The sequence below is a fragment of the Pseudomonas sp. NPDC089407 genome (assembly GCF_044900445.1).
GTDB lineage: Bacteria > Pseudomonadota > Gammaproteobacteria > Pseudomonadales > Pseudomonadaceae > Aquipseudomonas.
Genome location: NZ_JBJDNB010000009.1, coordinates 1 through 114215, shown reverse-complemented (window position 1 = coordinate 114215; position 114215 = coordinate 1). Strand labels below are relative to the sequence as shown.

General features: G+C 63.5%; 94 protein-coding genes, 1 other RNA gene and 1 pseudogene (1 of these 96 running past the window's edge). 40 read left to right on the top strand and 56 right to left on the bottom strand.

Annotation, left to right across the window (positions count from 1 at the left end; translation table 11 throughout):
* From ACI2KG_RS09525 to ACI2KG_RS09515, 3 genes are all read right to left on the bottom strand, one after another.
* Positions 1 to 2362, bottom strand: the 5' portion of a protein-coding gene (locus tag ACI2KG_RS09525; RefSeq protein WP_404661694.1) for a dermonecrotic toxin domain-containing protein. Its footprint begins 347 nt before the window's first position; 2362 of the gene's 2709 nt are visible here — the first part of the coding sequence; it begins with the start codon at positions 2360 to 2362; its stop codon lies beyond the left edge, outside the window.
* A gap of 69 nt (positions 2363 to 2431) precedes the next feature.
* Entirely contained in the window at positions 2432 to 2773 is a 342-nt protein-coding gene (locus tag ACI2KG_RS09520; RefSeq protein WP_404661693.1) for an EscU/YscU/HrcU family type III secretion system export apparatus switch protein, read from the bottom strand.
* Complete coding sequence (locus ACI2KG_RS09515; protein WP_404661692.1) at positions 2770 to 4326, bottom strand: flagellar hook-length control protein FliK; 1557 nt, start codon at positions 4324 to 4326, stop codon at positions 2770 to 2772. Before ACI2KG_RS09515 ends, ACI2KG_RS09520 begins: the two co-directional genes overlap by 4 nt.
* A 265-nt stretch (positions 4327 to 4591) precedes the next feature.
* Here ACI2KG_RS09515 and ccmA point away from each other — a divergent pair, with 265 nt between their 5' ends.
* The 17 genes from ccmA (at position 4592) to ACI2KG_RS09430 (ending at position 17683) form a co-directional block, all read left to right on the top strand.
* Positions 4592 to 5224 (top strand): cytochrome c biogenesis heme-transporting ATPase CcmA, encoded by a 633-nt coding sequence (gene ccmA / locus ACI2KG_RS09510; protein WP_404661691.1) that lies wholly within the window; start codon positions 4592 to 4594, stop codon positions 5222 to 5224.
* A complete protein-coding gene (ccmB, locus tag ACI2KG_RS09505; protein WP_012051653.1) occupies positions 5221 to 5889 on the top strand; it encodes a heme exporter protein CcmB in 669 nt (222 codons plus the stop codon). The genes ccmA and ccmB overlap by 4 nt, the downstream gene beginning before the upstream one ends.
* A gap of 46 nt (positions 5890 to 5935) precedes the next feature.
* Positions 5936 to 6703 (top strand): heme ABC transporter permease, encoded by a 768-nt coding sequence (locus ACI2KG_RS09500; RefSeq protein WP_404661690.1) that lies wholly within the window; start codon positions 5936 to 5938, stop codon positions 6701 to 6703.
* Positions 6700 to 6876, top strand: coding sequence for a heme exporter protein CcmD (gene ccmD / locus ACI2KG_RS09495; protein WP_174370622.1), 177 nt, complete (start codon positions 6700 to 6702; stop codon positions 6874 to 6876). The genes ACI2KG_RS09500 and ccmD overlap by 4 nt, the downstream gene beginning before the upstream one ends.
* A complete protein-coding gene (gene ccmE, locus ACI2KG_RS09490) occupies positions 6873 to 7328 on the top strand; it encodes a cytochrome c maturation protein CcmE (protein WP_400613869.1) in 456 nt (151 codons plus the stop codon). Before ccmD ends, ccmE begins: the two co-directional genes overlap by 4 nt.
* Positions 7325 to 9313 (top strand): heme lyase CcmF/NrfE family subunit, encoded by a 1989-nt coding sequence (locus ACI2KG_RS09485; protein ID WP_404661689.1) that lies wholly within the window; start codon positions 7325 to 7327, stop codon positions 9311 to 9313. Before ccmE ends, ACI2KG_RS09485 begins: the two co-directional genes overlap by 4 nt.
* Entirely contained in the window at positions 9310 to 9846 is a 537-nt protein-coding gene (locus ACI2KG_RS09480) for a DsbE family thiol:disulfide interchange protein (RefSeq protein WP_201206476.1), read from the top strand. Before ACI2KG_RS09485 ends, ACI2KG_RS09480 begins: the two co-directional genes overlap by 4 nt.
* Entirely contained in the window at positions 9843 to 10319 is a 477-nt protein-coding gene (locus ACI2KG_RS09475; protein ID WP_404661688.1) for a cytochrome c-type biogenesis protein, read from the top strand. The genes ACI2KG_RS09480 and ACI2KG_RS09475 overlap by 4 nt, the downstream gene beginning before the upstream one ends.
* Complete coding sequence (gene ccmI / locus ACI2KG_RS09470) at positions 10312 to 11508, top strand: c-type cytochrome biogenesis protein CcmI (protein ID WP_404661687.1); 1197 nt, start codon at positions 10312 to 10314, stop codon at positions 11506 to 11508. Before ACI2KG_RS09475 ends, ccmI begins: the two co-directional genes overlap by 8 nt.
* Positions 11509 to 11520: 12 nt before the next feature.
* Positions 11521 to 11937 (top strand): hypothetical protein, encoded by a 417-nt coding sequence (locus ACI2KG_RS09465; RefSeq protein ID WP_404661686.1) that lies wholly within the window; start codon positions 11521 to 11523, stop codon positions 11935 to 11937.
* Positions 11938 to 12163: 226 nt separating this feature from the next.
* Positions 12164 to 13102 (top strand): 2-hydroxyacid dehydrogenase, encoded by a 939-nt coding sequence (locus ACI2KG_RS09460; protein ID WP_404661685.1) that lies wholly within the window; start codon positions 12164 to 12166, stop codon positions 13100 to 13102.
* A 50-nt stretch (positions 13103 to 13152) separates the two neighbouring features.
* The gene (locus ACI2KG_RS09455; RefSeq protein WP_404661684.1) at positions 13153 to 13941 is read left to right on the top strand and encodes a PhzF family phenazine biosynthesis protein; all 789 of its coding nucleotides are present in this window, start codon (positions 13153 to 13155) and stop codon (positions 13939 to 13941) included.
* A gap of 184 nt (positions 13942 to 14125) precedes the next feature.
* Positions 14126 to 14539 carry a GFA family protein gene (locus ACI2KG_RS09450; RefSeq protein WP_400613884.1) on the top strand — a complete coding sequence of 138 codons (414 nt, stop codon included), beginning with the start codon at positions 14126 to 14128 and terminating at the stop codon, positions 14537 to 14539.
* Positions 14540 to 14642: 103 nt separating this feature from the next.
* A complete protein-coding gene (locus tag ACI2KG_RS09445; protein ID WP_404661683.1) occupies positions 14643 to 14981 on the top strand; it encodes an FKBP-type peptidyl-prolyl cis-trans isomerase in 339 nt (112 codons plus the stop codon).
* A gap of 100 nt (positions 14982 to 15081) precedes the next feature.
* Positions 15082 to 15264 (top strand): hypothetical protein, encoded by a 183-nt coding sequence (locus ACI2KG_RS09440; RefSeq protein WP_400613888.1) that lies wholly within the window; start codon positions 15082 to 15084, stop codon positions 15262 to 15264.
* A 518-nt stretch (positions 15265 to 15782) separates the two neighbouring features.
* Positions 15783 to 16445 (top strand): histidine phosphatase family protein, encoded by a 663-nt coding sequence (locus ACI2KG_RS09435; protein ID WP_400613892.1) that lies wholly within the window; start codon positions 15783 to 15785, stop codon positions 16443 to 16445.
* Between the two features lie 44 nt (positions 16446 to 16489).
* Entirely contained in the window at positions 16490 to 17683 is a 1194-nt protein-coding gene (locus ACI2KG_RS09430; protein WP_404661682.1) for a D-amino acid dehydrogenase, read from the top strand.
* Positions 17684 to 17965: 282 nt separating this feature from the next.
* Here ACI2KG_RS09430 and ACI2KG_RS09425 read toward each other — a convergent pair whose 3' ends face one another.
* From ACI2KG_RS09425 to ACI2KG_RS09415, 3 genes are all read right to left on the bottom strand, one after another.
* A complete protein-coding gene (locus ACI2KG_RS09425; RefSeq protein WP_404661681.1) occupies positions 17966 to 18694 on the bottom strand; it encodes an aspartate/glutamate racemase family protein in 729 nt (242 codons plus the stop codon).
* A gap of 16 nt (positions 18695 to 18710) precedes the next feature.
* The gene (locus ACI2KG_RS09420) at positions 18711 to 20243 is read right to left on the bottom strand and encodes an NCS1 family nucleobase:cation symporter-1 (protein ID WP_404661680.1); all 1533 of its coding nucleotides are present in this window, start codon (positions 20241 to 20243) and stop codon (positions 18711 to 18713) included.
* A gap of 559 nt (positions 20244 to 20802) precedes the next feature.
* The gene (locus ACI2KG_RS09415; protein WP_404661679.1) at positions 20803 to 21240 is read right to left on the bottom strand and encodes an Lrp/AsnC family transcriptional regulator; all 438 of its coding nucleotides are present in this window, start codon (positions 21238 to 21240) and stop codon (positions 20803 to 20805) included.
* Positions 21241 to 21373: 133 nt separating this feature from the next.
* On the opposite strand from ACI2KG_RS09415, the gene ACI2KG_RS09410 reads away from it, so the two are divergent.
* Complete coding sequence (locus tag ACI2KG_RS09410) at positions 21374 to 22273, top strand: DMT family transporter (RefSeq protein ID WP_404661678.1); 900 nt, start codon at positions 21374 to 21376, stop codon at positions 22271 to 22273.
* Between the two features lie 198 nt (positions 22274 to 22471).
* The gene (locus tag ACI2KG_RS09405) at positions 22472 to 23398 is read left to right on the top strand and encodes a class I SAM-dependent methyltransferase (protein WP_400613904.1); all 927 of its coding nucleotides are present in this window, start codon (positions 22472 to 22474) and stop codon (positions 23396 to 23398) included.
* 121 nt (positions 23399 to 23519) lie between these two features.
* Here ACI2KG_RS09405 and ACI2KG_RS09400 read toward each other — a convergent pair whose 3' ends face one another.
* Complete coding sequence (locus tag ACI2KG_RS09400) at positions 23520 to 25544, bottom strand: mechanosensitive ion channel family protein (protein ID WP_404661677.1); 2025 nt, start codon at positions 25542 to 25544, stop codon at positions 23520 to 23522.
* Positions 25545 to 25851: 307 nt separating this feature from the next.
* On the opposite strand from ACI2KG_RS09400, the gene ACI2KG_RS09395 reads away from it, so the two are divergent.
* The 3 genes and pseudogenes from ACI2KG_RS09395 to ACI2KG_RS09385 form a co-directional block, all read left to right on the top strand.
* A complete protein-coding gene (locus ACI2KG_RS09395; RefSeq protein ID WP_404661676.1) occupies positions 25852 to 27363 on the top strand; it encodes an MFS transporter in 1512 nt (503 codons plus the stop codon).
* 128 nt (positions 27364 to 27491) lie between these two features.
* A complete protein-coding gene (locus ACI2KG_RS09390; RefSeq protein ID WP_404661675.1) occupies positions 27492 to 28733 on the top strand; it encodes a condensation domain-containing protein in 1242 nt (413 codons plus the stop codon).
* Between the two features lie 58 nt (positions 28734 to 28791).
* Positions 28792 to 29136 (top strand): annotated as a pseudogene (locus tag ACI2KG_RS09385) (phosphopantetheine-binding protein); the annotation flags it as partial.
* On the opposite strand, the gene ACI2KG_RS09380 reads toward ACI2KG_RS09385, so the two are convergent.
* From ACI2KG_RS09380 to gcl, 10 genes are all read right to left on the bottom strand, one after another.
* Positions 29050 to 29226 carry a hypothetical protein gene (locus ACI2KG_RS09380; protein WP_404661739.1) on the bottom strand — a complete coding sequence of 59 codons (177 nt, stop codon included), beginning with the start codon at positions 29224 to 29226 and terminating at the stop codon, positions 29050 to 29052. The pseudogene ACI2KG_RS09385 and the gene ACI2KG_RS09380 sit on opposite strands and share 87 nt — an antisense overlap.
* Positions 29227 to 29259: 33 nt before the next feature.
* Positions 29260 to 29889 carry a DUF1062 domain-containing protein gene (locus ACI2KG_RS09375; RefSeq protein ID WP_404661674.1) on the bottom strand — a complete coding sequence of 210 codons (630 nt, stop codon included), beginning with the start codon at positions 29887 to 29889 and terminating at the stop codon, positions 29260 to 29262.
* A gap of 398 nt (positions 29890 to 30287) precedes the next feature.
* Positions 30288 to 31286 carry a sulfate ABC transporter substrate-binding protein gene (locus tag ACI2KG_RS09370; protein WP_404661673.1) on the bottom strand — a complete coding sequence of 333 codons (999 nt, stop codon included), beginning with the start codon at positions 31284 to 31286 and terminating at the stop codon, positions 30288 to 30290.
* 206 nt (positions 31287 to 31492) lie between these two features.
* Positions 31493 to 32314 carry an ion transporter gene (locus tag ACI2KG_RS09365; protein WP_400613939.1) on the bottom strand — a complete coding sequence of 274 codons (822 nt, stop codon included), beginning with the start codon at positions 32312 to 32314 and terminating at the stop codon, positions 31493 to 31495.
* 44 nt (positions 32315 to 32358) lie between these two features.
* Positions 32359 to 33231 (bottom strand): urea transporter, encoded by an 873-nt coding sequence (locus ACI2KG_RS09360; protein WP_404661672.1) that lies wholly within the window; start codon positions 33229 to 33231, stop codon positions 32359 to 32361.
* Positions 33232 to 33434: 203 nt separating this feature from the next.
* Positions 33435 to 34850, bottom strand: a complete 1416-nt coding sequence (gene pyk / locus ACI2KG_RS09355; RefSeq protein WP_201202117.1) for a pyruvate kinase — start codon at positions 34848 to 34850, stop codon at positions 33435 to 33437.
* Positions 34847 to 36121: a glycerate kinase gene (locus tag ACI2KG_RS09350; protein WP_404661671.1), complete on the bottom strand. Its 1275-nt coding sequence runs from the start codon at positions 36119 to 36121 to the stop codon at positions 34847 to 34849. Before ACI2KG_RS09350 ends, pyk begins: the two co-directional genes overlap by 4 nt.
* A 166-nt stretch (positions 36122 to 36287) precedes the next feature.
* Positions 36288 to 37181 carry a 2-hydroxy-3-oxopropionate reductase gene (locus ACI2KG_RS09345; RefSeq protein WP_404661670.1) on the bottom strand — a complete coding sequence of 298 codons (894 nt, stop codon included), beginning with the start codon at positions 37179 to 37181 and terminating at the stop codon, positions 36288 to 36290.
* A gap of 87 nt (positions 37182 to 37268) precedes the next feature.
* Entirely contained in the window at positions 37269 to 38093 is an 825-nt protein-coding gene (hyi, locus tag ACI2KG_RS09340; protein WP_404661669.1) for a hydroxypyruvate isomerase, read from the bottom strand.
* 54 nt (positions 38094 to 38147) lie between these two features.
* Positions 38148 to 39923, bottom strand: coding sequence for a glyoxylate carboligase (gcl, locus tag ACI2KG_RS09335; RefSeq protein WP_400613950.1), 1776 nt, complete (start codon positions 39921 to 39923; stop codon positions 38148 to 38150).
* 257 nt (positions 39924 to 40180) lie between these two features.
* Between gcl and ACI2KG_RS09330 the strand changes: the two genes are divergently transcribed.
* A complete protein-coding gene (locus ACI2KG_RS09330) occupies positions 40181 to 40621 on the top strand; it encodes a heme-binding protein (protein WP_003254344.1) in 441 nt (146 codons plus the stop codon).
* Positions 40622 to 40764: 143 nt separating this feature from the next.
* Here the strand turns inward: ACI2KG_RS09330 and ACI2KG_RS09325 are convergent, their stop codons facing one another.
* Positions 40765 to 41376, bottom strand: a complete 612-nt coding sequence (locus ACI2KG_RS09325; RefSeq protein WP_010955036.1) for a TetR/AcrR family transcriptional regulator — start codon at positions 41374 to 41376, stop codon at positions 40765 to 40767.
* A gap of 132 nt (positions 41377 to 41508) precedes the next feature.
* Between ACI2KG_RS09325 and ACI2KG_RS09320 the strand changes: the two genes are divergently transcribed.
* Positions 41509 to 42423, top strand: coding sequence for a DUF808 domain-containing protein (locus tag ACI2KG_RS09320; RefSeq protein ID WP_404661668.1), 915 nt, complete (start codon positions 41509 to 41511; stop codon positions 42421 to 42423).
* Between the two features lie 302 nt (positions 42424 to 42725).
* On the opposite strand, the gene ACI2KG_RS09315 is transcribed toward ACI2KG_RS09320, so the two are convergent.
* The 7 genes from ACI2KG_RS09315 to puuE all read right to left on the bottom strand — a co-directional run bounded on the left by ACI2KG_RS09315 (position 42726) and on the right by puuE (position 49671).
* Entirely contained in the window at positions 42726 to 43508 is a 783-nt protein-coding gene (locus ACI2KG_RS09315; RefSeq protein WP_400613957.1) for an outer membrane protein OmpK, read from the bottom strand.
* A 353-nt stretch (positions 43509 to 43861) separates the two neighbouring features.
* A complete protein-coding gene (locus tag ACI2KG_RS09310) occupies positions 43862 to 44647 on the bottom strand; it encodes an outer membrane protein OmpK (protein ID WP_404661667.1) in 786 nt (261 codons plus the stop codon).
* Positions 44648 to 44784: 137 nt separating this feature from the next.
* Positions 44785 to 46140: a nucleobase:cation symporter-2 family protein gene (locus ACI2KG_RS09305; protein WP_400613961.1), complete on the bottom strand. Its 1356-nt coding sequence runs from the start codon at positions 46138 to 46140 to the stop codon at positions 44785 to 44787.
* Positions 46141 to 46317: 177 nt separating this feature from the next.
* Positions 46318 to 47631 carry a urate hydroxylase PuuD gene (locus tag ACI2KG_RS09300; protein WP_400613964.1) on the bottom strand — a complete coding sequence of 438 codons (1314 nt, stop codon included), beginning with the start codon at positions 47629 to 47631 and terminating at the stop codon, positions 46318 to 46320.
* A 45-nt stretch (positions 47632 to 47676) separates the two neighbouring features.
* Complete coding sequence (locus ACI2KG_RS09295; RefSeq protein WP_400613966.1) at positions 47677 to 48180, bottom strand: ureidoglycolate lyase; 504 nt, start codon at positions 48178 to 48180, stop codon at positions 47677 to 47679.
* Between the two features lie 49 nt (positions 48181 to 48229).
* A complete protein-coding gene (gene uraD / locus ACI2KG_RS09290; RefSeq protein ID WP_404661666.1) occupies positions 48230 to 48745 on the bottom strand; it encodes a 2-oxo-4-hydroxy-4-carboxy-5-ureidoimidazoline decarboxylase in 516 nt (171 codons plus the stop codon).
* Entirely contained in the window at positions 48745 to 49671 is a 927-nt protein-coding gene (gene puuE, locus ACI2KG_RS09285) for an allantoinase PuuE (RefSeq protein WP_400613971.1), read from the bottom strand. Before puuE ends, uraD begins: the two co-directional genes overlap by 1 nt.
* Positions 49672 to 50070: 399 nt before the next feature.
* Between puuE and uraH the strand changes: the two genes are divergently transcribed.
* Positions 50071 to 50424 (top strand): hydroxyisourate hydrolase, encoded by a 354-nt coding sequence (gene uraH, locus ACI2KG_RS09280; RefSeq protein WP_008091641.1) that lies wholly within the window; start codon positions 50071 to 50073, stop codon positions 50422 to 50424.
* Positions 50425 to 50606: 182 nt separating this feature from the next.
* On the opposite strand, the gene ACI2KG_RS09275 is transcribed toward uraH, so the two are convergent.
* Positions 50607 to 51956, bottom strand: coding sequence for an NCS2 family permease (locus ACI2KG_RS09275; protein ID WP_404661665.1), 1350 nt, complete (start codon positions 51954 to 51956; stop codon positions 50607 to 50609).
* A gap of 282 nt (positions 51957 to 52238) precedes the next feature.
* Here ACI2KG_RS09275 and ACI2KG_RS09270 point away from each other — a divergent pair, with 282 nt between their 5' ends.
* Positions 52239 to 52994, top strand: a complete 756-nt coding sequence (locus ACI2KG_RS09270) for a GntR family transcriptional regulator (RefSeq protein ID WP_201199125.1) — start codon at positions 52239 to 52241, stop codon at positions 52992 to 52994.
* Between the two features lie 605 nt (positions 52995 to 53599).
* Here the strand turns inward: ACI2KG_RS09270 and guaD are convergent.
* The 4 genes from guaD to xdhA form a co-directional block, all read right to left on the bottom strand.
* A complete protein-coding gene (guaD, locus tag ACI2KG_RS09265) occupies positions 53600 to 54904 on the bottom strand; it encodes a guanine deaminase (RefSeq protein WP_404661664.1) in 1305 nt (434 codons plus the stop codon).
* A gap of 10 nt (positions 54905 to 54914) precedes the next feature.
* The gene (gene xdhC / locus ACI2KG_RS09260) at positions 54915 to 55760 is read right to left on the bottom strand and encodes a xanthine dehydrogenase accessory protein XdhC (protein WP_404661663.1); all 846 of its coding nucleotides are present in this window, start codon (positions 55758 to 55760) and stop codon (positions 54915 to 54917) included.
* 149 nt (positions 55761 to 55909) lie between these two features.
* Positions 55910 to 58309 (bottom strand): xanthine dehydrogenase molybdopterin binding subunit, encoded by a 2400-nt coding sequence (gene xdhB / locus ACI2KG_RS09255; protein ID WP_404661662.1) that lies wholly within the window; start codon positions 58307 to 58309, stop codon positions 55910 to 55912.
* Positions 58302 to 59756: a xanthine dehydrogenase small subunit gene (xdhA, locus tag ACI2KG_RS09250; protein ID WP_404661661.1), complete on the bottom strand. Its 1455-nt coding sequence runs from the start codon at positions 59754 to 59756 to the stop codon at positions 58302 to 58304. The genes xdhB and xdhA overlap by 8 nt, the downstream gene beginning before the upstream one ends.
* A 269-nt stretch (positions 59757 to 60025) precedes the next feature.
* Here xdhA and ACI2KG_RS09245 point away from each other — a divergent pair, with 269 nt between their 5' ends.
* The 5 genes from ACI2KG_RS09245 (at position 60026) to ffs (ending at position 68251) form a co-directional block, all read left to right on the top strand.
* Entirely contained in the window at positions 60026 to 60685 is a 660-nt protein-coding gene (locus tag ACI2KG_RS09245; protein ID WP_400613988.1) for a GntR family transcriptional regulator, read from the top strand.
* A gap of 3 nt (positions 60686 to 60688) precedes the next feature.
* The gene (smc, locus tag ACI2KG_RS09240; RefSeq protein ID WP_404661660.1) at positions 60689 to 64177 is read left to right on the top strand and encodes a chromosome segregation protein SMC; all 3489 of its coding nucleotides are present in this window, start codon (positions 60689 to 60691) and stop codon (positions 64175 to 64177) included.
* 204 nt (positions 64178 to 64381) lie between these two features.
* Positions 64382 to 65275: a cell division protein ZipA gene (gene zipA / locus ACI2KG_RS09235; RefSeq protein WP_404661659.1), complete on the top strand. Its 894-nt coding sequence runs from the start codon at positions 64382 to 64384 to the stop codon at positions 65273 to 65275.
* A gap of 238 nt (positions 65276 to 65513) precedes the next feature.
* Positions 65514 to 67844, top strand: coding sequence for an NAD-dependent DNA ligase LigA (gene ligA, locus ACI2KG_RS09230; RefSeq protein WP_404661658.1), 2331 nt, complete (start codon positions 65514 to 65516; stop codon positions 67842 to 67844).
* 310 nt (positions 67845 to 68154) lie between these two features.
* An RNA gene (ffs, locus tag ACI2KG_RS09225) (signal recognition particle sRNA small type) lies at positions 68155 to 68251 on the top strand.
* A 101-nt stretch (positions 68252 to 68352) separates the two neighbouring features.
* Here the strand turns inward: ffs and ACI2KG_RS09220 are convergent.
* The 3 genes from ACI2KG_RS09220 to ACI2KG_RS09210 form a co-directional block, all read right to left on the bottom strand.
* On the bottom strand, positions 68353 to 68637 hold the full coding sequence (locus ACI2KG_RS09220) for a type II toxin-antitoxin system RelE/ParE family toxin (protein WP_404661657.1): 285 nt from the start codon (positions 68635 to 68637) through the stop codon (positions 68353 to 68355).
* Between the two features lie 10 nt (positions 68638 to 68647).
* Positions 68648 to 68881 carry a type II toxin-antitoxin system Phd/YefM family antitoxin gene (locus tag ACI2KG_RS09215; protein ID WP_400741659.1) on the bottom strand — a complete coding sequence of 78 codons (234 nt, stop codon included), beginning with the start codon at positions 68879 to 68881 and terminating at the stop codon, positions 68648 to 68650.
* Between the two features lie 236 nt (positions 68882 to 69117).
* Positions 69118 to 69525, bottom strand: coding sequence for a helix-turn-helix domain-containing protein (locus ACI2KG_RS09210; protein ID WP_404661656.1), 408 nt, complete (start codon positions 69523 to 69525; stop codon positions 69118 to 69120).
* Between the two features lie 82 nt (positions 69526 to 69607).
* Here ACI2KG_RS09210 and ACI2KG_RS09205 point away from each other — a divergent pair, with 82 nt between their 5' ends.
* A complete protein-coding gene (locus ACI2KG_RS09205; RefSeq protein ID WP_404661655.1) occupies positions 69608 to 70096 on the top strand; it encodes a DUF2938 domain-containing protein in 489 nt (162 codons plus the stop codon).
* Between the two features lie 666 nt (positions 70097 to 70762).
* Positions 70763 to 71038 carry a hypothetical protein gene (locus ACI2KG_RS09200; protein ID WP_404661654.1) on the top strand — a complete coding sequence of 92 codons (276 nt, stop codon included), beginning with the start codon at positions 70763 to 70765 and terminating at the stop codon, positions 71036 to 71038.
* A gap of 455 nt (positions 71039 to 71493) precedes the next feature.
* Here ACI2KG_RS09200 and ACI2KG_RS09195 read toward each other — a convergent pair whose 3' ends face one another.
* Positions 71494 to 72261 carry a substrate-binding periplasmic protein gene (locus ACI2KG_RS09195; RefSeq protein ID WP_404661653.1) on the bottom strand — a complete coding sequence of 256 codons (768 nt, stop codon included), beginning with the start codon at positions 72259 to 72261 and terminating at the stop codon, positions 71494 to 71496.
* Between the two features lie 123 nt (positions 72262 to 72384).
* Here ACI2KG_RS09195 and dnaX point away from each other — a divergent pair, with 123 nt between their 5' ends.
* From dnaX to recR, 3 genes are all read left to right on the top strand, one after another.
* Positions 72385 to 74460 carry a DNA polymerase III subunit gamma/tau gene (gene dnaX / locus ACI2KG_RS09190; protein ID WP_404661652.1) on the top strand — a complete coding sequence of 692 codons (2076 nt, stop codon included), beginning with the start codon at positions 72385 to 72387 and terminating at the stop codon, positions 74458 to 74460.
* Between the two features lie 64 nt (positions 74461 to 74524).
* Complete coding sequence (locus tag ACI2KG_RS09185) at positions 74525 to 74860, top strand: YbaB/EbfC family nucleoid-associated protein (protein ID WP_012315418.1); 336 nt, start codon at positions 74525 to 74527, stop codon at positions 74858 to 74860.
* Positions 74861 to 75162: 302 nt separating this feature from the next.
* Positions 75163 to 75765, top strand: a complete 603-nt coding sequence (gene recR / locus ACI2KG_RS09180; RefSeq protein WP_400614015.1) for a recombination mediator RecR — start codon at positions 75163 to 75165, stop codon at positions 75763 to 75765.
* 139 nt (positions 75766 to 75904) lie between these two features.
* Here the strand turns inward: recR and ACI2KG_RS09175 are convergent, their stop codons facing one another.
* The 16 genes from ACI2KG_RS09175 to ccoN (ACI2KG_RS09100) form a co-directional block, all read right to left on the bottom strand.
* Positions 75905 to 76453, bottom strand: coding sequence for an adenine phosphoribosyltransferase (locus tag ACI2KG_RS09175; RefSeq protein WP_236237127.1), 549 nt, complete (start codon positions 76451 to 76453; stop codon positions 75905 to 75907).
* Positions 76454 to 76508: 55 nt separating this feature from the next.
* The gene (gene fnrA / locus ACI2KG_RS09170) at positions 76509 to 77243 is read right to left on the bottom strand and encodes a Crp/Fnr family transcriptional regulator FnrA (protein WP_400614019.1); all 735 of its coding nucleotides are present in this window, start codon (positions 77241 to 77243) and stop codon (positions 76509 to 76511) included.
* Positions 77244 to 77429: 186 nt separating this feature from the next.
* Entirely contained in the window at positions 77430 to 78812 is a 1383-nt protein-coding gene (hemN, locus tag ACI2KG_RS09165) for an oxygen-independent coproporphyrinogen III oxidase (protein WP_404661651.1), read from the bottom strand.
* Between the two features lie 316 nt (positions 78813 to 79128).
* Positions 79129 to 79812, bottom strand: a complete 684-nt coding sequence (locus tag ACI2KG_RS09160; protein ID WP_404661650.1) for a sulfite exporter TauE/SafE family protein — start codon at positions 79810 to 79812, stop codon at positions 79129 to 79131.
* Positions 79805 to 80020 carry a cbb3-type cytochrome oxidase assembly protein CcoS gene (gene ccoS, locus ACI2KG_RS09155; RefSeq protein WP_201199081.1) on the bottom strand — a complete coding sequence of 72 codons (216 nt, stop codon included), beginning with the start codon at positions 80018 to 80020 and terminating at the stop codon, positions 79805 to 79807. The genes ACI2KG_RS09160 and ccoS overlap by 8 nt, the downstream gene beginning before the upstream one ends.
* Positions 79999 to 82473, bottom strand: coding sequence for a heavy metal translocating P-type ATPase (locus tag ACI2KG_RS09150; RefSeq protein ID WP_404661649.1), 2475 nt, complete (start codon positions 82471 to 82473; stop codon positions 79999 to 80001). The genes ccoS and ACI2KG_RS09150 overlap by 22 nt, the downstream gene beginning before the upstream one ends.
* Positions 82474 to 82628: 155 nt before the next feature.
* Positions 82629 to 83153, bottom strand: a complete 525-nt coding sequence (locus tag ACI2KG_RS09145) for a FixH family protein (protein WP_404661648.1) — start codon at positions 83151 to 83153, stop codon at positions 82629 to 82631.
* 15 nt (positions 83154 to 83168) lie between these two features.
* Positions 83169 to 84584, bottom strand: coding sequence for a cytochrome c oxidase accessory protein CcoG (gene ccoG / locus ACI2KG_RS09140; RefSeq protein WP_400614031.1), 1416 nt, complete (start codon positions 84582 to 84584; stop codon positions 83169 to 83171).
* Positions 84585 to 84904: 320 nt separating this feature from the next.
* Complete coding sequence (gene ccoP / locus ACI2KG_RS09135) at positions 84905 to 85885, bottom strand: cytochrome-c oxidase, cbb3-type subunit III (protein ID WP_400614033.1); 981 nt, start codon at positions 85883 to 85885, stop codon at positions 84905 to 84907.
* Positions 85882 to 86085: a cbb3-type cytochrome oxidase subunit 3 gene (locus tag ACI2KG_RS09130; RefSeq protein WP_404661738.1), complete on the bottom strand. Its 204-nt coding sequence runs from the start codon at positions 86083 to 86085 to the stop codon at positions 85882 to 85884. Before ACI2KG_RS09130 ends, ccoP (ACI2KG_RS09135) begins: the two co-directional genes overlap by 4 nt.
* Positions 86086 to 86090: 5 nt before the next feature.
* A complete protein-coding gene (ccoO, locus tag ACI2KG_RS09125; protein WP_264312282.1) occupies positions 86091 to 86699 on the bottom strand; it encodes a cytochrome-c oxidase, cbb3-type subunit II in 609 nt (202 codons plus the stop codon).
* Positions 86699 to 88141 carry a cytochrome-c oxidase, cbb3-type subunit I gene (ccoN, locus tag ACI2KG_RS09120; protein ID WP_400614036.1) on the bottom strand — a complete coding sequence of 481 codons (1443 nt, stop codon included), beginning with the start codon at positions 88139 to 88141 and terminating at the stop codon, positions 86699 to 86701. Before ccoN (ACI2KG_RS09120) ends, ccoO (ACI2KG_RS09125) begins: the two co-directional genes overlap by 1 nt.
* A 620-nt stretch (positions 88142 to 88761) precedes the next feature.
* Positions 88762 to 89703 carry a cytochrome-c oxidase, cbb3-type subunit III gene (gene ccoP, locus ACI2KG_RS09115; protein ID WP_404661647.1) on the bottom strand — a complete coding sequence of 314 codons (942 nt, stop codon included), beginning with the start codon at positions 89701 to 89703 and terminating at the stop codon, positions 88762 to 88764.
* Positions 89700 to 89894, bottom strand: coding sequence for a cbb3-type cytochrome oxidase subunit 3 (locus ACI2KG_RS09110; RefSeq protein ID WP_404661646.1), 195 nt, complete (start codon positions 89892 to 89894; stop codon positions 89700 to 89702). Before ACI2KG_RS09110 ends, ccoP (ACI2KG_RS09115) begins: the two co-directional genes overlap by 4 nt.
* 5 nt (positions 89895 to 89899) lie before the next feature.
* A complete protein-coding gene (gene ccoO, locus ACI2KG_RS09105) occupies positions 89900 to 90508 on the bottom strand; it encodes a cytochrome-c oxidase, cbb3-type subunit II (RefSeq protein ID WP_400614042.1) in 609 nt (202 codons plus the stop codon).
* Positions 90509 to 90521: 13 nt separating this feature from the next.
* Positions 90522 to 91946, bottom strand: coding sequence for a cytochrome-c oxidase, cbb3-type subunit I (gene ccoN / locus ACI2KG_RS09100; protein ID WP_404661645.1), 1425 nt, complete (start codon positions 91944 to 91946; stop codon positions 90522 to 90524).
* Positions 91947 to 91996: 50 nt separating this feature from the next.
* Between ccoN (ACI2KG_RS09100) and ACI2KG_RS09095 the strand changes: the two genes are divergently transcribed.
* Positions 91997 to 92692: an alpha/beta family hydrolase gene (locus tag ACI2KG_RS09095; protein ID WP_404661644.1), complete on the top strand. Its 696-nt coding sequence runs from the start codon at positions 91997 to 91999 to the stop codon at positions 92690 to 92692.
* Between the two features lie 142 nt (positions 92693 to 92834).
* Here the strand turns inward: ACI2KG_RS09095 and ACI2KG_RS09090 are convergent, their stop codons facing one another.
* Complete coding sequence (locus ACI2KG_RS09090) at positions 92835 to 93119, bottom strand: pyrimidine/purine nucleoside phosphorylase (protein WP_054894773.1); 285 nt, start codon at positions 93117 to 93119, stop codon at positions 92835 to 92837.
* A gap of 74 nt (positions 93120 to 93193) precedes the next feature.
* The gene (locus ACI2KG_RS09085; protein ID WP_404661643.1) at positions 93194 to 93745 is read right to left on the bottom strand and encodes an exonuclease domain-containing protein; all 552 of its coding nucleotides are present in this window, start codon (positions 93743 to 93745) and stop codon (positions 93194 to 93196) included.
* Between the two features lie 171 nt (positions 93746 to 93916).
* On the opposite strand from ACI2KG_RS09085, the gene ACI2KG_RS09080 reads away from it, so the two are divergent.
* Positions 93917 to 94717, top strand: a complete 801-nt coding sequence (locus ACI2KG_RS09080; protein WP_404661737.1) for a substrate-binding periplasmic protein — start codon at positions 93917 to 93919, stop codon at positions 94715 to 94717.
* A gap of 63 nt (positions 94718 to 94780) precedes the next feature.
* Complete coding sequence (locus ACI2KG_RS09075) at positions 94781 to 95794, top strand: GNAT family N-acetyltransferase (RefSeq protein ID WP_404661642.1); 1014 nt, start codon at positions 94781 to 94783, stop codon at positions 95792 to 95794.
* A gap of 88 nt (positions 95795 to 95882) precedes the next feature.
* On the opposite strand, the gene ACI2KG_RS09070 is transcribed toward ACI2KG_RS09075, so the two are convergent.
* Entirely contained in the window at positions 95883 to 96413 is a 531-nt protein-coding gene (locus ACI2KG_RS09070) for an RNA polymerase factor sigma-70 (protein WP_400614056.1), read from the bottom strand.
* 984 nt (positions 96414 to 97397) lie between these two features.
* Here ACI2KG_RS09070 and ACI2KG_RS09065 point away from each other — a divergent pair.
* Positions 97398 to 110351: a non-ribosomal peptide synthetase gene (locus ACI2KG_RS09065; RefSeq protein ID WP_404661641.1), complete on the top strand. Its 12954-nt coding sequence runs from the start codon at positions 97398 to 97400 to the stop codon at positions 110349 to 110351.
* Positions 110352 to 110673: 322 nt separating this feature from the next.
* Here ACI2KG_RS09065 and dsbG read toward each other — a convergent pair whose 3' ends face one another.
* From dsbG to dsbD, 3 genes are read right to left on the bottom strand one after another with little or no spacing between them, the layout of a single operon-like run.
* On the bottom strand, positions 110674 to 111432 hold the full coding sequence (gene dsbG, locus ACI2KG_RS09060) for a thiol:disulfide interchange protein DsbG (RefSeq protein WP_404661640.1): 759 nt from the start codon (positions 111430 to 111432) through the stop codon (positions 110674 to 110676).
* Between the two features lies 1 nt (position 111433).
* Positions 111434 to 112270, bottom strand: a complete 837-nt coding sequence (locus ACI2KG_RS09055) for a prolipoprotein diacylglyceryl transferase family protein (protein WP_404661639.1) — start codon at positions 112268 to 112270, stop codon at positions 111434 to 111436.
* Complete coding sequence (gene dsbD / locus ACI2KG_RS09050) at positions 112270 to 113985, bottom strand: protein-disulfide reductase DsbD (RefSeq protein WP_404661638.1); 1716 nt, start codon at positions 113983 to 113985, stop codon at positions 112270 to 112272. The genes ACI2KG_RS09055 and dsbD overlap by 1 nt, the downstream gene beginning before the upstream one ends.
* Positions 113986 to 114215: the final 230 nt, after the last annotated feature.

The window sequence follows — 114215 nt, the reverse complement described above, 5'->3', positions numbered from 1 at the left end:
GGTGGCTGCCAATCAGGCTGGTGTTGTACAGGCAGTTCATGCCCAACTTTTCGTTGGACATGGGCGGTGCCAGCAGCAGGCCGTTGGGCGTGGTGCGTAATTCGACCTGGTCGATGGTTTCGCCAGTGGCCAGCAGGGTGTCGTCCACATCCATGTACAAGCCCCCTTCATGGTGCAGCATCGGGTAGCGCAGCACATCCGAGGCCGAGGCGTAGTTGCTGGCGATACCGCCATTGCCGTCCAGTGCGGCGTCGTACTGGGCGTAGTATTTGCTCTGGCGAAAAGCCCTGAAGAAAGCTTGCTCTTCCAATGGCAGCACCTGTAGCCCGGGCGCTTGTTCAGCCAGCAGGCGCAGGTTCTCGGCGTAGGCCTCGGGGGCGGCGCTGGACAGGTACAGGCGCAGGCTGTATTGGCTGTCGTTGAGGCGCTCGGCGTTGCTGCCCAGGTTGGCCAGCAGTTCAGGGCTGATGACTTTGTCACCCACCCAGAGGCATGCGACCTGCTTGGGGATCGGTTGGCTTTCTACGGCCAATGCCGGGATTTCCACGGGCAGCGCAAGGTCGACGCCCAGCGCGCGCAGGCTGCGGGTGCGCATGGCGTTGGTGACTGCGCGGGTGCTGCGAACAGGCTGCAGGTCCCTGGTTCCAGCCCTGGCGACGTAGCCGACCGGGTCGATTTCGTTGAGGTCCTGTTCACGAATGAAGACATCGCGTTCCAGGTCGTAGACCACGCGTTCGTTATAGGTGTCGATGCTTGCATCGAGGTTGTCGATATCGCTGCTGTAGAGCGGCATGCGGATAACCGAGTCGGCGATGGCCTGGTCGCCGTCCGGCAGTGGTGCAATGGCCTCAGGCATGTGGAAGTACTGCACACCTTCAGGCTCGGGGATGCGGGGTGGCGAGACTGGGCTCAATGGGTAGCCGATCTGCTCGTTCAGTCGTATTGGCGGGACGAAACCATCGGTTTTGAACTCGAACAGTGCCTTGGCCCTGGTAGCGCCAACGATTGCCAGAGGCGCGGCATTGAACAGGCCCCAAGTGATAGTGCCAACGCCGTCTTGCTTCTCTAGAAGCCTCTTGCCATTGATCGCCTGGTCCAGCCCCAGGCCCAGCTGCGCGATGCCGCCCACGGCCAATAGCGGGGCCAGGCCTGGTACCACCAGACACAGCGGGGCCAGCAGATTGAGCGTGGTAGTCAGGTAACCGAGCCAGCGCGCTTTGCTGACCTGGCTGTCGCGGGTAATGAGGAAATCGGCGTCATCGTAACTGCACTGGCGCTGGCGCTCGGCCAGGGCCTGGAACAGGTCGCCGTCAATCCTCGGGCTGTAGGTGTCGGGCCGGTAGTTCACGTAGGTGCGCGGTGGCCAAGTGCCGTCGTCGTTGAAATAGCCATGCTCAGGTGGCAGCTGATGGCGTCTGGGGTACTCGGCCAGCCCTTCGAGGGCGGTATCCAGGCCGCTGAAGTCGAGGCCCTGCGGGCGGTCGGCCAGCCGGAAATGCTGCTTCAGGGCCTGGCGCTTGAGCGGGTCTTTGCATTGCTGGCCAACCCAGTCCTGCAACTGCGTGTGGCTGCTGAACTCCAGCAACGGCGAGCTGTTGCCGGGTACGTACAGCACGCTCAGGTCACTGGCAGGGTCGTTCAGGTACAGCAGGTCGGTGGCGGCGTAGCCATAGATGTTCAGCATGCCCAAGCGCAGGGTGATGCCACGTGGCATCAGCCCGGCGGCTTGCCATATGAGCTTTCTGGCTGCTTCGCTGAGGCTGCCTTCAGCGACCTGCTGGTTACAGGCGGCGATGAAATTGAGTTTGCAGGCCAGGCGGTGGTTGTGCAAATGCTCGCCCCAGTAGCGGTCCAGCTGGGCCTTGAATGGCGTATGGAAGTCCAGGGCTTCGATAAAGTGTTGAAAGGCTTCGGCGGCTACCGGCAGGTGGGTAGAGGTGTCATAGCGTTGCGGCGTGGTGCGGCGGAACAAACCGTTGAACACCTCATGCGAGGCTCCGTAATGGTTGAAGCCAGGCGCCGGCAAGGTTTCTACAAGCCGCAGCGGGCCATTGGGCAAATGACCCGCCCATGGCGCGCGAAAGAGGGCACCGAACAGGTCATTGTTGGATTCTCCTTGCCAGTTGCTCAGCAGCGCCTGGGGCAAGCTCATGCATTGTGTAACAGCTGCGAGGTAGCCAGTGTGGCCATCTGGGCAGTAATGCAGCGTCACGACATCGATCTGCTCCGGGTCGAGGTCATGGCCTTGCTGCTTGAGCCACTGCCGGATTGCCCGGCTGGCTTCGCGGTCCGGCCGGGGCACATGGCTGAGATGATCGCGGACGTATTGCACGCCGGCAGCATTGATACGGCTTGTGGACATGGTATTCACCTTGCTCATTGACGGGAGTGGCAAGGCTGAACGGCGGGTGCCAACCGGGGTGGTAGATAGCTACCGCTGGCTCCCAGGTGGCAGCAGCGCGGTTGCTGGGGTGATGTCGCGCGGCGCCTCGGGCTCGTCGCTGAAACCGGCGGGCACCTTGCCCCGTAGTTGCCAGGCGAAGGCAATGATTTCGGCAATGGTCAGGTACAGCGCTTCGGGAATCTGCTCGCCCAGTTCCAGGCGCGCCAGCAGGCGCACCAACTCCGCGTTTTCGTAGATCGGCACCTCGTGCTCGCGTGCCAGGGCCAGGATGGCCTCGGCCAGCGCATCGTCACCCTTGGCGCTGAGGGTGGGGGCTTGCTGGCCGTCGTAGCTCAGGGCAATGGCCTGGCGGGCGTGCTGCTGTGTCATGCGTTTTCATCCACCCAGCGTTGTTCCACCCGCGTGCGCGGGCCTTGTGGCGGGGTGCCGGGGTGGCACGCCAGGTCGCCGACATCCAGGCCTCGGGCCAACAGGCGCTCGCGCAGGGCGCCGAGCTGGGTATCGATCAGCCGCGCGGTTGGCTCGCGCTCTGCCCACAGCTGCCCGTTGAGACGGCCTTGGCTCAGTTGCGCCTGCACCTGCATGGGGCCGAGTGGTGCCAGGTCGAAAGCCAGTTCGATGCGCCACAGGGCTTGCAGCGGGTCTTGTGCCTCATGCTGGCGGTCGGCCTGTTGTTGCGGGGTTTCTTCGCGTTGCAGTTTGACCTGTAGCGGGATGAACTCCTGGCCATGACGAATCGGCACTTCAGTCTGCCAGGTGGTCTGCAGGTTGCCGTTTTCCAGCGTGCCGGACTGTTGCAGGCTGCTCATGGCGTGGCTCTGCAGGCGCGAAACGGCCGCCGCAGCCAAGCGCAGCAGCTGTTGCAGATGCCCTTCGTCTTCCAGGGCCTTGAGCAGGCGGGAGGGCAGCGGGAACGCTCCGGGTTGAGGCTTGGGGCTGACCCGCTCGAGCATGCCCAGGGCGCTGCGTGCCAGTGCCGGCATGGTCACGGCCAAGCTGGCAGGTGCCAGGTTCGGGGTACCTGCCGGCAGGCTTTGAGCCTGGGCTACCAGCCGCAGCAGGTGCGCCTTGAGGTCGGTGGCGACACTGGCAGGGAAACCGCCCAGCAGTTTCGCTTCAAGGAAGGCGCCGCTGTTGTTCAGGGCCTGGGCCACACCCTTGGCGTCGCCCAGCTGGCGCGCGTCGGGCAGGCTGGCCAGCAGGCGTTCGGCGCTGGCGCGCAGGTCGCCCGCGGCGTCCGGGGCGCGGGCGAGCTGTTGCAGGGCATTGAGCAGGCCGGGCAGCGAGGCCTGGCGGTTTTGCTGGGTCAGCAACTGCTGGGCGATGTTCAACTGGTCCTGCCTGCCGCTGAGCGGCACAAAGCGCAGCGACTGGTCGCCCTGCACGAGTGCGCTGAGCAGGCTGCCTATAGCCAGCGGGCGAGGGCTGTCGATGTTCAGGGTGGCGCCGGCCTGGGCGCTGTTGAGCAGGCTGACCAGCGCCCGGTAGACCGGTGCTTGCCCGGGCCCCTGTGCCAAGGCCTGGTTGGTCACGACCTTGCCTTGCAGCAGGGTGCCGATAGGGACCTTGCTGATGTCCAGGCGGGTGAGGGTGGCGACCTGGCTGGCGTTGGCCTGCTGCAACATGATCGCCAGGTGATTGCTTTCGGTCTGGCTGACGGTGACCTGGCTGCCCGGGGGCAGTGGCTGGCTGGCGCTGGCCTGCAGTTGGGTCTGTACGCCGTTGGCCTGGATCAGCCGCAGCACCAGCTGAAAGTCCTGACCGGCCTGGCGCAACGACACGACTTCGGCTTGCGCGGTCTCGCCAGGCGCCAGCAAACCGGGCTGGGCCTGAATCAGGCGCAGCAGTTCGCCGGTCATGCCCGCCTTCATGGCTTGGCTGTTGGTCGCGGTTTGTGCGCCGAGACTATTGATTTCAGTCATGATTGTATACAACCTGTCGAACCCGGCCTCTTGGCAGCGCGGCGGCGCGTGTAATAATGCCGGGCGCCCGTGGTTGCCAGTATAACGGCAGCGTAGGGGGCGACTTGAGACACAAGGCATTAGAGCGGTGTCGTCTGCTTCGCGGGTGAACCCGCTCCCACAGGTACGGCGCAGGGCTTGAAAGCTGCGCAGAGCCCTGTGGGAGCGGGTTTACCCGCGAAGCGGACGACACCATTCTGGAGCCCTAAAAAGATAAGGCGAAACCGTGACCCTTCACCTCCAAGCCGCAGGCCTGGCCTGCGAGCGCGACTGGCGCCTGCTGTTCGAGCAGCTCGATTTCGAGCTGGGTGCCGGTGACATGCTGCAGATCAGCGGCCCCAACGGCAGTGGCAAGACCAGCCTGCTGCGCCTGCTGGCCGGCTTGATGCAGCCCACCGCCGGGCAGATTCTGCTGGGTGGCAAGCCGCTGGCCGAGCAGCGCCATGCCCTGGCCAGCATCCTGCTGTGGGTCGGCCATGCCGCCGGCATCAAGGACCTGCTCACTGCCGAGGAAAACCTCACCTGGCTGTGCGCCCTGCACCAGCCGGCCAGCCGCGAGGCAATCTGGTCGGCACTGGAGGCGGTAGGCCTGCGCGGTTTTGAAGACGTCCCCTGTCACACCCTATCGGCCGGCCAGCAGCGCCGCGTGGCCCTGGCCCGCCTGCACCTGGCCGGCCCGCCGCTGTGGATCCTCGACGAACCGTTCACCGCCCTCGACAAGCAGGGCGTGGCGCAGCTCGAAGCGCACCTGGCGGCCCACTGCGAGCGAGGCGGCACGGTGGTGCTCACCACCCACCATGCGCTGGAACGCAAGCCCTCCGGTTACCGTGAACTGAACCTGGGGCAATGGGCGGCATGAGCGTATTCATCCTGTTGTTGCGCCGCGAAGCGCGCCTGTTGTTCCGCCGCCCGGCGGAGCTGGCCAACCCGCTGGTGTTCTTCGCCATCGTCGTGGCCATGTTCCCGCTCGCCGTCGGCCCGGAAAGCCAATTGTTGCAAACCTTGTCGCCAGGCCTGGTCTGGGTTGCCGCGTTGCTCGCGGTGCTGCTGTCGCTGGACGGCCTGTTCCGCAGCGATTTTGAGGACGGCTCGCTGGAGCAGTGGGTGCTGTCGCCGCACCCGCTGGCACTGCTGGTGCTGGCCAAGGTGCTGGCGCACTGGATCTTTTCCGGGCTGGCGCTGGTATTGTTGGCGCCGCTGCTGGCGCTGATGCTGGGGCTGCCCAGCCATTGCCTGCCGGTGCTGCTCGGCTCGCTGTTGCTGGGCACGCCGGTGTTGAGCCTACTGGGTGCGGTGGGCGCAGCGCTGACAGTCGGTCTGAAGCGTGGTGGTTTGTTACTGGCGTTGCTGATTCTGCCGTTGTATATCCCTGTATTGATCCTGGGCAGTGGTGCGTTGCAAGCGGCGTTGCAAAATATGCCGGCAACCGGCCACCTGCTCTGGCTCGCCAGCCTCACGGCCCTGGCTGTGACCCTGGCACCCTTTGCGATAGCGGCCGGCCTGAAGATCAGCGTCGGCGAATAACGAGTCCCGGGCTTTCAAGCCCGGCCAATACCCTGGATGTACCCTGATGAAAATAAGCTGGACGTGGTTCCACAAGCTGGGCTCCCCGAAATGGTTCTATGCCATCAGCGGCCGCATGCTGCCGTGGCTGGCCGGCGCCGCCGTGCTCCTGTTGCTGGTGGGCATCACCTGGGGCCTGGCCTTCGCCCCGCAGGACTACCAGCAAGGCAACAGCTTCCGCATCATCTATATCCACGTGCCGGCGGCGATGCTGGCGCAGTCCTGTTATGTGATGCTGGCGGTGGCCGGCGTGGTGGGGCTGGTGTGGAAGATGAAACTGGCCGACGTCGCCCTGCAATGTGCCGCGCCGATCGGCGCCTGGATGACCGCCGTGGCGCTGGTCACCGGCGCCATCTGGGGCAAGCCGACCTGGGGCAGCTGGTGGGTGTGGGATGCCCGCCTTACGTCCATGCTCATCCTGCTGTTCCTGTACTTCGGCATTATTGCGCTGGGCCAGGCGATCAGTAATCGTGACAGTGCAGCCAAGGCCTGTGCGGTGCTGGCGATTGTCGGCGTGGTGAACATCCCGATCATCAAATACTCGGTGGAGTGGTGGAACACCCTGCACCAGGGCGCCACCTTCACCCTCACCGAAAAACCGGCGATGCCCGCCGAAATGTGGCTGCCGCTGCTGTGCACGGCGCTGGGCTTCTATTGCTTCTTCGGCGCCGTGCTGCTATTGCGCATGCGCCTTGAAGTGCTCAAGCGCGAGGCGCGCGCCAGTTGGGTCAGGGACGAAGTGTTGAACAGCCTGGGGCGGAGGGCCGCACAATGAGCTTTGCCACCTTCGGTGACTTTCTCGCCATGGGCCACCATGGCCTGTACGTGTGGTCGGCCTATGGCATCTGCCTGGCCGTGCTGGGGCTGAATGTCGCCGCACCGCTGCTGGCCCGCCGTCGCTACCTGCAAGAAGAGGCGCGCCGTTTGCGCCGGGAGAACAACCAGTGAATCCGCAGCGCAAGAAACGCCTGTTGCTCATCGTCGGCCTGCTGGTCGGCGTCGGGGTTGCCGTCGGCTTTGCCTTGAGCGCATTGCAGCAGAACATCAACCTGTTCTACACCCCGACCCAGATTGCCAACGGCGAAGCGCCGCTGGATACCCGCATCCGTGCCGGCGGCATGGTCGAGAAAGGCTCGGTGCAACGCTCGTCCGACTCGCTGGACGTGCGCTTCGTGGTCACCGACTTCAACAAGTCGGTGCCGATCACCTACCGGGGCATCCTGCCCGACCTGTTCCGCGAAGGGCAGGGCATCGTCGCCCTGGGCAAACTCAATGGCGAAGGTGTGGTAGTGGCCGATGAAGTGCTGGCCAAGCACGACGAAAAATATATGCCTCCCGAGGTCACCAAGGCCCTGAAGGAAAGCGGCCAGGCCGCTGCTGGCGGGGAGGCCAAGCCATGAACGCCGCACTGGTAATACCCGAACTGGGCCAGCTGGCGATGATCCTGGCCATCTGCTTTGCCGCCGTGCAGGCCAGCGTGCCGCTGCTCGGCGCCTGGCGCGGCGACGGCCTGTGGATGAGCCTGGCGCGGCCGGCGGCCTGGGGGCAGTTCGCCTTCCTGGCGTTTGCCTTCGCTTGCCTGACGCATGCCTTCATGACCGACAACTTCTCGGTCGCCTATGTCGCCAGCAACTCCAACAGCGCCTTGCCGTGGTATTACAAGTTCAGCGCCGTCTGGGGCGCCCACGAAGGCTCGCTGTTGCTGTGGGCGCTGATCCTCGGTGGCTGGACCTTTGCCGTGTCGGTGTTCTCGCGGCAGTTGCCGCAGGTGATGCTGGCCCGTGTGCTGGCGGTGATGGGCATGATCAGCGTGGGCTTCCTGAGCTTTTTGATCATTACCTCCAACCCGTTCCAGCGCCTGTTGCCGCAGGTGCCGACCGATGGCCGTGACCTCAACCCGTTGCTGCAGGATTTTGGCCTGATCGTGCACCCGCCAATGCTGTACATGGGCTACGTGGGTTTCTCGGTCGCCTTTGCCTTTGCCATCGCCGCCTTGCTCGGTGGCCGCCTGGACGCCGCCTGGGCACGCTGGTCGCGGCCGTGGACCATTGTCGCCTGGGCCTTCCTTGGCGTAGGTATCACCCTCGGCTCGTGGTGGGCCTACTATGAGCTGGGCTGGGGCGGCTGGTGGTTCTGGGACCCGGTGGAAAACGCCTCGTTCATGCCCTGGCTGGTGGGCACGGCGCTGATCCACTCGCTGGCAGTGACCGAAAAGCGCGGGGTCTTCAAGAGCTGGACCGTGCTGCTGGCAATTGCCGCGTTCTCGTTGAGCCTGCTGGGTACCTTCCTGGTGCGTTCCGGCGTGCTGACCTCGGTGCACGCGTTTGCCGCCGACCCTTCGCGCGGTGTTTTCATCCTGATCTTCCTGCTGTTCGTGGTCGGTGGCTCGCTCACCCTGTTCGCCCTGCGTGCGCCGGTGGTCAAGAGCCAGGTCGGCTTTGCCCTGTGGTCGCGTGAAACGCTGCTGCTGGCCAACAACCTGGTGCTGGTGGTGGCGGCCTCGATGATTCTGCTCGGCACCTTGTACCCGCTGGTGCTCGACGCGCTGACCGGGGCCAAGCTGTCGGTCGGCCCACCGTACTTCGACGCGTTGTTCCTGCCGCTGATGGCGCTGCTGATGGTGGTGCTGAGCATTGGCGTGGTAGTGCGCTGGAAGGACACCCCAGGCAAGTGGCTGGTCAGCATGATGACCCCGGTACTGATTGGCAGTGCCATCCTCGCGCCGGTTGCCGGTTTTATCGTCGACGACTTCGACTGGCCGACCCTGACCGCCTTCGCCCTGGCCGCCTGGGTGGTGCTCGGCGGGCTGCGCGATATTCTCGACAAGACCCGCCACAAGGGCCTGGTCAAGGGCCTGCCGGGCCTGGGCCGCAGCTACTGGGGCATGCAGCTGGCGCACCTGGGCCTGGCGGTGTGTGCGCTGGGCGTGGTGCTGTCGAGCAACAACAGCGCCGAACGTGACCTGCGCATGGCCCCGGGCGAAAGCGTGGAACTGGGCGGTTACCACTTCCTGTTCCAGGGCGCCAAGCACTTCGAAGGGCCGAACTTCATCTCCGACAAGGGCACCATCGTGGTCAGCCGCAATGGCCGCGAAGTGACCACCCTGCACCCGGAGAAGCGCCTGTACACCGTGCAGCAGTCGATGATGACCGAAGCCGGCATCGACGCCGGTTTTACCCGTGACCTGTACGTTGCCCTTGGCGAGCCGCTGGAGAACGGTGCCTGGGCGGTGCGCGTGCACATCAAGCCTTATGTCCGCTGGATCTGGCTGGGCGGTCTGTTGACCGGCCTGGGCGGGTTGCTAGCGGCCCTCGACCGGCGCTACCGCGTCAAGGTCAAGACCCGGGTGCGTGAGGCCCTGGGCGTGTCTGGAGCAGCTGCATGAAGCGTTGGATCATGGTAGTCCCCCTGGCAGTGTTCCTGCTGGTGGCGGTGTTCCTCTACAAGGGGCTTTTTCTCAAGCCCGACGAGCTGCCTTCGGCAATGATCGGCAAAGCGTTCCCGGCGTTTTCCCTGGCCTCGACCCAGGGCGATCGCACCCTGACCCAGGCCGATTTGCACGGCCGCCCGGCCCTGGTCAACGTGTGGGCCACCTGGTGCCCGTCGTGCAAGGTCGAGCACCCGTACCTGAACCAGCTGGCCCAGCAGGGCGTGGTGATTCACGGGGTCAACTACAAGGACGACAACGCCGCTGCACAGAAGTGGCTGGCCGAGTTCCACAACCCCTACCAGCTGGACATCCGCGACGAGCAGGGCAGCCTGGGCCTGGACCTTGGCGTGTACGGCGCACCGGAAACCTTCCTGATCGATGCCAAGGGCGTCATCCGCTACAAGCACGTGGGCATCGTCGATGCCACCGTGTGGCGTGAGCAGCTGGCACCGCTTTACCAAGGCCTGGTCGATGAGGCCAAGCCATGAAGCGCTGGCTGGCAGCCGCCGTGCTGGGCATGAGCCTGGCCGGTGTGGCCAAGGCGGCCATCGACACCTACCAGTTTCGCGATGAGGCCGAGCGCGAGCGTTACCAGCAGTTGACCAAGGAACTGCGCTGCCCCAAGTGCCAGAACCAGGACATTGCCGACTCCAACGCGCCGATTGCCGCCGACCTGCGCCGGGAAATCTTCCGCATGCTGGGTGAGGGCAAGAACAACGAGCAGATCGTCGATTTCATGGTCGACCGCTATGGCGACTTCGTGCGCTACAAGCCGGCGCTCAGCGGGCGTACCTGGCTGCTGTGGTTCGGCCCGGGGCTTCTGCTGGCCGGTGGTTTCGTGGTGTTGGCGGTAATCGTGCGCCGGCGCCGCAGTAGCACCGGGCAGGGCACCAACGAGTTGTCTGCCGAAGAACGCGAGCGTCTCGCCAAACTGCTGGAAAAAGAACAGACCCATGATTGAATTCTGGCTTAGCGCGGGCCTGCTGCTGCTCGCTGCACTCAGCTTCTTGCTGATCCCGATCCTGCGTGGCCGTCGTCGCCAGCCGGAAGAAGACCGCACGGCCCTGAACGTGGCCCTGTACCAGGAACGCGTCGCCGAACTCGCCGCCCAGCAGGCCGCCGGTGTACTGGACGAGGCGCAACTGACCAAGGGCCGTGATGAGGCTGCCCGTGAGCTGCTGGCCGATACCGAAGGCGCAGACGCCCCGCGCCAGGGCCATCTGGGCAAAACGCTGCCGCTGCTGGCGGCCGTGCTTGTCCCGCTGATGGCGCTGGGCCTGTACCTGCATTTTGGTGCGGCCGACAAGGTGGAGCTGACCCAGGAGTTTGCCGAGGCGCCGAAGTCGATGGAAGAAATGACCGCGCGCCTGGAGCGTGTGGTGCAGGCCCAGCCGGATTCGGCCGAGGCCATGTATTTCCTCGGCCGTGCCTACATGGCCGAGCAGCGCCCGGCCGATGCCGCGCGCACCTTCGAGCGCGCCGTGGCCTTGGCCGGTCGCCAGCCAGAGCTGTTGGGGCAGTGGGCGCAGGCCCTGTATTTTGCCGCTGACAAGCAGTGGAGCCCGCAGGTGCAAGGCCTGACTGACGAAGCGCTGAAGGCCGACCCCAACGAAGTCACCAGCCTGGGCCTGCGTGGTATCGCTGCCTTTGAGGGTGAGCGTTACCAAGAAGCCATTGATTACTGGAAACGCCTGCTGGCGCAGTTGCCGGAAGGCGATGCCTCGCGCGCGGCCCTGCAGGGCGGTATCGACCGCGCGGCGGAGCGTTTGGGGGGGGCGCCAGCCCAGGCTGCCGAGCCTGCGCCGGTGGCCGCGCGCCTGAAGGTGCGAGTCGAGCTGGCGGCAGCGTTGCAGGGCAAGGTCAAGCCCGACGACACCGTGTTTATCTTTGCCCGCGCCAGCAAGGGCCCGCCGATGCCGCTGGCGGCCAAGCGGGTGACGGTGGCGCAGTTGCCGATCGAGGTAGAGTTGTCCGATGCTGATGCGATGATGCCGCAGATGAAACTGTCCGACTTTGCCGAAGTCCAACTGGTTGCACGTGTTTCGCGTGCTGGCCAGCCGACCCACGGTGAGTGGATTGGCCAAGGGGCGCCGCTGCCGAGCGCTACCCAGGCCACTCAACACCTGACCATCGACAGCCCCGACCCGTAAGAGAGCAATGCCATGCACAGCACTGTCCGCCTGACCCTGATCACCCTGGCCCTGGGTTTGTCCGCGTGTACGGTGCAGCAGCCGTATGAGCAGCCCGAGCCACCGATAGAGCGGGTGCCGCCGCAGGGCCCGGTGGTCAAGCCCTTGCCGGGCGGGCAGCCTTCTACCCAGCCGAGCAAGCCAGCGGCGGTTCCCAAGCCCATGCCGCGGACCTCGGCGAGCTTTGCACCGCCGCCTGGCGGGGCGAGCCACTGGGACCCGAAACTGGGTGTATATGTCCTTGAGAAGCAGCCCAACACTTTTTACCGGCAGCGGACCTATTACCGGTTCGATAACGGCTGGAGCTGGTCGCTGAGCCCGAATGGGCCTTGGCAGGAGACGGACAGCAGTGGGGTGCCGGGTGGGCTGGGGCGGGCGTTCGCGCAGTAGAGAGCTATCAGCGCGTTCGTCGTGAGTTTTGTATGGTTTGCGAGATCGAGCGCCGCCCGCGCGGCGCTCGATCGGCCGGGCGCCGCATGTCCAGCGGCGAGCACCCCGAAGCCCTCACACAATCTCCCGGCGTATTACACCAATACAGTACAGTTTTACCCGCAAATACCGATTGACTGTACTGCACGGTAAATCCGCATAATACCCCTTCAAATATGGAGGTGGCATGCACAAGACAGTCCTGGTACTGGTGGAAACCGTCGATGATTACCTGCCCATGCTCGAACAGGCCGGTTACCGCCTCATCCGGGCCCCATCACCGCAACAGCGGGCCAATGCCATCCACCGCCACGCCAACGAAATCGACGCGGTGCTTACCCGTGGCCCGCTGGGCCTGTCCGCCGCCGAAATCAACGCATTGCCCAACCTGCAGATCATCTGCGTAATCGGCGCGGGCTACGAGCAAGTCGACCTGGCGGCCGCCGCCGCACGCGGCATCACCGTTACCAACGGCGCGGGGGCCAATGCTGCTGCCGTTGCCGACCACACCCTGGCCCTGCTGCTGGCCCTGCTGCGCGACATCCCCCGCGCAGATGCCAGCACCCGACGCGGCGAGTGGAACCGGGTGATCAGCCCTTCGGTAAGTGGCAAGCGCCTGGGCATTCTCGGCCTGGGCGCAGTAGGCCTGGCCATCGCCAAACGCGCCCACCTCGGCTTCGACATGCCCATCAGCTACCACAGCCGCACGCCCCGCCAGGATGTGCCCTACACCTGGTACGACAGCCCGCAACAGCTGGCCGATGCCGTGGATATCCTGGTCGTAGCCACCCCGGGTGGTGCCAACACCCAGCATCTGGTCGATGCCCGGGTGCTGGAGTCGCTGGGCGCCGAGGGCTACCTGGTGAATATCGCCCGGGCCAGCGTGGTCGACACCCAGGCCCTGGTTGGCGCACTGCAACGTGGCCAACTGGCCGGCGCCGCGCTGGATGTGTTCGACGACGAGCCGGCAGTGCCCGATGCGCTGAAAGCCTTGGCCAATACCGTGCTAACGCCCCATGTGGCCGGCCAGTCGCCTGAGGCGGCGCGCGACACGGTGGCCCTGGTGCTGCGCAACCTGCAGGCGTTCTTTGCCGGTGAGCCGGTACTCACCCCGGTACGCCCGTAACCCTATTCAGACATCTGCCTGGCAGCGCCCAGGCAACAAGGAGCGTGTGCATGCAACTCGAAATCTTCCAGGTCGATGCGTTTTCCGCTGAGCCGTTCGGTGGCAACCCGGCGGCGGTGATCCCGCTGCAAAGCTGGCTGCCGGACGATGTACTGCAGCGCATCGCCGAAGAAAACAACCTGTCGGAAACCGCCTACTTCGTGCGCAATGGCGAGACCTTCGACCTGCGCTGGTTTACCCCGACCGTGGAAGTCGACCTGTGTGGCCACGCCACCCTGGCCTCGGCCTATGTACTGTTCGAGCAACTGGGGGAGCAGGCGCAGGTGCTGCGCTTCAATACCCGCAGCGGCGAGCTGCGCGTCAGCCGTAGCGCCGATGGCCTGCTGGCCATGGATTTCCCGGCCAAACAGCCCGTCGCCCAAGATATCCCGGCGGGCCTGTTGCAGGCGCTGGGCCTGAGCCAGGCGCAGGCACTGTACCGCAGTGACGATTACGTGGTGGTGATTGACGATGCCTTGCTGCTCGACACACTTAAGCCAGACTTCGTTGCACTGGCGGCCTTTGATGTGCGCGGCATTGCCGTGACTGCAGCAGGGCGTGGCTTTGATTTCGTCACCCGCTGGTTCGGCCCACGGGTAGGCGTGAACGAAGACCCGGTGACCGGTTCGGCGCACACCTCGCTGGCGCCGGTGTGGGCCGAGCGCTTGGGCAAGAACGTGCTCAGCTGTGAGCAGGGCGGGGCGCGCAAAGGGCAGTTGCAGTGTGAAGTACCGGGCAATGGTCGGGTGATCATCAGCGGGCGGGCGGCGTTGTACCTGCGCGGTACGGTCTACATCTGACAGGCCAACGCTGTCCTTGTAGGAGCGGCCTTGCGTCGCGATCGGGCCGCAACGCGGCCCTGCGATATTCGCGTTAATGCATAAACCCTGGGGCTGCTTTGCAGCCCATCGCGACACAAGGCCGCTCCTACAGAAAAGCGCGCATCTATAATTGCTGGCCCAACCCCCGTTCAAGGAGCCAGCCATGGCCCTGGAAAAACACGGCACCTGCCTGTGCGGCGCTACCCGGCTCACCGTCACCGTCGACAACACCCACATCAGCGCCTGCCATTGCCGCATGTGCCGCAAGTGGACCGGCGGCCCACTGCTGGTGGTTGATTGCAGCAAGCCGCCGCTGATCGAGGGGCGTGCGCCCAGCGTCTATGACTCGTCCGACTGGGCACAGCGCGCTTTTTGCGGCCAGTGCGGCACGCACCTTTATTACCGGCTCAAGGCCAATGACTTCCATGCCATACCGGTCGGCCTGCTCGACGGCGACCAGGACTGGGATTTCAACATGCAGATTTTCGTCGAAGAGAAACCCGCCTGGTACTGCTTCGCCAACCAGACCAAGGAACTGACCGGCCAGGAAGTGTTCGAGCAGAACAGCGGGCAGTAGGGGGATGTGGTCGATGCCCCGGCACGAAACGCCACGCGAGCTTGCCAAACCAGTGCATTCCTGAGAAAAGGGCGGCTTTGTTTTCAAGCGTTGGAGTATGCCCGTGAGCCGAGAACTGCAGATCATCGAACTGGTAGAGGGTGATGGCAAAGCCGCCGTCAAAGGCGCCCTGATCACTACCCAGTATACCGGCTGGCTGGCCGATGGCAGCGAGTTCGATTCGTCCTGGTCGCGCGGCAAGCCGTTCCAGTGCGTAGTCGGCACCGGCCGGGTGATCAAAGGTTGGGACCAAGGCCTGATGGGCATGCGCGTGGGCGGCAAGCGCAAGCTGCTGGTACCGGCGCACCTGGGCTATGGCGAGCGCAGCGTGGGGGCGATTCCGCCTAATTCGGACCTGACCTTCGAGATCGAGTTGCTGGAAGTGCTGACGCGGGATGATTGAGGAAAAGGACTACACACGCTGTCGACTGCGGCCTGATTGAGGTGGTGGTCCGGGTCGGCTAACCTTGCAGACTCTTCGAAACAGCAAGGGTAGCCAATCCATGAAATCGCACTTTTCATCACGCGTGGTTCGTGAAGCAAACGCGTTGCTGGTGGCATCGGGCGCACGAATGGAAATTTCGTTACCGCGTGAACTGACGAATGTAGTGACCAATCCCCGAAAGACCCGCTCGGAACTGAAGGCTGCGTTTGCGGCAGCGTATTCCCGCTTGCGCAAGGAATAAGCGCCCAGGCGGGACATTTGATGTGAAGCCGAAATCGAGCGCCGCCCGCGCGGCGCTTCGCGAGCAAGCTCGCTCCTACATTTGTTTCGGGCCAGTTATTCCTGAGGCAGACGCGCGCGGCCCCTTGGCGTTCACCTCGATATTGCGTGGGGCAAACAAGGCGGTCGCGCGCGTTGGTGCTGGCGATACTGGCCCGAAACAAATGTAAGAGCGAGCTTGCTCGCGAAGCGCCGCGCGGGCGGCGCTCGTTCTCGGCAACAACGCTACCCTTCAGCCGTACATCTCCTGCACCATCCTGAAACCCCAGGTTCTTGCACCCTACACATTTGTGCAACACCCATCCCCTAATCTAGGCCTTGCCTAGGGAACGGCATCCACCTGCAGGGAGGAACCAAACGGGTTCAGGGCACTCTGACCCTCACGCGTTGCCAAGGATGGCATTCACTACTGATGGCGCCCCGCAATGCCGGGGCGATGTGGCGGGTAACCCGATTTCTCTGCCACACGAGCCTGTTTTGATGAAGTTGCCAACATTCTTCCGCCGTCGCCGTCACTTGCTGCTGAGCCTGGTGCTTACAGCCGTCGCCGTACCGCTGGCGCTGGAGGCTGTCGAAAGCCGCGCGCAACCGGTGGACGGTACTCAGACGCTGGTATTCCTGCGCCATGCCGAGAAGCCGGGCGAGGGCCTGGGCCAGTTGAACTGCCAGGGCCTCAACCGGGCGCTGGACCTCGCCACGCTGCTGCCCGAGCGCTTCGGCAAGGCCGATTACGTGTTTGCCGCCAACCCCTCGCGGCATGTCGAGGAAGGCAGCAAGGACGAAAGCTACAGCTACATTCGCCCCTTGATGACCATCACCCCCAGTGCCATCCGCCTCGGCTTGCCGGTGAACATCGACTACGGTGCCAATGACACCGACGAACTGGCCGATGAGTTGCTCAGCGACAAGTACCGCAACGCGACCGTGTATACCGCCTGGTCCCATGGCTACCTGCCGGAGCTGATCAACACCGTGGCCGGCAAGGCGTTGGGCGAAGACCGGGTGATCACCGAAGACTGGAGCGGCGATGACTTCGATACCCTCTACGTACTGACCCTGACCTGGCATGACGGCAAGGCCAGCCTGCTCAGCCGTAACGTGCGCCAGGGCCTGAACGACGGTGCGCATAGCTGCCCGACCTGATCCGCTGTTACTGTTCAGGCAGGGCGCTGGAACAGGGATGAGCGATGACACAGCAGGTAACGGTAATCGGTGGTGGCGTGGTGGGGCTGGCGACGGCCTACGCGCTGGTTCATGAGGGGTATTGCGTCGACCTGATCGAGGCCCGCGACAGCCTGGCCTCGGCCACCAGCTTCGCCAACGGCGGGCAGTTGTCCTATCGCTACGTGGCGCCGCTGGCCGATGCCGGGGTGCAGTGGCAGGCACTGGGCTGGTTGCTGCAAGGTGAATCGCCGCTGCGCCTGCGTTTGCGCCTGGACCCGGCGCAGTGGCGTTGGTTGCTGGCGTTTACCCTGGCGTGCCGACGCAGCGTCAATCGGCGCAATGCCGGGCAACTGCTGGAGTTGGCGTTGTACAGCCAACGCGTGCTGGCGCAATGGCGCGAACAGCAGAACCTGGGTGATTTTGGCTGGCGGCGCAATGGCAAGCTGGTGGCCTACCGCAGCGAGAAGGCTTTTGCCCATGGTCGAGCGCAATTAACTGATCCAGCTGGCCAGCGAGTGCTCACGGCAGCCGAGCTGCGGGCACTGGAACCTGCACTGGATGGCGCACCGTTCGTGGGTGGCGTGTACACGCCAGACGAAGAGGTCGGTGATTGCCACTTGTTTTGCCAGCGTCTGGAGGCGCTGTTACGCGCTTCGGGCCAGTGCCGTTTTGTGCTTGGCCGGACAGTGACGAAGCTGGTTACGCGCCAGGACCAAGTCGTAGCGCTACAAGTGGGCGAGGAGCAGTGGGCCGTGCAGCAGTTGGTACTGTGCGCCGGGCACCGCGGCCCGGGGCTGGCGTTGCCGGGTTTGCAGATTCCGGTCTACCCCTTGAAAGGCTATAGCCTGACGGCGCCGATCGCTGCCGGTCACTGTGCGCCGGAGGTGAGCCTTACCGACTATGAGCGCAAGATCGTCTACGCCCGCCTGGGCCAGCAACTGCGGGTGGCGGCGATGGTGGATATTGTCGGTTTCGACGAGTCGGTGGAGCGGCGCAGGTTGCAAAGCATGCGGCGGCTGGCGCTGGAGACGTTGCCGAAGGCAGCGGATTATGGCCAGGCGGTGGAGTGGGCGGGGATGCGGCCGGCGACCCCGACCGGGGTGCCGATCATAGGTGGCACGGTGTATCGCAATGTGTGGCTGAACCTGGGGCATGGGGCTTTGGGGTTCACTCTGGCTTGCGGCAGTGCGCAGCGGTTGGCCAGGATGTTGGGTTGACCGTACCGGCCCTATCGCCGGCAAGCCAGCTCCCACACAGGCTGTGTGAAAACCCCCGTCACTTTTCGATGATCGCGCTCGTACGTGAAATCTGAAAAGAGTTGGCTGCTCAGCAGACCCAGATTTTGCGTAAGAGCGCGATTTTTAGGATGTTTTTGAACAGCTACATCGGTCGGGAGGTTTTCACACAGCCTGCACAGGTCCAGCACAGGTCTTGAAGATTCTGCCATTCCTGTGGGAGCTGGCTTGCCGGCGATAGGGCCGGTGCAGGCAAAGAGAAGGCTATCGACCTAACCGCATCGGCCACCCCACCACCTTCTTCACCCGCGGCGTTGCATAGGTACGCACCTTGGAAGTACTCAACCCCATGCGCACCAGCGATTCGGCAATGGTCACCGCCGCACTCACCCCATCCACCACCGGCACCCCTGTGCGCTGGCGAATTTGCTCGTCCAGCCCGGCCATGCCACCGCAACCCAGGCAGATCACTTCGGCCTTGTCGTCACGCACGGCGCGTACGGCCTGCTCGACAATCGCCTCCACGGCCCGCTGCGGGTCGGCTTCCAGTTCCAGTACCGCCAGCCCGCTGGCCCGCACCGAGGCGCAGCGGTCATACAGGCCCGACAGTTTCAGGCGGTCCTCGATCAGCGGCACAGTCCGGTCCAGGGTGGTCACCACCGAGTAGGCATGGCCCAAGTACATGGCCGTGCTGGCGGCGGCATCGGTAATGTCCACCACCGGGACATTGAGCAGTTCCTGCAAGCCCTCGCGGCCGTGCTCGCCGTAACCGGCCTGGATCACGGCGTCATAGGGGCCATCGTAGGCCAACACGCGGTCCATCACCGCAATGGCGGCCAGGTAGCTTTCGAAGTTGCCTTCTACCGACTCGGCGCCGAACCACGGGGTAAGGCCGATGATTTCAGTGCCGGGCGCGGCGACCACACGGGCGTGCTCGGCAATGGCTTCAGTGATGGCTTCGGTGGTGTTGACGTTGGCGATCAGAATACGCATGGGCAGTCTTCCCTGATTAATGGCTGCTGTGGTCGACGGCGATGCACTCGCCGCTGACGTCGTGGTATTGGCGATTGCGTGGTGCGATCAGCAGGTAGATAGCGGCGGCGATGCCGGCACCGATCAGCCAGGAGAACGGCGCGACGCTGTGGAAGTTGGGCACCAGGGCCAGGATGATGGCCAGCAATGCGGCCGGTACGAAGGCGGCTACGGCGCGCAGGTTGATGCCTTTGCTGTAGTGGTAGGCGCCGGCCGGGTCTTCGCTGTACAGCTGGGGCACGTTGATGCAGCCTTTGCGCAGCAGCCAGTAGTCGGACATGATCACCCCGTACAGCGGGCCGAGCAGGGCGCCCAGGCCTGACAGGAAGTACACGATCACCAATGGGCTGTTGTACAGGTTCCACGGCATGATCAGCACCGCCAGGGTGGCGCTGATCAGCCCGGCGCGGCGGAAGTTCAGGTGGCGTGGCGCCAGGTTGCTGAGTACGAAGGCCGGCGCGACGAAGTTGGCCATGATGTTCACCGCCACGGTGACGATCAGGAAGGCCAGGCAACCGAGTACCAGGAACGGTGTGCTGGGGATGGCGGCGACGATCTGCGTCGGGCTGTCGATGATCTGGCCGTTGATCTGGAACTGTGCGCCGCACAGCACCACGGTGATCACCGCGAACACCAGGATGTTTACCGGCAGGCCCCAGAAGTTGCCGACGCGGATGGTCTTGCGGCACGGCGAGGAACGGGCGAAGTCACAGAAGTTCAGCACCAGGGTGCCGTAGATCGCCAGCCACAGGGCGCCACCGGCAAAGATGTTGCGCCACATCTCGTAGCCGCTCAGCGGCTCGGCCACCGACCAGGCGATGCGCGCATCGGCCTTGACGTACATGAACACTGCCAGCGCCGCGACAGTCAGCAGTATCACCGGGCCGGCGAAGCCTTCGTAGCGGCGCACCATCTCCATGCCGTAGGCAAGGATCACCAGCTGTACCAGCCAGATCGCCACGAAACACACCCAGCCCAGGCTCGACAGGCCGAGGATGCTGTCGTGGTCGTAGGCGGCCAGTTGCGGCCATACGGCGGTGAGCAGCACGCGCAGCACCACCGAGGCCAGGTAGGTCTGGATGCCGAACCAGGCGATGGCGATGACCGCGCGGATCAGCGCCGGGATCTGCGCGCCGTGGATGCCGAAGGCGATGCGGCTGATGACCGGGAACGGCACGCCGGTTTTCTGCCCCATGTAGCCGGACAGGTTCATGAAGAAGTACACCAGCGCCGCGCCGATGGCCAGCGACAAGAGTATTTGCCAGCCACCCAGACCAAGGGCGAACAAGCCCATGGCGAACGAATAATTGGCGATATTGTGCACATCGTTTGTCCACAACGCGAAGATGCTATAGCCGCCCCAGCGCCGTCCTTCGCTGCGGGTTGGCGCGAGGTCGCGGTTGTGCAGGCGCGGGCTCAGGGCAAGTTCCGGCTGTTGGCCGGCGAGGCTGGAAGCGGGGTGGGTGCTGGCGACGGATTGTTCAGGGGCAAGGTCGAGGCTGCTACTCATTCCGGCGGGCTCCTGATGCACATGGACTGCGATGAGCGGGCATGCGCACGGGCTCGCCATCTCGTCGGTGCAGCGTTGGCATCACAGGGTTCTGGGCGCGACGGCCAACATTGGGTCGGCGTCGCGGGTTCTTGTGTATTTATGTTTTGCTTGGGTTGTATACAAAACACGAACACACAAAAGCCATTTCTGTGCCAAGGAAAAGTCAACTTTCGGCGGGGCGGTATCTGGACTCTATCTTGTTGAAAGATAACTTAATGAAATGTGGGAATTATAAGTTGACCAAATGAACAGGTTTAATTTTTAAGATCATTATTTAGTTGATCATTTGGTCAGAATTAGTTGCGAGTAGGGTGTAACGTATTGGGGCGTTACCTTGAAAAGTGCACACAAAAATGGCACTTAAGGTGACATTCTTGTGTACAAAAATGGTCAGCTTTTTCCTGTGCCGGCCCTATCGCCGGCAAGCCAGCTCCCACAGGTCCGCCACAGGTTTCGAGACTGATGGAGCACTTTGTGGGAGCTGGCTTGCCGGCGATAGGGCCGCTCCAGGAGAACATCAATCCATCGGCGGCAACCGCCGCTTCACCGGGCTTTTCTTGATGATGGCGGTGTTGGTCTCGGCCAGCACATTGATGCGGTCGAGCAGGGTGTCCAGCTGTTCCATCGAGCGCACATGCAGCCGGGCGATGAAGCAGTCCTCGCCAGTAACCTTGTCGCATTCGGTGAACTCGGGGATGGCAATGATCTGTCGCTCCACTTCTTGCAACTGCCCCGGCAGCGGGCGAATGCGCACGATGGCCTGCAACTGGTAGCCAAAGGCGCGCGGGTCGACTTCCACGGTGTAGCCGCGCAGCACGCCGCGTTCTTCCAGGCGGCGCAGGCGTTCGCTGACACTGGGCGCAGACAACCCACTGATTTGCGCCAACGCCTTTAGCGAGCGGCGCGAGTCGTCCATCAGTGCGTTGATCAGCAGTTGGTCGATGCTGTCGGTCATGCTTACCTCAACAGGCAATTCAGGGTATTTGCCTTGATAGTAAAGGCAAGCTTGTCGATTTGCCTTGGATATCCGCTGGAAGGCGGGCGGGCTGCCTTTGCATACTAGTGCCATCGTCAACGGGAGGTGTGAGATGGACAGTTCATTGCGCCGTGGCTCGCTGGAAATGGTGGCTGCCATGCTGATTTCCGGGACCATCGGGTGGTTCGTGCTGGTGTCGGGCCAACCGGTGCTGGAGGTGGTGTTCTGGCGCTGCGTATTTGGAGCCCTGACCCTGCTGGTGATTTGCGCCGCTTTCGGCTATCTGCGCCCAGGTGTGATCAGCCGCACGGCGTTCCTGTTGGCGATTGCCAGCGGCGTGGCCATTGTCGGCAACTGGTTGCTGTTGTTCGCCTCGTACTCGCGGGCGTCGATTGCCATCGGCACGGCGGTGTACAACGTGCAGCCGTTCATGCTGGTGGGGTTGGCGGCGCTGTTTCTGGGTGAGAAGATCACCCTGGCCAAGGTGACCTGGCTGAGCGTGGCGTTCCTTGGCATGCTGGCCATCGTCAGTGCCCATGGTGCAGGGCAGGGCGGTGGCGAGGACTATTTGCAAGGCATTGCCTTCGCGTTGGGGGCGGCGTTGCTGTATGCCATTGCGGCGCTGATCATCAAGCGCCTGAGCGGCACGCCGCCGCACCTGATTGCGTTGATACAGGTGAGCACCGGTGTGTTGCTGCTGGCGCCGTGGGTCAAGCTTGGCGGGTTGCCGGGTGAAGTACCGGCGCTGGCCAGTTTGCTGACCTTGGGCATGGTGCATACCGGCTTGATGTATGTGCTGCTGTATAGTGCTATTCAGCGTTTGCCGACGGCGTTGACCGGGGCGTTGTCGTTTATCTATCCGATTGCAGCGATCTTGGTGGACTGGGTGGCGTTCGGGCACCGCCTGGCGCCGTTGCAGTGGCTGGGGGTGGGGTTGATTCTGCTGGCAGCGGCGGGGATGCAGCAGGGGTGGTGGTTCAGACCTAAGGCGTTAGTTATCAAGGGCCATTGAGGCCGCTTCGCGCCCTATCGCCGGCAAGCCAGCCACAGGTATTGCACAGGTCTAAAACTTGTGCAGTACCTGTGAGAGCAACTGCCTGCATCAATTTCCAGAAGCTTGCGCGATCCCTGTGGGAGCTGGCTTGCCGGCGATAGGGCGCGAAGCGGCCTCAGCGGGTAGAATGCGGCTTTTGCCAGCCTGCGACCCATCATGACTTCGCCAATCGCCACCCTCGAGCAACACCTGCTCGCCGCCCTTGACCCTGCCCCACAGGAAACCCGCCGCCTGTTCCACGGCCGCGGCCGCTGCTGGGCGGGCCTGGAGCAGGTCACCGTCGACTGGCTGCAAGGCGTGCTGTCGGTGGCCCTGTTCCGCGAACCGCCCGAGGGCCAGCTGGCCGAGCTGGAAGCCATGTTGCGCAGGGTGGCCGAGCGCCCGCAGTGGGCCGGCCAGGCCATCATCATCCAGCACCGCTACCTGCCCGACAGCCCGGGCCAGTGGCTGCTGGGCGAACCGTGCCAGCAACGCGAAGTGGTCGAGGACGGCCTGACCTACCTGCTGGACCTGGGCGTGAGGCAGAACAACGGCCTGTTCCTCGACATGCGCTATGGCCGCCGTTGGGTGCGTGAGCAGGCGGCGGGCAAGCGTGTGCTGAACCTGTTTGCCTACACCTGCGGGTTCTCGGTGGCAGCCATTGCCGGCGGCGCCGAGCAGGTGGTGAACCTGGACATGGCCAAGTCGGCCCTGTCGCGGGGCCGGGACAACCATCGCCTGAATGGCCATGATGCTTCGCGGGTGGCCTACCTGGGGCATGAGCTGTTCAAGTCGTGGGGCAAGGTGCGCAAGTACGGGCCATACGACCTGATCATCATCGACCCGCCGACCTTCCAGCGCGGCAGCTTTGTGCTGACTCAGGATTACGCGAAGATCCTGCGGCGTTTGCCGGAGTTGTTGAGCGCGGGTGGGACGGTACTGGCGTGTGTGAACGACCCGGGAATCGGGCCGGAGTTTTTGATCGAGGGGATGGCTGAGCAGGCGCCTTCGTTGGTGTTTGTCGAGCGGCTGGAGAACCCGCCGGAGTTTCCGGATGTGGACCCGGCGGGGGGGCTCAAGGCCTTGGTATTCCGGCAGGTTTGATGTTGCCATTGCTGGCCCTTTCGCGGGTAAACCCGCTCCTACCAGGGATCCTCAGGCTCGAATGTTGCGAGGTCCCTGTGTAGGAGCGGCTTTAGCCGCGAAAGGGCCGGCACAGGCAACATCAAGCCCCAAGGGCCTGCACCGGCAACGGATACACCTGGGCAAAACTCACATTCTCAGTCTGGTCCACCCGTTTCTTCAGCCGCTCATTGAACGCCCGGCTCACCGCATACTGCCCGCCGGAAATGGTGCGGAACTGCGCCGTCAGCACAAACCCGTTCAAGTCCATACGGTCAACCCCGAACACTTGCAGCGGGCCTTGCAGGTTGATGCGCAGTAGCGGGTCTTCGCTGATCGACTTGCCCACTTCATGAATCAGCGCGAGTGACGCATCCACATCACTGTCGTACGTGAACTGTACCGAGAAGAACGCATAGGCAAACTGCCGTGACTGGTTGGTAACCGCCTTGATCTGGCCAAACGGTACCGAGTGCACGAAGCCCTTGCCATCACGCAGGCGCAGGGTGCGGATGGTCAGGCTTTCGACGGTGCCAGCATGGCCGGAGTCGAGTACCACCCAGTCGCCAATCGAGATGGTGTCCTCGATCAGGATGAACAAGCCGGTAATCACATCCTGCACCAGTTGCTGCGAACCGAAACCGATGGCCAGGCCGATCACCCCGGCACCGGCCAGCAGCGGCGCGACGTTGATGCCCAGGTTGGCCATGGTGGTGATGGTGCAGATGACGATCAGGATCACTTTGATGGCGTTGCGCAGCATCGGCAGGATGGTCCGCACGCGGGTACTCGGCTGACGCGCACTGCGCCGGCCGACGGCTGGTTTGAGCGCTTCCTGGATGGCGGTATCCAGCACCACCCACAACAGCCAGGTGACCAGCAGGATCAGGCCGATGCTCGACAGCGAGTTGCTGATCGCCTGGCCCAGGCTGTTGCTGAGGGCGAAGCCGATCACCGAGAAGCCCCAGATGCGCCCCAGCAGCTCGATGAAGGCTACGGCCATGGCAATGCGCAGCAAGGCGTGGGCGAGGCTGCGCAGCAGTTCCTTGTAGGGCCGCACGCGCTGTGCGGGGTCGCTCTCACGCGGGGCCAGCAGGTGTTGCAGCAAGGTGCTGAGGAACACGGTCGAGACCAGCAGCACGGTGGTCAGCAAAGCTTTCTGCAAGGCCTTCTGGCTTTCTGCACCGGCGCCGACCAGGTGAACCGCCGAGACCAGGATCATCAGCAGGATCGGCAGGTACCACAGCGCCGAGAAGATCCGCAGTGTTTCCTGCACGGCCCGGTGTTGCACGCGGTCCTTGAACGCGCGGTTGCGGATCAGGTGGGCGACCGGGCGGCGCAAGCGGATGACCAGGCTGGCGAAGATGAAGGTGGCGGTAAGCCCGGTAATCACGGCGACGCTGGCGGTGATGTTGCCGCCCAGCTGGCGGGCGATCTGTGGGCTGGTCAGGGCGTCGCTCCAGGCCGCGAGAAAACCGATGAGGAACAGCGGGCGTGGCGCCAGGCGCTTGATTACGGCGACGGCCGGGCGCTTATGGCCGGCGTCGAACAGGGTGACCAGGCAGAGGATGATTGAGGTCGAGAACAGGCCGCTGCTGGTGGCATAGGCCAGGCTCAGGCCCAGTGCGCGGGCCACCGACGGGTCGAGGAAGCGGCTGACGTACAACGTCAGTGGCAGGCTGGCCAGCGCTGGCAGGGTGTAGGGCAGCAGGTAGCCGAGCAGGCTGCTGGCGCGTTTGCGCTCGCGCAGCCAGGGGGTGCCTGACGTGCGCCGGGCCACCCAGCGGCCCAGGCTGGTAAGCACGGCGAAAGCGGCGGCCCAAGTGAGGGTGAGCAGCAGGAAGTTGCCGGCCAGTTGCAGCGAGTCGCTGGCCGAATGGCGGTCGACCAGGCGTTCGACCTCTTTGGCGGCGCGGTCGGTGCGCAAGCGCCAGGCGTCGACCAGGTGGGCGTCCAGGTCCAGCTCCTGGGCGGCGCTGTCCAGGCCATCGGCCAGGGCGCCCAGCAGGCCGCCTTGCAGCACCGGTTCGGGCTCGGCGGGTTGTTCTTCGGTGGGGGCGGGGTCGGCAGCCAACAGGTGGGTGCTCAGCAGGCAGCCAAGCAGCAGGGTAGAGAGGTAGCGCAGCACTGGAGTACTCCTTGGGCCGGGGTGAGCGGGGTTTGGTTACTCAAGGATCTGATTGGACAGGGAAAAGTTCGATGAAATGTCGGCGCATCCTTTGCAGGAGCCGAGATGAACGGCACGCTGTTAATGTAGGATTTATCTTACGGATATAACTTGTTTGTTTATATTTTGTTGCGTGAAGATTAATGGTTTTACAATTTTTAATATTTGAGTTTTTGCAATGTAGTTGGGCGCCTACTAGGATCCGGTTTCCATTTAGATGCGGTGCCGACAATCAGTGATCGGCTTGATCAAGGCAGGGAGAATGCCAATGTTCAATGGTTACCAGCGATGGCTAGTGTTGGTCGTTCTGTCCTTCGCCTTGCTATTGGTTGCGATCGACATGACGGTCCTTTATATCGCCTTGCCCACACTTACCCATGCGCTCGGGGCATCTACCTCCGAAAAGCTGTGGATCATAAATATGTATCCCTTGGTAGTTGCTGGCCTGTTACTGGGCGCCGGCACTTTGGGTGATCGTATCGGTCACCAGCGCTTGTTCGTGATCGGCCTTGTGCTGTTCGGAGTGGCGTCGCTTCTGGCTGCATTCGCGCCATCTTCCGCGCTGCTCATCCTGGCCAGGGGGGCACTGGGCGTCGGTGCGGCGGCCATGATGCCGGCCACGCTGGCGACCATCAGCCTCACCTTCGAGGATGAGCGTGAGCGCGGTTTGGCCATTGGCGTCTGGACGGCCGTGGCTTCCGGTGGTGCAGCGATAGGTCCGCTGATAGGGGGGGCGCTGCTCGAGCATTTCTGGTGGGGCTCGGTATTCCTGATCAACGTGCCCATTGTGCTGGTGGCCTTGGTGTTGTCCTTGCTCCTGATCAGGAACATGCCGCAGGCCAACGCCGGCCCATGGGACCTGCTTGGTTCCCTGCAGGCAATGGTGGGGCTCATCAGCCTGGCGTACCTCATCAAGGAGTTCGCCAAGCCTGAGCCCTCGCTGGCCGCGGCGCTAGGGGCGTTGGTCCTCTGCGCGGGCTTCGGCTGGTTGTTCGTGCGCGGGCAGCGCAAGCGCGGTTTTCCGTTGATCGACCTGCAGATTTTCCGCAGTCCCGCGTTCTCCTCTGCGGTCATCGCCAGCCTGGCCGCGGCCGGCTGCCTGATGGGCATCAACCTGGTACTGAGCCAGCGCTTGCAACTGGTGGTCGGGCTATCCCCGCTCGAGACCGGCCTGTATTTCCTGCCCCTTTCTGTGGGTGCGATCGTGGCAGGTCCGTTGAGCGGTTGGATGCTGCCCAAGGTTCGCTGTGACCGGTTCCTGGTGCTCGCACTGTTGATCTACGCCGGTGCCATTGGCCTGTTCATGTACAGTTTCAGCCATTCGGTCGCCCTGCAACTGCTACTGCTGTTCGTCATGGGCGCTTGCGTAGGGGCGAGCATGACCGGGGCGTCCACCACCATCATGGTCAGCGCGCCGCCGGAGCGAGCGGGCATGGCCGCGTCGGCCGAGGAAATCTCCTACGAGTTGGGAGGGGGGTTGGGCATTGCCTTCATGGGTAGCCTGATGTCGGTGGTATACAGCCGCTCCCTGGTAGTGCCCGAGCAGGCCGCCGACGCGGTACGCCTGCAGGACGGGATCGACAGCGCGCTGGCTGCTGCCGCGCAGATGCCCGCACCGCTGGGGCAGGAAGTCGCGGTGAATGCGCGATTGGCGTTCGACCAGGCGGTGTCATCGGTAATGATGGCCACCGTTGGGGTGCTGGTGGTGATCGCACTGTTGGTGTTTGTAAACTTTCGAAGGTATTCGACAGCTTCTGCCGAACAGCAAGTTTCTTCCTAATTCAGTCAAATAATGCTTGGCTCGGAACTGTTCGGTTGAATAGTTCCAGGCCCGGATTTGTGCTGCTTTAAATTTGGAGAGATGGCATGCGCCTACTATTGGGGCAATTGTATGATCAGCGTGCGGCCTTGCATCTGGAGCAGCGTTATGTTGGTGACGTGCTGATACCGCAGGAGCATCTTTATGCTGATCATTTGCGTGAGGCCGTTCGGTTTGTCGTGAAGAAGTATCCGGCACTTCGCGGCTGTTTCACGCGCAGCGAAGGCGAATGGCGCATGGACGTTCTTGCTGTGGACGCATTTCCCGTGGATCAGGCGTTACAGGTAGTTGCCGCCGCACCCGGGGTGTTACCTGGTGCACAGGCCCAGGCCAGCGTCGACGCACTGCTCGCGACCTCGACCCTGGTCCCTCCCTTGCTGAGGTACATCCTGCATGATGCCGACCAGGCCGAGGACCAGCGCCTGGTGCTTATCTTCCATCACCTGGTCTGCGATGGCATCTCTAGCCGGATACTCTGGCGGGACCTTTCCAAGGCCTATCGCGCCTCGATGCAGGGCTGCCCGCTCGACGACGAGGCCTGCGACAGTTATCCGGCTTTCGCACAGGAACTTGCCCAGTGCTACCGGGCACTGCCCGCCGAGGTGTCGCCAGCGCTCGGCGCCCCGGCACTTGTCGGGGTACTCGACCAGGCGGCAGGGGAACAGGCTGGCAAGGTCCTGGAGCATACCCTCGTGCGGCACAGCCTGCAGTTGGAGCCTGAGGCCGTGGATGAGCTGCGTCGATGCGCGGCCGAGTGGCAGGTGAGCTTTAGCGACTACCTGCTTGGTTGCTGGCTGCAAGTGCTGAGCCAAATCCAGGCTCACGGCTCGGTAGCGCTGCTGATGTGGGTTAGCCCGCATTTCGTTGGCCAATGGCAGACACCCGTCACCGAGCTGGTGGGGTCTGTGTCGTTCCCGCTCCCGGTGCGCTTGACGCTTCAGGCCGGACGCTGCCTGCGAGAAACCGCGCGGTCGGTCAGTGTCGAGGTAGAACAGGCCATGGCGCAGGCACACGCCTTCGCGATCCGGTATTTCAGCGGTGTCGCGGGCGCGCCGGTGCCTGACTTGCCTGCCATCGGTTTCAACTTTATCTCGGCGCACAAGCCGGGCGGCAGCCTGATTGGTTACCGGCTTGCCCCGGAGCAACTGCACATCGCGCGCGATCCTCGGCAGGTGGCCGACCTGTCATTGAGTTTCGAGGCCGAACTGTACGAGCAACGCTTGCGCCTTACCGTGCTGGTGGCCCCTGAGATGGCCCGTGTGCTCCCCATCGAGGCATTGGCCCACCGATTGTTCGAGGGCATGCGGCCGATCGCAATGGTTGAAGGTTGAGCACGACCGACTCACCGCCATGACAGGAAGCCATGGCTAAACCTAAAAGGACATCTGCATGAGTGCTGGATACCAGCAATTACTGGCGGTGGTGCTGACGCAACTGGCGTCGGCAAGTGATGGGGAGCGGGTAGAGGAGGACACCCGGCTGGGTAGTCTAGGCCTGGATTCGATCGCCGTGACCGGCCTGCTGGCTGCCTTGGAAACACAGCTGGAAAGGGATCTGGAACCCACCTTGTTCTGGCGCTTTGCGACCCCCGCGCAGTTGAGTCGGCACCTGTGCGGTGACGAAGGCGAGCGTGCCGAACCGCAGGGATCAAGGCTTGCAGATCACCGACAGGCGGTGGCGATCACGGGCCTTGCCTGCCGTTTTCCTGGGGCCGACGACAGCCTCGCGTTCTGGCGCTTGCTCGAAAACGGCGGCCGAGGCATCGGGAAAGGGAAAGCACAGCAGATTGAGTTTGTCGGGATGGGCGGGTTTTGCAAACAGCATGACAGTGTCCTCCTCCTAGAAAAAGCATTGATGTCAGGAGACTTCCACATTGGCTGTGCTTTCCACGAACGGTGGATCGAGCTGGTAGAGGCGTGCCAGGTTCATGCGCAGCGTCATGCTCTGCTTGAACTTGCGATTGAGGTCGCTTGGCGACAAGTCGAGCAACACGCCCTCGTCGATCAGGCGAGCGACCTGGCCGCGGGAAAGGCAGAGCTTGCGGGTGAGGATATTGATCAGGCGTACAGGAATGGGTTGCTCGAAGTCAAGGGTGATGGTCACCTGTTCGGTGTCAGTGAGCGCATACGGTGATGGCCCCTGTATCTCATAGCGTGGGGTCGGGCCGAGTTCGGCATGGTTGCGTTTCAATAAGCTGTAGTTGTAGGCGTAACGACGAACTTCATCAAGGTCATTATGCAGAAAGCGTTGATGAAGTTCAGGGTCAAGCTTGTTGGTGTTGATGCGGGCGTGGATGTCAATGTTCCATGTGTAGTCGCACTTCTCGCATTTGTAGATGTTCCAGATATCAAGAGTTTTTTTCCGGGCGTTGACCCTGAAAGTGCCGGCGGGTAGAAACAGTTTTTTGACTTCGCACGAAGGGCATCGTTTGGTAATTGGCTGATAGCCGAGCGGCTTTATCAACCAATTGATACGTCCATTTATCATTGGGTTGATCCTTTTCAAATTATCGACGGTACCTTAGCGCTTTGTGATTTTCTCGGCAAGGTAGCTTGAAAGGCAGGTGTGTACGAGATGTTTCTATATGTCAGAATTTTCTTACTAGTTTGTAAGTTATAGGTCTGGTGTTGGGGTGTGCTATTTCAAATAGTTTCTTGACTAGCAGGAATAGCGAAAGGGGTATGGAAGGGGGCGAAAAAAAAGGGGGCCAGAAGCCAAATGCCAGTCAGTTAAGAAGCTGAACAGGTTTGTCTTATTTGCAGCGCCTGTGCGATTGAGCGCCGCCCATTCGGCGCTCGATCGCGTAGGTACCAAAGGTCTCAAGGCAAGCACCTGACGCTCATACCGCTTAACTGACGGGCATTAGGGTCAGATGCCCCTCACGGTTATTGATTGGTATAGATCTGGTCAAACACCCCACCATCATTGAAGTGGGTCTTCTGCACGGTGCGCCAGTCACCAAAGGTCTTCTCCACCGACAGGAAGTCGACTTTCGGGAAGCGGTCGGTGTACTTGGCCAGCACCGTCGCGTCACGTGGGCGCAGGTAGTTGTTGGCGGCGATCTCCTGGGCTTCTGGCGACCACAGGTACTTCAGGTATTCCTCGGCCACGGCCTGGGTGCCTTTCTTGGCCACCACCTTGTCCACCACGCTCACCGGCGGCTCGGCTTCGGCCGATACGCTCGGGTAGACCACTTCGAACTGGTCGCGGCCGAACTCGCGGGCGATCATTTCGGCTTCGTTCTCGAAGGTCACCAGCACGTCGCCGATCTGGTTGGTCATGAAGGTGGTGGTCGCGGCACGGCCGCCGGTGTCCAGCACCGGGGCCTGCTTGAACAGCTTGCCGACAAAGTCCTTGGCCTTGGCTTCGTCACCGCCTTGCTTGAGCACATAACCCCACGCCGACAAGTAGGTGTAGCGGCCGTTGCCCGAGGTTTTCGGGTTGGGCACGATTACCTGCACGCCGTCCTTGAGCAGGTCGGGCCAGTCTTTCAGGGCTTTCGGGTTGCCCTTGCGCACGATGAACACAGTGGCCGAAGTGAACGGCGCGCTGTTGTTCGGCAGGCGGGTCACCCAGTTGTCCGGCACCAGCTTGCCATTGTCGACCAGGGCGTTGATGTCGGTGGCCATGTTCATGGTGATGACATCGGCCGGCAGGCCATCGATCACCGCCCGCGCCTGCTTGCTCGAGCCGCCGAAGGACATCTGCAGGTTGACCTTCTCTTTGTGTTCGGCCTCCCAGTGCTTCTGGAAGGCCGGGTTGTAATCCTTGTAGAAGTCGCGCATCACGTCGTAGGAAACGTTGAGCAGGGTAGGGGCGGCCTGGGCGAGGTTGCCCAGGGCCAGGCCTGCGGCGAGCAGCGAGGCGGTGAAGAGTTTTTTCACGTTGCTTCCTTGTTCTTGAAGGTTGTTGGGGCAGATTGCCAGCGACTATAGCGGGTGGGTTTGTGCGGGTTAAAGAACAAAAATGACTTTGGTTATATCGTTGGCAGTGCCGGCCTCTTCGCGGGTAAACCCGCTCCTACATTGCCAGCGTATCGCCAGCCATTGTAGGAGCGGGTTCACCCGCGAAGAGGCCAGCACAGGCAACATCAAAGCTTGGGAAACAACCCATTCCCACACCGGGAACAGAACGCCGCCCCATGCTCATGGGTCTTCTTGTGGCAGGTCGGGCAATCATGCTGCAGCTGTTCCCCGCGCATGGCATTGGCCAGCTCTGCGGTAAAGATCCCGGTCGGCACTGCAATGATCGAATAACCGGTAATCATCACCAGCGACGACAGCACCTGCCCCAGCGGCGTCTTCGGCACGATGTCGCCAAAGCCCACGGTGGTCAGGGTAACGATGGCCCAGTAGATGCCCTTGGGGATACTGGTAAAGCCATGCTCCGGGCCTTCAATCACATACATCAGCGTGCCGAACACCGTCACCAGGGTGGATACCGTCACCAGAAACACGATGATCTTCTGCTTGCTGCCGCGCAGCGCCTCCATCAGGTAATGGGCCTGCTTCAGGTACGGGCTGAGCTTGAGCACGCGGAAGATCCGCAGCATCCGGATCACCCGGATGATCAGCAGGTACTGGGCGTCGCTGTAGTACAACGCGATGATCCCCGGCACGATCGCCAGCAAGTCGACCAGGCCGTAGAAACTGAAGGCATAGCGCAGCGGCTTGGGCGAGCAGTACAGGCGGGTGATGTACTCGGCAAGGAAGATCGCGGTGAAGCCCCATTCGATGCCGGCCAGCAGGCCGGCGTAGCCTTGGTGTACCTCGTCGATGCTGTCGAGGATTACCGTGACCAGGCTGGCGAGGATGATCAGCAGGAGGATCTTGTCGAAGCGGCGGCCGGCTACGGTGTCGGTCTGGAAGACCATGATGTAAAGCCGCTCACGCAGGCTTGCAGGGTTGTTCATTGGCTCAATCCGAATTGCGATGGGCTGAGCCTAGGGGCTGCGTTTCAGCTGTGCAAGCGGCTGGCGTTGCGCTGCCTGGGCTGAGCCAGGTGGCTGCCTACATGCATCAGCCAGCAGGCGGCGACGAAGGGTGCGGTCAGGCCGGGCAGCGGTAACAGCTTGAACAGCGGTTGCAGCAGCAATGCCAAGGCAATCGCCAATAGCGTCACCCACGGCTTCTCACCTTGTCGGCTGAACGCCAATGCCGCCAGTGCGGCATTGAAGCCGCACAGGCCCAGCCAGGCGTCTTGGGCCTGATCGGCGAGCAACGCCACGCCACCACCGATGGCCGAGCCGATCACGGCCCACATGGCCGCATACGGGTTGGCGATGAACATGCCGACGATGATCAGCAAGCCGGCCAATGGCTGGTCGAGCAGGAAGATCTGCCCTACACCACGCGCCAGTGCAAACAGCGGGTCGGCTTCGACGAGGCCGCTGGGTACGGGGCTGGCCATCAGCAGGGTGGCCCAACCCAGCAGCACGAACGGTGCGGTGTAGGCGATCAGCAGCTTGCCGCCGCGTTTGCGCCACTGGTGGGTGATGATGCTGGACAGGCCACCGGCGGCGATGATCAGTGGTGGCAGGATGGCTGACCAGGGCAGCACGGCGCTGATCAGGATGCCGATGAGTACGCCGTTGTAGCAGTAAAGCCCGGCCTGGCGGTCGGCGCGGTCGTAGCCGCGGCGCTGGGCAGTGAGCAGGCCGGCGAGGGCGCCGAGCAGGGCGCCGCCGACCAGGCCGGGGGCGGTCAGCAGGATGGCCAGCAGGCAGCACAGGCCGCACAGGGGGTTGCGCAGCAGCAGCACCTGGCTGAAGCCGTTGAGTAACGCCGTGGCCCAGTCGGGGCACGGGTTGACGAAATTTTTGGTGTACATGGGGCAGTCAGTGAGGTTGATGTGAGCGGTGGGCCTCTTTGGGCCTCGGTTTTCCGCAGGTCTGGTAGATCGGTGTTCGGGGAGGGCTACGCCCTCCGATCGCGACACAAGGCCGCTCCTACAAATAGATCGCGTTAGCCTGAAGGTATCGCGGTCCCTGAGCGGCCTTGTGTCGCGATGGGGCGCAAAGCGCCCCCAAAATCTCAGATCAAAGTCTCGATCCGCAGCGTGTTAGTCGACCCCGGCTTGCCGAAAGGCACACCGGCAGTAATCAGCAGCGTGTCGCCACGGCTGGCCATGCCTTGTGCCTGGGCGATTTCCAGGGCGGTCGACACCACTTCATCAACCTGACGCAGGCGGTCGTTGACCACCGAGTGCACACCCCAGGCCACGCTCAGGCGGCGTGCGGTGTTCAGGTTCGGCGTCAGGTTGAGGATCGGTGCCCGTGGCCGCTCGCGCGCTGCGCGCAGGGTCGAGGCGCCCGACTCGCTGTAGTTGACCAGCACGGCCACCGGCAGGATGCCGCTGATACGGCGGATCGCGCAGCTGATGGCATCCGACACGGTGGCTTCGGCTTTTGGCCGGCCAACGTCGAGCTGGGCCTGGTAGTCCGGGCCGTTCTCTACCTGGCGGATGATCTTGCTCATCATCTGCACGGCTTCAAGCGGGTAGTCACCCGAGGCAGTCTCGGCCGACAGCATCACCGCATCGGCACCTTCGGCCACGGCGTTGGCCACGTCGGTGACTTCGGCGCGGGTTGGCGCTGGCGAGAAGCGCATCGATTCGAGCATCTGCGTGGCCACCACCACCGGCTTGCCCAGCTGGCGGCAGGTGCCGATGATGCGCTTCTGGATCTGCGGCACGCTTTCGGCCGGCACTTCCACGCCCAGGTCGCCACGGGCCACCATGATCGCGTCTGCAAGTTCCGCGATGGCTTGCAACTGTTCGACTGCCGAGGGCTTCTCGATCTTGGCCATCAGGTAGGCGCGGTCGCCGATCAGCTGGCGCGCCTCAACGATGTCTTCCGGCCGCTGCACGAACGACAGTGCCACCCAGTCCACGCCCAGCTCCAGGCCAAAGGCCAGGTCGCGGCGGTCTTTTTCGGTGAGTGGGGACAGGTCGAGCACCGCTTGCGGCACGTTGACGCCCTTGCGGTCGGACAGCTCGCCACCGTTCAGCACTTCAGTGTCGATCGCGTCGCTGTGCTTGGCGGTTACCCGCAGGCGCAGCTTGCCGTCGTCGAGCAGCAGGTCCATGCCGGGCTCCAGTGCGGCGATGATTTCCGGGTGCGGCAGGTTGACCCGCTGGCTATCACCCGGGGTCTTGTCCAGGTCCAGGCGCAGGGCCTGCCCGCGTTGCAGCTGCACCTTGCCTTCGGCAAAGCGGCCGACGCGCAGCTTCGGCCCCTGCAGGTCCATGAGGATGCCCAGCGGGTAGTTCAGCTGCTGCTCGACTTCGCGGATCCACTGGTAGCGCAGGGCGTGGTCAGCGTGTTCGCCGTGGCTGAAGTTGAGGCGGAAGATGTTCACCCCGGCTTCGACCAGTTGGCGGATGTCGTCGATGCCGTTGATCGCAGGGCCAAGGGTGGCGAGGATTTTGACTTTTTTATCAGGCGTCATGATGGGGCAGTCTCGAGGATCAGGATGGCGCGGAAGTCGTTGACGTTGGTGCGGGTCGGCTCGGTGACGATCAGCGCATCCAGCGCAGCGAAGTAGCCATAGCCGTTGTTGTTGTCCAGCTCGTCGCTGGCCGACAGGCCCAGGGCTTCGGCGCGGGCGTAGCTGGCCGGGGTCATGAAGGCGCCGGCGTTTTCTTCCGAACCGTCAATGCCGTCGGTGTCACCCGCCAGGGCGTACACGCCAGGCAGGCCCTTGAGGCTTTCGGTGAGGCTGAGCAGGAACTCGGCGTTGCGCCCGCCACGGCCATTGCCGCGCACGGTCACGGTGGTTTCGCCACCGGACAGGATCACGCAGGGCGCCTTCAGCGGCTGGCCGTGCAGCACGATTTGTCGGGCGATGCCGGCATGCACCTTGGCCACTTCGCGCGATTCGCCTTCCAGGTCGCCGAGGATCAGCGGGCTGAAGCCTGCCTGGCGGGCTTTGACTGCGGCGGCTTCGAGCGACTGCTGGGGCTTGGCGATCAGCTGGAAGTGGCTGCGGGCGAGAGCCGGGTCGTCGGCCTTGACGGTTTCCGAGGCTGGGTTGTTGAGCCAGTCGATCACCGCTTTTGGCGCTTCGATGTTGTAGCGCTTGAGAATGGCCAAGGCATCGGCCGAGGTGCTCGGGTCGGCCACGGTGGGGCCGGAAGCGATCACCGTGGCGAGGTCGCCGGGTACATCGGAGATAGCATAGGTGTAGACCGTGGCTGGCCAGCAGGCCTTGGCCAGGCGGCCGCCCTTGATCGCCGAGAGGTGCTTGCGCACGCAGTTCATCTCGCCGATGGTGGCGCCGGATTTGAGCAGCGCCTTGTTGATGTGCTGCTTGTCGGCCAGGGTCAGGCCCTCGGCCGGCAGGGCCAGCAGGGCAGAGCCACCGCCGGAGAGCAGGAAGATGACGCGGTCGTCTTCATTGAGGTTGCTGACCAGCTCCAGCACGCGCTTGGCCACGGCCAGGCCGGCGGCGTCAGGGACCGGGTGGGCGGCTTCGACCACCTCGATCTTCTGGCAGTTGGCGCCGTGGCCGTAACGGGTGACGACCAGGCCGGAGACTTCGCCCTGCCAGCTTTTCTCGACCACTTCGGCCATGGCGGCTGCGGCCTTGCCGGCGCCGATGACGATGACCCGGCCGCTACGGTCGGCGGGCAGGTAGGGTTCGAGGACTTGACGGGGGTGGGCGGCGGCGATGGCTGTGTCGAACAGGTCGCGGAGAATTTTTTGCGGATCGACCGACATGGCAGGCTCCCAATTATTGTTGTTCTGCAGAATCAAAAACGCCCCTGGAACTGCCTCCGTGCAGGCCGAACCAGGGGCGGTCCCCACAGCTGCAAGCTTCAAGCTACAAGCCGCAAGCAAAAGCAAAGCTGCTTTTACTTGCCGCTTGAGACTTACAGCTTGAAGCTTATTTCTCGTCGCGGATCGAGAAGTTGGCCATGTGCTCCAGGCCTTTGATCAGCGCCGAGTGGTCCCAGTTGCCGCCGCCCAGGGCCTGGCAGGTGTTGAACACTTGCTGGGCATTGGAGGTGTTGGGCAGGTTGATGCCCAGTTCCTTGGCGCCTTGCAGGGCCAGGTTCAGGTCTTTCTGGTGCAGGTTGATGCGGAAGCCCGGGTCGAAGGTGCCCTTGATCATGCGCTCGGCGTGCACTTCGAGGATTTTCGACGAAGCGAAACCGCCCATCAGCGCTTCACGCACCTTGGCAGGATCCGCGCCGTTCTTGGCGGCGAACAGCAGTGCTTCGCTGACGGCCTGGATGTTCAGGGCGACGATGATCTGGTTGGCGACCTTGGCAGTCTGGCCGTCACCGTTGCCACCCACGCGGGTGATGTTCTTGCCCATGGCTTCGAACAGCGGCAGGGCGCGCTCGAAGGCTTTCGGGCAGCCGCCGACCATGATGCTCAGGGTCGCGGCCTTGGCACCGACTTCGCCGCCAGATACCGGGGCGTCCAGGTAAGCAGCACCGGTGGCCTTGATTTTTTCGGCGAAGGCTTTGGTCGCGGTTGGCGAGATCGAACTCATGTCGATCACTACCTTGTTCGGGCCAACGCCTTCGGCCACGCCGTTTTCACCGAACAGGACGGCTTCGACCTGCGGGGTGTCCGGGACCATGACGATGATGAACTCGGCTTCCTGGGCCACTTCCTTCGGGTTGGCCAGGGCCACTGCACCGGCGGCTACCAACTCGGCCGGGGCGGCGTCGTGGTGAGTGGAAACGAACAGGCTGTGACCTGCTTTTTGCAGGTTCTGGGCCATGGGCTTGCCCATGATGCCGGTGCCGATGAAACCGATTTTAGCCATGACAATGTGCCTCTTTGTATTTGTTTATCCTGATCGCGGGCCTGCCCATACCCTGTGGGAGCGGGCTTGTCCCGCGAATGCGGTAGATCAGGCAATGGAGGTGTCTTTGCGGGCGCTTTCGCGGGGCAAGCCCGCTCCCACATGGGTCTTCAGCCAGCCCAGGCCTGCTTCGGTGGTGGTCAGCGGCTTGTACTCCGCGCCCACCCAGCCCTGGTAGCCGATGCGGTCCAGGTGCTCGAACAGGAAGCGGTAGTTGATCTCGCCGGTGCCTGGCTCGTTGCGGCCGGGGTTGTCGGCCAGCTGGATGTGGTTGATCAGCTTCAGGTTGGTTTCCATGGTACGAGCCAGGTCACCTTCCATGATCTGCATGTGGTAGATGTCGTACTGCAGGAACAGGTTGTCGCTGCCCACTTCGGCCTGAATTTCCAGGGCCTGCTGGGTGGTGTTCAGATAGAAGCCGGGGATGTCGCGGGTGTTGATCATTTCCATGACCAGGCGGATCCCGGCGGCTTTCAGCTTGTCAGCGGCATACTTGAGGTTGTCGACAAAGGTCTTGCGCACGTCGGCGCACTGCAGGCCTTGCGGGCGAATGCCGGCCAGGGCGTTGACCTGGGTGTTGCCCAGCACCTTGGCGTATTCGATGGCCTTGTCGACCCCGGCGCGAAACTCTTCGATGCGGTCAGGGTGGCAGGTGATCCCGCGCTCACCCTTGGCCCAGTCGCCCGCCGGCAGGTTGAACAGCACCTGGGTCAGGCCGTTGGCGTCCAGCTGCTGCTTGATTTCGGCAGCGCTGAAGTCATACGGGAAGAGGTATTCGACACCGCTGAAACCAGCATCGGCGGCAGCCTTGAAGCGGGCCAGGAAGTCCTGTTCGGTGAACAGCATGGACAGGTTGGCAGCGAAGCGAGGCATGAGTTGTCTCCTTGCGATGAAGGCCCCCAGGGCAAGCCTGGGGGCGTCAGGCGATCAGTCCAGCATCGAGATGGCGGTTGGCGCGTCGTTGCCGACCAGCGCCAGGTCTTCGAACTCGTTGACCGCGTTGATCTCGGTGCCCATGGAAATGTTGGTCACACGCTCGAGGATCACTTCGACCACCACCGGCACGCGGAACTCTTCGGCCATTTTCTGCGCCTTGATCAGGGCAGGGGCGATTTCTGCCGGCTCGAAGACGCGGATGGCCTTGCAGCCCAGGCCTTCAACCACGGCAACGTGGTCGACACCGTAGGTGGCAGCATCGGTCGAGTTGATGTTCTCGAACGCCAGTTGTACACAGTAATCCATGTCGAAGCCACGTTGCGCCTGACGGATCAGGCCCAGGTAGGCGTTGTTCACCAGCACGTGGACGTACGGCAGGTTGAACTGCGCACCCACTGCCAGCTCTTCGATCATGAACTGGAAGTCGTAGTCACCCGACAGCGCGACAACCTTGCGCTTTGGATCGGCCTTGACCACGCCCAGGGCAGCAGGGATGGTCCAGCCCAGCGGGCCGGCCTGGCCGCAGTTGATCCAGTGGCGTGGCTTGTACACGTGCAGGAACTGCGCGCCAGCGATCTGCGACAGGCCGATGGTGCTGACGTAGCAGGTGTCCTTGCCGAATACCTGGTTCATTTCTTCGTACACGCGCTGCGGCTTGACCGGCACGTTGTCGAAGTGGGTCTTGCGCTGCAGGCTGGCCTTGCGCTGTTGGCAGTCTTCCAGCCAGGCAGCACGGTCTTTCAGCTTGCCGGCGGCTTTCCACTCGCGGGCGACTTCGAGGAACACGTCCAGCGCCTTGCCAGCGTCGGAAACGATGCCCAGGTCCGGGGTGAACACACGGCCGATCTGGGTCGGTTCGATGTCTACGTGGACGAACTTGCGGCCTTCGGTGTAGACGTCGACGGAACCGGTGTGGCGGTTGGCCCAGCGGTTACCGATACCGAACACCAGGTCGGATTTCAGCAGGGTGGCGTTGCCGTAGCGGTGCGAAGTCTGCAGGCCGACCATACCGACCATCTGTGCGTGGTCGTCCGGGATGGTGCCCCAGCCCATCAGGGTCGGGATCACCGGTACGCCGGTCAGTTCGGCGAACTCGACCAGCTTGTCACTGGCGTCGGCGTTGATGATGCCGCCACCGGCTACCAGCAGTGGGCGTTCGGCGTCATTGAGCAGGGCCAGGGCTTTTTCGGCCTGTACGCGGGTGGCGGACGGCTTGTTGATTGCCAGTGGCTCGTAGGCGTCGATATCGAATTCGATTTCGGCCATCTGCACGTCGAACGGCAGGTCGATCAGGACCGGGCCTGGGCGGCCGGTACGCATTTCATAGAAGGCCTTCTGGAAGGCGTAAGGCACCTGCCCTGGCTCCAGAACGGTGGTTGCCCATTTGGTCACTGGCTTGACGATGCTGGTGATGTCGACAGCCTGGAAGTCTTCTTTGTGCAAGCGCGCACGCGGGGCCTGGCCGGTGATGCAGAGAATCGGGATGGAGTCGGCCGAGGCGCTGTACAGGCCGGTGACCATGTCGGTACCGGCTGGGCCGGAGGTGCCGATGCACACACCGATGTTGCCCGGGTTGGCACGGGTGTAGCCCTCGGCCATGTGCGAGGCACCTTCGACGTGGCGAGCGAGGACGTGATCGATGCCACCGACTTTCTTCAGGGCCGAGTACAACGGGTTGATGGCAGCCCCTGGGATGCCGAACGCGGTATCTACACCTTCACGGCGCATGACCAGAACGGCTGCATCGATTGCTCTCATTTTGCTCATGGGTTGTGCCTCATCGATTTTGTAATTGTATACAACTTGCTTTGCGACAGAGTGTATTCACGCCTGACGGCTCAGGTCAATGGGTTTTCATCGGCTGAGCCGGATTTCGTCAGAGCGCCCGTGAAAACAGGGGTTTGCGCCATCGCATACGATCGTTTCAAAATATTGTATACAAAAACCCCTTTCGTTGTGTTCTATTTACGCTATCGGTTTTCAACTGCCCTCAGGGCTTCTCACAACAAGAAGAGGACCTTTCCATGAACGTTTTAAACCTGAAAATCGCTGTCAGCCTGGTGAACGCCGCGTTGGCGGCGGGCCGCAAGATCAATGCCGCGCCGTTGACCGTGGCGGTGCTGGATGCCGGCGGGCACCTGCTGGCGTTGCAGCGCGAGGATGGCGCCAGCCTGATTCGCCCTGAAGTGGCCACGGGCAAAGCCTGGGGTGCGATTGCCCTGGGCAAGGGCTCGCGGCTGCTGGCGCTGGATGCGCAGCAGCGGCCGGCGTTTTTTGCCGCACTGAACGGGATGGGTGAACGGCCGGTGGTGCCGGCGCCGGGGGGCGTGCTGATTCGTGATCAGGACGGCAAGGTGTTGGGTGCTGTCGGAATCAGCGGGGATACGTCGGATATCGATGAGCAGTGCGCGATCAGTGCTATCGAGGAGGTGGGGTTGCGAGCGGATGCCGGGGTAGCTGCGTAAGGCTCAAGATAGCCGGGGCCGCTTTGCGGCCCATCGCGACACAAGGCCGCTCCTACAGGGGACCGCGATCGCAGATCAAACGCGATCCCCTGTAGGAGCGGCCTTGTGTCGCGATGGGCTGCAAAGCAGCCCCACTGGCCCTGTCAGGCTGCCTCTGGCTCACAACCTTTTAAAACCATGCGGATGATGGTCTCGGCCGCCGCGTCATAATCGCTGTCGGCCAGCTTGGCCTTGCCGGTCACCGCAGAAATCTGCCAGTCGAAATCGGCATAGGTCTGGGTCGCCGCCCAGATGCTGAACATCAGGTGATGCGCATCCACATGGGCGATCTGCCCGCGGTCGATCCAGCGCTGGATGCACTCGATGTTGTGCCGGGCCTGTTCGTTCAACTGCTCCACCTGGTTCGGCGACAGGTGCGGGGCACCGTGCATGATCTCGCTGGCGAATACCTTGGAGGCATGCGGGAGGTCACGCGAAATGCGGATCTTCGAACGAATGTACGCACTCAGCACTTCTTTCGGATCACCGTCGGCATTGAACGGCGTAGAAGCCTGCATGATCGGCGCAATGATGCTTTCCAGGACCTCGCGATAGAGGTTGTCCTTGGACTTGAAGTAGTAATACACGTTCGGTTTGGGCAGGCCGGCCTTGGCCGCGATATCGCTGGTCTTGGTGGCGGCGAAGCCCTTGTCGGCGAATTCCTCGCTGGCCGCGCGCAGGATCAGTTCCTTGTTGCGCTCGCGAATGGTGCTCATGGTCAGGGATCTTCCTCGTGTCTGGCCACCTCTAAGAGGGATCGGGCATGGTAGCACCGCGCTCGACGGGCGCTCAAGGCAGCGGCTTTGGGCTAGACTCCGGCTCATTCACACATCTGGAAACATCCCAATATGGCAGGAAGCAGTCTACTGGTACTGATCGACGACATCGCCACGCTGCTGGACGACGTCTCTTTGATGACCAAAGTCGCGGCAAAAAAAACCGCCGGCGTGTTGGGTGACGACCTGGCGCTCAATGCCCAGCAGGTCACCGGCGTGCGCGCCGACCGCGAGTTGCCGGTGGTATGGGCGGTGGCCAAAGGGTCGTTGCTGAACAAGGCGATTCTGGTGCCGGCGGCGCTGCTGATCAGTGCCTTCATCCCTTGGGCGGTGACGCCGCTGTTGATGCTGGGCGGCGCCTACCTGTGTTTTGAGGGCTTCGAGAAGCTGGCGCACAAATTCTTGCACAGCAAGGAGGAGGACGACGCCCAACACGCGGCGCGCAAGGAGGCGGTGGCGGACGCGAACGTCGACCTGGTGGCGTACGAGAAAGCCAAGATCAAAGGCGCAGTGCGTACCGACTTCATTCTGTCGGCAGAGATCATTGCCATTACCTTGGGCATCGTTGCCGATTCGCCGCTGACGCAGCAGATCATCGTTTTGTCTGGCATCGCGGTGGTCATGACCATTGGCGTGTACGGGTTGGTCGGTGGCATCGTCAAGCTTGACGACCTTGGCTTCTGGCTGACCAAAAAGGCTTCCACGGTAGCGCAGGCCATTGGCAACGCCATCCTGCGCGCAGCGCCGTACATGATGAAGAGCCTCTCGGTGATTGGCACGGCGGCGATGTTTCTGGTCGGCGGCGGGATTCTGGTACACGGCATCGCGCCGCTGCATCATGCCATCGAGGCGTTCAGCGAAGGGCGTGGTGGTGCGCTGACTGGGGCGCTACTAAACGCTGGGGTCGGGGTGGTTGCTGGTGCCGTGGTGCTGGCGGTGGTGGCGGTGGCCGGCAAATTGTGGCGGGCGATCCGGCCTGCCACATAAAGCTGCATGGCCGGGGGTTGATCATTGTGGGAGCGGGCTTGTCCCGCGAAGAGCTCACGCGGTGCATGGCACCGGCTGCGCCGGTGTTCGCGGGGCAAGCCCTAATGCCGGTCAGTTAAGCAATTTGGGGCCGCGTTGCGGCCCATCGCCGGCAAGCCAGGCTCCCACAATATGGCGCATGGCTTGAATCCGATGCGGTCGGTGTGGGAGCTGGCTTGCCGGCGATGGGCTGCACAGCAGCCCCGACAGTCTTAACTGACTGGCATTAGGGCAAGCCCGCTCCCACAGTGCTGATTCTCAGATCAGAAATGCACTTTCACCAGGAAACTCATGGTGTTCTGGTCAGTGGTAAAGGCATCGCTGTCCTTGATGCCGTACTTGTTCTTCCAGTAATCGTACTCGACACCCACGTACAGTTGTTTCTCGCCCAGGTGCAGCGCCTTGCCCAGGTCGTACTTGATCTGCGGGTTGAAGTGCAGGTTGGCCTGGTAGGTGCCACGGCGGTTCTCGTCGTTGTCCACCACCCAGTCCATGAAGCCGTCGATCAGCACATCGGAATCACCCACCGGAATGGTGTACGACCACACCGGGGTAATCTGCCAGACGTTGTCGCCCGCACGGCTGCCGTCGGTGGTGCGGTTATAGAAGTTCAGCTGGAAGTAGTCGAAGCCGGGGATGGCCAGGTCGAAGCCGGGGCCGATCAGGTACGACTCGGTGTCACCCTCGCCAAACTCGTAGGTCATCGCCAGCAGCACGTCCTTGACCGGGCCGAACTCCAGCTTTTGGTCGAAGATCTTGCCGAACGACAGGCGCGGGCTGATTTCACCGTAGTAAGTGTTCGGGCCATTACCGGCGTCTTTCTGCCCCTGGTAGAAAATCTTGTCGACGAAGATGAAGTTGTCGCCGTACTTCCAGCCATCGGCGTGTTCGAAGGTAACGGTTTGCTGGATCGACGGGTTGACCTTGAAGTTCTTGCCCCACAGGTAGGTCAGGCTGTTGTTCTGCCACTGCAGCAGGTCGTCGGCGTGGGTGGCGCCGCAGGCCAGCAGGCCGCCGGCGAGGATCAGGCTGTTGATGGTACGCATTGCGAGTGTCGCTCCCTTGATTGATCTGTTGTCAGCGCTCGTTGGTGGCGCTTTTTTTGTCTTGCGAGTCAGCTTTTTTCGATAGGCCACAGCTGTTTGGCAAGGGTTGGGCCAACTTTTCCGGGTTGGCAAAACCTTCCTGCTCGACTTCGTTCTGAACGGATGAAAAGGGTCTTTCAGGCTGGCAACACGTTGGCCAACCGCCCGTATTCATTGACTGAGCGGTCAGTAAACGCAGGCAGAATCCATTCTGCCCTGATCGAGGGGGCGCGCAGATTACTGGCTTGCGCGCCGCGCCTCAAGTGCTCCTTCCTGGAGCGGGGTGAATCAAACTTGTGCGTTTGGTCAACTTATTAGAAGTGTACCTTGATCAGCGCACTGGCAACGCTCTGGTTGCTGTCCAGGTTGCCGCGGCTGTCGATGCCGTACTTGTCCTTCCAGTAGCTGTACTCAAAGCCCACATACAGCTGTTTGGCGCCTAGATTCAGCGCCTTGCCCAAGTCGTACTTGACCTGTGGGTTGAAGTGCAGGTTGGCGTGGTAGGTGCCGCGGCGGGTCTGGTCATTATCAGTGACCCAGTCCATGTAACCGTCGATCAGAATGTCGGAGCGGCCCACCGGGATGGTGTACGACCAGCCGGGGGTGATCTGCCACACTTTGTCGCCAGGGCGGCTGCCTTCGGTGTTGCGCACGTAGAAGTTGAGGGTGAAGTAGTTGAAGCCTGGGATGTTCAGGTCGAAGCCAGGGCCGATCAGGTAGGCCGCGTTGTCGCCTTCGCCACGCTCGTAGGTCATGGCCAGCAGCACGTCCTTGATCGGGCCGAAGGCCAGCTTCTGATCGAAGATCTTGCCGAACGACAGGCGCGGGCTGAATTCACCGTAATAGGTGGTGCCGCCTTTGCTGGCGTCGGGTTTGCCGTTGTAGAAGATTTTGTCGACGAACATGAAGGTGTCGCCGTACTTCCATTTGTTGGCGTGCTCGAAGGTCACCGTCTGCTGGATGCTGGGGTTGACCTTGAAGTCCTTGCCGTACAGGTAAGTCAGGCTTTCGCCGTGCCACTGCAGCCATTCGCCAGCGTGGGCGGGGACGGTGGCCAGCAGGCTGCTGCCCAGCAAGAGGGACGTGGTGATGCGTTTCATGTTGTGTTTCCCGGACTTATTGTTTTTTTTGGGTTTTTTCGGCGCGCAGGCGCCCCGGGCGGCCCATTCCGGCAGGCCGACGGTGAAGCGTTACGGCTAAGTCGAGGCAGGGGCGGCAGTGCGCCGCCCCCTTTTGCTCAGTGCTGGTGACAGGCGTCGTTGTGCACCGCGCGGTCGGCACCCCCGAGGATGTTGAACAGCACGTTCAACACCAGGGCACTGACCGTGGCCATGGCGATACCACTGTGGGTGATGGGTTCCATCCACTGTGGCATCTGGGCAAAGAACTCCGGACGAACCACGGGAATCAACCCGAAGCCGACGCTCACGGCAACCAGCAGCTGGTTGCGGCGGTCGCCGATGTCCGCTTCCTGGAGAATCTTGATCCCGGTGGCGGTGACCATGCCGAACATGGCGATGGACGCGCCGCCCAGTACTGCAGGCGGGATCGAGGCAATCAGGAAGGCCGCCTTGGGCAACAGGCTGAGCAGAATCAACAGTGCACCGGCCACGATGGTGACAAAGCGGCAGCGCACCCCGGTCATCTGCACCAGGCCGATGTTCTGGGCGAACGAGGAGTGGGTGAAGGTGTTGAAGAAGCCGGCGATGAACGACGCACCGGCATCGCACAGCAGGCCGCGGCGCAGCATCCCTGGGGTGACTTCGCGATCGGTGACCTTGCCCAGGGCCAGGAACATGCCGGTGGACTCGACGAAGATGATCACCACCACCAGGCACATGGACAGGATCGGCGCCAGGCTGAACGTTGGCATGCCGAAGTGCAGTGGGGTGACCACTTGCAGCCATGGCGCCTCATTCAGGCCTGTCAGGTCGACCATGCCGATGGAGCCGGCCAGGATGTAGCCCAGGCCCATGCCCACCAGTACCGACACGTTGACCCAGAAACCGCGCATGAAGCGGTTGATCAACAGAATCACGGCCAGCACCAGGCTGGCCACCAGCAGGTAGATAGGCGCACCGAAGTGTTCCGCGGCTTCCCCGCCACCGGCCCAGTTGACCGCCACCGGGAACAGTGACAGGCCAATCGAGGTGATCACCGTACCGGTGACCAGTGGCGGGAAGAAACGTACGACCTTGGACATGAACGGCGCGATCAGCATGCCGAAGAACCCGGCAGCGATGGTTGCGCCGAAGATCCCCTGCAGGCCCACGCCGGGCATGCCGGCCATGGCCACCATGCTGCCAACGGCAGCGAAACTGGCACCCATCATCACCGGCATGCGGATGCCCACCGGGCCGATACCGAACGACTGGATGATGGTAGCGACGCCAGCGACCAGCAGGTCGGCGTTGATCAGGAAAGCGACTTCTTCACGGGACAATCCGGCAGCCTGGCCGATAATGAGCGGCACGGCGATGGCGCCACCGTACATCAGCAGAACGTGTTGCAGGCCAACCAGGATCAGTTGGAACAAGGGCAAAGGTTCGCGCGGCGGCGCAATAGGGATATACGCCTTGCGTGACTCGGACATGCAGCACCTCGAGTTTTGTTTTTATTCTCGGATCCAAGCGGCAGGTGGTAAGCGGCAAGCTTCAAGCGGCAAGCTTCAAGAAAAAGCTCATGAATCCCGCTTGAAACCTGCGCTTGGTACTAGCGCTCGATGCTTGCGTGTAACGTAACTGCTTGCAGCTTGCAGCTTGCAGCTCGATCAGTTGACCTGGGCGCCTTTGGCGATCCAGTCACCGACGAGCTTGCGCTCTTCGGTGGTCATCTGGGTGATGTTGCCCAGCGGCATGATCTGGCTGGCGACCGCTTGCGCCTGAATGCGCGCGGCCTGGGCCTGGATCTGCTGCGGGGTGTCGAACATCACGCCGGCAGGGGCGGCGCTGAACAGTGGGCTGGTCGGTTTCGACGAGTGGCACACGGTGCAGCGTTCCTGGATGACATTGTGGATCTTGTCAAAAGCCTCACCGCCGGCCTGCGCGGTTGCCGGGGCAGCTGCCGGCGCTTCAGCAGGCTTGGCAGCCTCTTCGGCGCGCAGCTCGGCAGCGGTCTTGCCACCTACAGCGGTAGCCGGCAGCGGCTGGTACTCGACCTTCGCGGCGGCCTGCTCTGGGCTGACGGCCATCGGCTTGGGGCCGGTGACGTAGGCCAGGCAGATCATTGCCAGGGCGCCGACAGGCAGGGTCCAGGCGTACTTGTTGCTGTCGTGGCGGGTGTTGAAGTAGTGGCGGATCAGAACCGCGGCTACTGCGATACCGGCCAGGATCAGCCAGTTGTACTGGCTACCGTAGGTGCTCGGGAAATGGTTGCTGATCATGATGAACAGCACCGGCAGGGTGAAATAGTTGTTGTGACGCGAGCGCAGCAGGCCCTTGGCCGGCAATACCGGGTCGGGTGTCTGGTTGTTCTCGATCGCTGCCACCAGCTGGCGCTGGGCCGGCATGATGATGCGGAACACGTTACCCACCATGATGGTGCCGATGATCGCGCCGGTGTGCAGGTAAGCGCCACGGCCGCTGAACACCAGGCTGAAGCCCCAGCAGGCGGCGATGATCAGCACGAACAGTACACCACCGAGCAGCGCTGGCTTCTTGCCCAGGGGCGAGTCGCACAGGAAGTCGTAGATGAACCAGCCGGCGATCAGCGAGCCGATACCGATGGCCACGCCTTCGGCACCGCTCAGGGTGCTGCCAGGGGCCAGCAGGTACAGCGCCGGGTTCCAGTAGAACACCACGCACAGCAGGGCGATACCGGACATCCAGGTGAAGTAGGCTTCCCATTTGAACCAGTGCAGGTTCTCGGGCATTTTCGGGGGTGCGAGCTTGTATTTCTCCAGGTGGTAGATACCACCGCCGTGAATTGCCCAGAGATCACCCGACAACCCATCGCGCGGGTTGCTTCGGTTCAGGTGGTTCTCCAGCCAGACGAAGTAGAACGATGCACCGATCCAGGCGACCCCGGTGATCATGTGAACCCAGCGAATGCTCAGGTTCAGCCATTCGTGAAGGTGTGCTTCCACAGTATGTACCTCTGCCGATCACCGCAAACGATGACCGACCTTTTCTTATTGGTGGGGATTGAGGATCAGCATCTGTTCCTCGGTGAAATAATGCTCATCGCAGTTGTTGCCAGAACCACTGCGATCAACCACCAGGAAGTCATCCCGCTTTTCGATCGTCAGCACCGGGTGGTGCCAGACGCCGCGATGGTAATTAACGCCCTGCCTGCCGTTACTACGGAAGGCACGGACCAAGCCTGATACAGGTGCATCGCCAACGGGCGCGACCACGATCAGAAAGGGGTTGCCGAGCAGCGGGATGAAAGCCTGGCTGCCCAGCGGATGGCGTTCCAGCATGCGTACGGTCAGCGGCATGTCCTGCGCGTCGGCGCGGAAGATGCTGATGATCGCCTTGTCTTCCGGCTCGGCGGTTTCCACCGCGGCGAGCTTGTGGAAGCGCATGGTCGAGCCGTTGTTGATCATGAAGTGATCGCTGCCGTCGGTTTCGATCACGTCTCCGAATGGGGCGAAGGCTTCTTTGGTCAGGGGCTCGATCACTAGGGTGCGCATGCGGGTCTCTCTTATATGTTCGTTGTACTGAATGAGGTTCTGCTGTCGCTTACAGTTGCAGCAGACGGAACAGGGCGATCAGGTTGATCTGCGCCAGAGCTTCCTTGAATTCGGCATCGGTATCGTTGTGGATGCGTTTTTCGAAGGAGGCGAGGATCTGGTGCCGATTGCTGCCCTTGACCGCCATGATGAACGGGAACTGGAACTTGGCCTTGTAGGCGTCGTTCAGTTCGGTGAAGCGTGCGAACTCTTCGGCGGTGCATTGGTGAATGCCGGCGCCAGCCTGTTCGTTGGTGCTCGATTCGGTCAGCTCGCCCTGCACGGCGGCCTTGCCTGCCAGGTCCGGGTGAGCGTTGATCAGCGCCAGCTGGGAAGCAGGGTTGGCGCTGAGCAGGATGTCGCTCATGCGCTGGTGCAGCGCCTCGATCTCGTCCAGCTCGCCCAGTTGGCCCAGGTCGTAGGCCTTTTCGGCAACCCACGGCGAATGCTCGTAGATGTCGGCGAAGGCCTTGACGAAGGCGTCACGGTCCAGGGCGGATGGCTTGAGGGTGTTGAAGGCGGTCATCAGGCGTTCTCTTTCTTGTACGGGTGGGTGGTGTGCCAGTGGCGGGCGATGTCCACACGACGGGCGAACCAGACCTGGTCATGGCTTTTGGCGTAATCGATGAAGCGCTTCAGGGCAGCCAGGCGTGCAGGGCGGCCCACCAGGCGGCAGTGCAGGCCGATCGACAGCATCTTCGGCGCCTCGGCACCTTCTTCGTACAGCACGTCGAAGGCGTCCTTCAGGTACTGGAAGAACTGCTCGCCGCAGTTGAAGCCCTGTACCTGGGTGAAGCGCATGTCATTGGTGTCGAGGGTGTACGGGATCACGAGGTGCGGCTTGCCGGTGGGGTTGTTCGGCTCCCAGTAGGGCAGGTCGTCGTCATAGGTGTCGCTGTCGTACAGGAAACCACCTTCTTCCATCACCAGGCGGCGGGTGTTCGGGCCGGTGCGACCGGTGTACCAGCCCAGCGGGCGTTCGCCGGTGAGTTCGGTGAGGATGCGGATGGCCTCGAGCATGTGCTCGCGCTCCTGGGCCTCGTCCATGTTCTGGTAGTCGATCCAGCGGTAGCCGTGGCTGCAGATCTCGTGGCCGGCTTCGGCCATGGCGCGGATCACGTCGGGGTGGCGCTGGGCAGCCATGGCCACGGCGAAAATGGTCAGCGGTACGCCGCTGTCCTTGAACAGCTTCAGCAGGCGCCACACGCCGGCACGGCTGCCGTATTCGTACAGCGACTCCATGCTCATGTTGCGTGCGCCCTGCAGCGGCTGGGCAGCGACCATCTCGGACAGGAAGGCTTCGGATTCCTTGTCACCGTGCAGGATGTTGCGTTCGCCACCTTCTTCGTAGTTGAGGACGAAAGACAGCGCGATGCGAGCGTTGCCCGGCCATTGCGGGTGAGGAGGGTTGTTGCCGTAACCGATCAGGTCGCGAGGGTAGTCAGCGCTCACTGCAGTCTTCCTTCTTGTGCGTTAGTGCGGGGGGTGGGCGGGCCGCGTCGGTATGTCGCACCACCGGATGGGCTGATTGTATACAACTTCTGAAATCTTTTGTAAGCCTGTTTTTCCGCATTTCTTCCCTTTTATCGCCTTGCAGCGGCCTGGAAAAACAGTGCAAGAAACCTGCCTGATTGGTCAGCTAATGACATAGGGTTCAGCACCGGCCTTGTATTTGCGACCGATGGGTCGTTTCTGAGCAAGAATCCTCGGGTGCGATGGAAGGGGTCAAAAAATTGTGTACAATTTTGCGATGGAATGTCTTAATGGCGTCATTCCCGCACATCGCAGGCCCCATGCCGTGTTGATGGCCGTGTATTTTTTGCCCACAGATTGAACAAGAGGCGACAAGCAATGGGACGTTTGACCACACACGTACTGGATGCCGCGCATGGCTGCCCGGGCAGCTCGATCAAGGTCGAGCTGTACCGTGTCGAAGGCCAGCAACTGGAGCTGGTGAACACCGCTCTGACCAACAGCGATGGCCGCGTTGATGCGCCGCTGCTGCAAGGTGACGATTACCGTACCGGCGTCTATCAGCTGCAGTTCAGCGCTGGCGCCTATTACCGTGCCCGCGGCGTGCAGCTGCCGGACACTGCATTTTTGGATGTTGTCGTGCTGCGTTTCGGCATCGATGAACAGCAGGAGCACTACCACGTGCCGCTGCTGATCTCGCCGTACAGCTATTCGACCTACCGCGGAAGCTAGTTGGTCGCTAGAAGAATCTTCGTAGGTCCTTTGGCCCGCTCTCACACTGGCGGGCTTTTTTTCGTCTGGTGTTTTTGTAATGCCTGTGCCGGCCTCTTCGCGGGTTCACCCGCGAAGAGGCCGGCACAGGCTGTAGAAACAAAGAAAGGGCGCCGAGGCGCCCTTGTTTGGTGCAGCAGGGTTCAGAGGAACACGAACTTGGCAATGAAGATCGCGCACAGCACCCACAGGCTGGCCGAGATTTCTTTGTACTTGCCGGTACCGGCCTTCAAGGCCACATAGCTGATAAAGCCCAGGGCAATACCATCGGCGACCGAGAAGGTCAGCGGCATCATGATCACCGTGACGATCGCCGGAATGCTGTCGGTGGCTTCGTCCCAATGAATGTGCGCCATGCTGCCCATCATCAGCATCGCCACATAAATCAGCGCACCCGCCGTTGCGTAGGCAGGAATCATCCCGGCCAGCGGGGCGAAGAACATCGCCGCGACGAACAGCAGGCCGACCACCACCGCCGTGAGACCGGTACGCCCACCGGCGGCCACACCCGCCGCGCTTTCTACATAGCTGGTAACGGGCGGCACGCCGACCACGGCACCGAACACGCTGGAGGCACTGTCTGCCTTCAATGCGCGTGACAGGCCTTCGATTCGCCCGTCCGGCGCCACCAGGTTGGCCCGCTGGGCCACGCCCATCAGCGTGCCGGCGGTGTCGAACATGTGCACGAACAGGAACGCCAGCACCACGCTGATCATGCTGACGTTGAACACGCCGGCCACGTCCATGGCCATCCAGGTCGGTGCCAGGCTCGGCGGCATCGACATCACCCCGCCAAACTTCACCAGGCCCAGGCCCCAGCCGGCCAGGGTGACGCCGATGATGCTGATCAGGATCGCACCGAACACCCGCTTGTAGCTGAGGATGGCGATCAGCAGGAAGCACACCGCCGCCAGCAGCGGCCCCGGCTCATGCAGCGAGCCCAGCTTGATCAGGGTGGCCGGGCTGTCGACGATGATGCCGGCGGTTTTCAGGCCGATCAGCCCGAGAAACAATCCGACGCCGGCCCCCATGGCATGGCGCAGGCTGACCGGGATGCTGTTGAGCAACCATTCGCGCACTTTAGACAAGGTCAGGAACATGAACAGCACGCCCGAGACGAACACGGCCCCTAGCGCGGTTTCCCAGTTGTAGCCCATGGTGCCGACCACGGTGTAGGTGAAGAACGCATTCAGGCCCATGCCCGGCGCCAGGCCCACCGGCCAGTTGGCGTACAGGCCCATCAGCAGGCAGCCCAGCGCGGCGGCGATGCAGGTGGCGACGAAGGCGGCACCATGGTCGATGCCGGCGTCGGCCATGATGTTGGGGTTGACGAAGATGATGTAGGCCATGGTGATGAAGGTGGTCACCCCGGCAATCAGCTCGGTCTTGACGGTGCTGCCGTGTTGCTTGAGTTTGAAAATCCGCTCCAGCCAGCTCGTTTCGAGCGGTGGAGCAAGATCCAGCGCAGAGGCTTCGGATTTGCGGCTTTCCACAGCGAGTACTCCTCAAGTCTTTCTTGTTGTTGTTGGGGCCAGTTCCTGAGCAATGCACTTGGTGGCCCCACGAGGGAAGGCAGCGTCTGACCGTTTTGTTGACTCATGGGTCAAGAAGTTGCTCGGTGGATTATGCTTTTGTGTACAAAGAATGCAAATAATGTTTTATGTTTTGGGTGCGCAATGCGTCGTACAACGGCTATATAGGTAAAACGCCCCCTGCGGAATCGCCTCAGCCTGTGTACAATGGCGCCATACTTTCTCTTCGTGCCTCGAGAGCCCATGAACGAACAGCTGCAACCTCTGAAGAAACCTGCACGTGTCGGCAAGGCCGGCCGCAGCGGTACCCAGGACGACATCGTCTACGCGCACATTTTCGAGGCGATCCTCGAGCAGCGTCTGGCCCCGGGCACCAAGTTGAGCGAGGAAGCGCTGGGCGAAATCTTCGGCGTCAGCCGCACCATCATCCGCCGCGCCTTGTCGCGCCTGGCCCACGAGAGCGTGGTGCTGCTGCGGCCGAACCGCGGTGCGGTGGTGGCCAGCCCGACGGTGGAAGAGGCGCGCCAGGTGTTCTTCTCGCGGCGCATGGTCGAACGCGCCATTACCGAACTGGCCGTTCAGCACGCCACGCTGGACCAGTTGAACGAGCTGCGCCAGATGGTGCGTGAAGAGCGCGACAGCTTCTCGCGGGGTGATCGCGGCGCCGGTATCCGCCTGTCCGGCGAGTTCCACCTCAAACTGGCCGAAGCGGCGGGCAATGCCCCGCTGGTGAGCTTCCAGCGCAGCCTGGTGTCGCAGACGTCGCTGATCATTGCCCAGTACGAAACCGGCACCCGCTCGCACTGCTCGTATGACGAGCACATGCAGTTGATCGACGCCATTGAAGCGCGCGACGCCGAGCAGGCGGTAAGCCTGATGATGCACCACATGGACCACATCGACAGCAAGCTGAACCTGGACGAGGAAAGCGCGTCGGACGACCTGCATGCAGTGTTCTCGCATTTGCTGAAAAAGCCCAAGGTTTCCGCCAAGGGTTGATCGTTTGCCAGGGTGATTGAAGGGGGCCGCTTTGCGCCCATCGCCGGCAAGCCAGCTCCCACACCGACCCCCAGTCCTTCGCCATCCCTGTGGGATCAACTGTCTCGCTCAATTTCCAGAAGCAGGCGCGATCCCTGTGGGAGCCGGCTTGCCCTAATGCCGGTCAGTTAAGCAGTATGGGCTGACAGGTGCATGCCTTGAGATATGGGTTGCCTGTGAGATCGAGCGCCGCCCGCGCGGCGCTTCGCGGCACAAGGCCGCTCCCACATCTGTTTCGGGCCAATTATTCCTGTGCCTTTGGCGCGCGCCCCTTGGGTGCATGGCTTGAGATCGATGAAGAGCAGTGGCGCAGCCGATATCAAATGGAGCAAACAAGGCGGGCGCGGGTGATCTCACAGAAGAAACTGGCCCGAAACAGATGTGGGAGCGGCCTTGTGCCGCGAAGCGCCGCGCGGGCGGCGCTCGATCGCATAAGCGATGCTGGAAGCCCGACGAACACCTCGCCTTTTCTTAACTGACTGGCATTAGGGCTTGCCCGCGAACACGGGCGAAGCCCGTGCCATACACTGCGGTGTCTTCTTGTACTGCGGGCTGGCCAGCAGGCCTTAACGCTGGTGCACGCAACGCCCGGCAGCATAGGTTTCACGCACCGTGCGATCGTCGCCCAGGGTGGTGAGCACGAACAGGGTTTCTTCAATGCTGTTGGACTGCTGAATGCGGTAGTCCAGCAGCGGCGTGGCCTTGTAGTCCAGCACCACGAAGTCGGCGTCGTTGCCTGGGCGCAGGCTGCCGATGCGGTCGTCCAGGCGCAAGGCGCGGGCGCCGCCGAGGGTGGCCAGGTACAGTGATTTGTACGGGTGCAGGCGCGCGCCCTGCAGCTGCATCACCTTGTATGCCTCGTTCAGGGTGTTGAGCAGCGAAAAACTGGTGCCGGCGCCGACGTCGGTGCCCAGGCCCACGTTGACCTTGAAGCGTTCGGCCTGCGGCAGGTTGAACAGGCCGCTGCCGAGGAACAGGTTGGACGTGGGGCAGAACGCCACGGCCGAGCCGGTTTCGGCCAGGCGTTGGCACTCGTCGTCGCACAGGTGCACGCCATGGGCGAACACCGAGCGCTCGCCCAGCAGCTCGAAGTGGTCGTACACGTCCAGGTAGCCCTTCTGCTCGGGGAACAGCGACTTGACCCAGTCGATTTCCTTCAGGTTCTCCGACAGGTGCGTGTGCATGTACACACCCGGGTGTTGCTTGAGCAACTGGCCGGCCAGGGTCAGCTGTTCAGGTGTGCTGGTCGGGGCAAAACGCGGGGTAACGGCATAGTGCAGGCGGCCCTTGCCGTGCCAGCGTTCGATCAGCGCCTTGCTTTCGGCGTAGCCGGATTCGGCGGTGTCGGTCAGGTAGTCCGGGGCGTTGCGGTCCATCATCACCTTCCCGGCGATCAGGCGCAGGTCCAGGCGCTCGGCCTCTTCGAACAGGGCATTCACCGACTCCGGGTGCACGCTGCCGAACACCAGTGCCGTGGTAGTGCCATTGCGCAGCAGTTCCTTGAGGAAGATCTTCGCCACCTGGTCGGCGTGGCTTTTATCGGCGAACTGCTTTTCGCACGGGAAGGTGTAGGTGTTCAGCCAGTCCAGCAACTGCTCGCCGTACGAGCCGATCATGCCGGTCTGCGGGAAGTGGATATGGGTGTCGATGAACCCGGGGGTAATCAGGGCGTCCTGGTAATGCTCGACCGGGATGCCGGCATCCAGCGTTGGCAGCAGCTCGCTGGCGTGGCCAACGGCGCTGATACGGCCATCGTCGACCACCAGCAGGCCGTCCTCGAAGTATTCATGGGAAGCCTCCAGGCCCACCTCGGCCGGGTCGGCGATGCTGTGCAGAATGGCGGCACGGTAGGCTTTGCGGGTAACGGTCATAACACACTCGTCAAATGGCTTGGCTGCGCCGGGAGGGCGGCAGCAACTGGGCAATGGGGCCGGCATTGGCGGCAGCATCGTGCTGGCCGAAGCAGGCGTTGTAGGTGGCGATGATTTCACCGGCGATGGACACGGCAATCTCGATGGGCAGCTTGCCTTTGACCTCGGCCAGGCCCATCGGGCAGCGCATGCGCGCCAGCAGCGCGTCGTCGAAGCCGCGCTCACGCAGGCGGTGCTCGAACTTGACCCGTTTGGTCTTCGAGCCGATCAGGCCGAACCAGGTGAAGTCGTTGCGCTTGAGAATGGCGGCGGTCAGTTCCAGGTCGAGCTGGTGGTTGTGGGTCATGACGATGCAATAGCAGCCTGGCGGCAGTTTTGCGATTTCGTCGACCGGTTCCTCACTGACGACCTTGGTCACCCCGTGGGGGATGAGTTCGGGGAATTCCTGTTCACGCGAATCGATCCAGCGCACCCGGCAGGGCAGGGCGGCGAGCAAGGGTACCAGAGCCCGGCCGACATGGCCCGCGCCGAACACGGCGATCTGCGCCTGCACGGCGGCCATGGGTTCGAACAGCAGCACGGTGACGCCGCCGCAGCACTGGCCCAGGCTGGCACCGAGGCTGAAGCGCTCCAGGTGCGGGGTGGTGCGTTGTTCTTCAAGCATCTGCCGGGCGATGTGCAGGGCCTTGTATTCCAGGTGGCCACCGCCGATGGTGTCGAACAGGCCGCTGGCGCTGACCACCATCTTCGAGCCGGCATTGCGCGGGGTCGAGCCGCGCTCCTCGATGATGGTCACCAGTACGCAGGCTTCGCCACGGGACTGGTGGTCGGCGAGGGCGTTGATCCATTGGTGCATGATGCAGTTCCTCATTCCGGGTGGCCTGTTCAGGCCCTATCGCTGGCAAGTCAGGCTCCCACAGGTACAACACAGGGCTTGCCAGCGGTGCAGTACCTGTGGGAGCCCGGCTTGCCGGCGATAGGGCCGGGACAGGCGCCCATCCAACCTCAGTGAGTGACGGTTTCCAGTTCCTGCTCGACGGGCTGCGCGGCAGCCACCGCCTTGCGCATCTGCTCACACCCCCACAACACCCGCTCCGGCGTTGCCGGCGCATCCACCTGTGGCTGCACGCGGTAGTCGGCGAGGCTGGCCACGGCGTCCTTGATTGCGCACCAAGCGGCAATGCCAAGCATGAACGGCGGCTCGCCCACGGCCTTGGAATGGAACACGGTGTCTTCCGGGTTTTTGCGGTTTTCCACCAGCTTTACCCGCAGGTCCAGCGGCATGTCAGCCACCGCCGGGATCTTGTAGCTGGCCGGGCCGTTGGTCATCAGCTTGCCCTTGGCGTTCCACACCAGTTCTTCGGTGGTCAGCCAGCCCATGCCCTGGATGAAGCCACCTTCCACCTGGCCGATGTCGATCGCCGGGTTCAGCGAGTCGCCAACGTCGTGCAGGATGTCGGCACGCAACATCTTGTACTCGCCGGTCAGGGTGTCGACGATCACTTCCACGCACGCGGCGCCAAAGGCGTAGTAGTAGAACGGCCGGCCGCGCGCCTGGCTGCGGTCGTAGAAGATCTTCGGTGTGCGGTAGAAACCGGTACTGGACAGTGACACCTGGGCAAAGTAGGCCTGCTGCACCAACTGCTCGAAGCTGACGATCTGGTCGCGCATGCGCACATGGCCGTTGCGGAACTCGACGTCTTCCTCGGTCACCTGGTAGTGCCGCGCGGCAAACTCGACCAGGCGCCGCTTGAGGATCTCGGCGGCGTTCTGCGCTGCCTTGCCATTCAGGTCTGCACCGCTGGACGCTGCAGTCGGCGATGTGTTGGGCACCTTGTCGGTGTTGGTGGCGGTGATCTGAATGCGGCTGAAATCCACCTGGAAGATCTGCGCCACCACTTGCGCCACCTTGGTGTTCAGGCCCTGACCCATCTCGGTGCCGCCGTGGTTCAGGTGGATGCTGCCGTCGGTGTAGATGTGGATCAGCGCACCGGCCTGGTTGAGGAAGGTGGCAGTGAACGAGATGCCGAACTTGACCGGGGTCAGCGCCAGGCCTTTCTTCAGTACCGGGCTGTTGGCGTTGAAGCGGCGGATCGACTCGCGGCGTTCGGCGTAGTCGCTGCTGGCTTCCAGCTCGGCGGTCATCTCTTCGAGCATGTTGTGCTCGACGGTCTGGTAGTAATGGGTGACGTTGCGTTCGGTCTTGCCGTAGTAGTTGGCCTTGCGCACTGCCAGCGGGTCGCGGCCCAGGTGGCGGGCAATGTGGTCCATCACCTGCTCGATGGCGACCATGCCCTGTGGGCCGCCAAAGCCGCGGTAAGCGGTATTGGAGGCGGTGTTGGTCTTGCAGCGGTGGCCATGCACGGTGGCATCGCCCAGGTAATAGGCGTTGTCGGAGTGGAACATGGCGCGGTCGACGATGGAGCCGGACAGGTCGGGCGAATAGCCGCAGTTGCCCGCCAGGTCGAAGTTGATGCCGTGCAGGCGGCCGGTGTCGTCGAAGCCCACCTCGTACTCGACGTAGAACGGGTGGCGCTTGCCGGTCATGGTCATGTCCTCGACCCTTGGCAGGCGCATCTTGGTCGGCTGGCCGGTCAGGCGTGCCACCACGGCGCACAGGCACGCCGGGCTGGCAGCCTGGGTTTCCTTGCCGCCAAAACCGCCACCCATACGGCGCATGTCCAGCACCACCTTGTTCATCGGCACGTCGAGCACTTCGGCGACCAGCTTCTGCACTTCGGTGGGGTTTTGCGTGGAGCAGTAAACGATCATGCCGCCGTCTTCGGTGGGCATCACCGAAGAAATCTGCGTTTCCAGGTAGAAATGCTCCTGGCCGCCGATGTGCAGGGTGCCCTGGATGCGGTGCGGGGCAGTGGCCAGTGCTGCAGCGGAGTCGCCGCGCTGGTGGGTGTGGCTATCGAGCACGAAGTGCTTTTTGCGCACTGCCTCGACCACGTCCAGTACCGGTTCCAGGTCTTCGTACTCGACGATCGCGGCCATGGCGGCGCGGCGCGCGGTTTCCAGGTCACGGGCGGCAACGGCGAGTACCGGCTGGCCGAAGAACTCGACCTTGTCGATGGCCAGCAGCGGGTCGCCGGCTACCACCGGGCCGATGTCCTTCAGGCCCGGGATGTCCTCGTGGGTGATGGCGATGCGCACGCCCTCGAAGGCGTAGCATGGCGTGGTATCGATGCGCAGGATGCGAGCGTGGGCGCGGTCGGCAGTGCGTGCATAGACGTGCAGCTGGTTGGGGAATTCCAGGCGGTCGTCGATGTACAGCGCCTCGCCGGACACATGCTTGTCGGCGCTGTCGTGCTTGACGCTGCGGCCGACCCCGGTGGTCAGGTCCTGGCTGAACAGCTCGGCCATCTCGGCCTGGCTCTTGGCTACGTGATGGTTAGACATAAGCGGTCACCCGGGTTTCGATGTGCGGTGTTTGCTGTTCGATGAAGTACTTGCGCAGCAGGTTCTGTGCGGTCAGCAGGCGGTATTCCTTGCTGGCGCGGAAGTCGCTGAGCGGGGTGAAGTCTTCGGTCAGCGCCTGGCAGGCGCGCTCGATGGCGGCCTGGTCCCACGGCTTGCCGCGCAGTGCGGCCTCGCAGGCACCGGCGCGCTTGGGGATCGCCGCCATGCCGCCAAAGGCGATGCGCACACCGCTGACCACGCCGTCTTCGATGCTGAGGTTGAACGCTGCGCACACGGCGGAAATGTCATCGTCCAGGCGCTTGGACACTTTATAAGCTCGGAACGACCAGTCATTGCTGGCGCGCGGCACGATGATCTTCTCGATGAACTCGCTGTCCTGGCGGGCGGTGATGCGGTAGTCGATGAAGTAGTCTTCCAGCGGCATCACCCGCTGGCGCTCGCCCTGGCGCAGCACCACCTGGGCATCCAGCGCGATCAGCAAGGGCGGCGAGTCGCCAATCGGCGAGGCGTTGCCGATGTTGCCGCCCAGAGTGCCCTGGTTGCGAATCTGCAGCGAGGCAAAGCGGTGCAGCAGGGCGCCGAAGTCGGGGTATTCTTCGTTCAGCGCGCCATAGCAGTCGGTGAGCGGGGTGGCGGCGCCGATTTCCAGGTGGCTGGCGGTTTTCTCGATGCGCTTGAGCTCGGCCACATGGCCGACGTAGATCATCACGGGCAGGGTCTTGTGGAACTGGGTCACTTCCAGCGCCAGGTCAGTACCGCCGGCCAGCAGGCGCGCTTCGGGGTGTGAGCTGTACAGGTCGGCCAGGTCGGAAACGGTCAGCGGCACCAGGCAGCGCTTGTCGCCGCTGTTCAGCTCGCCGGTCTGGGTCGGGGTGATGGCCTTGAGGCGGCTGATGGTCTGCGCCTGCTGGGCATCGAACTGGTCGCGGCAGGGCTGGCGGCAGCTCTGCTCGGCAGCGTCGAGGATCGGCCGGTAGCCGGTGCAGCGGCACAGGTTGCCGGCCAGGGCTTCCTGGGCCTGGTGCAGGTCGGGGCCGCTGCTGTTCTTCTGCAGGGCGAACAGCGACATGACAAAGCCGGGGGTGCAGAAGCCGCATTGCGAACCATGGCAATCGGCCATGGCCTGCTGCACGCTGTGCAACTGGCCCTGGTGCTTGAGGCCTTCGACGCTGATCAGTTGCTTGCCATGCAGCGACGAAACAAAGGTCAGGCACGCGTTCAGGCTGCGGTAGCGCAGGCTGTCGTGGCCCTGGTCGTCCAGGGTCAGTTCACCGACCACCACGGTGCAGGCGCCGCAGTCACCACTGGCGCAGCCCTCCTTGGTACCGGGTTTGCCCAGGTGCTCGCGCAGGTACTGCAGCACCGTCATGTTCGGGTCCAGGGCGTGCTCACTACGCAGCTCCTGGTTGACGAGAAACTGGATCACGGGGATGGCCTCGCAATGATTTTTATTGTTGTTGGGCGGACTCTAAGCAACACCTGTCCAGCAGGTCAATATTTTTCTGACTCAAAGGTCAAGAAAATACGCATGTCCACGCCCGGCCGAACGCATTGCCCATCTACCAAGCATAGATCGCGCCGGGCGCGTGGCTGTCTGCAGGGTCAAATAAACCGCCTGGCCCCTCTGCGCGATTACCGCCCAAGTACGCTACAATCCGCCACTTGTGCCCAGTTCAATGATTTTGAAGGAAAACCATGACGTTCAAGGCCCCGGACAGCCTCTCCGAGCAGATTGCCGATTACCTGGCCGAACGCATCATCCGCGGCGAACTGGCGCCAGGCGAGCGTATCCAGGAGCAGAAGGTTACCCAGGCGCTCAACGTCAGCCGCGGCTCGGTGCGCGAAGCGCTGCTGATCCTCGAGCGCCGGCATTTGGTGGCGATCCTGCCGCGTCGCGGGGCCCACGTAACCGAACTGGACGAGCGCAGCGTGCGCAGCCTGTGCTCATTGATGGGTGAGTTCTATATCCTGCTGGGTAATGCGGTTGCGCAAAAATGGCGCACCGAAGCCGACCTGCGCCCGTTTCTGGAGATCCAGCAGCGTCTGCAGCGCGCCCATGACCAGTTGGACATCAAGACCTTTGTCGCCGAAAGTTTCGCGGTCATGCGCGCGGCCTTCCCGTTCGCCGACAACCCGTACCTGCAGGAAACCGTAGAGAACCTGCAGCCCGCCATGAGCCGTGCCTACTACCTGTCGCTGGACCAGCGCCAAGCCAACATGATCGACTACCTCGACCTGTTCGCCCGCCTGCTCGAAGCCGTGGTCGCCCGTGACCTGCCGCGTATTCGCGAGGTGCTTACCGCCTATGGCCAGCGCAGCTGCGAACTGGTGCTGGCGGCGCTGGCCCGGGGCTGACCGATGCGCCTGAAGTGCATTCGCCTGGCCGGCTTCAAGTCGTTCGTCGACCCGACCACGGTCAATTTCCCCAGCAATATGGCGGCGGTGGTTGGCCCCAACGGTTGCGGCAAGTCCAACATCATCGACGCGGTGCGCTGGGTGATGGGCGAAAGTTCGGCGAAGAACCTGCGCGGCGAGTCGATGACCGACGTCATTTTCAACGGCTCCAGTGGCCGTAAGCCGGTCAGCCAGGCCAGCATCGAGCTGGTGTTTGACAACAGCGAAACCACCCTGGTCGGCGAATACGCCGCGTACGCCGAAATCTCCATCCGCCGCAAGGTCACCCGCGACGGGCAGAACAGCTATTACCTCAACGGCACCAAGTGCCGCCGACGCGACATTACCGACATTTTCCTCGGTACCGGCCTGGGGCCGCGCAGCTATTCGATCATCGAGCAGGGCATGATCTCCAAGCTGATCGAGGCCAAGCCCGAAGAGCTGCGCAACTTTATCGAAGAAGCCGCCGGCATCTCCAAATACAAGGAACGCCGCCGCGAAACCGAGAACCGCATCCGCCGCACCCAGGAAAACCTGGCACGCCTGACCGACCTGCGCGAAGAGCTGGAACGCCAGCTGGAGCGCTTGCACCGGCAAGCCCAGGCGGCCGAGAAGTACCGTGAGTACAAGGCCCAGGAACGGCAGATGAAAGCGCGCCTGTCGGCCCTGCGCTGGCGCGACCTGGACGAACGCGTGCGCCAGCGCGAGTCGGTGATCGGCGACCAGGACGTGTCCCACGAGGCGCTGGTGGCCGAGCAGCGCAATGCCGATGCCAGCATCGAGCGCCTGCGCGACGGCCATCACGAATTGTCCGAACGCTTCAACCAGGTGCAGGGGCGCTTCTACTCTGTAGCCGGCGACATCGCCCGGGTCGAGCAAAGCATCCAGCACGGCCAGCAGCGCCTGCGCCAGTTGCAGGACGACTTCAAGGAAGCCGAGCGCACACGGCTGGAAACCGAATCGCACCTGGGCCACGACCGCACCTTGCTGGCCACCTTGGGCGAAGAACTGGCGATGCTCGAGCCCGAGCAGGAAATGACCCTTGCTGCCGCCGAAGAGGCTGCCGCCGCCCTTGAAGAGGCCGAGCTGGGCATGCACGGCTGGCAGGAACAATGGGACAGCTTCAACAGCCGTTCCGCCGAGCCGCGCCGCCAGGCCGAAGTGCAGCAAGCGCGTTTGCAACAGCTGGAAACCAGCCTGGAGCGCCAGGCCGAGCGCCAGCGCAAGCTCGGCGAAGAGCGCGAGCAGCAGGGTAGCGATCCGCAGGACGCTACCCTGCTGGAACTGGCCGAGCAGTTGGCCGGCAGCGAAATGTTGCTGGAAGAACTGCAGCTGTCCGAAGAGCAGGTGGTCGAGCGCCTGGAAGGCGCGCGCGGGCAGCTGCAGCAGGCTACCCAGGCCCAGCAGCAGGCACAGGGCGACCTGCAGCGTCTGGGCGGCCGCCTGGCCTCGCTGGAAGCCTTGCAGCAGGCTGCCCTGGAACCGGGGGCGGGCGCTGCAGACTGGCTGCATGGCCAGGGCCTGGCGCAACAGCCACGCCTGGCCGAAGGCTTGCGGGTAGAACCGGGCTGGGAGCTTGCAGTAGAAACCGTGCTCGGCGCTGATCTGCAGGCTGTGCTCGTGGACGATTTCACCGGCCTCGATTTTGCTGGCCTGGAGCTGGGCGAGTTGCGCTTGCTGCTGGCCAGTGATGCCGGCGAGTCGTTACCCGGCAGCCTGCTGGAAAAGGTTGAAGGCCGCGTTGATCTGGCGCCCTGGCTGGGCCAGGTCAAGCCGGTGGAAGACCTGGCCCAGGCGCTGGCGCAACATGCGTCGCTTGGCGAAGGCCAGAGCCTGGTCAGCCGCGATGGCTACTGGGTTGGCCGGCACTTCCTGCGGGTGCGCCGGGGCAGTGAGGCCGAAGGTGGTGTGCTGGCGCGTGGCCAGGAAATCGAACGCCTGAGCCAGGAGCAACTGGAACAGGAAGCGGCGCTGGAGCAACTGGAGCAGCAACTGCAAGCCCTGCGCGAGCAGCAGCTGGACCTGGAAGAGCAGCGCGAGCAGCTGCGCCGCCGCAGCCAGGAGGAAAACCGCCTGCACGGCGAACTGAAAGCCAACCTGTCGGCCAGCCGCGCGCGCGCCGAGCAGGTCGAGCTGCGCCGCCGGCGTTTGCAGGAAGAACTGACCGAACTGGAAGAACAGCGCGCCCTTGAACATGAACAACTGGGCGAAGCCCGCTTGTTGCTGCAAGAGGCCCTGGAGCTGATGGCCCAGGACACCGAGCAGCGCGAGCAGTTGATGGCCCGCCGCGACACCCTGCGCGAAAGCCTCGACCGGGTGCGCCAGGAAGCCCGCCAGCACAAGGACCACGCCCATCAGCTGGCCGTGCGCCTGGGCTCGCTGCGTGCCCAGCACGACTCCACCCGCCAGGCCCTGGAGCGCCTGGAGCAGCAGGCGGCACGGCTAAGCGAGCGTCAGGAGCAACTGAGCCTGAACCTGGAGGAGGGCGAGGCCCCCCAGGAAGAGCTGCGACTGAAGCTGGAAGGGCTGCTGGAGCTGCGCATGAGCGTCGACGAGGAAATGCGCCTGGCCCGTCTGCACATGGACGAAGCCGACCGCGAGTTGCGCGACGCCGAAAAGCGCCGCACCCAGGCCGAGCAGCAGGCGCAGTTGCTACGCGGGCAACTGGAGCAGCTACGGCTGGAGTGCCAGGGCCTGGATGTGCGGCGCAAGACCCTGCAGGAGCAGTTGCTGGCCGATGGCTACGACCTGCAAGCGGTTCTCGCCACACTGGAGGCCGACGCCAGCGAACAGGGCACCGAACAAGCGCTGGAACAGCTTGAAGCGCGCATCCAGTGCCTGGGGGCGATCAACCTCGCCGCCATCGAAGAGTACGAGCAGCAGTCCGAGCGCAAACGCTACCTGGATGCCCAGAACGCCGACCTGGTCGAGGCGCTGGAGACCCTGGAAAACGTCATTCGCAAGATCGACAAGGAAACCCGCAACCGCTTCAAGGATACCTTTGATCAGATAAATGCCGGATTACAGGCACTTTTCCCAAAAGTTTTCGGTGGTGGCAGCGCTTATCTGGAACTGACGGGCGAAGATCTACTCGATACAGGGGTGACGATCATGGCGCGACCACCGGGCAAGAAGAACAGCACCATCCATCTGCTGTCCGGCGGCGAGAAGGCACTGACCGCGTTGGCGCTGGTGTTTGCCATCTTCAAGTTGAACCCCGCACCGTTCTGCATGCTCGACGAGGTCGATGCACCGCTGGACGATGCCAACGTCGGGCGCTACGCGCGCCTGGTCAAGGAAATGAGTGAAAGCGTGCAGTTCATCTACATCACCCATAACAAGATTGCCATGGAAATGGCGGACCAATTGATGGGGGTCACCATGCATGAACCCGGTTGTTCACGTCTTGTTGCAGTTGATGTGGAGGCCGCCATGGCCATGGTCGACGCCTGATACGCGACGATGGGGCACATTCTGTAGCGAAATGCCCCCGTCATGTGCGACAGACGGTGTAAAGTTGTCTTTGGTCGTGCTAGCTTAATGTCACTCGTTTTTTGCGTGGGTAAAACGCCTGTCAGAACATAGAGTTGGCGCCACGTGTTAAAGGGCTTTGAACCCTTTGTTTTCAAGCATATTTTTATAGAGGCACGGGATTACATGGAAATCGGTCTGCGCGAGTGGCTGATCGTCATCGGCATCATTGTCATTGCCGGTATTCTTTTCGACGGCTGGCGCCGCATGCGCGGCGGCAAAGGCAAGTTGAAATTCCGTCTGGACCGCAGTTATTCCAATCTGCCGGACGAAGAGGGCGGCAGTGCCGAAGTGCTCGGCCCGTCGCGGGTGCTGGATAACCACAAGGAGCCTGAGCTGGACGAAAGCGACCTGCCGTCGCTCAGCGCTTCTGCGCGTGATCGCGAGCGCGAGGCGAAGCCGGCCAAGGCCAGCAAACGTGCCAAGCGTGCCACCGCGGCTGCCGATGTGCAGCAGGGCGACCTGAGCCTGAGCGCCGAGGCGCGTGAGCCTGACCTGTTTGCCGACAGCGACGACGATTTTGCCGCCGACAATACCCGTAGCAATGCTGCGCCGTCTGCCAGCAGCAGCGTCAAGGACCTGCCGCCGGCCGAGGAAGTGCTGGTGATCAGCGTGATCTCCCGCGACGAAGGCGGCTTCAAGGGCCCGGCGTTGCTGCAGAACATCCTTGAAAGCGGCCTGCGTTTCGGCGAAATGGACATCTTCCATCGCCACGAGAGCATGGCCGGCCACGGCGAAGTGCTGTTCTCCATGGCCAACGCGGTCAAGCCTGGCGTGTTCGACCTGGACGACATCGACCACTTCAGCACCCGTGCGGTGAGCTTCTTCCTGGGCCTGCCGGGCCCGCGTCATCCGAAACAGGCCTTTGACGTGATGGTGGCAGCGGCGCGCAAGCTGGCGCATGAACTGAACGGTGAACTCAAGGACGACCAGCGCAGCGTTTTGACCGCCCAGACCATCGAGCACTACCGCCAGCGCATCGTCGAGTTCGAGCGCCGCGCGCTGACCCAGAAGCGCTGACAGATCCAGACGAAAGAGCAGCCTGAGGGCGTGCTGGTCGGTTCGGGTGTTGTTATCGCCTGTTCCGGCCCTATCGCCGGCAAGCCAGCTCCCACAGGGCTACCACTGCCTTCCAGGCCTTTGGTGTACCTCTGGGAGCTGGCTTGCCGGCGATAGGGCCAGGACAGGCAATGGCTAATCCAGACCCCATGCACCACCCACAGGCTGCTCTTTTGCTTTGCAAGAGAAGAAAAAACCCATGACCGCCGAAACCCGTATCCACGAACTGCGCCACGAGCTCGATCAGCACAACTACCGCTATTACGTGCTCGACGAGCCGAGCGTGCCCGATGCCGAATACGACCGCCTGTTCAACGAGCTCAAGGCGCTTGAAGCCGAACACCCGCACCTGGTAACCCCCGACTCGCCCACACAGCGCGTTGGCGGTACGGCGCTGGCCGCATTCAGTCAAGTGCGCCACGAAGTGCCCATGCTTAGCCTGGGCAACGCTTTCGAAGAAGCGGACCTGCGCGAATTCGGTCGCCGCGTTGTGGAAGGCCTCGACCAGCCGGGTGCGGTCGACTACAGCTGCGAACCCAAGCTCGACGGCTTGGCCGTGAGCTTGCTGTACCGCGACGGCCAGCTGGTGCAGGGCGCCACCCGTGGCGACGGCACTACCGGCGAAGACATCAGCGCCAACGTGCGCACGGTGCGCAACATCCCGCTCAAGCTGCAGGGCGAGGGCTGGCCGGCGGTGCTGGAAGTGCGCGGCGAGGTCTACATGAGCAAGGCCGGTTTCGACCGGCTCAATGCTGCCCAGGCCGAAGCCGGCGGCAAGACCTTCGCCAACCCGCGCAATGCTGCCGCCGGCAGCCTGCGCCAGCTGGACTCGAAGATCACTGCCAGCCGCCCGCTGGAGTTCTGCTGCTATGGCGTCGGCCAGCTGTCCGAGAGCATCGGCGACAGCCACATCGGCATCCTTGAGCAGCTCAAGGCCTGGGGCATGCCGATCAGCCGTGAGCTCAAGCATGCGGCGGGGATCGAAGAATGCCTGGACTACTACCGCGACATTGGCGAGCGGCGTAACAGCCTGCCGTATGAAATCGATGGCGTAGTGTTCAAGGTCAACAGCCTGGCCGCCCAGCGTGAGCTGGGCTTCCGCGCCCGTGAACCGCGCTGGGCGATTGCCCACAAGTTCCCGGCAATGGAAGAGTTGACCGAGGTGCTGGACGTCGAGTTCCAGGTCGGCCGCACCGGCGCGGTAACCCCCGTGGCGCGCCTGAAGCCGGTCAAGGTGGCGGGTGTGACCGTGTCCAACGCCACCCTGCACAACATGGACGAAATCGCCCGTCTGGGCCTGCGCATTGGCGACACGGTGATCATTCGTCGCGCCGGTGACGTGATCCCGCAGGTGATGCAGGTGGTGCTTGAACGTCGCCCGGAAGATGCCCGCCCGGTACAAGTGCCCAGCGAGTGCCCGGTGTGCGGCTCGCAGGTCGAGCGCACCCAGCTGGTCAAACGCAGCAAAGGCAAGGAAACCACCAGCGAAGGTGCGGTGTACCGCTGCGTCGGTCGCCTGGCCTGTGGCGCTCAGCTCAAGCAGGCGATCATCCACTATGTATCGCGGCGTGCCATGGATATCGATGGCCTGGGTGAAAAAAGCGTCGAGCAACTGGTGGACGAAGGCCTTATAGGCTCGCCGGCTGACCTGTACAAGCTTGAGTTCGAGCAGGTTGTTGGCCTGGAAGGCTTCGCCGAGGTGTCTACCCAGAAGCTGCTCGATGCCATCGAAGCCAGCAAGCGCCCGAGCCTGGCGCGCTTCATCTACGCCTTGGGCATCCCCGACGTAGGCGAAGAAACCGCCAAGGTACTGGCCCGCTCGCTGGGCAGCTTGGCGCGCGTGCAGCGGGCATTGCCGCAGGTGCTGACTTACCTGCCCGACATCGGCCTGGAAGTTGCCTACGAGATCCACAACTTCTTCGAAGACGAGCACAACCAGAAGGTGATTCAGCAACTGCTCGACAGCGGCATGCAGTTGCAGGACGAAGGCGAGCTGGCTGCCGAATTCGCCGCCAGCACCACCCTGGCCGGCATGATCGCCAAGCTCGACATCGCCTCGGTCGGCCCGACCGGCGCCGAGAAGCTGGTGGCCAAGCTCGACAGCCTGGACAAGATCATCGCCGCCGACGGCATCGACCTGCGCCAGGCCTTGGCGGCCAAGCAGGCCGATGCGGTGCGCGAGTTCTTCAAGGATGAAGCCAACCAGAAACTGGCGCGGGACATCGAAGCGCAGTTGCTGGCGTTCGGCATGCACTGGAGCAGCGAGAAGAAGGTTGCCGAAGGCCTGCCGCTGGCCGGCCAGACCTGGGTGCTGACCGGTACCCTGGAGCGCATGAGCCGCGACATTGCCAAGGACAAGCTGGAGAGCCTGGGGGCCAAGGTGGCCGGTTCTGTTTCTGGCAAGACCCACTGCGTAGTGGCCGGGCCGGGGGCGGGTTCGAAGCTGGCCAAAGCCAGCGAACTGGGGGTGAAGGTGCTCGATGAAGATGCCTTCGTCACCTTCCTGGCCGATCAAGGCGTCACCGTCTAAAAGCTGAAGCCAGATCCCGGGGCCTGCACGGCCCTTGTGGGAGCTGGCTTGCCGGCGATCACCGGCAAAGCCGGTGCCATGTACTGTGTTGCCTGTTTCGCGGGCACGCCCGCTCCCACAGGTGCTGTGCTGACTTCGACATGACGCTACCCCCTGGAGCGGGTTGACCCGCGAATAGGCCAGTCCTGCCACCCCAACCCGGACAAGTCATTGAGAAATGATGACTTTTTCTACTTCAGAGGTTGTATCTGCCCCCAAGACCGGTACAATAGCGCCACTCGCTGTTCAGCGAGGCATGTAGTGGTGGCCCCATCGGTCCCCCCGCATTGATTACCCGTTAACCTGGTCAGGCCCGGAAGGGAGCAGCCATAGCGGGAACATCGAGTGCCGGGGTGTGGCTGGTGGGGCTGCCTCCATTTCAGGTACTTGAATTCTGAAGGCCTAACGGTGTAGCAACGTTCCTTGCTCATCTTCTCCGTCGCAATCCACCTCAAGCATTGGCCAAAGCTCAAACTCGCCTGTTTGCAGTCTCATAGACTTCATCATTTTGTCGAGCCCCCAGGCATAGAACCAGCACTATCTCGTTGCCTTCGATTCTGTAGACGATACGGATATCGCCGGTCCGAATGCGACGATGCCCTGCGAGTGCTCCCCGAAGCGGTTTGCCGATCTTGTCCGGCTCTTCTTCTACGATGCGCTCGCGTATAACTTTCAGGACCCGTTTTGCCTCGGCCTTGCCTAACAGAACAAGATCTTGCTCGACATCTGGGTGAAACCGGACGCTCCAAATCATGGGTACTTGCCTACTTGAAGCGAGCCTCCATGTCCTCAAGGCTCACGGTGGTCTTATCGTCTAATGTGGCCAGACGTTCAATGGCCAAGAGTTCAGCGCGTAGGTCCTCAAGTTCGTCCTGCAGCGCTTGGTAGGCTTCGACGCCTACCAGTACAGCTGCTGGTTCGTTGTCCTTGAAAATTACCAGATGGCTTACGTCGCCGCTGGTAACCTCCTTCAGTTTCGCACTGAAGCCTCGGACCATTGCTGTGGCGGACACTGCCTGTTCAGCTCGGTCTAGGAGTGCACTCATGCGCTTTTGCCTCGACTTATCAGTAGGTTGGTGTGAGCAATCAGTATCAGTATCGATGCCTGAGTCGCTCACGTCGCATTGCATAGCTGAGTATACGTAAAATCATGCATAAAACAATGCAGGGTTGCGGCGCTGAATTAGCGGCTTCAGCGAGGGGCGTTCGCTTGCGGTGCCTTGGCGCTTCTCAATCAATGCTTTGCCCCTGCTATTTTGTTGCTAAATGCCCCCGCCGCCGACAGCTTCATCAGCCGCTGGAATTTCGGGCAGGCCAGATGATCTTCCTCAGGGCATTGCGCCGCATGTCGCAAGCCTTTGCTCATCGCCTGCAAGCGCCTGATTCGTGCATCCAGCTCATCTGCCTTGGCAATCAGCATCTGCCGGTCGACCTGCAGGTCCACCAGCATCGCCCCCACCTCATCCAACGAGAACCCCGCAGCCTGGCCCAGGGCGATCAGCGCCAGGCGGTCTGCCACATCGGCCGCAAACTGCCTCCGCTGGCCGTGCCCGGCGAGTGATTTGAGCAACCCTTTCTTTTCGTAGTAACGCAGCGTCGAGGCGGGTACGCCTGTGCGTTTGGCGACGTCGGCAATGTCCATTTGGAGGCCTTGACTTGAAGTTGACTTCAACTTCTATGCTGCGCGGCATGGTGGTGACAGTCAATCTACAAGGGGTATTTCAATGACGTTTATTGCGATGTTTTCAGCGGCCTTGCCGATTGGTATCGGTGCCACGGTGGTGATGGACCTGTGGGGATTGCTGCTGAGGCGCTGTGGTGTTGCGACGCTGAACTTTGCCATGGTCGGGCGTTGGGCCGGGCATCTGCTGGATGGGCGTGTGCTGCATCAGGCGATTGCCAGGGCGGAGCCGGTGCGCCATGAGCTGGCGTTGGGGTGGGGGATTCATTACGCCACCGGCGTGCTGTTCTCGATGCTGCTGGTTGCGGTCGTAGGGGAGGGGTGGTTGCTGGCACCTACTTTGCTGCCTGCGGTAGTTGTCGGTGTGGGGACGGTCGTGGCGCCGCTGTGCTTCATGCAGCCGGTGATGGGGGCGGGGTTCTTTGCGTCGAAGACGCCTACGCCTGCGCGTAACTGCCTGAAGAGCCTGGCTACGCATTTCGTGTTTGGTATGGGGTTGTTCTTGAGTGCGGGGTTGGTTGCAGTTGTGTGAGGGCGGCGAGGTGTACGGCTTGAAGGATGTGTCGTGCTCAAGATCGAGCGCCGCCCGCGCGGCGCTTCGCGGGACAAGCCCGCTCCCACATCTGTTTCGGGCCAGTTACTCCTGTCAGGTCATCTCTATCCGCCTTTTTTGTTCCCTTTGATATCTAGAGTGGCGCTGCAGTCCTTCACTATTTCCAGTCATGCACCTAGGGTGCACGCGCCACAGGCACAGGAGTAATTGGCCCGAAACAGATGTGGGAGCGGGCTTGTCCCGCGAAGCGCCGCGCGTGCGGCGCTCGATCTTGAGAACAACACATTCCTCAAGACGAACAATCGGTAGCGCCAACGCGATCGTCTTTAAGGATGCTTCCTACAGCTCTCAGGGCAGTTTCCCGCTTTTGCTGTAGGGGGTGCCGAAATATCCTACGTACTCTGTCGACTCCCGTCTGATTGTCCCGGGAAACCCCGCCCACTAGGCTTTTGCGGTCGCTGTCGGTTCAGCGATCGGGTGTGGAAGCCTGGGCGTCACACGGGACAGTTGTCATTTATGGCGGCTGTGCGCGGGAGGTATTCGTACCTGCCGGGCCTACCGTGTGCCTGGTCTTCCACCCCGCGTACAGTTGCCACCCTAATGCGTGGAAGCAGAAGGGGACAACACAGCCAACACGGAGCTGTCATGAAAAAACTGGTCCCCGATCCACCCCACGTCTTCGATATACCCCAAGGTAAATCCCTTTCCCGCGCCATCCACGAAGGCATCGTGCCGATGGAGTTCGCGCTGATGAATGTCACCCACTACCTGATGTTTGCCTATAGCGACAGCCGGCGGGCGCTGGAGCGCATCGAGGACGAAGAGACGCGGCAGCTGCTGGAGCATGGGTTGCGGGCCATGCAGATTGCCTGGGGGCAGGCGGATGCTGTCAGTCTGGCGTTTGAGCGCAAAGGTCAGTGATCTTGAGCTTGCAATAAAGAACGTCAGAGCTCTGCGCAATCCTGTATGGCTTTAGCCGCGAAGAATCCAATGCGGTGCATGGCACCGGCTGCGCCGGTGTTCGCGGCTAAAGCCGCTCCCACAGGGTCCCTGCTAATTCAATGAGTTATGCGCAGTTCTATGAGGGTGGGCTTGCCCGCGAAGAGGGTTACTCGGTCGATGGCACCGGCTCTGCCGGTGTCCGCGGGCTTGCCCTGATGTCGGTCAGTTAAGCAATTTGGGGCCGCGTTGCGGCCCATCGCCAGCAAGCCAGGCTCCCACAGATATGGCGCATGGCTTGAATTCAATGCGGTCGGTGTGGGAGCTGGCTTGCCGGCGATGGGCTGCGCAGCAGCCCCGGCAGTCTTAACTGACTGGCATTAGGGCTTGCCCGCTCCCACAGTGATCGCGCCGTCTTTGAGGTTTTGAGCCAGGGGTCAGGGTCGAGCTACAGATATATTGTCGCCATAACCCGTTCCCCCATACCGCTGCACAATCCGCTCAATCTCCCCCGACTGCTTCATCCGCACCAGCGCCCGTAGCAGCCCTTGTGTCGGTATCGCCGGGTCATTGCGTACCATGCAACCGAGGTCCTGTTCCTCCAGCACGGCCAGCGTCTGCAATTGCCGATCTGCCGGCTGAGCCTGGTTGAACCACTGCAACGACAGCTGGTTGCTCACCGCATGTCGATAGCGCCCGGCTTGCAGCTTCTGCAGCACCAACAACTGGCTGCGGCTGTCCTCACGGCGCAGCCGACCCTGGTCCAGCAGCGGTTGCAGGGTCGCGTAGGTGTAGCCCAGCACCGTGCCGATAGCCTGGGGCGGCAGTTGCTCCGGTGGCATCGGCGCGCTGTCGCCGACGCGCCCCACCAGCAGGTCACGTTGGTGAATCAGCGGGATGCTCCAGACAAAATCGCCCGGGCGGTCGTTGAACCACTGGGTGCTCACATAGCAGCGCACATCGATATCGCCGCTGTCCATGGCCTCCTGCAAGCGCAGGCGGGCCATTACGTGAAACTCCGGGCGTACGCCGACTTCCCTGGCCATGGCTTGCATCAGGTCGTACACCAGGCCTTCCACCGGCTGGTCGCCTTCGATGCGCGCCAGTGGCATGCCCCAACTTTCGGCAACAGAAAAACGCAGTACAGGGTGCTCAGCCAGGCTGGAGGTGGTCCAGAGCAGCAACAGGGCCAGCAGTGTTCGCAAAGGCAGTCCTCCCTGGATAGCGCGCCAGTATCAAAGCTTAGACGACTCGCGCAGGGTGCAATTTTGCCCCCGCTCCGCTAGCATTAGCGATCTTCCGCTCGATCAGGCTACGATGGTTTTTCGATGAGTTATCAGGTTCTTGCACGTAAATGGCGTCCGCGCTCGTTCCGCGAAATGGTCGGCCAGACCCATGTGCTCAAGGCCTTGATCAATGCCTTGGACAACCAGCGCCTGCACCACGCCTACCTGTTCACCGGTACCCGTGGCGTGGGCAAGACGACTATCGCCCGTATCATTGCCAAGTGCCTGAACTGCGAAACCGGCATTACTTCCACGCCGTGCGGCACCTGTTCGGTGTGCCGGGAGATTGACGAGGGGCGCTTTGTCGACCTGATCGAGATCGACGCCGCCAGCCGCACCAAGGTCGAAGACACCCGTGAACTGCTCGACAACGTGCAGTACGCCCCCAGCCGTGGGCGCTTCAAGGTCTACCTGATCGACGAAGTGCACATGCTCTCGACCCACTCGTTCAACGCCTTGCTCAAGACGCTGGAAGAGCCGCCGCCCTACGTCAAGTTCATCCTCGCCACCACCGACCCGCAGAAGCTGCCGGCCACCATCCTGTCGCGTTGCTTGCAGTTCTCGCTGAAGAACATGAGCCCGGAGCGGGTCGTCGAGCACCTCAGCCACGTGTTGGCCGCTGAAAACGTGCCGTTCGAGGCGGATGCCCTGTGGTTGCTGGGTCGCGCCGCTGACGGCTCGATGCGTGATGCCATGAGCCTGACCGACCAGGCCATCGCCTTTGGTGAAGGCAAGGTAATGGCCGCCGATGTGCGGGCCATGCTTGGCAGCCTTGATCACGGCCAGGTCTATGGTGTGCTGCAGGCCCTGCTTGAAGGTGACGCCCGGGCCTTGCTGGAGGCCGTGCGCAACCTGGCCGAGCAGGGGCCGGACTGGGCTGGCGTGCTGGCCGAGATGCTCAACGTGTTGCACCGCGTGGCCATTGCCCAGGCGCTGCCGGAGGCCGTGGACAACGGCCAGGGCGATCGTGACCGGGTGCTGGCGCTGGCCCAGGCGCTGCCGGCCGAGGACGTGCAGTTCTATTACCAGATGGGCCTGATCGGCCGTCGCGATTTGCCCCTGGCGCCGGACCCGCGTGGCGGCTTTGAAATGGTCCTGCTGCGCATGCTGGCGTTCCGCCCGGCCGACACTGATGACGCGCCGAAACCGGTGCTAAAGCCAGTGGGGATCAGCCAGGCCACAGCTGATCCTGCAACGCCGGTGGCAGCGCCAGCGGTTGCCGTGGCACCGTTGCCTGTCGAGGCTGTGGCGCCGGAACCTGCGGTGGCTGCCCCGCAACTGGTGGTGCCCCCGCCTGCGACGGTCGACCATGAGCCTGAGCTGGAGCCCGACACCGAGCTGAAGGCCGAAATAGAGGCCATCTCGGTACCCGAGCCAGTTGCCGAGGTCGTCGACCTGCCATGGGAAGACCCGGTGCCGGCAGTCGAACCTGCGCCCATCGAGCCTGTAGCAGAGCCGGCGGCAGCCCCTCAGCCCGCCCCGCAGCCAGCGTCTCCAGCTGCGCCTGTGATGCATGATGCGCCACCGTTCGACCCGTCCGCTTACGTTGCCGTAGGCATGGACCGCGACGACGAGCCGCCGCTGGATGACGACTATTACGACGTTGAAAGCGCCCCGGTCGGCTTCAGCTACCTGGACGAGCTGGCCGAGCACGTTCAGGAAGAGGCGCCCAAGCCTGCAGCCGAACCGCTGCCGGCAGCGAAGCCGGCCACTGGCCTGGCCCTGCAATGGCTGGAATTATTCCCGCAGTTGCCTGTGTCCGGGATGACAGGCAACATCGCGGCAAACTGTACGCTGATTGCCGCCGATGGCGACGACTGGCTGCTGCACCTGGACCCGGGCCAGGGCGCGCTGTTCAACGCCACCCAGCAGCGGCGCCTGAACGATGCACTCAATCAGCACCTGGGGCGCACGCTGAACCTGCGTATCGAGCTGATTTTGCCCGAGCAGGAAACCCCGGCCCAGGCAGCGTCGCGCAAGCGTGCCGAGCGCCAACAGGACGCCGTCACCTCGATCGAGCAGGATCCGTTGATCCAGCAGATGATCAAGTTGTTCGGTGCCAAGGTGCGGCAGGATACTATTGAGCCTGTAGAAGCCCTGACCCATCAGGGCCAGTAACGGATAACCATGCGGCCGGCCCGGTGCCGGGCCGCATCACATGACCCAATCGAGGTATACCCCCATGATGAAAGGTGGCATGGCCGGCCTGATGAAGCAGGCCCAGCAGATGCAGGAAAAGATGGCCAAGATGCAGGAAGAGCTGGCCAACGCCGAAGTCACCGGCCAGTCCGGTGGCGGCCTGGTAAGTGTGGTGATGACCGGTCGTCACGACGTCAAGCGCGTCAGCATCGACCAGAGCCTGATGTCGACTGAAGAAGACGACAAGGAAGTGCTGGAAGACCTGATCGCCGCTGCGTTGAACGACGCCGTGCGCAAGGTCGAGCAGAGCAGCCAGGAAAAAATGGGCGGCATGACCGCTGGCATGCAACTGCCGCCGGGCTTCAAGATGCCGTTCTAAGGGCATTGCGATACCGAAAACCGCCGCTGTTACCAGCGGCGGTTTTTTTGTGCGTTCACGCAGCCGGCGTGGTCTTTATTCTTGAACCCGGCGCGGACCGTGTAGGAGCGGCCTTGTGTCGCGATAGGGCTGCGCAGCAGCCCCGGCAATTCATGCTGCGAAGCTAAGATCCTGGGGCCGCTGCGCGCCCCATCGCGACACAAGGCCGCTCCTACACGGACGGCATAGGGCTGGAGTCTGATTTGACGCCACCGCCCCCGCTGGGTATAAACCGCCTCTTATTGAATTGTCAGGCCTTCCCCATGAGCTTCAGCCCCCTCATCCGCCAACTGATCGACGGCCTGCGCATCCTGCCGGGTGTCGGCCAGAAAACCGCCCAGCGCATGGCCTTGCAGTTGCTCGAGCGTGACCGCAGCGGCGGCCTGCGCCTGGCTCAGGCCCTGACCCAGGCCATGGAAGGGGTAGGGCATTGCCGCCAGTGCCGCACCCTTACCGAGCAGGAACTGTGCCCGCAGTGCGCCGACCCGCGTCGTGACGACGCTCAGCTGTGTGTGGTAGAGGGGCCGACCGATGTGTATGCCGTGGAGCAGACCGGCTACCGTGGCCGTTACTTCGTGCTCAAGGGGCACCTGTCGCCGCTGGACGGCCTGGGGCCGGAGGCAATCGGTATTCCGCAGCTGATGGCGCGGATCGAGGAGCAGGGCACCTTTACCGAAGTGATCCTGGCGACCAACCCGACGGTGGAAGGCGAGGCGACGGCGCATTACATTGCGCAGTTGCTGAACGAGAAGGGGCTGGTGGCTTCGCGGATTGCCCATGGCGTGCCGCTGGGGGGCGAGCTGGAGATGGTCGATGGTGGGACTTTGGCCCATGCTTTTGCCGGGCGTCGGCCGATTTCGCTCTGATCCAAGGTTGTTGGGGCCGCTTTGCGGCCCATCGCCGGCAAGCCAGCTCCCACAGGTACAGTGCTGCCTTCGGGCTTGCGGCACACTTGTGGGAGCTGGCTTGCCGGCGATGGGCTGCAAAGCAGCCCCAAAAGCCAACTCAGTACTCGCTGAGGGAAAACTCGGTCAGGCAGAAGGTAGGCACCCCAGCCGCCTGCAACCGACGCGACCCGTCCAACTCCGGCAGGTCAATGATTGCCGCCGCCTCGAATACCTGCGCCCCGGTGCGGCGCACCAGGTTAGCCGCCGCCAGCAGCGTACCGCCGGTCGCAATCAGATCATCGAAGATCAGCACCGAATCGCCTTCGCACAGGCTGTCGGCATGCACTTCCAGGAAGGCTTCGCCGTATTCGGTCTGGTAGCCCTCGCTCAACACGTCAGCCGGCAGCTTGCCTTGCTTGCGGAACAGGATCAGTGGCTTGTTCAGCTGGTGGGCGATGATCGAGCCGATCAGGAAACCTCGCGCGTCCATCGCACCAATGTGGCTGAAATCCGCCTCGACATAGCGCTCGATGAACTGGTCGGCCACATAGCGCAGCCCGCGCGGCGACTGGAACAGCGGCGTGATATCGCGGAAGATCACGCCCGGTTTGGGGAAGTCCACCACCGGGCGGATCAAGGCTTTGAGGTCGAAGGCGTCGCTGTGCATTGTTGCGGGTATCCTGGGGAAACGAATGCCCAAGTATACCCGCTAAACGCCGGCCTCAGGCCTCGATTGCACCACCGGCCAGCGCACACAGCTGGATCGGGTCGAGGATGTGCACTTCCTTGCCCTCTGCGCGCAACAGGCCGTTTTGCTGGAAGCGGGTGAATACCCGCGACACGGTTTCCACCGCCAGGCCCAGGTAATTGCCAATTTCGTTGCGCGACATGCTCAGGCGGAACTGGTTGGCCGAATAGCCACGGGCGCGGAAGCGTGCCGACAGGTTGACCAGGAAGGTGGCAATGCGCTCGTCGGCGGTCTTCTTCGACAGCAGCAGCATCATTTGCTGGTCGTCGCGGATCTCCCGGCTCATTACCCGCATCAGCTGGCGGCGCAGTTGTGGTAGCTGTACCGACAGCTCGTCCAGGCGCTCGAAGGGGATTTCGCAGACCGAGGTGGTTTCCTGCGCCTGGGCCGATACCGGGTAGGCCTCGGTGTCCATGCCCGACAGGCCGACCAGCTCGCTGGGCAGGTGGAAGCCGGTGATCTGCTCTTCGCCGCTGTCGCTGAGGCTGAAGGTTTTCAGAGCACCGGAACGTACGGCGTAGACCGAGCCGAAATTGTCACCCTGGCGGAACAGGAACTCGCCTTTTTTAAGCGGGCGGCCGCGTTTGACGATTTCATCCAGTGCATCCATGTCTTCCAGGTTGAGCGAAAGAGGTAGGCACAGGGGGGCCAGGCTGCAGTCCTTGCAATGGGCCTGGTTGTGGGCGCGCAGTTTGACTGGCTCGGACATTTGAATCGATCCTTGTGGGAAAGCACACATAAGTCGTAAGGGTAACCTACGACACAGGGTGTAGGCCAGTGTGCGCGATGATGGTGCGCGCTGGCGAAACCCCGGCAAGCGGCCTGCCGGGAGTCCTTGTACGCCCATAGTGTGCTTGGCAAGGAGGCTTGTCCATGCGGTTGAACGCCTCGGTTTTCAGATCACCCGCGAGAAACGCTGGCGGTTCTGCATGGCCAGGTAGGCGTCGAACACCATGCACACCGAGCGCGCCAGCAGGCGGCCGGCCGGGAGGATGCGGATGCCCTTGTCGTCCAGGCTGATCAGGCCGTCGCGCTGCAAGGTCAGCAGCTCGGGCCAGAGGTCGTTGAAGTAGCCACGGAAATCAATTGTGAAGGCCTGTTCGATCGGTTCGAAATCCAGCTCGAAATGGCAGATCAGCTGCTGTATCACCGCCCGCCGAATGCGGTCGTCATGGTTGCAGACCAGGCCGCGCTGGGTGGCCAGCTGGGCGTTGGACAGGCTGTCCTGGTAGGTGTTGAGGTCGCTGCTGTTCTGGCAGTAGAGGTCGCCGATCTGGCTGATCGCCGACACGCCCAGGCCAATCAGGTCGCAGTGCCCGTGGGTGGTGTAGCCCTGGAAATTGCGCTGCAGGGTGCCTTCTTCCTGGGCGATGGCCAGTTCGTCGTCGGGCAGGGCGAAGTGGTCCATGCCGATGTAGCGGTAGCCGGCGGCGGTCAGCTGGTCGATGGTGGCGTGCAGCATCTCCAGCTTGGTGGCCGCGCTGGGCAGGTCGTTGCTGTCGATGCGCCGTTGCGGCATGAAGCGTTCGGGCAGGTGTGCGTAATTGAACACCGACAGGCGGTCGGGTTGCAGGCGGATCACTTCGTCGACGGTGCGGGCAAAGCCTTCCGGGGTTTGCTTGGGCAGGCCGTAGATCAGGTCGAGGTTGACCGAGCGGAACTGCAAGGTGCGTGCTGCCTCGATCAGGGTGCGGGTTTGTTCCAGGCTCTGCAGGCGGTTGACCGCGCGCTGTACGGCCGGGTCAAGGTCCTGCACGCCCAGGCTGACGCGGTTGAAGCCCAGTTCGCGCAACAGGCCCATGGTCGACCAGTCGGCCTCTCGCGGGTCGAGCTCGATGCCGTAGTCGCCGGAATCATCGTCCAGCAAGTGGAGGTGCTGGCGCAGGGTGGCCATCAGCTGGCGCAATTCCACATGGCTGAGGAAGGTGGGCGTACCGCCGCCGAAATGCAGCTGTTCAACACGTTGTTTAGGGTCCAGGTGGCAGGCGACCAGCTGGATTTCCTGCTCCAGGCGCTGCAGATACGGCGCGGCGCGGGCGCGGTCCTTGGTGATGACCTTGTTGCAGGCGCAGTAGTAACAGATGTTGGCGCAGAACGGCACATGTACGTACAGCGACAGCGGGCGCACCGCCCGACGGCTGTCGCGCAGGGCGTGAAGCAGGTCGAACGAGCCCACCTCGCTGTGCAGTTGCACGGCGGTCGGGTAGGAGGTGTAGCGTGGCCCGGCGAGATCGTAGCGGCGGATCAGGTCGGTATCCCAACGAATGTCGTCGAGCATGTGGGCGGTCCCCGGAAAGAGCAGCAGTGCACCGGAGTCTATGGGCGTCTGTAGGAAACTGTGTTGATTTGTATCAAGGGGAACCGGCAGTGGATTCTGGGGCTGCTATGCAGCCCAATCGCCGGCAAGCCAGCTCCCACAGGGACCGTGCAAGCCACAGCCTTGTGCATTCCTGTGCAAGCAACTGACTTGTGTTGCCTGCTTTGGCCTCATCACAGGCAAGCCAGGTCCCACAGGGATGGCGCATGGCTTGAAGTTAGCGCGGTCGAGGTGGGAGCTGGCTTGCCGGCGATTGGGCTGCGCAGCAGCCCCCCTTTCAATGCCCCATCAACCAGTGCTGGTGCGGCCCCGGCAGGGTCCACACGCCAAAGAGCACTACCAGCACCCCACCAGCCACCCTCACACTGCGCCGTCTCAACAAAGCGTTTACCCGTTCCGCCGCCAATCCGGTAGCCAGCAGCACCGGCCAGGTCCCCACCCCGAATGCCAGCATCAACGCCGCGCTGTACCCGGCATCGCCCTGGCTGGCGGCCCACAACAACGTGCTGTACACCAGCCCGCACGGCAGCCACCCCCACAAGGCCCCCAGCAGCAACGCGCGGGGCAGGCTGGACACCGGCAGCAAGCGTGACGCCACTGGCTGTATATGCCGCCACAGCCCGCGCCCGAGCGCCTCGATACGGGTCAGCCCGCTCCACCAGCCGGCCAGGTACAGGCCCATGGCAATCAACAGCAGCGCCGCCACAACCCGCAGTGCCAGCGCTGCCGGGCTGCTGGCCACGGCCCAGCCGGCCAGACCCAGCAACAGGCCGGCGCAGGCATAGCTGAAAATGCGCCCGAGGTTGTACGCCAGCAGCAGGCGCAGGCGCTTGCCGCGTTGTTCGGGGGGGATGGCCAGGGTCAGTGCGCCCATCAGGCCGCCGCACATGCCCAGGCAGTGGCCGCCGCCAAGCAGGCCGAGGATCAGTGCCGAGCCCAGCAGGGGAAGCAGGTCAGGCACGGGGCGGGGGTTCCTTGTCGGCTTCGGCCGGGGTGTCGTCTGGCTTTACCGCCGCCTGGTGGCGCGGGTCCTGGTCGTCGAACAGGATGCTGTGGGCGGGGCCGTCAAGGTCGTCGTACTGGCCGCTGTCCACGGCCCAGAAGAAAATGTACACGGCCACGCCGACCAGCAGCAGGGCTGCGGGGATCATGACATAGAGGGCGGGCATGGTGACTTCCTCCCGGGCTGGGGTGCTTCGGTTTTCGCCAGGGCCGTGGCCTGCGGCATGCGGGTCAGGCGCAGGGCATTGAGCACCACGATCAGCGAGCTGACCGACATGCCGATGGCGGCCCACACCGGGGTGATCCAGCCGAGCGCGGCAAACGGCAACATCAGGCCATTATACAGGGTTGCCCACAGCAGGTTCTCGAGGATGTTGCGGCGGGTGCGACGGGCCAGCTCAACGGCCTGCACCAGCGCCTGCAGGCGGTTGGACAGCAGCACGGCGTCGGCGCTGGTCTTGGCCAGGTCGGTGGCGCTGCCCATGGCGATACTGATGTCGGCTGCGGCCAGCACGGGCACGTCATTGACCCCGTCGCCCAGCATCAGCACCTTGCGCCCCTCAGCTTGCAGGGCCTTCAGCCGGTCCAGCTTGTCGTCCGGGCGCAGGCCGCCAATGGCCTGGTCGATGCCCAGTTGCGCGGCCACTTCAGCCACCATCGGCGAACTGTCGCCCGACAGCAGCAGGGTACGCCAGCCGCGCGCCTTGCAGGCGGCAAGCAGGACCGGGGCGTCGTCGCGCAGGCGGTCGTCCAGGCCGAACCAGGCCATGGGCCCCTGGCGGTCGCCCAGCAGCAGCCACTGGCCGCGAGGCTCGGGCACGGCAGGGATTTCTGCGCCGCTCAGCGCGCAGACGAAGGTGGCCTGGCCAATGCGCAGGCGCTGGCCGTCAACCAGCCCTTCCAGGCCGAGGCCGGGCACGGTCTGCACACCCTCGGCAGGCGTGGCGGTGCGGCCGAAGGCCCGGGCGATGGGGTGTTCGGAGCGGTTTTCCAGTGCTGCGGCCAGGGCCAGGCAGCGGTCGGCGGGCTGGCTGCCGAGCGGGCGGATGCTGCGCAAGGTCAGGCGGCCTTCGGTCAGCGTGCCGGTCTTGTCGAAAATGACGGTGTCGATCTGGTTCAGGCCTTCCAGCACATGGCCACGGGTAACCAGCAGGCCGAGCTTGTGCAGGGTGCCGGTGGCAGCGGTCAGTGCGGTTGGCGTCGCCAGCGACAGCGCACAGGGGCAAGTTGCCACCAGCATTGCCAGCACGATCCAGAATGCCCGGGTCGGGTCCAGGTGCCACCACCACAGACCGATGGCGACGGCGGCCAGCAGCGAGAACAGCAGGAACCCTTGCGACGCGCGGTCGGCGATTTCTGCCAGGCGTGGTTTTTCGGTCTGGGCGCGCTCCAGCAGGCGGACGATGGCTGACAGCCGGGAATCCGGGCCGAGGGCTTCAACTTCCACATTCAGCGTGCTTTCGACATTCAGCGTGCCGCCAGTGACCCGTTCGCCCACCCACCGTGGTTGTGGCAGGTATTCGCCGGTCAGTAGCGACTCATCGACGCTGGAACGGCCTTCGACGATGCGCCCGTCGGCAGGGATTACCGCGCCGGGCAGCACTTGCACGGTGTCGCCGCGGTGCAGTTCGCTGAGCAGAATGCGCTCGCTGCGCCCGATGGCGTCCAGGCGCAGGCACGAGGCCGGCAGCAGGTTGACCAGCTGCGCAGTGGCCGCTGCCGTGCGTTCACGGGCGCGGCGCTCCAGGTAGCGGCCGGTGAGCAGGAACAGGGCGAACATGCCCACCGTGTCGAAATACAGCTCGCCGCTGCCGGTGATCGCGGTCCAGATGCCGGCGCCGAAGGCCAGGCCGATGGCCAGTGACACCGAAACGTCCATGGTCAGGTGCCGCGTGCGCAGGTCGCGTGCCGCGCCCTTGAAGAACGGCGCGCAGCTGTAGAACACGATGGGGATGGTCAGGAACAGCGCCACCCAGCGCAGGATGGTGTGCAGCTCGGGCGACAGGTCGATGTTGAATTCCGGCCAGGTGGCCATGGTTGCCATCATGGCCTGGAACCACAGCAGCCCGGCCACACCCAGGCGGCGCAGGGCGCTGCGGTTTTCCCGGGCCAGTTGCTCGGCGGCCTGGTCCGGCTGGTAGGGGTGGGCGGCGTAGCCGATCTGGCGCAGCTCGGCGAGCAGGCGCGACAACGGCAGTTGCCTGTCGTCCCAGTTAAGCAGCAGGCGGTGGTTGGACAGATTCAGGCGTGCCTCGGCGACGCCGGGCAGGTTGCGCAGGTGCTTTTCGATCAGCCAGCCGCAGGCGGCGCAACTGATGCCTTCGACCAGCAGGGTGGTCTCGGCCAGCTCGCCCTGATGGCGGACGAAGGTTTGCTGGACATCGCTGCGGTCGTACAGGGCCAGTTCGTCCTGCAGCTGTTTGGGCAGGGCTTCGGGGTTGGCGCTGGTGTCGCTGCGGTGCTGATAGTAGTGCTCCAGGCCGCCGGCAACGATCGACTCGGCCACCGCCTGGCAGCCGGGGCAGCAGAACTGCCGGGGCTGGCCGAGGACCACGGCGGTGAAGCGGCCGCCAGCGGGGACGGGCAGGGCGCAGTGGTAGCAGGGGGTGGGTTGGGTCATCACATCATTGCCTTACACATATCTGCCGGTTGGCGCGCATCCCTGTAGGAGCGGCCTTGTGTCGCGAAAGGGGCGCGAAGCGGCCCCGCGATCTCAGCTTCGCAGCATAGGTTGCCGGGGCTGCTGCGCAGCCCTTTCGCGACACAAGGCCGCTCCTACAAGTGCTCGGCGCCTTGGATGGCTTCATCACCCAGTTGCAAGGTCACACCATGTTCGACCTTTTCCTCCTCGAACAACCGCCACACCTGGCTACCCTCGCTACCCAGCAATTCAACGAAACGCCGTCCGTCAACCTTGTCTTCCAGCTGCCCCACATAACGCCCGGCCTCAACCCGGCTCAGCAGCACCTTGCGGTCCTTGTCCGGCTGGGTGGGCGAAATCAGGTTCAGTTCCAGGTTCTGCGGGTCGCTGCTGCCGGCCAGGCGCAGGTCCACTTCGCCGGTCAGTTCATCCAGGTGCACACTGGCCTTCAGGCCCAGGTTCTGCGCCAGCAGTTCACGGTCCAGCGAGCGGTTGATGCCCTTGCCGGCCTCGTAGTAGTTGTCGTTCACCAGGTTGTCCGGGTTGCTGACGGCGATGCTGACCATGCTCAGGCTCAGGCACACCGACGTGGTGAGGATACCGATGATGATCCAGGGCCAAAGGTGCTTGTACCAGGGGTCGGCGGCGGTGGCAGGCATTGTGCGTTATCTCTCTCAGCGGATCTGTGGGCCGATGAAACGGCTCTTGGCTTCAACCTGGGCGTTACTGTCGTCGGCGCTTTTGAGGATGAAGGTGATTTCGTTGGTGGTCGATGGCAGTTTCTCGGGGGCAACCGACAGCTGCACCGGCAGGCTGACGATATCACCGGCGGCCACGCGAATCTCGCGCTGGCCCTCCAGCTTGAGGTCCGGCAGGCCGGCGGCGTCCAGTACGTATACATGGTCGCGCTGGTCCTTGTTCATGACCTTCAGGCTGTACACGTTCTCGATCCGGCCCTGGGCGTTCTCGCGGTACAGCACGCGGTCCTTGCTGACGTCGAAGCCGACCAGCGAACGGGTGGCGAAGGCGGTGGCCAGGCCGATCATCATCACCAGCAGCACGGCGGCATAGCCGATCAGGCGCGGGCGCAGCATGTGGGTCTTCTGCCCTGACAGGTTGTGTTCGGTGGTGTAGCTGATCAGCCCCTTGGGGTAGTTCATCTTGTCCATGATGCTATCGCAGGCGTCGATGCAGGCGGCGCAGCCGATACACTCGATCTGCAGGCCGTCGCGGATGTCGATGCCGGTGGGGCAGACCTGCACGCACATGGTGCAGTCGATGCAGTCACCCAGGCCCTGGGCCTTGTAGTCGGTGTCTTTCTTGCGCGGGCCACGGGTTTCGCCGCGACGCGGGTCGTACGAAACGATCAGCGTGTCCTTGTCGAACATCACGCTCTGGAAGCGGGCGTAAGGGCACATGTACACGCACACCTGCTCGCGCAGCCAGCCGGCGTTGCCGTAGGTAGCGAGGGTGAAGAAACCGACCCAGAAATAGGCCCAGCCATCGGCCTGGCCGGTGAAGAATTCGATGACCAGTTCACGGATCGGCGAGAAGTAGCCGACAAAGGTCATGCCGGTGACGAAGCCGATCAGCAGCCACAGGCTGTGCTTGGCGAACTTGCGCAGGAACTTGTTGCCACTCATGGGCGCCTTGTCGAGTTTCATGCGCTGGTTGCGGTCACCCTCGGTGACTTTTTCGCACCACATGAAGATCCACGTCCACACGCTTTGCGGGCAGGTGTAGCCGCACCAGACCCGGCCGGCATAGACGGTAACGAAGAACAGGCCGAAGGCGGCGACAATGAGGATGCCCGAGAGCAGGATGAAGTCCTGCGGCCAGATGGTGGCGCCGAAGATGTAGAACTTGCGCTCGGGCAGGTTCCACCATACGGCCTGGTGGCCACCCCAGTTCAGCCAGACGGTGCCGAAGTACAGCAGGAACAGCACTGCACCGCCAACCATGCGCAGGCGACGGAACAGGCCGGTGAAGGCGCGGGTATAGATTTTTTCGCGGGAGGCGTAGAGGTCGACGGAATCCTTCCCTTTGTTGGCAGGCGGGGTCACATCATGTACCGGAATTTGCTTGCTCATCATCAAGTCCCACGGCAGTGGAGAAACGCCGCGGCCAGTGCGTGCCGGCCGCGGTCTCGCGCAATCTGCTAGCGCGCTGCGGTCCATGATACGCCGCTGTTGGCGGGATGGGGCTGCACTGCGACCTTTAGTCGCGTTGGGTTTGGGGTGTGAAACGTGTTATGGCGGGTGTCAATTGATCCAGGTCATTTGCCTGTGAGAAATGCAGGGCTGTACCGGCCTCATCGCCGGCAAGCCAGCTCCCACAGGTCCGCCATTTTGGTCGAAACCTGTGCTGTACCTGTGGGAGCTGGCTTGCCGGCGATAGGGCCGGGCCTGCCTTACTCAGCCTTGGCCGGCGCCTGTTCCTGATGCGACAGGCTATAAACATAAGCCGCCAGCAAGTGCACCTTGTCATTACCCTGCAGCTGTTCCTGGGCCGGCATCTGCCCTTGGCGGCCATAACGGATGGTCTGCTGCAACTGGGCAAAGCTCGAGCCGTAGATGAACGCCTGCGGGTGGGTCAGGTTCGGCGCGCCCATGGCCGGCGTGCCTTTGCCTTCCGGCCCATGGCAGGCCACGCAGTTGGCGGCGAAGATCTTCTGCCCGTTTTCGGCATCGGCCTTGGCGCCTTCCGGCAGCGTGCGGCCTTCCAGCTTGCTGACCACGAACGCCGCCACGTCAGCCACACCCTGGTCACCGATGACCTCGGCCCAGGCCGGCATCACGCCATGGCGGCCGCCCATGATGGTGGTCTTGATAGTGTCCGGCTCACCGCCCCAGCGCCAGTCGTTGTCGGTCAGGTTGGGGAAGCCGAACGCACCCTTGGCGTCGGAGCCGTGGCACACCGAGCAGTTCGAGGCGAACAGCCTCGCGCCCATTTTCAGGGCTTGCGGGTCCTTGGCCACTTCTTCGATAGGCATGGCGGCGAACTTGGCGAAGATCGGCCCGAAGCGGGCGTCGGCCTTGGCCATTTCCTTTTCCCATTCGTGCACGCCGGTCCAGCCCGGCTGGCCGTTGGAAAACTCGGTCTGCTTGTCGTTATCCAGGTACGAATAGCCTGGCAGGATGCCTTTCCAGTTGCCCAGGCCCGGGTACAACACCAGGTAGCCGAGGGCGAAGACGATGGTGCCGACAAACAGCCAGAACCACCATTTCGGCAGTGGGTTGTCGTATTCCTCGATACCATCGAAGGCATGCCCGACGGTTTCGTCGGTGACCTCTTCGCGCTGGCCCTTGCGGGTCGACAGCAGCAGCCAGGTCAACGAGAAGATAGTGCCCAGGGTCAGGACGGTAACGTACAGACTCCAGAAGGTTGTCATTGTTTTTTGCTCCCAGAAGCTTTTGCGTGCTCGTGCTCGTGCTCGACGTGGCGGCAGGCGGAGGGGTCATCCGCGAACGGCAGTTGGGTCGCTTCGTCGAAGTCCTTTTTACGCCGTGGGTTGAACACCCACAGCGCCAGGCCCACGAAGGCCACCATCACCACAACGGTGCCCAGGCCGCGAATCATCCCGATATCCATCAGCGTCACCGTTTGCTCTTGATGATGGTGCCAAGACCCTGCAGGTACGCGACGATGGCGTCCATTTCGGTCTTGCCCTTGACCGCGTCACGGGCGCCGGCGATGTCGGCGTCGGTGTACGGCGTGCCGAGTGTGCGCAACACTTCCATCTTCTTCGCGGTGTCCTTGCCGTCGAGCTTGTTCTCGACCAGCCATGGGTAGGACGGCATCTTCGATTCAGGTACCACGTTGCGCGGGTTGTACAGGTGCGCACGGTGCCAGTCATCGGAGTAGCGGCCACCGACGCGGGCCAGGTCCGGCCCGGTGCGCTTGGAGCCCCACAGGAACGGGTGGTCCCACACGCTCTCGCCGGCCACCGAGTAATGGCCATAGCGCTCGGTCTCGGCGCGGAACGGCCGGATCATTTGCGAGTGGCAGCCTACGCAGCCTTCGCGGATGTAGATATCGCGGCCTTCCAGCTCCAGTGCGGTGCGCGGCTTCATGCCTTCGACCGGCTTGTTGGTGACGTCCTGGAAAAACAGCGGGACGATCTGGGTAAGGCCACCAATGCTTACGGCGATGACCATGAAGAAGGCCAGCAGGCCTATGTTCTTCTCGACGGCTTCATGCTTCATCAGTGCGCTCCCACAACGACGATCTTGGCGGCTTCCTCAGCCTGTGCCGGGTTGGCGGCACGTACGGTACGGAACACGTTGTAGGCCATCAGCAGCATGCCGCTGGCGAAGAACGCACCGCCCAGGGCGCGGACGATATAGCCAGGGTGGCTGGCTTGCAGGGCTTCGACGAACGAGTAGGTGAGGGTGCCGTCATCGTTGATGGCGCGCCACATCAGGCCCTGGGTAATGCCGTTGACCCACATCGAGGCGATGTACAGCACGGTACCGATGGTGGCCAGCCAGAAGTGCGCGTTGATCAGGCCGACGCTGTGCATCTGCTCGCGGCCATACAGGCGCGGGATCATGTGGTACACCGCACCGATCGAGATCATCGCTACCCAGCCGAGGGCACCGGCGTGAACGTGGCCGATGGTCCAGTCGGTGTAGTGCGACAGCGAGTTGACGGTCTTGATGGCCATCATCGGGCCTTCGAAGGTGGACATGCCGTAGAACGCCAGCGACACCACCAAAAAGCGCAGGATCGGGTCGGTGCGCAGTTTGTGCCAGGCACCGGACAGGGTCATCATGCCGTTGATCATGCCGCCCCAGCTTGGCGCCAGGAGGATGATCGACATCACCATGCCCAGCGACTGCGCCCAGTCAGGCAGGGCGGTGTAGTGCAGGTGGTGCGGGCCGGCCCAGATGTACAGGGTGATCAGCGCCCAGAAGTGCACGATCGACAGGCGATACGAGTAGATTGGCCGCTCGGCCTGCTTGGGCACGAAGTAGTACATCATCCCCAGGAAACCGGTGGTGAGGAAGAAGCCCACGGCATTGTGGCCGTACCACCACTGGATCATCGCGTCGGTGGCACCGGCGTAGGCCGAGTACGACTTGAACAGGCTGACCGGCAGCGAGATGTGGTTGACGATGTGCAGCATCGCGGTCACCACGATGAAGGCGCCGTAGAACCAGTTGCCGACGTAGATGTGCTTGGTCTTGCGCTTGACGATGGTGCCGAAGAACACCAGCCCGTAGGTCACCCAGACGATGGCCAGCAGGATTGCCAGCGGCCACTCGAGCTCGGCGTATTCCTTGGTGGTGGTGTAGCCCATCGGCAGGGTGATCAGCGCGCCGACGATCACCGCCTGCCAACCCCAGAAGGTGAAGGCGGCCATGCTGTCGGAGATCAGCCGGGTCTGGCAGGTGCGCTGCACCACGTAGTAGCTGGTGCCGAACAGCGCACAGCCCCCGAAGGCGAAGATCACCAGGTTGGTGTGCAGCGGGCGCAGGCGGCCGAAGCTGGTCCAGGGCAGGTCCAGGTTCAGTTGCGGCCACACCAGCTGCGAGGCGATGAAGACGCCGAGGCCCATGCCAAGGATCCCCCAGACCACCGTCATGATGGCGAACTGGCGGACGACCTTATAGTTATAAGCAGTCGGACTGATTGCTGTGCTCATTCTAAGGTTCCACGGTTTTGATGTTCTTGTTGGTCGAAAAATCGGCGCCAGTATTGATAACCGCCCGGGTTACCGCAACGCAACTTTGGTACGCCGACCCGTGTCCGGGCCCGTTCACTGATGTCCCGCAGTGATCGGGCCCGAACGATTGTACACAAATAAATATTTGTAATGTGTACCGTTTTTCACCTTTTTCTGATCGATCGGTCAAGCTTTTTATCGGGACGGCGACAGGCCATGCGCCGTGTCTGCATCGGTCCTTTCGTAGCGATGCCCACTGAGGCAACAAGCTTAGTTCTGTTCGGAGGGGGTGCAAGGGGCATGGAGCGGGGGGGAGGGGTGTAAGGTTTGAGAGTTAAGGTGAGGCGGATATCGAGCGCCGCCCGCGCGGCGCTTCGCGGGACAAGCCCGCTCCCACATCTGTTTCGGGCCAATTACTCCTGTGACAGGTTCGCGCGCCCCCTTGGCGCATGGCTCGATATCGCGTCATACAAACAAGGCGGACAGAGGTGACCTGACAGGCATAACTGGCCCGAAACAGATGTGGGAGCGGGCTTGTCCCGCGAAGCGCCGCGCGGGCGGCGCTCGATCTCACAGGCGCAGAATCTCTCCCGGCGAACTCACTGGGCAGTCACAGCCTCAGCAGCCGTATCCTGCGACAGGCTATACACATACGCCGCCAGCAGGTGCACCTTGTCGTTGCCCTGGATCTCGGCCTGCGCCGGCATCTGCCCTTGGCGACCATAACGAATGGTCTGCTGCAACTGGGCAAAGCTCGAGCCGTAGATGAACGCCTGCGGGTGGGTCAGGTCGGGCGCGCCCATGGCCGGGGTGCCTTTGCCTTCCGGCCCGTGGCAGGCCACGCAGTTGCCGGCAAAGATCTCCTTGCCCTTGGCCGGATCGGCCTTGGCGCCTTCTGGCAATTCACGGCCGTCCATGCTGGTCAGCACGAACGCGGCCACATCGGCCACGCCCTGCTCGCCGATCACCTCGGCCCACGCCGGCATCACGCCGTGGCGGCCGTTCATGATCGATGCCTTGATGGTTTCCGCTTCACCGCCCCAGCGCCAGTCCTTGTCGGTAAGGTTGGGGAAGCCGAACGAGCCCTTGGCGTCCGAGCCGTGGCACACCGAGCAGTTGGAGGCAAACAGGCGACCGCCCATTTTCAGCGCCTGCGGGTCCTTGGCCACTTCCTCCACCGGCATGGCGGCGTATTTGGCGAAGATCGGCCCGAACTTGGCATCGGCCTTGTCCATTTCCTTTTGCCATTCATTGACCCCGGTCCAGCCATTTTCATAGCCCGGCAGGATGCCTTTCCAGTTGCCCAGGCCCGGGTAGAGAATCAGGTAGCCGACCGAGAACACCAGGGTGCCGACGAACAGCCAGAACCACCACTTGGGCAGCGGGTTGTCGTACTCCTCGATGCCGTCGAAGCTGTGGCCCATGGTCTGGTCGGTGGTGTTGTGGCTCTGGCCCTTGCGGGTGGCGAGCAACAGCCAGGTCAGGCCAATCAGGCTACCGATGGTCAGTACGCAGATGTACGTACTCCAGAAGGTGGTCATTGCCCGTTACTCCTTTTTGCAGCAGGTTCCTGCCCGGCGGCGGGCAGGCGGTCGTCGTCGAAGGGCAGCAGGCGCGCTTCGGCGAAATCACGGTCGCGGCGGCGGTTGAACACCCACAGGGAGAGGCCGATGAAGGCGATCATCACCACCAGGGTGCCCAGGCCGCGGATCATGCCGATGTCGATTTCCATCGCACTCACCTCTTGTTCTTGATCGCGGTGCCGAGCACCTGCAGGTAGGCGACCAGCGCGTCCATCTCGGTCTTGCCCTTGACCGCGTCGCGGGCGCCGGCAATGTCTTCGTCGGTGTACGGCACGCCCAGGGTGCGCAGGGTGCGCATCTTCACGTCGGTATGGCTGTTGTCCACCTGTTCGGCGACCAGCCACGGGTACGACGGCATCTTCGACTCCGGCACCACGTTGCGCGGGTTGTACAGGTGCGCGCGGTGCCAGTCGTCCGAGTAGCGCCCGCCAACCCGGGCCAGGTCCGGGCCAGTACGCTTGGAACCCCACAGGAACGGGTGGTCCCACACGCTTTCACCGGCCACCGAGTAGTGGCCGTAGCGCTCGGTTTCGGCGCGGAACGGGCGGATCATCTGCGAGTGGCAGCCCACGCAACCTTCGCGGATGTAGATATCGCGGCCTTCCAGCTGCAGCGCGGTGTAGGGCTTCATGCCTTCGACCGGCTTGTTGGTGACGTCCTGGAAGAACAGCGGGACGATCTGGGTCAGGCCGCCGATGCTGACGGCAAACACCATCAGCAAGGCCAGCAGGCCGACGTTTTTCTCGATGACTTCATGTTTCATCAGGCAGGTCTCCTCAAGCCAGCTGGGCGTTCGCAGGGGCGACATCTAGCGCCGGCGAACGCACGGTGCGCCAGGTGTTCCAGGCCATCAGGAACATGCCGCTGAGGAAGATCGCACCACCGACGAAGCGCACGATGAAGCCTGGGTGGCTGGCCACCAAGGTTTCCACGAACGAGTAGGTGAGCGTGCCGTCGCTGTTGACCGCACGCCACATCAGGCCTTGGGCGATGCCGTTGACCCACATCGAGGCGATGTACAGCACGGTGCCGATGGTGGCCAGCCAGAAGTGCGCGTTGATCAGGCCGATGCTGTACATGCGCGCCTTGCCGAACACTTTCGGGATGGTGTGGTACAGCGCGCCGATCGAGATCATGGCGACCCAGCCGAGGGCCCCGGCGTGTACGTGGCCAATGGTCCAGTCGGTGTAGTGGGACAGGGCGTTGACGGTCTTGATGGCCATCATCGGGCCTTCGAAGGTGGACATGCCGTAGAACGCCAGCGACACCACCAAAAAGCGCAGGATCGGGTCGCTGCGCAGTTTGTGCCAGGCCCCCGACAGGGTCATCATGCCGTTGATCATGCCGCCCCAGCTTGGCGCCAGCAGGATCAGCGACATCACCATGCCCAGCGACTGTGCCCAGTCGGGCAGGGCGGTGTAGTGCAAGTGGTGCGGGCCGGCCCAGATGTACAGGGTAATCAGCGCCCAGAAGTGCACGATCGACAGGCGATAGGAATACACCGGGCGTTCGGCCTGCTTGGGCACGTAGTAGTACATCATCCCCAGGAAGCCCGCGGTCAGGAAGAAGCCCACCGCGTTGTGGCCGTACCACCACTGCACCATGGCGTCGGTGGCGCCGGCATACACCGAGTACGACTTGGTCAGGCTGACCGGCAGTTCCAGGTTGTTGACCACGTGCAGCATCGCTACGGTGAGGATGAACCCGCCGAAGAACCAGTTGCCCACGTAGATGTGCTTGGTGTTGCGCTTCATCAGCGTGCCGAAGAACACGATGGCGTAGCTTACCCAGACGATGGTGATCAGGATGTCGATCGGCCATTCCAGCTCGGCGTATTCCTTGGAGCTGGTGTAGCCCAGTGGCAGGCTGATGGCCGCCAGCAGGATCACCAGTTGCCAGCCCCAGAAGGTGAACGCGGCCAGGCCCGGTGCGAACAGGGTGGTCTGGCAGGTGCGTTGCACCGAATAATAGGAAGTGGCAAACAGCGCGCAGCCGCCGAAAGCAAAGATCACCGCATTGGTATGCAGGGGGCGCAGGCGGCCGAAGCTGGTCCAGGGGAGGTCGAAGTTGAGGGAAGGCCAGGCGAGCTGGGCGGCAATGAAGACGCCGAGCCCCATCCCGACGATTCCCCACACCACCGTCATGATGGCGAATTGGCGGACCACCTTGTAGTTATAGGCGGTACTGCTGGTTGTGTTCATGTATGGGTTCCCATCCACGGTTATTTGGCAGGCTTTACAGCGAGGCAAGCATGATTAATGGGCAAAGTGCCGGTATTGACGGGGATCAATGGGCGAAGGTCGGAAATGTCCCAGGCTTGCGCTGCGATCTTCCGCAGGTTGAAGGTAAGGACGGCTACAAGGGCTGCCTGATCCTGGCCCATGGCGCAGGGGCGCCGATGGACAGCGGGTTCATGGACGAAATGGCGCAAAGGCTTGCGGCACTTGGGGTAGCGGTGGTGCGCTTCGAGTTCCCGTACATGGCCGAGCGCAGGGTTGGCGGCGGCAGGCGGCCGCCGAACCCGCAGAAGGTATTGCTGGAATGCTGGCGCGAGGTGTACCGGCATGTGCGACCTTTGGTCGCGGGCAAGTTGGCGGTGGGCGGCAAGTCCATGGGCGGGCGCATGGCCAGCCTGCTGGCCGACGAACTGGGCGCGGACGCGCTGGTGTGCCTGGGGTATCCGTTCTATGCGGCGGGCAAGCCAGAGAAGCCGAGGGTTGAGCACCTGGCTGAATTGAAGACGCCGACGTTGATCGTGCAGGGTGAGCGCGATGCGCTGGGTAACCGCGAGGCGGTGGCGGGTTATACGCTGTCGCCGGCGATCGAGGTGAGCTGGCTAGTGGCGGGGGACCATGACCTGAAGCCGCTGAAGGCTTCAGGGTTCAGCCATGCGCAGCATTTGCAGGCGGCGGCGCAGGAAGTGGCCAGTTTCTTGGCAGACGTATGACGTGTAGGAGCGGCCTTGTGTCGCGAAAGGGCTGCGAAGCGGCCCCAGGTTTTCAGCTTCGCAGCGTGAACTGCCGGGGCCGCTGTGCGGCCCTATCGCGACACAAGGCCGCTCCTACAACGAGCGTGCCCGCAGCAGTGAATCAGTCGCGGTACTCGCACAGGTAAGCGGTATCCACCTTCACCTGCAGCTGGAACTTGCTGTCCGCTGGCACATTGAACTTGTCGCCGGCATTGAAGGTTTCCCAGTTGTCGCTACCTGGCAGCTTCACGATCAACGCACCCGACACCACGTGCATGATTTCACGCTTGGCAGTGCCGAACTCGTATTCGCCCGGTGCCATCACGCCGACAGTGGCGGGGCCTTCTTCGCCCGCGAACGCGATCGACTTGACGGTGCCGTTGAAGTACTCGTTGACCTGGAACATGGGCGACTCCTGAAAAAGGGGGATGAAAAAGGGCTGGCCAGTATGCCCAAGCCCACAAGCCCCGTCATCTGCTTTCAGGCACCGTCGGCGGGCAGGCTCAAGGGCAACAGCCGCGCCGTATTGCGCGCATCTTCCAGGGCTCGGTGCTGCTGCCCGCAAAAGTGCATGCCGGCCAGCTGCAAGGCGCCGTTCAGGCCGGCAGGGCGCTGCAGGTGGCGGGCCTTGGCGAAGCGTTGCTTGAGGTTGATGTGCGGCAGGGTTCGCAGCAGGCTGTCGAGCCCGTGCTGTTGCCACTCCTGGTGCAATTGCTGGCGGTCGTAGTCGCCCCAGCTGACCCAGGCTTGCAGGTGCTCGCGGTGGTGCCCGAGCCAGCGCTCGAAGCTTGCCCACACCTCGCGAAACGGCGCGGCGCTGTCAACGTCGGCCTGGCTGATGTGGGTCAGCTCGCGGCAGAACGGGGTCAGTTGCGGTCGCCGCCGTGGCCGCACGAAACGCTGGAAGTGGTCGACCTCACGGCCCTCGCGGGTGGCCAGGCTGGCACCTATTTCAATGACTTCCATCTCTGTGACCGGCCACCCACCCTCATCGGTGGTGGCTTCCAGGTCGATCACCAACCAATGGCCCATACCAGGCTCCCTTGCAGATCCTGCTAGAGCGTAGCCAAAGTCGGGGCATACGGCACCCCGTGGCATTTTGCCGCCTGCTTTGGCGCAAAGAGCAGGCGCCAGCAGTTGTGCCGTCCCGGGAAAACGCCTAGCTTAAGCGGACCCAGGCATGAACCGTGATGAGTGTCCGTCTTGACTCCAGCGCCCGGCCTCAAGGCCCTGTCCACCCTGATGCTGCTGGCCGTGTACTGGCTGGCGGTGCCGGCATGGGCTGCCGACGCGATCGAAGTCAGGGTTGGTGCTGCGCATTTTCCGCCGTATACCGTGCGCCCCGAGCAGGGCGCCGACACCGGCCTGTTGCCGCAACTGATCGACGCGCTCAACCGCATGCAGCAGGCTTACCACTTCGTGCTGGTGCCCACGTCCATCCAGCGGCGCTTTGGTGATTTCCAGCAGGGCCGTACCGACATGGCCATTTTCGAAAACCCGCAATGGGGCTGGCAGCAGATTGCCCACCAGAGCGTGGACATGGGCCTGGAAGACGCCGAAGTGTTTGTCGCGCGTCAGGCCAACGGGCGTGACCCGCATTACTTCGACGACCTGAAGGACAAGCGCCTGGCGCTGTTCAATGGCTACCATTATGCGTTCGCCGGCTTCAATTCCGACCCGGGCTACCTGCGCAAGGCCTACAGCGCGACGCTGACCTATTCGCACGACAGCAACCTGCTGATGGTGCAGGCAGGTCGTGCCGACATCGCCCTGGTCACGCGGTCCTACCTCAGCGATTTCCTGGCGCGTAATCCGGCCAGCCGCACGCAGTTGGTGCCTTCGCAGCGTATCGATCAGGTTTACCACCACTATGCGTTGTTGCGCCCCGATGCCCCTATCGGCGAGCAGTCATTTGCCGACCTGCTGCGCGGCCTGCGTGACAGTGGTGAGCTGGCGCGCATATTCGAGCCTTACCGCATCACCGTCAGTGTGCCCAAGGACTAAATTCCCGCCCGGCGGCATCGTTCTCGACAGTGAGCCTTTTCTTCATTTTCGCGAGACAAGCCCATGCCCTTCGATGCCGCTTCGCAGCCACAGTCACCGCCACGCTGGCGCAGCCTCAGTGCCGAGGAGGGCGACAGCTGGCTGAGCCTGACCCTTGAGGGCCGCCCGCTGATCCAGGTGCGCCTGGAGGCGGGTGCCACCGTGCATGTTCACCTTGAAAGCCTCTGCCCCGAGCGCCCCTACCAGGCATTATGGGCTGCCTGCTATTGGCTGCTGTCGCGCGACACGGCCCGCCAGCGCCTGGCCTGGCACTTGCCCGAGGCGCTGCCGCAGGCATTGGCCAGTGGCCTTTTGCTGGTGGCTGAACAGCCTGGCCAATACCTGTGCGAGCGGGCGCTGTTCTGGCAATTGCCACAGCCGTGGTTGGGCGATGCGGTGGCTGCGGTGTACCCACAGCAAATGCAGATCAGCAACGGCAAGCGCCACCCGCGCCGCGCGCCCAAGCCCCGTGGTGAGGTGTACCGGCGTTTCGATGCGCGCCTGGGGAGCTGGGTGTCGCTGCGCACCCTGGAAATCGAGCATGACCTGGAGCGCTTCAACCGCTGGCAGAACAACCCACGGGTAGAAGCGTTCTGGCAGGAGGGCGGCACGCTGGCGCAGCACCGCGAGTACCTGGCCAAGCTTGAAGCCGACCCGCATACCCTGACCTTGATCGGTTGCTTTGATGACCAGCCGTTTGCCTACTTCGAGGCGTATTGGGCCAAGGAAGACCGCATTGCGCCGTTCTACCCGGTCGATGACTACGACCGCGGCATCCACATGCTGGTAGGCGAGGAGAGCCACCGCGGGCCGCACAAGGTGGCCAGCTGGCTATCGGCGCTGGTGCATTACCTGTTCCTGGATGACCCACGCACCCAGCGGGTGGTGGCTGAGCCGCGTGCCGACAACGGCAAGATGATCGGCTACATGCACGACCAGTGTTTCCATTGCGACAAGGAATTCGATTTCCCGCACAAACGGGCGGCGCTGATGATTCTGGGGCGGGAGCGGTTTTTCGATAGATGCAAGCTCGCCTGATGGCGAGAGCTACAAGCTACAAGCTACAAGAAAAGCAAGGGCAGAACGCGATTGGTTTTTGCTTGCAGCTTGCAGCTTGCAGCTATCTTCAAACCTGCCGGTTGGCGGTCTTGCGGCAATGCACCAGCGCATCGCGGATCATGAAGTTGACCAAGGTCGGCGACACGCCCAGCTCCTTGGCAATGTCCTTCTGCGGTACGCCATGCAGGCGGTACATCTCGAAGGCATAGCGGGTACGCTGCGGCAGCTCGTTCAGCGCCTGTGCAATGTCGTCCAGCGCCGCCAGGTTGATGTGAGTGGCTTCGGGCGAGGCGTTCTGGATGACCACATTCAGGCCTTCCTCCTCGCTGCCGGAGTACTTCAGCTCCATCGCCTGTTTGCGGTAATGGTCGATCGCCAGGTTGCGCACGATCTGGAACAGGTAGCTCAACTGCGCCTTGAACGACGAGGTGATCTGCGGCGCGGCGCTGAGCCGGAAGAAGGCGTCCTGCACTACATCTTCGGCGCGAGAACGGCAGCCGGTAATGCGGGCAGCGATCTTGACCAGGATGCTGCGGTTGTCGACGAAGGCCTGCAGTAATGGTGAATCGCACTTACTTGTGGATAGTTGTTCCGCCATGGAAATCACCTTGTCACAGAGGGGAAAGGAGGCACCCAAGGCTGGGAAGCTTCCTACGACGTGCGACAAGCTATTCAGAATGATAATGATTGTCAAATGCGAAATGTAATTAGTATCTGCATCTTTCGGTTCTAAGGGGTTGGGTGGTGGGGGTGGGCTAGGGGGGCTGGAAGGTGTCTGCCTTGAGGAGGTGCCAGGGCGATAGGTGCCTGCCTTGAGAGAGTGTCAGGGCAACAAGGTGCCTGTCATGAGAGAGTGTCAGGGCAACAAGGTGCCTGTCATGAGAGGTGTGCCGCCTGAGAGATCGAGCGCCGCCCGCGCGGCGCTTCGCGGGGCAAGCCCGCTCCCACATCTGTTTCGGGCCAGTCCCTCCTGTGGGGGCCACCTCTGTCCGCCTTGTTTGTTCCCTTGGATATCGGCTGCGGCGCTGCTTTTCTTCGATTTCTTGTCATGCACCAAGGGTGCGCGCGCCTCTGGCACAGGAATAACTGGCCCGAAACAGATGTGGGAGCGGGCTTGCCCTAATGCCAGTCAGTTAAGACTGCCGGGGCTGCTGTGCAGCCCATCGCCGGCAAGCCAGCTCCCACACCGACCGCATCGGATTCAAGCCATGCGCCATATTGTGGGAGCCTGGCTTGCCGGCGATGGGCCGCAACGCGGCCCCAAATTGCTTAACTGACCGGCATTAGGGCTTGCCCCGCGAAGCGCCGCGCGGGCGGCGCTCGATCTCTCAGGCGGTACACCTCTCATGGCAGGCACCTTGTTGCCCTGACACTCCCTCAAGGCAGGCACCTTCAACCTAGCACTCTCTGCAAGGCAGGCACCTATCGCCCTGACACTCGCTCAAGCCAGCCACTTTCCAACCCCGCTAATTTCTCCCCCCGCCCATCCGTTCCCCTGTGTACATCCCCGGCCGCCAACCGCTGCCCGCCCACGTTCGCGGCGCAGCCGGCACGCCCCAACAGACACTGGCAGGAACACCCCATGACGGACGCCTTCGAACTCCCGCTCTCGCTGGTCCAGGCCCTGGCGCAACGCGCCGCGCAGACCCCGGACAAGATCGCCCTGCGCTTTCTCGCCGACGTCCCCGGCGAGCAGGCCGTGCTCAGCTACCGGGACCTCGACCAGCGTGCGCGCACCATCGCCGCGGCCTTGCAGGCGCGCGCCAGCTTTGGTGACCGTGCCGTGTTGCTGTTCCCCAGCGGGCCAGACTACGTGGCGGCGTTCTTCGGCTGCCTGTATGCGGGCGTGATCGCGGTGCCGGCCTACCCGCCAGAATCCGCCCGCCAACACCATCAGGAGCGTTTGCTGTCGATCATCGCCGACGCCGAGCCGCGTCTTCTGCTGACCGTGGCGGCGTTGCACGACAACCTGCAGGGCCTGGAAGCCCTGGCAGCGGACAACGCGCCCGAGCTGCTGGCCGTGGACGGCCTGGCCCCGATGCTGGCCGCGAACTGGCGTGAACCGGCGCTCAAGGGCGAAGACATTGCCTTCCTGCAGTACACCTCCGGCTCCACCGCACTGCCCAAAGGCGTGCAGGTCAGCCATGGCAACCTGGTGGCCAACGAGCAACTGATCCGCTGTGGCTTCGGCATCGACCTCAACCCCGACGATGTGATCGTCAGCTGGTTGCCGCTGTACCACGACATGGGCCTGATCGGCGGCCTGCTGCAGCCGATCTTCAGCGGCGTGCCCTGCGTGCTGATGTCGCCGGGTTACTTCCTGGCCCGGCCGCTGCGCTGGTTGCAGGCCATCAGCGAGTACGGCGGCACCATCAGCGGCGGCCCCGACTTCGCCTACCGCTTGTGCAGCGAGCGGGTCAGCGAGGCTTCGCTGGCCGGGCTCGACCTGAGCCGCTGGCGCGTGGCCTATTCCGGCTCCGAGCCCATCCGCCAGGACAGCCTGGCCACCTTCGCCGACAAGTTCCAGGCCTGCGGTTTCGACCGGCAAAGCTTCTTCGCCAGCTACGGCCTGGCCGAAGCCACCCTGTTTGTCAGCGGCAGCCGCCGTGGCCAGGGTATCGCGGCGCTGGAGCTGGACGCCGAAGCCCTCGCCGCCAACCGCGCCGAGCCCGGCAAAGGCAGCGTGCTGATGAGCTGCGGCTACCCGCAACCGGGGCATGCGGTACGCATCGTCGAGCCGCAACAGGCGCACGTGCTGGGCGACAACCAGGTCGGTGAAATCTGGGCCGGTGGCCCGAGCATCGCCCGGGGCTACTGGCGCAACCCCGAAGCCAGCGCCCGTTCCTTCGTCGAGATGGACGGCCAGACCTGGCTGCGCACCGGCGACCTGGGCTTCATGCGTGACGGCGAGGTGTTCGTCACCGGGCGCCTGAAAGACATGCTGATCGTACGCGGGCAGAATCTCTACCCGCAGGACCTGGAAAAAACCCTCGAGCGCGAAGTGGAGGTGCTGCGCAAAGGTCGGGTGGCGGTGTTTGCCGTGGAGCACCAGGGCGAGGAGAGCATCGGCGTGGCGGTGGAGATCAGCCGCAACGTGCAGAAAGCCATCAAACCCCAGGAACTGATCAAGACCCTGCGCCAAGTGATCGCCGACGCCTGCCGCCAAGCGCCAGCGGTGGTCCTGCTACTCAACCCCGGCGCACTGCCGAAAACCTCCAGCGGCAAGCTGCAACGCTCAGCCTGCCGCCTGCGCATGGACGATGGCAGCCTGGATTGCTACGCCCGTTTCCCTGACGCAAGCGAGGCCGTTGCCGCTGAGGCAGCAAGCGATGAATTGCAGGCACGCATCGCCGCTGTGTGGCGCGACATCCTGAAGGTAGAGGCGGTGGCGGCAGACGACCACTTCCTGCTGCTGGGCGGCAACTCCATCGCCGCCACCCAGGCCACTGCGCGCCTGGCCGATGAGCTGGGCATCAACCTCAGCCTGCGCACCTTGTTCGAAGCACCGGTGCTGGCCGACTACAGCAATGCCGTGGCCGCGATACTCGCCGAAGGCGGTGCACAGGCGGCAGCTATCGCCAGCCTTGAACGCGGCCAGGCGCTGCCCCAGTCGCTGGCGCAAAACCGCCTGTGGTTGCTGTGGCAACTGCAACCGCAATCGGCGGCCTACAACATTCCGGCCGGCCTGCACCTGCGTGGCGAGCTGGATGAAACTGCCCTGGAAGCAGCGTTCCAGGCATTGGTGGCGCGCCACGAATCACTGCGTACCGTGTTCAGTGAAGAGGGCGGCCAGGCGCTGCAGCACGTGCTGGCGCAGCAGCCTTTCAACCTGGCCCGCCTGAACTTCGAAGGCCAGGCGCCCGAACAGGTCACCGCCCAACGTGAAGCCGAGGCCCGCCAGCCGTTCGAGCTGACTCAAGGCCCCTTGCTGCGGGTGACCCTGGTTCGACTGGACGAGGAAGACCATCAGCTGTGGGTGACCTTGCACCATATCGTTGCCGATGGCTGGTCGCTGAACATCCTGCTCGACGAGTTCGCCAAACTGTACGCGGCCCACTGCCAAGGCCTGCAGGCGAACCTGGCACCGCTGCCCCTGGGTTACGCCGACTATGGCCAGTGGCAGCGCCAGTGGCTGGCCGACGGAGAAGCCGAGCGCCAACTGGACTACTGGAAGGCTCAGCTGGGCGATGACCTGCCGGTGCTCGACCTGTGTACCGACCACCCACGTGCCAGCCAGCGCGAGCACAGCGCTGCGCGTTTCAACCTGAAGGTGCCCGCCAAGCTCGGCAACGCGCTCAAGGGCCTGGCCCGCGAGCAGCAGGCCAGCCTGTTCATGGTCCTGCTGGCCGGTTGGCAGGCATTGCTGCAACGCTACAGCGGCCAGGCCGATATCCGCGTCGGTGTGCCCAACGCCAACCGCCCGCGCCTGGAAACCCAGGGCATGGTCGGCTTCTTCATCAACACCCAGGTGCTTCGCGCACAGCTCGATGGCCGCTTGCCGTTCACCCAGTTGCTGGCCCAGGTGCGCCAGGCCACCCTGCAGGCCCAGGCCAACCAGGACCTGCCGTTTGAACAACTGGTCGAAGCCCTGCCCGAAGCCCGCGAACAGGGCCTGTTCCAGGTCATGTTCAACCACCAGCAGCGCGACCTGTCGGCGCTGCGCCGCCTGCCGGGCCTGCTGGCCGTGGAACTGCCGTGGCACAGCCGCGAAGCCAAGTTCGACTTGCAGCTCCACAGCGAAGAAGACCACCAGGGCCGCCTGAGCCTGGCCTTTGACTATGCCAGCGAACTGTTCGACGCCAGCACCATCAAGCGCCTGGCCGGGCATTTGCTGGCGCTGCTGGAGCAGGTGTGCGCTGCGCCGCAACGGGCGCTGGGCGAAGTGCAATTGCTCGACGAGGCGGGCCGCGCCCAGCTGCTGGGTTGGGGCCAGGCAGCGACCGCTGCGCCACAGCAGCTGCTGGTCGAGCAACTCAATGAGCAGGCACGCCTGACCCCGCAGCGCACCGCGCTGGCGTGGGAGGGCGGCAGCCTGGATTACGCCGAGCTGCACCAGCAGGCCAACCGCCTGGCCCACTACCTGCGCGACAAGGGCGTCGGTCCCGACACCTGTGTAGCGATTGCCATCGAGCGCTCGCCGCAGTTGCTGGTCGGCCTGCTGGCCATTCTCAAGGCCGGTGGCGCCTATGTGCCGCTGGACGTCGATTACCCCGCCGAACGCCTGGCCTACATGCTTGCCGACTGCAATGCCGGCCTGCTGCTGAGCCACAGCAGCCTGCTGGGCAAGCTGCCCCAGGTCGACGGCGTCAGCGCCATCGCCCTCGACCAGTTGCACCTGGACAGCTGGCCCAGCCATGCCCCTGGCCTGCACCTGCACGGCGACAACCTGGCCTATGTGATCTACACCTCCGGCTCCACCGGCCAACCCAAAGGCGTGGGCAATACCCACGCGGCGCTGGCCGAGCGCCTGCAATGGATGCAGGCCACCTATGCGCTGAACGACAGTGACGTACTGATGCAGAAGGCGCCGATCAGCTTCGACGTGTCGGTGTGGGAGTGCTTCTGGCCATTGGTCACCGGCTGCAAACTAGTGCTGGCCGGCCCTGGCGAACACCGCGACCCGCAGCGTATCGCCGAACTGGTCCAGGCCCATGCTGTGACCACGCTGCACTTCGTGCCGCCGCTGTTGCAGGTGTTCGTCCAGGAGCCGCAGGCGGCTGCCTGTAGCAGCCTGCGCCGGGTGTTCTCGGGTGGCGAAGCGTTGTCTGCTGCGCTGCGCAACCGCGTACTGCAACTGCTGCCGCAGGTGCAACTGCACAACCGCTACGGCCCGACCGAAACCGCCATCAACGTCACCCACTGGCACTGCCAGGCCACGGACGGCGAGCGCTCGCCCATCGGCCGCCCGCTGGGCAATGTGTTGTGCCGCGTGCTTGACGACGAGCTTGAACTCACTGCCCCAGGCGTGCCGGGCGAGCTATACCTGGGTGGCGCGGGCCTGGCCCGTGGCTACCTGGGCCGCCCTGGCCTTACCGCCGAGCGTTTCGTGCCCCAGGCCGACGGCAATGGCCAGCGCCTGTACCGCAGCGGCGACCGTGCCCGTTGGCAGGTACAACTGGAGGCGCTGGAGTACCTCGGCCGCCTTGACCAGCAGGTGAAGGTGCGGGGCTTCCGCGTCGAACCCGAAGAGGTGCAGGCGTGCCTGCTGGCGCAGGCCGGTGTCGAACAGGCACTGGTGCTGATCCACATGGACGCCGTTGGCGCGCAACTGGTCGGCTACTACAGCGGCAGTGCCCAGCCCGAAGCCTTGTTGGCGCCGCTGGGTGAACAGTTGCCGACGTACATGGTGCCGGCGCAACTCATCCCGCTGGCACACATGCCACTGGGCCCTAGCGGCAAGGTCGACCGCAAGGCGCTGCCGGCGCCGGTGTGGCAACAGCGTGAACACGTCGAGCCGCAAAGCGAACTGCAACAGCAGGTCGCCGCCATCTGGCGCGAAGTGCTGAACCTGCCGCGCGTCGGCCTGCAGGACGACTTCTTCGCCCTCGGCGGCCACTCGCTGCTGGCCACCCAGATCGTTTCCCGCAGCCGCCAGGCCTGCGACGTCGAGTTGCCGCTCAAGGCGCTTTTCGAAGCCAGCGAGCTGGGCGCCTTCTGTGCCGAGATCGCGCGTATCCGCGCTGCCGGCGAACACAACCTGCAAGGCGAAATCACCCGCGTCGACCGGCGCCAGGCGGTGCCGCTGTCGTACTCGCAGCAGCGCATGTGGTTCCTCTGGCAAATGGAACCGGACAGCCCGGCCTATAACGTCGGCGGCATGGCGCGCCTGCGCGGCACCCTGCATGTGGACGCCTTCGAGCGCGCGTTGCAGGCGCTGATCGTGCGCCATGAAACCCTGCGCACCACCTTCCCCAGCATCGACGGTGTGCCGTACCAATGTGTAGCCGCAGACAGCGGCCTGCACCTGGACTGGCAGGACTTCAGTGCATTGCCTGCCGATGCCCGCCAGCAACGCTTGCAACAGCTGGCCGACGACCAGGCGCACCAGCCGTTCGACCTGGAGCGCGGCCCGCTGCTGCGTGCCTGCCTGGTCAAGGCCGAGGAGCGCGAGCACGTCTTCGTCCTCACCCTGCACCACATCGTCACCGAAGGCTGGGCCATGGACATCTTCGCCCGCGAACTGGGCGAGCTGTACGAAGCCTTCGTCGATGACCGCGAATCGCCGCTGGCGCCGCTGCCGGTGCAGTACCTGGACTACAGCGTGTGGCAACGGCAATGGCTGGAAAGCGGCGAGGGCGCTCGCCAGCTGGCCTACTGGAAAGGCCGCCTGGGTGATGAACACCCGGTATTGGCCTTGCCCGCCGACCGCCCGCGCCCGGCAGTACAGAGCCACCAAGGCGAGCTGTACCGCTTCGAGCTGGACCCGGCGCTGGTCGAGCGCGTGCATGCCTTCAACAGCCAGCGTGGCCTGACCCTGTTCATGACCATGACTGCCACCCTGGCCGCTTTGCTGCACCGCTACAGCGGCCAGCGCGACCTGCGCATCGGCGCGCCGGTGGCCAACCGCATTCGCCCGGAAAGCGAAGGCCTGATCGGCGCCTTCCTCAACACCCAGGTGCTGCGCTGCGAGCTGGACGGGCAAATGACCGCCAGCGCGCTGCTGGAGCAGATGCGCCAGGCCGCGATCGAAGGCCAGTCGCACCAGGACCTGCCGTTCGACCAGCTGGTGGAGGCCCTGCAGCCGCCACGCAGCAGCGCCTACAACCCGCTGTTCCAGGTGATGTGCAACGTGCAGCGCTGGGCCTTCCAGCAAAGCCGCACGCTGGCCGGCATGCAAGTGGATTACCTGGTCAACGACGCCAGTGCCACCAAGTTCGACCTGTACCTGGAGGTGACCGACCTTGATGGCCGCCTGGGCTGCTGCCTGACCTACAGCCGCGACCTGTTCGACGAGGCGCGCATCGCGCGCATGGCCGAGCACTGGCAACACCTGCTGGTCGGCCTGCTCGACAACCCGCAACAGCGCCTGTGCGAGCTGCCGATGCTGGGCAGCGCCGAGCAGCAGGTGCTGGTCGGCCAGTTGCAGGGCGAGCACGATTTCGACCTCGGCCAGACCCTGCACGGCCTGTTCGCGGCCCAGGCCGCACGCACGCCGCGGGCGGGTGCACTGACCTACGCCGGCCAGCACATGACCTACGCCGAACTCGACCAGCAGGCCAACCGCCTGGCCCGTGCCCTGCGCGAGCGCGGTGTCGGCCCGCAGGTGCGGGTGGGCCTGGCGCTGGAGCGTTCGCTGGAAATGGTCGTCGGCCTGCTGGCCATCCTCAAGGCTGGCGGCGCCTATGTGCCGCTGGACCCTGAATACCCGCTCGACCGCCTGCGCTACATGATCGAAGACAGCCGCATCGGCCTGCTGCTGACCCAGCGCGGGTTGCTGCAAACCCTGGGCGAGCTGCCCGAGGGCGTGGCGCGCTGGAGCCTGGAAGACGACGCTGCCAGCCTGTCGGCTTACAGCGATGCACCGCTGGATAACCTCAACCTGCCGCAACACCAGGCGTACCTGATCTACACCTCCGGCTCCACTGGCAAGCCTAAGGGCGTGGTGGTCAGCCATGGTGAGTTCGCCATGCACTGCCGGGCGGTGATCGCCGAATTCGGCATGCGCAGCGATGACTGCGAACTGCATTTCTATTCGATCAACTTTGACGCAGCCAGCGAGCGCCTGTGGGTACCGCTGCTGTGCGGTGCCCGCGTGGTGCTGCGTGCCCAAGGGCAGTGGGGAGCCGAAGAAATCTGCCAGCTGGTGCGCGAGCAGCAGGTGAGCATCCTCGGCTTCACCCCAAGCTATGGCAGCCAACTGGCGCAACATTTGGGCGGGCAGGGTGAACAACTGCCGGTACGCCTGGTGATCACCGGTGGTGAAGCATTGACCGGCGAGCACCTGCAGCGCATTCGCCAGGCCTTTGCCCCGCAGCAGTTCTTCAACGCTTATGGGCCGACCGAGACTGTGGTCATGCCGCTGGCCTGCCTGGCGCCTGAAGTGCTCCCGGCGGAACTGGGCAGCGTGCCGATCGGCCGCGTCATCGGCAGCCGCACGGCCTACATCCTCGACGAAGACCTGGCCTTGTTGCCGCAGGGTGGGATTGGCGAACTGTATGTAGGGGGTGCCGGCCTGGCGCAGGGCTACCACGATCGCCCGGGCCTCAGCGCCGAGCGTTTCGTCGCCGACCCGTTCAGCCGCGAAGGCGGGCGCCTGTACCGCACCGGCGACCTGGTGCGCCTGGGCACGGATGGCCTGGTCGAGTACGTTGGCCGTGCCGACCAGCAAGTGAAGATTCGAGGTTTTCGCATCGAGCTGGGCGAAATCGAAAGCCGCCTGCAGGCGCATGCCGATGTCGACGAAGCCGTGGTACTTGCCCTTGATCTGCCCGGTGGCAAGCAACTGGTGGGCTACCTGGTGTGCAAGCAGGCCGCTGCCGACAATGTGGCGCAAAGCCTGTTGCGCGAGGCGGTGAAAGCCGATGCCCGCCAGCACTTGCCGGACTACATGGTGCCTGCGCACCTGGTGTTGCTCGACAGCCTGCCGCTGATGGGCAACGGCAAGCTCGACCGCCGCGCACTGCCGCTGCCGGACCTTGAGCAGGCACGCCAGCAATACCAGGCACCTGGCAACGAGGTGGAAGCACAGTTGGCGCAGATCTGGCGCGACGTGCTCAACGTTGCCCAAGTCGGTGTGCAGGACAATTTCTTCGAGCTGGGCGGCGACTCGATCCTGTCGATCCAGGTGGTCAGCCGCGCCCGTCAGGCCGGTTTGCAGTTCACCCCGCGTGACCTGTTCCAGCACCAGACCATTCAGACCTTGGCCACCGTGGTACGGCACAGCGAGGCCGCCAGCAGCATCGACCAGGGCTTGCGCCAGGGCCAGATCGGCCTGACGCCGATCCAGCATTGGTTCTTCGACAGCGAAGTGCCACAGCTGCAACACTGGAACCAGGCGGTCCTGCTGGAGGCGCGCCAGCCGCTGGATGAAGCGCTGCTTGAACACGCCTTGGCGGCGCTGGTGCAACACCACGACAGCCTGCGCCTGCGCTTTGCCGAGGCGGCTGGCCGCTGGCAGGCCGATTATGCCCCGCCCGGCGTCGAACAACTGCTGTGGACCGCCACGGTCGCCGATTTTGCCGATTGCCAGGCGCTGTACAGCGATGTGCAACGCAGCCTCGACCTGCACCAGGGCCCGTTGTTGCGTGCCTTGCTGGTGGCTGACGGGCAGGGCAGCCAGCGTTTGTTGCTGGCGATTCACCACCTGGTGGTCGATGGCGTGTCGTGGCGAGTACTGCTGGAAGACCTGCAAGCGCTGTACCGTGGCCAGCCACTGCCGGCCAAGACCCACGCCATGGGTGACTGGGCTGCGCGCCTGGCCAGCTATGCCGGCAGTGATTCGCTGCGCGACGAATTGGGCTGGTGGCAGGGCCAGTTGGGGGGTGTGCGCCGCGAACTGCCGTGCGACCACCCGCAGGGCGGCAACCTGCACCGGCATGCCCGCACTCTGGCCATCGGCCTGGACACAGAGCAGACCCGGCAGTTGCTGCAACAGGCCCCGGCGGCCTACCACACCCAGGTCAACGACCTGCTGCTGACCGCGCTCGCGCGGGCGGTGTGCCGCTGGAGCGGTGACGAAGCCGTGCTGGTGCAGCTTGAAGGGCACGGCCGCGACGGGTTGTTCGAAGACATGGACCTGACCCGCAGCGTTGGCTGGTTCACCAATGCCTATCCACTGAGCCTGCGCCCGTTGCCAGGGGATGACGATGCGGCGCGGGGCGGTTCGCTCAAGCGCATCAAGGAACACCTGCGCCAGGTGCCGCACAAAGGCCTGGGTTACGGCGTACTGCGCTATCTGGCCGATGATGCCGGGCGCGAGCAGATGGCGGCCTTGCCGCAGGCACGCATCACCTTCAACTACCTGGGCCAGTTCGATCAGCAGTTCGACAGCGCGGCCTTGTTGCAGCCGCTGGATGCGCCGGCCGGTCTCGCCCATGACCTTGATGCACCGCTGCCCAACTGGCTGAGCGTCGATGGCCAGGTGTATGGCGGTGCCCTGCAACTGCGCTGGACCTTCAGCGCCGAACGCTATGACGAGCAGACTATCGCCAACCTGGCCGAAGCCTACCGGCAGGAGCTGCTGGCGCTGGTCGCGCATTGCCTGGCCGAGGGCAACGGCAGCTTCACCCCGTCGGACTTCCCGCTGGCGCACCTGACCCAGGAGCAGATCGACGCACTGCCGGTACCGGCTGCGCAGATCGAGGATGTCTACCCGCTAACTCCGATGCAGGAGGGCATGCTGCTGCACACCCTGCTGGAGCCGGGCACCGGCCTGTACTACATGCAGGACCGCTACCGCATCAACAGCGCGCTCGACCCCGAGCGCTTCGCCCTGGCCTGGCAGGCGGTGGTGGCGCGCCACGAAGCACTGCGCGCCTCGTTCAGCTGGAACAGCGGCGAAGCGATGCTGCAGATCATCCACAAACCGGGCAACCTGGCGGTCGACTACCAGGACTGGCGCGAGCTTGACGCCGATGCTCAGGAGCAGCGCCTGCAAGCCCTGCACAAGCAGGAGCGCGAAGCCGGCTTTGCCTTGCTCAGCGAGGCACCGTTCCACCTGCGCCTGGTGCGCGTGGCAAACGAGCGCTACTGGTTCATGATGAGCAACCACCACATCCTGATCGATGCCTGGTGCCGCTCGCTGCTGATGAACGACTTCTTCGAGGTCTACCAGGCGCTCGGCGAAGGCCGCCAGGCGCAATTGCCGGTGCCGCCGCGCTACCGCGACTACATTGGCTGGCTGCAACGCCAGGGCCTGGACGATGCGCGTGCCTGGTGGCAGACCAACCTGGCCGGGTTCGAGCGCGCCACGGCGCTCCCCAGCGACCGCCCATTGCGGCATGACCACGCCGGCAGCGGCATGGTCGTCGGCGATTGCTACACGCGCCTGGAGGTCAGCGAAGGCGTGCGCCTGCGCGAACTGGCCCAGGCCCACCAGCTGACCGTCAACACCTTTGCCCAGGCGGCCTGGGCGCTGGTGCTGGCGCGCTACAGTGGCGACCGTGACGTGGCCTTTGGCGTGACCGTGGCCGGGCGCCCGGTGAGCATGCCGCAGATGCAGCGCACCGTTGGCCTGTTCATCAACAGCGTCGCCCTGCGCGTGCAGTTGCCGGTGGCCGGTGAGCGCTGCAGCGTGCGCCAGTGGCTGCAAGGCCTGCTGCAAAGCAACATGGAATTGCGCGAGTACGAGTACCTGCCGCTGGTGGCGATTCAGGAATGCAGTGAGCTGCCCAAGGGCCAGCCGCTGTTCGACAGCCTGTTCGTGTTCGAGAACGCACCGGTGGAAACCGCCGTGCTCGACCATGCCCAGCACCTGAACGCCAGCTCGGACTCCGGCCGTACCCACACCAACTTCCCGCTGACCGCGGTGTGCTACCCAGGCGATGACCTGGGCCTGCACCTGTCGTTCGACCAGCGCTACTTCGACTACCCGACCGTTGAACGCCTGCTGGCCGAGTTCAAGCGCCTGCTGCTGGCGCTGGTACAGGGCTTTGATGGCGAAGTGGGCGAACTACCGTTGCTCGGCGCGGAAGAACAGCGCTTCCTGCTGGAAGATTGCAACCGCACCGCGCGGGCTTACCCACTGGAGCAAAGCTACGTCGCGCAGTTCGAGGCGCAGGTTGCTGCGCACCCGCAGCGCACCGTGGCCCGCTGTCTGGAAGCCGCCTATGACTACGCCGGGCTGAACCTGGCGGCCAACCGCCTGGGCCATGCGCTGATCGCGGCGGGGGTGAGCGTGGACCAGCCGGTGGCACTGTTGGCCGAGCGCGGCTTGCCGCTGCTGGGTATGATCGTCGGCAGCTTCAAGGCCGGCGCCGGCTACCTGCCGCTGGACCCGGGCCTGCCGGCAGCGCGCCTGCAAAGCATCATCCAGCTCAGCTGCACGCCGGTGCTGGTGTGCAGTGCGGCCTGTGCTGAGCAAGGGCGGCAGTTGCTGGGTGAGCTGGAACTGGCGGCACGGCCGCAGCTGCTGGTTTGGGAAGACATCCAGGCCAGCGCCGTTGCCAGCCACAATCCCGGCATCCACAGCGGGCCGGATAACCTTGCCTATGTGATCTACACCTCAGGCTCCACCGGCCTGCCGAAAGGGGTGATGGTCGAGCAGCGCGGCATGCTCAACAACCAGCTGAGCAAGGTGCCGTACCTGGCGCTCAGCGAGCAGGACGTGATCGCCCAGACTGCATCGCAGAGCTTCGACATTTCCGTGTGGCAATTCCTTGCTGCGCCGCTGTTCGGCGCCAAGGTGGAGATTGTGCCGAACGCCATCGCCCATGATCCGCAGGGCCTGCTGGCGCATGTGCAGGCCACCGGCATCACCGTGCTGGAAAGCGTGCCGTCACTGATCCAGGGCATGCTCGCCAACGACCATCAGGCGCTCGACGGGCTGCGCTGGATGCTACCGACCGGCGAAGCCATGCCGCCGGAGCTGGCGGCGCAGTGGCTGCAACGTTACCCGCAGATCGGCCTGGTCAACGCCTATGGCCCGGCGGAGTGCTCGGATGACGTGGCGTTCTTCCGCGTCGATGCCGCCTCGACCCGTGGCAGCTACCTGCCAATTGGCACGCCGACCGACAACAACCGCCTGTACCTGTTCGGCGATGACCAGGGGCTGGTGCCGCTGGGCGCGGTGGGCGAGTTGTGCGTGGCCGGCACTGGCGTGGGCCGTGGCTACGTTGGCGACCCGGTACGCACTGCAATGGCGTTCATCCCACACCCGTATGGTGCACCGGGCGAGCGCCTGTACCGCACTGGCGACTTGGCGCGGCAGCGCCCGGACGGTGTGCTGGAGTACGTCGGGCGTATCGACCATCAGGTGAAGATTCGCGGTTACCGCATCGAGCTGGGTGAAATCGAAGCCCGTCTGCACGAGCAGGCGGACATTCGCGATGCCGCCGTGGGCGTGCAAGAGGGCGTCAATGGCAAGCACCTGGTCGGTTATCTGGTGGCGCACCAGGGCGCCAGTGCCGATGCGGCATTGCTGGAGCAGGTCAAGCAGCGGCTGCGTGCCGAATTGCCGGAGTACATGGTGCCGCTGCACTGGGGCTGGTTCGACAGCCTGCCGCACAACGCCAACGGCAAGCTCGACCGCAAGGCCCTGCCGGCCATCGACATTGGCGGCCAGCACAGTCAGGCCTACCAGGCGCCACGCAACGAGCTGGAAGAGGTATTGGCGGGTATCTGGGCCGATGTGCTCAAGGCTGAGCGGGTCGGCGTGCACGACAACTTCTTCGAGCTGGGCGGGCATTCGTTGCTGGCCACGCAGATCGCCTCGCGGGTGCAGAAGCAATTGCAGTTGAACGTACCGTTGCGGGCGATGTTCGAGTGCAGCACAGTGGAGGAACTGGCCGCGTATGTGCAGGGGTTGCAGGGCAGTGCGCTGGATGACGACAAGGTCGACCGGTTGAGTGACCTGATGGCGGAGTTGGAGGGGTTGTAGGGGGAGGGTTTGCAGGGCTTGCCTTGAGGTTTGCAGGGTGGCGGAAATCGAGCGCCGCCCGCGCGGCGCTTCGCGGGGCAAGCCCGCTCCCACATTTGTTTCGGGCCAATCATTCCTGTGAGAGCACCTTGCCCGCCTTGTCTGTTCTCTTCGATATCGGCAGCGCCGCTGCTCTCCATCAATCTCCAGCCATGCACCAGGGCGCGGGTGCGGAGGAGGCAGGAAAAACTGGCCCGAAACAAATGTGGGAGCGGGCTTGCCCCGCGAAGCGCCGCGCGGGCGGCGCTCGATTTTTGCATCACAGCAACACTCACGACATGCGCTAGCGCTTGCCCAGAATCTTGCCCAACATCTCCGGCCGCGGTGCCCCTTGCTGGCTCTGCAGCTGGCCTTGCTCATCCTGATAAAAAATCGCCGGGGTGGCCTGTAAGCCCATCTCTTCCATCAATGCCATGTTCGCCGCCAGCTTCTGCTGCACGGCGTCCGGCACCTTGTCCAGCGGCTTCAGGGTACTGGCCTTGCCGGCCTTTTCATGTTGCTGCAATGCCTTGGCCGGGTCTTTCGCCGCCAGCAGCGCTGCCGACTTACCCGGGCTGTCCTCGCGGATGATGCCGACCATGATATGGCGCAACTGCACCTTGCCCGACTCCACCCACGGCCGCGCCTGTTCCCAGAACATGTTGCAGTACGGGCAGTTCGGGTCGCTGAACAGGTACACCTTGCGCGGCGCGTCATCCTTGCCGTCGGCGATCCACGCGGTTGTCTCCATCTTCGCCCAGATCTCCTTGCTCATCGGCGCATACACCAGCTTTTCCAGCGGCTCGGCACTCAAATCCCTGCCCTGTTCATCGAACAGGCTGCCGACCAGCACGTGCTTGCCGTCGGGGGTCAGGTACAGGGCCAGGGCGTTGTTCTGGTACTCGGCGGCATAGCCGCGCAGGCCGTCGGGCGCGTCGAAGCTGCCCTTGATCACGGCACCTTTGGCCTGCAGTTGCTGAACCGCCTTGGGCAGTTCTTCGGCTTGCAGCGCAGGGGCGGCCAGCAGGGCCAGGGACAGGGGCAGCAGTGCAGTCAATCGCATGTCAGTTTCCTTGTGCGGCAGGGGCGGGCGCGATGGCCCGGTCGAAAGGTTCCAGAGCGTGGCGCAGGCTGGCCCGGGACAGCTCGCCGAGGTGGCTGCCGACCAGCCGCCCGTCAGCGTCGTAGAACAGTGTGGTAGGCAGGGCCATGGAGCCGACGCGCTGGGCCAGCAGGCCGGTGCCGTCGAACAGCACGTGGGTCAGGCTCAAGCCGGTGGTGGCGAGGAAGGTGCTGACGTTTTCCGGGGTCTCGCCCTGGTTGACGAACAGGAAGGTCACGTGCGGGTAATCGCTCTGCGCCTGTTGCAGCACCGGCATTTCGCGGCGGCACGGCGGGCACCAGGTGGCCCAGATGTTGATTACCAGCGGCTTGCCGCGGTAGCTGTGCAGCGCTACCGGTTGGCCGCCAGCATTGCGCAGGCTCAGTTCGGGCAGTTCGGTACCCTTGCTGTACAGGTGCCCGCCAAAGCTGGCCAGGCCCCAGAACAGCGCACCGCTGAACAGCGCCCAACCCAGCGGGCGACGCAGGCCAGGTTGGCGCCAGCCTTGCCACAGGGCAGCGAGCACGATGCCAGCCAGGCCCGACCAGAACAGAAAGCCGCCATCGCGGATATCGATGATCTGCAGCGGGTCGCCCTGGTACATCGGCCAGTAGGCCAGCACGAAGCCTGCGCGGGCGCACAGCAGGCCGATCAGGAACAGGTTGAACAGTGCCGATTCCGGGCTTTCGCCGCCACGCCGGGCGACCCACCAGCCGACCACGCTGGCGATCACCAGGGCGGTGAGCATCAACAAGTGGTTGAGGGCCATGGTCAGGGGCCCGAGGGTAACGGTGAGCATCAGCCTTGGCTCCTGGTCTGGGCCCAGTGTTGCTGGAACGCGGCCGCATCCACTTCACCGGTGATGCGCCGCGCGCGGCGTTCTTCGCCTTCCGGGCCGATCCAGATCATGCTCGGCGGGCCGGGCACCTGGTAGCGCTGCAGCAGGGCCTTGCTGGCGGGGCTGTCGGCGGTCACGTCCAGGCGCAGCAGGTGCACGCCGGCCAGGCCGGCTTGCACGTCGCTGCGGGCGAATACCTGTTTTTCCATGACCTTGCACGACACGCACCAGTCCGCATAGTAGTCGAGCATCACCCACTGGCCACGGGCCTTGGCTGCATCCAGCTCACGTTGCAGGTCTTCGGGGCGGCTGACGGTGACGAAACTGTCTTCGGCGTGCTGGCTGGCGACCGGCGTGCCGGCGCCACCGGCAAATGGGCGCAGCGGCTGCCACAGGTCGTCGCCCCCGGCGGCCGCACCGACCAGCAACAAGCCGCCCCACAGCGCGCCCAGCAGCGGCACCGCACGCAACGCCGGCAGCCGTTGCAGGGCCGGCCAGGACGCCCAGGCCAAGGCGATCAACCAGGCGCCGCTTAACGCGAGCAGCAGCGCGGCGGGCAGCAGGCTGCGCAGGGTGTACAGCGCCATGGCCAGGAACACGAAGCCGAATACAGCCTTGACCCGGTTCATCCAGGCGCCCGGGCGTGGCAGGTAGCGGTTGCCCAGGGTGACCAGCAACAGCAGCGGCACGCCCATGCCAAGGCCGAGGGTGAACAGGACCAGCGCACCTTGCACCACGTCGCCGCTCTGGGCGATGTACAGCAGCGCGCCGGCCAACGGCGCGGTCATGCACGGCCCCATCAGCAGGCCGGACAACGCGCCGAGCAGCGCCGCGCCATACAGGTTGCCGCCACGGGTGCCTTGCCCGGCGCGGTCCAGGCGGTCGCGCAGGGCGGCAGGCAGTTGCAGTTCGAAGGCGCCGAACATGGGCAGTGCCAGCAGCACGAACAGCCCCGCCAGGCTGCCCAGCAGCCAGGGTTGCTGCAGCCACGCCTGCAGGCTGGCACCCAGCAGTGCGGCAACCACACCGAGGGCGGCGTACACCAGGGCCATGCTCAGCACATAGACCCCGGCCAGCAGCCAGCCACGGCGGGCGCTGGCGCCGTTGCCCAGCACCAGCCCGGCAAGGATCGGCAGCATCGGCAGCGAGCACGGGGTAAAGGCCAGCAGCAGGCCCAGGCCGAAGAATGCCAACAGGCTCCAGGCCAGGTGGCCCTGTTGCAGGCCGCTGGCCAAGGCCTGGTCGCTGGCTTGCTCGGCGGCCGGCGCTACGCTGCCGCCCAGGTCGATCGCGGTGGTTTGCGGCGGGTAGCACAGGCCGGCATCGGCACAGCCCTGCCAGCCCAGGCGCAACTGGCCTTGGGCGTTGGCCGGCAGCAGCAGTTCGAGCTGCTCGCGGTACACCGCGCTGTCACCGAAGAATTCGTCGTGGTGGTTGAGCGCCGGGGGCAGTTGCGGGTGCTGCTCGGGCGGCAACCCGTCGAACTTCAGGCGCTTCTGGTACAGGTAGTAGCCCGGCTTGATCTGGAAGTACAGGCGCATCTGGCCATCGGCCTGGCGCTCGTGGGTCAGCACGAAGGCCTGGTTCACCGGCAGGAAGTCGGGTTTTACGTCGAACGGGTTGGCCTGCAACGGGCCGGCCAGAAGTAGTGTGAGGAAGAGCAGGAGGACGCGCATGTCTTCGCCTTGGCAGATCTAGGAATGGGGCCATGCTGGATGGGGTTGATTAAATGAAGGTTAACGGTGGTTTTGGGGGGAGTGGGGGGCGCGTTAGGGCTTGCAGGTGTTTGACGGGGGATTTTTAGCGCCTGGGAGATCGAGCGCCGCCCGCGCGGCGCTTCGCGGGGCAAGCCCTAATGCCAGTCAGTTAAGACTGCCGGGGCTGCTGTGCAGCCCATCGCCGGCAA

What these genes read in the sequence shown, in the direction of transcription:
- ACI2KG_RS09315 (WP_400613957.1), bottom strand. Translation starts at nt 43,508, where the DNA reads ATGCGTACCATCAACAGCCTGATCCTCGCCGGCGGCCTGCTGGCCTGC.
- ccoP (WP_404661647.1), bottom strand. Translation starts at nt 89,703, where the DNA reads ATGACCACCTTCTGGAGTACGTACATCTGCGTACTGACCATCGGTAGC.
- ACI2KG_RS09425 (WP_404661681.1), bottom strand. Translation starts at nt 18,694, where the DNA reads ATGCGTATTCTGATCGCCAACGTCAACACCACCGAAGCCATCACTGAA.
- ACI2KG_RS09085 (WP_404661643.1), bottom strand. Translation starts at nt 93,745, where the DNA reads ATGGGCCATTGGTTGGTGATCGACCTGGAAGCCACCACCGATGAGGGT.
- ACI2KG_RS09320 (WP_404661668.1), top strand. Translation starts at nt 41,509, where the DNA reads ATGGCAGGAAGCAGTCTACTGGTACTGATCGACGACATCGCCACGCTG.
- ACI2KG_RS09405 (WP_400613904.1), top strand. Translation starts at nt 22,472, where the DNA reads ATGACTTCGCCAATCGCCACCCTCGAGCAACACCTGCTCGCCGCCCTT.
- ACI2KG_RS09455 (WP_404661684.1), top strand. Translation starts at nt 13,153, where the DNA reads ATGCAACTCGAAATCTTCCAGGTCGATGCGTTTTCCGCTGAGCCGTTC.
- ACI2KG_RS09350 (WP_404661671.1), bottom strand. Translation starts at nt 36,121, where the DNA reads ATGTCGGTCGATCCGCAAAAAATTCTCCGCGACCTGTTCGACACAGCC.
- ACI2KG_RS09410 (WP_404661678.1), top strand. Translation starts at nt 21,374, where the DNA reads ATGGACAGTTCATTGCGCCGTGGCTCGCTGGAAATGGTGGCTGCCATG.
- ccoO (WP_400614042.1), bottom strand. Translation starts at nt 90,508, where the DNA reads ATGAAACATGAAGTCATCGAGAAAAACGTCGGCCTGCTGGCCTTGCTG.
- fnrA (WP_400614019.1), bottom strand. Translation starts at nt 77,243, where the DNA reads ATGTCCGAGCCAGTCAAACTGCGCGCCCACAACCAGGCCCATTGCAAG.
- ACI2KG_RS09305 (WP_400613961.1), bottom strand. Translation starts at nt 46,140, where the DNA reads ATGTCCGAGTCACGCAAGGCGTATATCCCTATTGCGCCGCCGCGCGAA.
- ACI2KG_RS09520 (WP_404661693.1), bottom strand. Translation starts at nt 2,773, where the DNA reads ATGACACAGCAGCACGCCCGCCAGGCCATTGCCCTGAGCTACGACGGC.
- ccoG (WP_400614031.1), bottom strand. Translation starts at nt 84,584, where the DNA reads ATGAGCAAGCAAATTCCGGTACATGATGTGACCCCGCCTGCCAACAAA.
- ccoS (WP_201199081.1), bottom strand. Translation starts at nt 80,020, where the DNA reads ATGCCCGCCCTCTATGTCATGATCCCCGCAGCCCTGCTGCTGGTCGGC.
- ACI2KG_RS09430 (WP_404661682.1), top strand. Translation starts at nt 16,490, where the DNA reads ATGACACAGCAGGTAACGGTAATCGGTGGTGGCGTGGTGGGGCTGGCG.
- ligA (WP_404661658.1), top strand. Translation starts at nt 65,514, where the DNA reads ATGACCGCCGAAACCCGTATCCACGAACTGCGCCACGAGCTCGATCAG.
- ACI2KG_RS09485 (WP_404661689.1), top strand. Translation starts at nt 7,325, where the DNA reads ATGAACGCCGCACTGGTAATACCCGAACTGGGCCAGCTGGCGATGATC.
- ccmI (WP_404661687.1), top strand. Translation starts at nt 10,312, where the DNA reads ATGATTGAATTCTGGCTTAGCGCGGGCCTGCTGCTGCTCGCTGCACTC.
- ACI2KG_RS09480 (WP_201206476.1), top strand. Translation starts at nt 9,310, where the DNA reads ATGAAGCGTTGGATCATGGTAGTCCCCCTGGCAGTGTTCCTGCTGGTG.
- pyk (WP_201202117.1), bottom strand. Translation starts at nt 34,850, where the DNA reads ATGACGCCTGATAAAAAAGTCAAAATCCTCGCCACCCTTGGCCCTGCG.
- dsbG (WP_404661640.1), bottom strand. Translation starts at nt 111,432, where the DNA reads ATGCGATTGACTGCACTGCTGCCCCTGTCCCTGGCCCTGCTGGCCGCC.
- ACI2KG_RS09200 (WP_404661654.1), top strand. Translation starts at nt 70,763, where the DNA reads ATGAAAAAACTGGTCCCCGATCCACCCCACGTCTTCGATATACCCCAA.
- hyi (WP_404661669.1), bottom strand. Translation starts at nt 38,093, where the DNA reads ATGCCTCGCTTCGCTGCCAACCTGTCCATGCTGTTCACCGAACAGGAC.
- ACI2KG_RS09330 (WP_003254344.1), top strand. Translation starts at nt 40,181, where the DNA reads ATGAACGTTTTAAACCTGAAAATCGCTGTCAGCCTGGTGAACGCCGCG.
- xdhB (WP_404661662.1), bottom strand. Translation starts at nt 58,309, where the DNA reads ATGTCTAACCATCACGTAGCCAAGAGCCAGGCCGAGATGGCCGAGCTG.
- ccoO (WP_264312282.1), bottom strand. Translation starts at nt 86,699, where the DNA reads ATGAAGCATGAAGCCGTCGAGAAGAACATAGGCCTGCTGGCCTTCTTC.
- ACI2KG_RS09440 (WP_400613888.1), top strand. Translation starts at nt 15,082, where the DNA reads ATGAAATCGCACTTTTCATCACGCGTGGTTCGTGAAGCAAACGCGTTG.
- ACI2KG_RS09500 (WP_404661690.1), top strand. Translation starts at nt 5,936, where the DNA reads ATGAAAATAAGCTGGACGTGGTTCCACAAGCTGGGCTCCCCGAAATGG.
- ACI2KG_RS09270 (WP_201199125.1), top strand. Translation starts at nt 52,239, where the DNA reads ATGAACGAACAGCTGCAACCTCTGAAGAAACCTGCACGTGTCGGCAAG.
- ACI2KG_RS09185 (WP_012315418.1), top strand. Translation starts at nt 74,525, where the DNA reads ATGATGAAAGGTGGCATGGCCGGCCTGATGAAGCAGGCCCAGCAGATG.
- ACI2KG_RS09145 (WP_404661648.1), bottom strand. Translation starts at nt 83,153, where the DNA reads ATGCCTGCCACCGCCGCCGACCCCTGGTACAAGCACCTTTGGCCCTGG.
- ACI2KG_RS09395 (WP_404661676.1), top strand. Translation starts at nt 25,852, where the DNA reads ATGTTCAATGGTTACCAGCGATGGCTAGTGTTGGTCGTTCTGTCCTTC.
- ACI2KG_RS09360 (WP_404661672.1), bottom strand. Translation starts at nt 33,231, where the DNA reads ATGTACACCAAAAATTTCGTCAACCCGTGCCCCGACTGGGCCACGGCG.
- ACI2KG_RS09415 (WP_404661679.1), bottom strand. Translation starts at nt 21,240, where the DNA reads ATGACCGACAGCATCGACCAACTGCTGATCAACGCACTGATGGACGAC.
- zipA (WP_404661659.1), top strand. Translation starts at nt 64,382, where the DNA reads ATGGAAATCGGTCTGCGCGAGTGGCTGATCGTCATCGGCATCATTGTC.
- ACI2KG_RS09365 (WP_400613939.1), bottom strand. Translation starts at nt 32,314, where the DNA reads ATGAACAACCCTGCAAGCCTGCGTGAGCGGCTTTACATCATGGTCTTC.
- ccmD (WP_174370622.1), top strand. Translation starts at nt 6,700, where the DNA reads ATGAGCTTTGCCACCTTCGGTGACTTTCTCGCCATGGGCCACCATGGC.
- dnaX (WP_404661652.1), top strand. Translation starts at nt 72,385, where the DNA reads ATGAGTTATCAGGTTCTTGCACGTAAATGGCGTCCGCGCTCGTTCCGC.
- guaD (WP_404661664.1), bottom strand. Translation starts at nt 54,904, where the DNA reads ATGACCGTTACCCGCAAAGCCTACCGTGCCGCCATTCTGCACAGCATC.
- ACI2KG_RS09420 (WP_404661680.1), bottom strand. Translation starts at nt 20,243, where the DNA reads ATGAGTAGCAGCCTCGACCTTGCCCCTGAACAATCCGTCGCCAGCACC.
- ACI2KG_RS09110 (WP_404661646.1), bottom strand. Translation starts at nt 89,894, where the DNA reads ATGGAAATCGACATCGGCATGATCCGCGGCCTGGGCACCCTGGTGGTG.
- uraD (WP_404661666.1), bottom strand. Translation starts at nt 48,745, where the DNA reads ATGACCGCCTTCAACACCCTCAAGCCATCCGCCCTGGACCGTGACGCC.
- ACI2KG_RS09130 (WP_404661738.1), bottom strand. Translation starts at nt 86,085, where the DNA reads ATGGATATCGGGATGATTCGCGGCCTGGGCACCGTTGTGGTGATGGTG.
- ACI2KG_RS09380 (WP_404661739.1), bottom strand. Translation starts at nt 29,226, where the DNA reads ATGCTGTTTGCAAAACCCGCCCATCCCGACAAACTCAATCTGCTGTGC.
- ccoN (WP_404661645.1), bottom strand. Translation starts at nt 91,946, where the DNA reads ATGAACACAACCAGCAGTACCGCCTATAACTACAAGGTGGTCCGCCAA.
- ACI2KG_RS09220 (WP_404661657.1), bottom strand. Translation starts at nt 68,637, where the DNA reads ATGATTTGGAGCGTCCGGTTTCACCCAGATGTCGAGCAAGATCTTGTT.
- ACI2KG_RS09325 (WP_010955036.1), bottom strand. Translation starts at nt 41,376, where the DNA reads ATGAGCACCATTCGCGAGCGCAACAAGGAACTGATCCTGCGCGCGGCC.
- ACI2KG_RS09075 (WP_404661642.1), top strand. Translation starts at nt 94,781, where the DNA reads ATGCCCTTCGATGCCGCTTCGCAGCCACAGTCACCGCCACGCTGGCGC.
- ACI2KG_RS09065 (WP_404661641.1), top strand. Translation starts at nt 97,398, where the DNA reads ATGACGGACGCCTTCGAACTCCCGCTCTCGCTGGTCCAGGCCCTGGCG.
- ACI2KG_RS09475 (WP_404661688.1), top strand. Translation starts at nt 9,843, where the DNA reads ATGAAGCGCTGGCTGGCAGCCGCCGTGCTGGGCATGAGCCTGGCCGGT.
- uraH (WP_008091641.1), top strand. Translation starts at nt 50,071, where the DNA reads ATGGGACGTTTGACCACACACGTACTGGATGCCGCGCATGGCTGCCCG.
- ACI2KG_RS09205 (WP_404661655.1), top strand. Translation starts at nt 69,608, where the DNA reads ATGACGTTTATTGCGATGTTTTCAGCGGCCTTGCCGATTGGTATCGGT.
- ACI2KG_RS09345 (WP_404661670.1), bottom strand. Translation starts at nt 37,181, where the DNA reads ATGGCTAAAATCGGTTTCATCGGCACCGGCATCATGGGCAAGCCCATG.
- ccoN (WP_400614036.1), bottom strand. Translation starts at nt 88,141, where the DNA reads ATGAGCACAGCAATCAGTCCGACTGCTTATAACTATAAGGTCGTCCGC.
- ACI2KG_RS09310 (WP_404661667.1), bottom strand. Translation starts at nt 44,647, where the DNA reads ATGAAACGCATCACCACGTCCCTCTTGCTGGGCAGCAGCCTGCTGGCC.
- ACI2KG_RS09150 (WP_404661649.1), bottom strand. Translation starts at nt 82,473, where the DNA reads ATGACCCAACCCACCCCCTGCTACCACTGCGCCCTGCCCGTCCCCGCT.
- smc (WP_404661660.1), top strand. Translation starts at nt 60,689, where the DNA reads ATGCGCCTGAAGTGCATTCGCCTGGCCGGCTTCAAGTCGTTCGTCGAC.
- ACI2KG_RS09295 (WP_400613966.1), bottom strand. Translation starts at nt 48,180, where the DNA reads ATGCGCACCCTAGTGATCGAGCCCCTGACCAAAGAAGCCTTCGCCCCA.
- gcl (WP_400613950.1), bottom strand. Translation starts at nt 39,923, where the DNA reads ATGAGCAAAATGAGAGCAATCGATGCAGCCGTTCTGGTCATGCGCCGT.
- ACI2KG_RS09435 (WP_400613892.1), top strand. Translation starts at nt 15,783, where the DNA reads ATGAAGTTGCCAACATTCTTCCGCCGTCGCCGTCACTTGCTGCTGAGC.
- ACI2KG_RS09460 (WP_404661685.1), top strand. Translation starts at nt 12,164, where the DNA reads ATGCACAAGACAGTCCTGGTACTGGTGGAAACCGTCGATGATTACCTG.
- xdhC (WP_404661663.1), bottom strand. Translation starts at nt 55,760, where the DNA reads ATGCACCAATGGATCAACGCCCTCGCCGACCACCAGTCCCGTGGCGAA.
- ACI2KG_RS09465 (WP_404661686.1), top strand. Translation starts at nt 11,521, where the DNA reads ATGCACAGCACTGTCCGCCTGACCCTGATCACCCTGGCCCTGGGTTTG.
- ACI2KG_RS09090 (WP_054894773.1), bottom strand. Translation starts at nt 93,119, where the DNA reads ATGTTCCAGGTCAACGAGTACTTCAACGGCACCGTCAAGTCGATCGCG.
- ACI2KG_RS09070 (WP_400614056.1), bottom strand. Translation starts at nt 96,413, where the DNA reads ATGGCGGAACAACTATCCACAAGTAAGTGCGATTCACCATTACTGCAG.
- ACI2KG_RS09175 (WP_236237127.1), bottom strand. Translation starts at nt 76,453, where the DNA reads ATGCACAGCGACGCCTTCGACCTCAAAGCCTTGATCCGCCCGGTGGTG.
- ACI2KG_RS09095 (WP_404661644.1), top strand. Translation starts at nt 91,997, where the DNA reads ATGATTAATGGGCAAAGTGCCGGTATTGACGGGGATCAATGGGCGAAG.
- ccoP (WP_400614033.1), bottom strand. Translation starts at nt 85,885, where the DNA reads ATGACAACCTTCTGGAGTCTGTACGTTACCGTCCTGACCCTGGGCACT.
- dsbD (WP_404661638.1), bottom strand. Translation starts at nt 113,985, where the DNA reads ATGCGCGTCCTCCTGCTCTTCCTCACACTACTTCTGGCCGGCCCGTTG.
- ACI2KG_RS09375 (WP_404661674.1), bottom strand. Translation starts at nt 29,889, where the DNA reads ATGATAAATGGACGTATCAATTGGTTGATAAAGCCGCTCGGCTATCAG.
- recR (WP_400614015.1), top strand. Translation starts at nt 75,163, where the DNA reads ATGAGCTTCAGCCCCCTCATCCGCCAACTGATCGACGGCCTGCGCATC.
- ACI2KG_RS09515 (WP_404661692.1), bottom strand. Translation starts at nt 4,326, where the DNA reads ATGACTGAAATCAATAGTCTCGGCGCACAAACCGCGACCAACAGCCAA.
- hemN (WP_404661651.1), bottom strand. Translation starts at nt 78,812, where the DNA reads ATGCTCGACGACATTCGTTGGGATACCGACCTGATCCGCCGCTACGAT.
- ACI2KG_RS09210 (WP_404661656.1), bottom strand. Translation starts at nt 69,525, where the DNA reads ATGGACATTGCCGACGTCGCCAAACGCACAGGCGTACCCGCCTCGACG.
- ACI2KG_RS09215 (WP_400741659.1), bottom strand. Translation starts at nt 68,881, where the DNA reads ATGGTCCGAGGCTTCAGTGCGAAACTGAAGGAGGTTACCAGCGGCGAC.
- ACI2KG_RS09450 (WP_400613884.1), top strand. Translation starts at nt 14,126, where the DNA reads ATGGCCCTGGAAAAACACGGCACCTGCCTGTGCGGCGCTACCCGGCTC.
- ACI2KG_RS09055 (WP_404661639.1), bottom strand. Translation starts at nt 112,270, where the DNA reads ATGCTCACCGTTACCCTCGGGCCCCTGACCATGGCCCTCAACCACTTG.
- ccmB (WP_012051653.1), top strand. Translation starts at nt 5,221, where the DNA reads ATGAGCGTATTCATCCTGTTGTTGCGCCGCGAAGCGCGCCTGTTGTTC.
- ACI2KG_RS09245 (WP_400613988.1), top strand. Translation starts at nt 60,026, where the DNA reads ATGACGTTCAAGGCCCCGGACAGCCTCTCCGAGCAGATTGCCGATTAC.